This window comes from Streptomyces sp. TRM70350 (genome assembly GCF_019219825.1).
Classification (GTDB): domain Bacteria; phylum Actinomycetota; class Actinomycetes; order Streptomycetales; family Streptomycetaceae; genus Streptomyces.
The window spans coordinates 54,452-142,911 of the sequence record NZ_JAHUXH010000020.1; the positions used below are offsets into that span (position 1 = coordinate 54,452).

General features: G+C 71.4%; 64 protein-coding genes, 1 rRNA gene, 1 other RNA gene and 4 pseudogenes. 25 read left to right on the plus strand and 45 right to left on the minus strand.

Annotated elements, in window-relative coordinates:
* Window positions 1–32: 32 nt before the first annotated feature.
* The 11 genes and pseudogenes from KWI83_RS25940 to KWI83_RS25985 form a co-directional block, all read right to left on the minus strand.
* Window positions 33–1,823 carry a DEAD/DEAH box helicase gene (locus tag KWI83_RS25940; protein WP_218516794.1) on the minus strand — a complete coding sequence of 597 codons (1,791 nt, stop codon included), beginning with the start codon at window positions 1,821–1,823 and terminating at the stop codon, window positions 33–35.
* Window positions 1,824–2,019: 196 nt separating this feature from the next.
* A complete protein-coding gene (locus KWI83_RS25945) occupies window positions 2,020–3,468 on the minus strand; it encodes an MFS transporter (RefSeq protein WP_218516795.1) in 1,449 nt (482 codons plus the stop codon).
* 113 nt (window positions 3,469–3,581) lie between these two features.
* Window positions 3,582–3,845, minus strand: a pseudogene (locus KWI83_RS39045) (IS200/IS605 family accessory protein TnpB-related protein); the annotation flags it as partial.
* 314 nt (window positions 3,846–4,159) lie between these two features.
* Window positions 4,160–5,338 carry an SUKH-4 family immunity protein gene (locus tag KWI83_RS25950; RefSeq protein WP_218516796.1) on the minus strand — a complete coding sequence of 393 codons (1,179 nt, stop codon included), beginning with the start codon at window positions 5,336–5,338 and terminating at the stop codon, window positions 4,160–4,162.
* A gap of 346 nt (window positions 5,339–5,684) precedes the next feature.
* Window positions 5,685–7,994, minus strand: a complete 2,310-nt coding sequence (locus KWI83_RS25955; RefSeq protein WP_218516797.1) for a molybdopterin cofactor-binding domain-containing protein — start codon at window positions 7,992–7,994, stop codon at window positions 5,685–5,687.
* The gene (locus KWI83_RS25960; protein WP_218516798.1) at window positions 7,991–9,535 is read right to left on the minus strand and encodes a 2Fe-2S iron-sulfur cluster-binding protein; all 1,545 of its coding nucleotides are present in this window, start codon (window positions 9,533–9,535) and stop codon (window positions 7,991–7,993) included. The genes KWI83_RS25955 and KWI83_RS25960 overlap by 4 nt, the downstream gene beginning before the upstream one ends.
* Window positions 9,532–10,425, minus strand: a complete 894-nt coding sequence (locus KWI83_RS25965) for a xanthine dehydrogenase family protein subunit M (protein WP_218516799.1) — start codon at window positions 10,423–10,425, stop codon at window positions 9,532–9,534. The genes KWI83_RS25960 and KWI83_RS25965 overlap by 4 nt, the downstream gene beginning before the upstream one ends.
* Before the next feature lie 283 nt (window positions 10,426–10,708).
* A complete protein-coding gene (locus KWI83_RS25970; RefSeq protein ID WP_308122185.1) occupies window positions 10,709–12,337 on the minus strand; it encodes a beta-N-acetylhexosaminidase in 1,629 nt (542 codons plus the stop codon).
* A 1-nt stretch (window position 12,338) separates the two neighbouring features.
* Window positions 12,339–12,428: pseudogene (locus KWI83_RS25975) on the minus strand (carbohydrate ABC transporter permease); the annotation flags it as partial.
* Window positions 12,429–12,663: 235 nt separating this feature from the next.
* Window positions 12,664–12,948, minus strand: coding sequence for a DUF3039 domain-containing protein (locus tag KWI83_RS25980; RefSeq protein WP_141314061.1), 285 nt, complete (start codon window positions 12,946–12,948; stop codon window positions 12,664–12,666).
* Window positions 12,949–12,999: 51 nt separating this feature from the next.
* Complete coding sequence (locus KWI83_RS25985) at window positions 13,000–13,572, minus strand: YqgE/AlgH family protein (RefSeq protein WP_218516801.1); 573 nt, start codon at window positions 13,570–13,572, stop codon at window positions 13,000–13,002.
* Window positions 13,573–13,834: 262 nt separating this feature from the next.
* On the opposite strand from KWI83_RS25985, the gene murA reads away from it, so the two are divergent.
* Complete coding sequence (gene murA / locus KWI83_RS25990; RefSeq protein ID WP_218516802.1) at window positions 13,835–15,175, plus strand: UDP-N-acetylglucosamine 1-carboxyvinyltransferase; 1,341 nt, start codon at window positions 13,835–13,837, stop codon at window positions 15,173–15,175.
* 110 nt (window positions 15,176–15,285) lie between these two features.
* Here murA and KWI83_RS25995 read toward each other — a convergent pair whose 3' ends face one another.
* The 10 genes from KWI83_RS25995 to KWI83_RS26040 all read right to left on the minus strand — a co-directional run bounded on the left by KWI83_RS25995 (window position 15,286) and on the right by KWI83_RS26040 (window position 27,409).
* The gene (locus KWI83_RS25995) at window positions 15,286–15,567 is read right to left on the minus strand and encodes an HU family DNA-binding protein (protein WP_218516803.1); all 282 of its coding nucleotides are present in this window, start codon (window positions 15,565–15,567) and stop codon (window positions 15,286–15,288) included.
* Window positions 15,568–15,916: 349 nt separating this feature from the next.
* The gene (locus KWI83_RS26000) at window positions 15,917–17,350 is read right to left on the minus strand and encodes an NAD-dependent malic enzyme (RefSeq protein ID WP_218516804.1); all 1,434 of its coding nucleotides are present in this window, start codon (window positions 17,348–17,350) and stop codon (window positions 15,917–15,919) included.
* A gap of 365 nt (window positions 17,351–17,715) precedes the next feature.
* Window positions 17,716–20,022 carry a UvrD-helicase domain-containing protein gene (locus KWI83_RS26005; protein ID WP_218516805.1) on the minus strand — a complete coding sequence of 769 codons (2,307 nt, stop codon included), beginning with the start codon at window positions 20,020–20,022 and terminating at the stop codon, window positions 17,716–17,718.
* Window positions 20,023–20,142: 120 nt separating this feature from the next.
* Complete coding sequence (locus KWI83_RS26010; RefSeq protein ID WP_218516806.1) at window positions 20,143–20,907, minus strand: anti-sigma factor; 765 nt, start codon at window positions 20,905–20,907, stop codon at window positions 20,143–20,145.
* A 50-nt stretch (window positions 20,908–20,957) separates the two neighbouring features.
* The gene (locus KWI83_RS26015) at window positions 20,958–21,542 is read right to left on the minus strand and encodes a sigma-70 family RNA polymerase sigma factor (protein WP_079071569.1); all 585 of its coding nucleotides are present in this window, start codon (window positions 21,540–21,542) and stop codon (window positions 20,958–20,960) included.
* 267 nt (window positions 21,543–21,809) lie between these two features.
* Entirely contained in the window at window positions 21,810–22,403 is a 594-nt protein-coding gene (locus KWI83_RS26020; RefSeq protein WP_218516807.1) for an ABATE domain-containing protein, read from the minus strand.
* A gap of 495 nt (window positions 22,404–22,898) precedes the next feature.
* A complete protein-coding gene (locus tag KWI83_RS26025; RefSeq protein ID WP_218516808.1) occupies window positions 22,899–24,071 on the minus strand; it encodes a uroporphyrinogen-III synthase in 1,173 nt (390 codons plus the stop codon).
* Between the two features lie 103 nt (window positions 24,072–24,174).
* Complete coding sequence (locus KWI83_RS26030) at window positions 24,175–25,560, minus strand: NarK/NasA family nitrate transporter (RefSeq protein ID WP_218516809.1); 1,386 nt, start codon at window positions 25,558–25,560, stop codon at window positions 24,175–24,177.
* A gap of 155 nt (window positions 25,561–25,715) precedes the next feature.
* Complete coding sequence (locus tag KWI83_RS26035; RefSeq protein ID WP_218516810.1) at window positions 25,716–26,360, minus strand: hypothetical protein; 645 nt, start codon at window positions 26,358–26,360, stop codon at window positions 25,716–25,718.
* A gap of 83 nt (window positions 26,361–26,443) precedes the next feature.
* On the minus strand, window positions 26,444–27,409 hold the full coding sequence (locus KWI83_RS26040) for a LysR family transcriptional regulator (protein ID WP_218516811.1): 966 nt from the start codon (window positions 27,407–27,409) through the stop codon (window positions 26,444–26,446).
* An 83-nt stretch (window positions 27,410–27,492) separates the two neighbouring features.
* Between KWI83_RS26040 and KWI83_RS26045 the strand changes: the two genes are divergently transcribed.
* The 3 genes from KWI83_RS26045 (at window position 27,493) to KWI83_RS26055 (ending at window position 32,083) form a co-directional block, all read left to right on the plus strand.
* The gene (locus KWI83_RS26045) at window positions 27,493–28,740 is read left to right on the plus strand and encodes an MFS transporter (RefSeq protein ID WP_218516812.1); all 1,248 of its coding nucleotides are present in this window, start codon (window positions 27,493–27,495) and stop codon (window positions 28,738–28,740) included.
* Between the two features lie 83 nt (window positions 28,741–28,823).
* The gene (yicI, locus tag KWI83_RS26050) at window positions 28,824–31,073 is read left to right on the plus strand and encodes an alpha-xylosidase (protein ID WP_218516813.1); all 2,250 of its coding nucleotides are present in this window, start codon (window positions 28,824–28,826) and stop codon (window positions 31,071–31,073) included.
* Window positions 31,073–32,083 carry a LacI family DNA-binding transcriptional regulator gene (locus KWI83_RS26055; RefSeq protein WP_218516814.1) on the plus strand — a complete coding sequence of 337 codons (1,011 nt, stop codon included), beginning with the start codon at window positions 31,073–31,075 and terminating at the stop codon, window positions 32,081–32,083. The genes yicI and KWI83_RS26055 overlap by 1 nt, the downstream gene beginning before the upstream one ends.
* Before the next feature lie 97 nt (window positions 32,084–32,180).
* On the opposite strand, the gene ssrA is transcribed toward KWI83_RS26055, so the two are convergent.
* From ssrA to ftsE, 5 genes are all read right to left on the minus strand, one after another.
* Window positions 32,181–32,549: a transfer-messenger RNA gene (ssrA, locus tag KWI83_RS26060) on the minus strand.
* Window positions 32,550–32,647: 98 nt separating this feature from the next.
* Window positions 32,648–33,127 carry an SsrA-binding protein SmpB gene (gene smpB, locus KWI83_RS26065; RefSeq protein ID WP_218516815.1) on the minus strand — a complete coding sequence of 160 codons (480 nt, stop codon included), beginning with the start codon at window positions 33,125–33,127 and terminating at the stop codon, window positions 32,648–32,650.
* Window positions 33,128–33,189: 62 nt separating this feature from the next.
* On the minus strand, window positions 33,190–34,353 hold the full coding sequence (locus KWI83_RS26070; RefSeq protein WP_218516816.1) for a S41 family peptidase: 1,164 nt from the start codon (window positions 34,351–34,353) through the stop codon (window positions 33,190–33,192).
* A gap of 67 nt (window positions 34,354–34,420) precedes the next feature.
* Window positions 34,421–35,338: a permease-like cell division protein FtsX gene (gene ftsX, locus KWI83_RS26075; protein WP_218516817.1), complete on the minus strand. Its 918-nt coding sequence runs from the start codon at window positions 35,336–35,338 to the stop codon at window positions 34,421–34,423.
* A gap of 40 nt (window positions 35,339–35,378) precedes the next feature.
* Complete coding sequence (ftsE, locus tag KWI83_RS26080) at window positions 35,379–36,068, minus strand: cell division ATP-binding protein FtsE (RefSeq protein ID WP_141314236.1); 690 nt, start codon at window positions 36,066–36,068, stop codon at window positions 35,379–35,381.
* 240 nt (window positions 36,069–36,308) lie between these two features.
* Here ftsE and KWI83_RS26085 point away from each other — a divergent pair, with 240 nt between their 5' ends.
* Entirely contained in the window at window positions 36,309–36,500 is a 192-nt protein-coding gene (locus tag KWI83_RS26085) for a hypothetical protein (RefSeq protein WP_218516818.1), read from the plus strand.
* A 72-nt stretch (window positions 36,501–36,572) separates the two neighbouring features.
* Here the strand turns inward: KWI83_RS26085 and KWI83_RS26090 are convergent, their stop codons facing one another.
* The 4 genes from KWI83_RS26090 to KWI83_RS26105 form a co-directional block, all read right to left on the minus strand.
* On the minus strand, window positions 36,573–37,175 hold the full coding sequence (locus tag KWI83_RS26090; RefSeq protein ID WP_218516819.1) for an LPXTG cell wall anchor domain-containing protein: 603 nt from the start codon (window positions 37,173–37,175) through the stop codon (window positions 36,573–36,575).
* 296 nt (window positions 37,176–37,471) lie between these two features.
* Window positions 37,472–38,578: a peptide chain release factor 2 gene (gene prfB / locus KWI83_RS26095; protein ID WP_218516820.1), complete on the minus strand. Its 1,107-nt coding sequence runs from the start codon at window positions 38,576–38,578 to the stop codon at window positions 37,472–37,474.
* A 106-nt stretch (window positions 38,579–38,684) separates the two neighbouring features.
* The gene (locus KWI83_RS26100; RefSeq protein ID WP_218516821.1) at window positions 38,685–39,914 is read right to left on the minus strand and encodes a serine/threonine-protein kinase; all 1,230 of its coding nucleotides are present in this window, start codon (window positions 39,912–39,914) and stop codon (window positions 38,685–38,687) included.
* Between the two features lie 122 nt (window positions 39,915–40,036).
* Window positions 40,037–41,701, minus strand: a complete 1,665-nt coding sequence (locus tag KWI83_RS26105) for a serine/threonine-protein kinase (RefSeq protein ID WP_218516822.1) — start codon at window positions 41,699–41,701, stop codon at window positions 40,037–40,039.
* A gap of 354 nt (window positions 41,702–42,055) precedes the next feature.
* Between KWI83_RS26105 and KWI83_RS39050 the strand changes: the two genes are divergently transcribed.
* The 5 genes and pseudogenes from KWI83_RS39050 to KWI83_RS40065 form a co-directional block, all read left to right on the plus strand.
* On the plus strand, window positions 42,056–46,006 hold the full coding sequence (locus tag KWI83_RS39050) for an FHA domain-containing protein (protein ID WP_256362831.1): 3,951 nt from the start codon (window positions 42,056–42,058) through the stop codon (window positions 46,004–46,006).
* Window positions 46,007–46,163: 157 nt separating this feature from the next.
* Window positions 46,164–47,546 (plus strand): ABC transporter substrate-binding protein, encoded by a 1,383-nt coding sequence (locus KWI83_RS26120; RefSeq protein ID WP_218516823.1) that lies wholly within the window; start codon window positions 46,164–46,166, stop codon window positions 47,544–47,546.
* 76 nt (window positions 47,547–47,622) lie between these two features.
* Entirely contained in the window at window positions 47,623–48,903 is a 1,281-nt protein-coding gene (locus KWI83_RS26125; RefSeq protein ID WP_218516824.1) for a carbohydrate ABC transporter permease, read from the plus strand.
* Window positions 48,900–49,793 (plus strand): carbohydrate ABC transporter permease, encoded by an 894-nt coding sequence (locus KWI83_RS26130; protein WP_218516825.1) that lies wholly within the window; start codon window positions 48,900–48,902, stop codon window positions 49,791–49,793. Before KWI83_RS26125 ends, KWI83_RS26130 begins: the two co-directional genes overlap by 4 nt.
* Window positions 49,794–50,228: 435 nt before the next feature.
* Window positions 50,229–50,546: pseudogene (locus tag KWI83_RS40065) on the plus strand (glycosyltransferase family 2 protein); the annotation flags it as partial.
* Between the two features lie 645 nt (window positions 50,547–51,191).
* Here KWI83_RS40065 and KWI83_RS26140 read toward each other — a convergent pair.
* On the minus strand, window positions 51,192–51,605 hold the full coding sequence (locus KWI83_RS26140) for an organic hydroperoxide resistance protein (RefSeq protein WP_218516858.1): 414 nt from the start codon (window positions 51,603–51,605) through the stop codon (window positions 51,192–51,194).
* Window positions 51,606–51,727: 122 nt separating this feature from the next.
* On the opposite strand from KWI83_RS26140, the gene KWI83_RS26145 reads away from it, so the two are divergent.
* On the plus strand, window positions 51,728–52,219 hold the full coding sequence (locus tag KWI83_RS26145) for a MarR family winged helix-turn-helix transcriptional regulator (protein ID WP_218516826.1): 492 nt from the start codon (window positions 51,728–51,730) through the stop codon (window positions 52,217–52,219).
* On the opposite strand, the gene KWI83_RS26150 is transcribed toward KWI83_RS26145, so the two are convergent.
* The gene (locus KWI83_RS26150) at window positions 52,149–53,813 is read right to left on the minus strand and encodes a glycosyltransferase family 39 protein (protein ID WP_218516827.1); all 1,665 of its coding nucleotides are present in this window, start codon (window positions 53,811–53,813) and stop codon (window positions 52,149–52,151) included. The genes KWI83_RS26145 and KWI83_RS26150 overlap by 71 nt on opposite strands.
* A gap of 95 nt (window positions 53,814–53,908) precedes the next feature.
* Between KWI83_RS26150 and KWI83_RS26155 the strand changes: the two genes are divergently transcribed.
* From KWI83_RS26155 to KWI83_RS26165, 3 genes and pseudogenes are all read left to right on the plus strand, one after another.
* Window positions 53,909–55,174, plus strand: coding sequence for a glycosyltransferase family 87 protein (locus KWI83_RS26155; RefSeq protein WP_218516828.1), 1,266 nt, complete (start codon window positions 53,909–53,911; stop codon window positions 55,172–55,174).
* 42 nt (window positions 55,175–55,216) lie between these two features.
* A complete protein-coding gene (gene galE / locus KWI83_RS26160; RefSeq protein ID WP_218516829.1) occupies window positions 55,217–56,197 on the plus strand; it encodes a UDP-glucose 4-epimerase GalE in 981 nt (326 codons plus the stop codon).
* Between the two features lie 418 nt (window positions 56,198–56,615).
* Window positions 56,616–56,813, plus strand: a pseudogene (locus tag KWI83_RS26165) (ADP-ribosylglycohydrolase family protein); the annotation flags it as partial.
* Here KWI83_RS26165 and KWI83_RS26170 read toward each other — a convergent pair.
* Entirely contained in the window at window positions 56,800–57,426 is a 627-nt protein-coding gene (locus KWI83_RS26170) for a TetR/AcrR family transcriptional regulator (RefSeq protein WP_256362814.1), read from the minus strand. The pseudogene KWI83_RS26165 and the gene KWI83_RS26170 overlap by 14 nt on opposite strands.
* Window positions 57,427–57,632: 206 nt before the next feature.
* Between KWI83_RS26170 and KWI83_RS26175 the strand changes: the two genes are divergently transcribed.
* Both KWI83_RS26175 and KWI83_RS26180 read left to right on the plus strand, forming a co-directional pair.
* Window positions 57,633–58,562: an ABC transporter permease gene (locus tag KWI83_RS26175; protein WP_218516831.1), complete on the plus strand. Its 930-nt coding sequence runs from the start codon at window positions 57,633–57,635 to the stop codon at window positions 58,560–58,562.
* Entirely contained in the window at window positions 58,555–59,385 is an 831-nt protein-coding gene (locus KWI83_RS26180) for an ABC transporter ATP-binding protein (RefSeq protein ID WP_218516832.1), read from the plus strand. Before KWI83_RS26175 ends, KWI83_RS26180 begins: the two co-directional genes overlap by 8 nt.
* A gap of 139 nt (window positions 59,386–59,524) precedes the next feature.
* Here the strand turns inward: KWI83_RS26180 and KWI83_RS26185 are convergent, their stop codons facing one another.
* Window positions 59,525–64,453 carry an NAD-glutamate dehydrogenase gene (locus KWI83_RS26185; RefSeq protein ID WP_218516833.1) on the minus strand — a complete coding sequence of 1,643 codons (4,929 nt, stop codon included), beginning with the start codon at window positions 64,451–64,453 and terminating at the stop codon, window positions 59,525–59,527.
* Between the two features lie 627 nt (window positions 64,454–65,080).
* Between KWI83_RS26185 and KWI83_RS26190 the strand changes: the two genes are divergently transcribed.
* A complete protein-coding gene (locus tag KWI83_RS26190; RefSeq protein ID WP_218516834.1) occupies window positions 65,081–65,647 on the plus strand; it encodes a DJ-1/PfpI family protein in 567 nt (188 codons plus the stop codon).
* Window positions 65,648–65,826: 179 nt separating this feature from the next.
* Here KWI83_RS26190 and KWI83_RS26195 read toward each other — a convergent pair whose 3' ends face one another.
* Entirely contained in the window at window positions 65,827–66,492 is a 666-nt protein-coding gene (locus KWI83_RS26195; protein ID WP_218516835.1) for an HAD family hydrolase, read from the minus strand.
* A 655-nt stretch (window positions 66,493–67,147) separates the two neighbouring features.
* Complete coding sequence (locus KWI83_RS26200; protein WP_218516836.1) at window positions 67,148–67,663, minus strand: hypothetical protein; 516 nt, start codon at window positions 67,661–67,663, stop codon at window positions 67,148–67,150.
* A 330-nt stretch (window positions 67,664–67,993) separates the two neighbouring features.
* Here KWI83_RS26200 and KWI83_RS26205 point away from each other — a divergent pair, with 330 nt between their 5' ends.
* Window positions 67,994–68,581, plus strand: a complete 588-nt coding sequence (locus KWI83_RS26205) for an Rv3235 family protein (protein WP_218516837.1) — start codon at window positions 67,994–67,996, stop codon at window positions 68,579–68,581.
* Between the two features lie 80 nt (window positions 68,582–68,661).
* On the opposite strand, the gene secA is transcribed toward KWI83_RS26205, so the two are convergent.
* Complete coding sequence (gene secA / locus KWI83_RS26210) at window positions 68,662–71,472, minus strand: preprotein translocase subunit SecA (protein WP_218516838.1); 2,811 nt, start codon at window positions 71,470–71,472, stop codon at window positions 68,662–68,664.
* Between the two features lie 279 nt (window positions 71,473–71,751).
* Between secA and KWI83_RS26215 the strand changes: the two genes are divergently transcribed.
* Window positions 71,752–72,321, plus strand: a complete 570-nt coding sequence (locus KWI83_RS26215) for a GNAT family N-acetyltransferase (protein WP_218516839.1) — start codon at window positions 71,752–71,754, stop codon at window positions 72,319–72,321.
* Window positions 72,322–72,374: 53 nt separating this feature from the next.
* Window positions 72,375–73,574, plus strand: coding sequence for a winged helix-turn-helix domain-containing protein (locus KWI83_RS26220; protein ID WP_218516840.1), 1,200 nt, complete (start codon window positions 72,375–72,377; stop codon window positions 73,572–73,574).
* Window positions 73,575–73,580: 6 nt separating this feature from the next.
* On the opposite strand, the gene KWI83_RS26225 is transcribed toward KWI83_RS26220, so the two are convergent.
* From KWI83_RS26225 to mtnA, 7 genes are all read right to left on the minus strand, one after another.
* Complete coding sequence (locus tag KWI83_RS26225) at window positions 73,581–74,327, minus strand: response regulator transcription factor (protein ID WP_218516841.1); 747 nt, start codon at window positions 74,325–74,327, stop codon at window positions 73,581–73,583.
* 207 nt (window positions 74,328–74,534) lie between these two features.
* Window positions 74,535–75,227: a ribosome hibernation-promoting factor, HPF/YfiA family gene (gene hpf, locus KWI83_RS26230; RefSeq protein WP_374106383.1), complete on the minus strand. Its 693-nt coding sequence runs from the start codon at window positions 75,225–75,227 to the stop codon at window positions 74,535–74,537.
* A 314-nt stretch (window positions 75,228–75,541) separates the two neighbouring features.
* Window positions 75,542–76,414, minus strand: a complete 873-nt coding sequence (locus tag KWI83_RS26235) for a ComF family protein (protein ID WP_218516843.1) — start codon at window positions 76,412–76,414, stop codon at window positions 75,542–75,544.
* 144 nt (window positions 76,415–76,558) lie between these two features.
* Window positions 76,559–78,397, minus strand: coding sequence for an LpqB family beta-propeller domain-containing protein (locus KWI83_RS26240; RefSeq protein ID WP_218516844.1), 1,839 nt, complete (start codon window positions 78,395–78,397; stop codon window positions 76,559–76,561).
* Complete coding sequence (gene mtrB, locus KWI83_RS26245; RefSeq protein ID WP_218516845.1) at window positions 78,387–80,462, minus strand: MtrAB system histidine kinase MtrB; 2,076 nt, start codon at window positions 80,460–80,462, stop codon at window positions 78,387–78,389. Before mtrB ends, KWI83_RS26240 begins: the two co-directional genes overlap by 11 nt.
* 1 nt (window position 80,463) lies before the next feature.
* Window positions 80,464–81,153: a two-component system response regulator MtrA gene (gene mtrA, locus KWI83_RS26250; protein ID WP_218516846.1), complete on the minus strand. Its 690-nt coding sequence runs from the start codon at window positions 81,151–81,153 to the stop codon at window positions 80,464–80,466.
* Window positions 81,154–81,322: 169 nt separating this feature from the next.
* Window positions 81,323–82,462: an S-methyl-5-thioribose-1-phosphate isomerase gene (gene mtnA, locus KWI83_RS26255; protein ID WP_218516847.1), complete on the minus strand. Its 1,140-nt coding sequence runs from the start codon at window positions 82,460–82,462 to the stop codon at window positions 81,323–81,325.
* A gap of 140 nt (window positions 82,463–82,602) precedes the next feature.
* On the opposite strand from mtnA, the gene KWI83_RS26260 reads away from it, so the two are divergent.
* From KWI83_RS26260 to KWI83_RS26280, 5 genes are read left to right on the plus strand one after another with little or no spacing between them, the layout of a single operon-like run.
* Window positions 82,603–83,955: a glycerophosphoryl diester phosphodiesterase membrane domain-containing protein gene (locus tag KWI83_RS26260; protein WP_218516848.1), complete on the plus strand. Its 1,353-nt coding sequence runs from the start codon at window positions 82,603–82,605 to the stop codon at window positions 83,953–83,955.
* Window positions 83,956–83,959: 4 nt separating this feature from the next.
* The gene (locus tag KWI83_RS26265) at window positions 83,960–84,778 is read left to right on the plus strand and encodes a DUF4129 domain-containing protein (RefSeq protein WP_218516849.1); all 819 of its coding nucleotides are present in this window, start codon (window positions 83,960–83,962) and stop codon (window positions 84,776–84,778) included.
* Complete coding sequence (locus KWI83_RS26270) at window positions 84,775–85,965, plus strand: DUF4350 domain-containing protein (protein WP_218516850.1); 1,191 nt, start codon at window positions 84,775–84,777, stop codon at window positions 85,963–85,965. Before KWI83_RS26265 ends, KWI83_RS26270 begins: the two co-directional genes overlap by 4 nt.
* Window positions 85,965–86,954 (plus strand): MoxR family ATPase, encoded by a 990-nt coding sequence (locus tag KWI83_RS26275; protein WP_218516851.1) that lies wholly within the window; start codon window positions 85,965–85,967, stop codon window positions 86,952–86,954. Before KWI83_RS26270 ends, KWI83_RS26275 begins: the two co-directional genes overlap by 1 nt.
* On the plus strand, window positions 86,954–88,264 hold the full coding sequence (locus KWI83_RS26280; RefSeq protein WP_218516852.1) for a DUF58 domain-containing protein: 1,311 nt from the start codon (window positions 86,954–86,956) through the stop codon (window positions 88,262–88,264). Before KWI83_RS26275 ends, KWI83_RS26280 begins: the two co-directional genes overlap by 1 nt.
* A 97-nt stretch (window positions 88,265–88,361) precedes the next feature.
* Here KWI83_RS26280 and rrf read toward each other — a convergent pair.
* Window positions 88,362–88,460: ribosomal RNA gene (gene rrf, locus KWI83_RS26285) — 5S ribosomal RNA — on the minus strand; the annotation flags it as partial.

Here is an 88,460-nt window from a genome sequence, read left to right on the forward strand (position 1 = left end):
GGGGGCGTATCGACCAGGCACAGCGCCCGGCGTCACCGCATCCGCGTCGCCCACTCCTGCACCTTGGCGATCCGCTGCCGCAGCTGCCCCGCCGTCGCCTCCGCGCTCGGCGGCCCGCCGCACACCCGGCGCAGTTCGGTGTGGATGACACCGTGCGGCTTGCCGCTCTGGTGGACGTACGCACCGACCATGGTGTTGAGCTGCCGCCGCAGCTCCATCAGCTCCTTGTGGCTGACCACCGGCCGCCGCTCGGCGGGCAGTTCGAGCAGGTCGGCCTCGGCGTCCGGCCTCTTGCGGCTGTGCGCGATCTGCCGCGCCTGCCGCTTCTGGAGCAACAGCTGCACCTGGTCGGGTTCCAGCAGTCCCGGAATGCCGAGGTAGTCCTGCTCCTCCTCGCTCCCCGGGTGCGCCTGCATCCCGAACTCGGCGCCGTTGTACATGACCCGGTCGAAGACGGCGTCGGATTCGAGGGCCTCGAAGGGCAGCATGTCCTGCTCGCCGGTGTCCTCGTCCTTCTGCTGCTCCGCCTCCCTGAGGAGCTTGTCCTCCTCGGCGTACGGGTCCTCCTCGCCGTCCTTCTTCGGCTTGTCGAGCACGTGGTCGCGCTCGCGCTCCATCTCGTTGGCGAAGGACAGCAGGTCGGGGACGGTGGGCAGGAAGACGGACGCGGTCTCGCCGCGCCGCCGGGACCGTACGAAGCGGCCGACGGCCTGCGCGAAGAAGAGCGGTGTCGAGATGGTGGTGGCGTACACCCCGACCGCGAGCCGCGGCACGTCGACGCCCTCGGACACCATCCGCACCGCGACCATCCACCGGTCGGTGTTGTTGCTGAACTCGTCGATCCGGTCGGACGCCCCGGCGTCGTCGGACAGCACGAGGGTCGCCTTGTGGCCCGTGATGTCCCGGATGAGCTTGGCGTACGCCCGCGCCGAGTCCTGGTCGGAGGCGATGACGAGGGCACCGGCGTCCGGAATCGCCTTCCTGACCTCGGTCAGCCGCTGGTCGGCGGCGCGCAGCACGGCCGGCATCCAGTCACCGCGCGGATCGAGCGCGGTACGCCAGGCCTGGCTGATCGCGTCCTTGGTCATCGGCTCGCCGAGCCGCGCCTCGATCTCGTCACCGGCCTTGGTGCGCCAGCGCATGTTGCCGCTGTAGGAGAGGAAGATGACGGGCCGCACGACGCCGTCCGCGAGGGCGGAGCCGTAGCCGTAGGTGTAGTCGGCGGCGGACCGCCGGATGCCGTCGGCGCCCTCCTCGTACGTCACGAAGGGGATGGGGTTGGTGTCGGACCGGAAGGGCGTACCCGTCAGGGCCAGCCGCCGGGTCGCGGGCTCGAAGGCCTCCAGGCAGGCCTCACCCCAGGACTTGGAGTCACCGGCGTGGTGGATCTCGTCGAGGATGACGAGGGTCTTGCGCTGCTCGACGCGGTTGCGGTGCAGCATGGGCCGCACGCCGACGCCCGCGTACGTCACCGCGACGCCGTGGTACTCCTTGCCGAGCGGCCCGGCGCTGTACTCGGGGTCGAGCTTGATCCCTATGCGCGCCGCGGCCTCCGCCCACTGCTTCTTCAGATGCTCGGTGGGCGCCACCACGGTGACCTGCTGCACGACGTGGTGGTGCAGCAGCCAGGACGCCAGCGTCAGCGCGAAGGTCGTCTTGCCGGCGCCGGGGGTGGCGACCGCCAGGAAGTCACGCGGCTGCTCCTGGATGTACTTCTCCATCGCACCCTGCTGCCAGGCACGCAGCTTGCTGGCGGTACCCCAGGGGGCGCGGCCGGGGAAGGCGGGCGAGAGGTGATGGGAGGACGAGGAGGAAGCGGACATAGCAGCGGGCCCGGAGGGCCCTCCGTTGAGGGTGGTGGCGGGCGACGGGCGGGCGGTAGTCACGGTCTCCGTGGGGGTCGGGCGGCTCGGCTGGGTACGACAACCGGGCCACCCTACCGGCGGCCACCTCCCGCCAAGGCGCGAACTCCCCCGGGTCGCCCGCGGGTGGGACCGACGTCACAGCGCGCCGCCGCCGTCACCGCTCCCGCAGTCGCGTCGTCACCCACGCCCCCACCAGCGCCACCCCCGCCATCGGCAGGAACACTGCGGCGAACGCGGCCGGGTGGGAGGCCGTGGCCCCGGTCGCCGCGTGGGTCACCGTGCCGCCGCCGAGGGCCGCGAAGGCGGCGCCGCCGACGGCCAGGAGGACGACGTTGGAGAGGCCGTCGGAGATCTGCAGGGCGGCGGAGTTGGTGCCGGCCTGGTCGGGGGCGGAGAGGTGGAGCAGCAGGACGCTGGTGGAGGAGATGACCAGGCCCATGCCGAGGCAGCCGAAGCCCCAGGCGACGGCCACGATCCATACGGGGACGGCGTCGAGCAGGACGCTCGGGGCGGTGGCGATGGCCGCCGCGACCAGCAGCATGCCCAGCGTCATCAGGCGCTCCCGGTACGGCTCCAGGCGCGGCCGCGACTGCGCCCACGAGCCCAGCGCCCAGGTCGCCCCGCCCGCCGCCAGCGAGAGACCGGCGAGCGTCGGGGACAGCCCCCGCTGGGTGACCAGCATCAGCGGTACGAAGGACTCCGCGGCGATGAAGGCCCCGGCCGCGATGCCGCGCAGCAGCACGACCGAGGGCAGCCCACGCGCCGCCCGGTAGGTGCCGCGCGGGAGCAGCCCCAGCACCGCGGGGATCAGCAGCGCGGCGCCCGCCACGCCGGGCAGCACGGACAGCCAGCGCAGATCCTGGGCGGCGTACTGGAGCAGGCCCGCGCCGAACGAGATGCCGAGCGCGAGGCGGATACGGCGGCGGTCGAAGGAGGCGCCCCGGCCGTCGCCGTCCGTCACCGCTCCGGACGCGCGGGTCCGTATCTGCGGCAGCGCGAGTGCCAGCGGCAGCAGCACCAGCACCGGTATCCCCAGGAACACCCAGCGCCAGCCCAGCTGTTCGGTGACCGCACCCGCCGCGAGCGGCCCGACCACCGACGGCACCACCCAGCTCGCCGCGAACGCCGCCATGATCGCCGGCCGCAGCCGCTCCGGATAGACCCGCCCGACCACGACGTACAGCGCCACGATCACCAGCCCGCCGCCGAGCCCCTGCACCGCGCGCCCGAGGATGAACAGCCACATCGCCCCGGCCGTCCCGGACAGCAGCAGCCCCGCGCCGAAGGCGGCGATGCCGGTGGTCAGCGCGCCGAGCGGCCCCCGCCGGTCCGACCACTGCCCGGCGAGCACCATCCCGAACAGGCTCGTCGTGAAGTACCCGGAGAACGCGAACGCGTACAGCGACACCCCGTCCAGCTCCCGCGCCGCCACCGGCATCGCCGTACCCACGGCCGTCGCCTCGAAGGCGATCAGCAGCACGACCGAGACGATGCCCACGCTCAGCGCCCGGTACGACCGGCCCAGCACACCCTCGCTGCCGGGTTCCGGCGGGACGGTCAGGGCGTCTGCGACGTCGGTGTCGCGGGGGTTCGGGGCAGCCATGCCTGTCAGCGTAAGGGGCATAACTGGATGTGGCCCCTGTCGGGAGACGGTGATCGCCTCGGACCTTGGTCGTAGACCCACCGTTCCCAAACACTGAGCGGGAGTGAGTCCCGTTACCAGGTCTGCTGCTCAGTGGCGCTGCCCCGAACGGTGCTGGGCAGGCTGGTCCCCCGCTTTCGCTCCGCCACCGGTGACACACATCTGGTGTGCGGTCCGGGCAGGTGGGGGCGGGTTTCCTCACGCCTGCGGGTGCCCGAGGGGGCCTGGACGGTCCGATGCCCACGACAATCGCTCCGGTCGTCGTGGGGCGGTGCCGTCCGTCGCCGGATCGGGTGCCCGAGGGCGCGTCGCCCGACCGCGATGCTCGCCGCATCGTGCGATTTGGCATGCCATGGCAACGGAGAACAGCCCCGGGCACACTACGGATGACCGGACCCACACCCCCGACCCCCGGCACTCACTCACACTCACCAGAATCACTACCGCTCACTAAGGGGTCCTTGCACTATGCCCGCCCGGGTCGCGTGGTCTGGCACCGCACCTCGCCGCGTTGCCGAAACGCCCAGGTAGCTCCGCTACCAGGGCGCTCCGGCGCCTTGCGATGCACGGCACCAGACCACGCGACCTGATCAGACGCTCATAGTGCAAGGACCCCTAAATCGGCAGCAGTTCGAAACCCCCTCCGCGTGCCTCAGAGCACCTCGCCCGCCTCGTCCTGGAACAGCTCCGTCCAGTAGTGCCAGCCGGAGGGGTCGGCCGTGCCCGTGGGGTCCACCTTGCGCAGGACGTCGATCATCGTCGCCGCCAGCTGGTCGTACGTCTCCGTCGTCAGCTCGTGGTCCGTCGCCGCGTCGATCCTCTTCTCCCGGTGCAGCAGCCAGAGGGTGAAGGCAAGGGTGGAGATGTCCGTGTTGAGGGGGTACAGCTTCGCCTCGGGTTCGCTCCAGTTCAGGACCTCGCCCGTGGCGCCGTCGACGACCAGGCTGTTGTCCTCGATCAGATGGCCGAGGCGTATCAAGTGGTCGGCGCGGTCGGGGAGCCTGTCGGTGGGGAAGTCGCCGGGGCGTTCCTCGGTGTAGTACTCGGTCAGGGTCGGGAGCGGGACGTCCGTGTCGAGGTAGCAGAGGAAGCCGTCCTCGGGCAGGCCCGTCTCGCGCAGGAAGCGGCGGGTCGGTTCGTGGGTGAGGGTCGTGGGGAAGTCGACGTCCTCGAAGCGGGCGATCCGGGCGGCGCCGAACTCCTGCTCCAGCAGGCGCGGGGGCAGGTCCAGGGCGAGGCCGGACTCCGCGCCCGGGCCCGCGATCAGGGCGAGCGGGCGGATCAGTGCCGCCATCCGCCAGTACGGCGGCATCTCACCGTCCGGTCCCGTCCCCTCCTCGAACACCGCCAGCAGCTGCCGCGTCGCCTCCGTCACCGCCTTCGGGCCGAAGCGGCCGGCGTACGAGGCGAACCGGCCGCGCAGGTCCGCCAGTTCCTCCGTCGCCGCGGCGCACCGCACCAGCGTCCGCAGCGACGGCGCCAGCGGGCGGCTGTCCGTCAGGGCGGGGCGGTCGTGGAAGAAGTACATCGTCGAGACCTCGCCACTCGCGCCGTCGAGCAGCACCGACTCCGACTCCAGGCCGTCGGGTGCCAGGAGTCCGCCTGTCACGAGCTGTTCGCGCAGCCGGGCCAGCAGGCCGTCGGGGTCGGCCGTGGAGTCCGCCACCGTCCGCAGGCCGTCCCTGCGCAGTGCCTCGAACGTCAACAGGGCGCTGTCGCCCGGCAGTCCGGGACCCGTCAGCCAGCGGCGCGTCGGCGCGTGTGTGACGTACGGGTCGAGTTGGTCCTCGGTCAGGGTGATCACCGCGGCAGCGGCGTCGATCGTGCTCATGGCTCCCCCGCGCATGCTTGTCCAGGAGGTACGCCCGCCGTCCGTGCCCCGCGCGGCCGTCCCCACTGCCCAGAACACTACGCGCCACCACTGACAATCGCTCCGACCTGCGCAAACAGTCAGCGAACGGCAGGAGAGAGGGCCGCCCGGCAGACACGCCGGGCGCCCTCAATGCCTTCAGGGGCGCGAGGAACTGCGCGACCAGCCACACACAACCCGCAGCAGCCGTACGTCACAAGCCCCCACGGCGAACCCGCGCACTCTCACCACCGGCCCCGGCAGCCTCACTGCCCGGTCACCACCGACCCGGCAGCCTCACTGCCCCGTCACCACCGACCCGGCAGCCTCACTGCCCCGTCACCACCGCCGCCTGCGGCCGGATCGGCAGCCGGTTCACCGGTCGGCCCGTCGCCGCCCGCACCGCCGACGCGATCGCCGCCGGTGACGCCACGACCGGCACCGCGCTGACCGCCTTCGCGCCGAAGGGCGCGACCACGTCCCGCTCCTCGACCAGCTTCACGATCCGGATGTCGGGCGCGTCCAGCGCCGTCGGCAGGGCATATCCGGTGAGGTCGGGATGCCGTATCACGCCCCGCGGCGTGCGCAGGTTCTCGGTGAGGGCGATACCGACGCCCTGCGTGACGCCCGCCTCGATACGCGCCGTGAGCTGCGCCGGGTTCAGCACCCGGCCGACGTCCTGCGCGACCGCCAGCTCCACCACCCGTACCGAGCCGAGCTCGATGTCGACGTCCACCACCGCCCGGATCGCGCAGAAGGCCAGTCCGACGAAGGCGTCGCCCTGCCCGGCGCCGTCCAGCGGCTCGGTCGGGTGCGGGCGGCACTGGGCCGTCGCCCACAGTTCCTTGCCGTCCATCGCCTCGGTGACCGTCGTCGACAGGACGCCGTCGTACGACGTGATCTTGCCGTCGGTGATCTGCAGCAGCTCGGTGGACATGCCGAACTTGTGCGCCAGCGGCTGGAGCAGCTGGGTGCGGACCATTTTCGCCGCGCGCTCCACCGCACCGCCCGACACCCACGTGTGGCGGCCTCGGCAGCCCGCGCCCGCCGGGGGCTGGTCGGTGTCCACCGGCGCCACATGCACCTCGTCGATGCCGAGGGTCTCCTGGACGATCTGCCGGGCGAGCGTGGTGAAGCCCTGCCCGGTCTCGACGGCCGCGCACAGCACCGTCGCCACGCCGCCCTGGACCTTCACGGTCGCCGTGGAGACCTCGTCGGCGCCCTCCGCGCCGAGCATGTGCACCATGCCCAGCCCGTAGCCGACGCCGCGGCGTACCGCGCCGGGTTCGCCCGCGCCCTCGGGGCCGCCGGGCAGCAGCCACTGCTCCTCGGGCGTGTCCTTGGGGAGCTTGGGAAGCGGGAAGTCCCGTACGGCCTGAAGGAGTTCGGCGACCGGCGCCGGGCACGTCACCGTCTGGCCGGTGGGCAGGACATCGCCTGTCGCCATGACGTTGCGCAGGCGCAGTTCCGCCGGTTCGATGCCGAGCTTCTTGGCCAGCTTGTCCATCTGCGCCTCGTAGGCGGCGCAGACCTGCATCGCGCCCTCGCCGCGCACATGGCCGGAGGGCGGGTTGTTGGTGCGGACGGCCCAGCCCTCGATGAAGGCGTTCGGGACGACGTACGGGCCGCAGGCGAAGGCCACGGCCGCGGCCAGCGCCTCCGCCGAGGTGTCCGCGTACGCGCCCGCGTCCAGCAGGATCTGCGCCTCGACCTTCACCAACTTGCCCTCGCCGTCGGCGTGGTGGCGGTAGCGCAGCAGCGTGGGGTGGCGGTGTGTGTGGCCCAGGAAGGACTCCTCGCGCGTCGCCGTCAGCTTCACCGGGCAGCCGGTCTTCAGCGCCAGCAGGCCGAGCGGGAGCTGGAAACCCGGGTCCTCGCGGTCGGCGGTGGCGCCGGGCACGCCGGTGACGACGACCTTGACGCGCTCGGGCTCCAGGCCGTAGCAGGCGGCGGCCCGGTCGCGGTCGGTGTGCGGGTCGGTGGACGCCAGGTACAGCTCGATGCCGCCGTCGGGTCGCGGCACCGCGAGGCCCGCCTCCGCGCCGATGGGGGCGGGGTCCTGGCGGCCGATGCGGTACAGGCCCTCGACGACGACCTCGCCGGCCGCGTCCGGGTCGCCGTGCCGCAGCGGGATGTGCCGGATCAGATTGCCGTCGGGGTGCAGCGGCTCGGCCTCGAAGGCCTGCTCCGGGTCGGTCACCGGGTCGAGCACCTCGTACTCGACGATGACGGCCGCCGCCGCCATCCGCGCGGTGTCCGGGTGGTCGGCGGCGACGGCGGCGATGGGCTCACCGTGGTGGCGTACGACCTCGGAGGCGAACACCGGGCGGTCGGCCTTGCCCCGTCCGTGCAGGGGGGAGCCGGGCACGTCCTCGTGGGTGACGACGGCCCGTACGCCGGGCATGTCGCGCGCGTGGGAGGTGTCGATGGACACAATGCGCGCGTGCGGGTGCGGTGAGCGCAGTACGGCCGCCCAGAGCAGGCCCTCGGCCCACAGGTCGGCGGCGTACGGGAAGGTGCCCTCGGTCTTCGCGCGGGAGTCCGCGGCGGGCAGGGAGGCGCCGAGGCCGTGCGGCAGCGGCTCCGCGGCGGGCACGGCCTCCGCGGTGGTGGTCGCGGTGGCGGCTTCGTTGCTCACGCCTGGCCTCCGTCCTGTCCCTGTCCGTGTCCGTACGGCTGGTCATGTGGTCCGGGCGGTGTCCCGGGGGACTCGAACGCCGCCGGGTTGACGCCACCGGCCCCGGGGCCCGCCTGGTGCGGAATACGCGGCTGGTCGGCGTCCTGTTCAGGCGCCTCGGCCGCGGCGTGCGCCCCGCGCTCGGCGACGACGTCCTTGACGGCCTCCAGTACGGCCCGGTAGCCCGAGCAGCGGCACAGGTTGCCACACAGCGCCTGGCGGGTCTCCAGCTCGGTCGGCGCCGGGTTGCCCTCCAGCAGGTCGTGCACGGTCATCGCCATGCCCGGCACGCAGAAACCGCACTGCACGGCACCGCACTTGGCGAGCGCCCGCTGCACGTCCGACGGCCGCCCGTCGACGGCCAGGCCCTCCACGGTGCGCACCTCGCTGCCGGCCGCGGTGACCGCGGGCACCAGGCAGGAGGCGACGAGCCGCCCGTCGACCTGGACGTTGCAGGCCCCGCACTCGCCCTGCGAGCAGCCGTCCTTGGCGCCCGCGAGGCCGAGCCGCTCCCGCAGCACGTAGAGCAGCGACTCGCCGATCCACGCGTCGGTGACGGGGCGGTCGGTGCCGTTGACGCGCAGCACGTAGGAGGCGAGGGGGTGTTCCTCGTGCGGGGGCGTGACCGACGGCTCGGCCGGAGCGTCCGGCTCGCCGGGCTGCGCGTCGGCGGGCTCCGGCCGGGATTCCGCGTCCCCGGACGGTGCCGCCCCTTCGGCGGGGCGCTCGGCAGGGCCCTCCGAGGGGCTCACCGCGGCCTCTGCGGCCCCCGGTGCCCCCGGCCCGGCCTCCGGCGTCTCAGCGGGCCCCTCAGCGGCCTCTACGCCCTCGTGGGCCCCCGGGGCCTCCTGAGCACCCTCGGTTCCCTCACGGACCGCAGGGGCGCCTTCCGCCGGGTGTCCCACGGGGGCGTCGGGGTAGGACTGCGGCCCGTCGGCGTGCCCCCACGGCTGCCCGGCCGCCTCGGTGGCCCAGGGCGCGGGCGCGCCACCCGGAAGGGTGGCCGGCGGCGTGCCGCCCCACTGCTCCACCAGTGCCGACGTCGTGAACTCACCCGATTCGTCCGGAAGGTCACCGTTCGCTACGGGAATCGACCACTGTCCGGTGACATCGTGACCGGGCGCGGCCTGGGCGGCCTCCGGCTGGGTGGCCTCCTCGAAGTGCCATTGCCCGGTGCCCCCGGGGTTGTACGCGAACTGTTCCTGACCGCCGCCCTGGGGCATCGCGTTCGGGTCGGGCCACTGCGCGCCCTCGGAGGGCGCGCCCCAGGTGCCGGTGGCCGCCGGGTCGGTACCGGCGGCGGGCGTGACCGTTATCGGCGGCGGCACATAGCCGTGGCCGGGCGCGGCGAGCGGGCTGTCGGCGGAGGCCAGGAGCGCGTCGATGCCGCCCTCGGGGAGTTTCACGAAGGCGGTGGCGCCGTCGTCGTAGTCGCCCTGGGGCAGCGGGTCCCAGCGTCCGCCGCCCTGGGGCGTGCCCTCTCCGTGCTGGTCGTCGGTCACGACAGCGCCCTCCCCATTGCTCGTCGGGCCAGCGCGGCGACGGTGCGCCGCAGGTGCAGTACGGCGGGCGGAAGCTGTGGCACCGAACCGTCCTCGGCCGGGGGCGCGTCGGGGATGCAGGCCGCGGCGACGTACTCGCCGAAGGCGGTGAGCGCCTCGGGGACGATCGCGCGGTTGTTGTCCCAGTCGATGAGCTGCGCGACCCACTGCTCGGCCTCCAGGGGCCGCAGCGGCATCGGCGCTATGGCGCCCACGGCGCACCGCACCCCGCGCCGGGCGGGATCGAGGACCAGCGCCACGGAGGCGACCGCCCGCCCGGGTCCGGTGCGGCCGGTCGCCTTCAGGAAGACCTGCGGGGCGTGCAGCAGCGGCACGCGCACGTACCCGATGAGCTCACCGGCGCGCAGCATGTCCACGCCCGCCAGCAGATGCGACACCGGGATCTCCCGGCGGGCTCCGCGCGGGCCCGCGATGATCAGCGTCGCCTCCAGGGCGGCCAGTACGGGCAGCGCGTCGCCCGTGGGGGCCGCGGTGGCGATGTTGCCGCCCAGGGTGCCGGCGTTGCGGATGTGCGGCGGGCCCGCGGCCCGCGCGGCGGCGGCGAGCGCCGGGATCAGGGCGGCGAAGTCGGGGCGGCCCATGCGCGCGTGCGTGAGTCCCGCGCCGAGCAGGGCGTGGCCGTCCTGGTACTGCCAGCCGCGGATCTCGCTGATCCGGCCGAGGCCGACCAGCGCGGCGGGCCTGAGCTGTCCGGAGTTGACGGCGGTCATCAGGTCGGTGCCGCCCGCCACGGGCACGGCGGCGGGCATGGCGGTGAGTGCCGCCACGGCCTCGTCCAGCGTCGCGGGCAGGGTGACGGCCTGCGCCGCCTGCGGTGCGTGCGTGGTCAAACCGGCTGCCCCTTCCCGCTGCCCACCTGGTCCCGCCTGTGTGGCCGTACGGTACGTGCCGACAGGGCGGACGTGGCAACTCTGGCACATCTTCGCAGGACCCGAAGACGGGGGTCCGCTAGGAGGCATTCGCCCACCTCATCGGGGAGATGGCCCGATTTGTACGCACATCGCCGCGCATCCCTGGTCAGGCGGAATTGCCACTCTTCGGTGACCCTTGTCCGCTTTTTTTCCTGCCTGTTCGAGACCTGCGCGCTTTCGAGACCGCCCGCCCCGCGCGGGCCTACCGGTCCGGCGGCGGCCCGTCGATCGGGCGGCCGAGTACACCGGGGCGCTGCTGCCAGGGCCGCGGCCCCGTGGGCGGCCGGTACGCGACGCCCAGGGCGTCAAGTCGCCGGTAGTGGGAGGCCATCCGGTGTTCGAAACCGGCGAAGTCCCGTTCCGCCGGGGCGGGCAGGGCGCTCCAGGCGACCTCGGCGAAGGCCGCGAGCCTCGGAAAGGCCTGGTAGTCGACGCGCGCCTGGTCCTCCATCACCTCGGTCCACACATTGGCCTGGGTGCCCAGCACATGACCGGCCTGTTCCTCGGTGAGCCGCGGTGGAACGGGCTCGAAGCGGTAGACGTCCTCCAGGGTGCGCACATAGCCGATCGGTACGGGTTCGTCCGCGCCGTCGGCCTGACGGTGGTCCAGGTACACCTGCTGCTCGGGGCACATCACGACGTCATGACCGGCTCGGGCGGCGGCGATTCCGCCCGCGTATCCGCGCCACGAGGACACCGTCGCCCCGGGGGCGAGCCCGCCCTCCAGGATCTCGTCCCAGCCGACCAGCCGACGCCCGCGCGCGGAAAGCCACGTGTCGAAGTGGCCGATGAACCACGACTGCAACGCGTCCTCGTCGGCCAGCCCCAGTTCTCCGATCCGCGCCTGCGCGGTGGGCGACTGCCGCCACTGGTCCTTCGGGCATTCGTCGCCGCCGACGTGAACGAACTCCGAGGGAAACAGATCCAGGACTTCCTCCAACACGCCTTCGTAGAAGCGCAGGGTGTTGTCAGTGGGGGCGAGTACGTTCGGAGAGATCCCCCAGTTGTCCCAGACCGCAAGGGAGGTCGTGTCGATGACGTCGGTGTTGCCGAGTTCCGGATACGCGGCGATGGCGGCCTGCGAGTGTCCCGGTACGTCGATTTCCGGGACGACGGTGATATGCCGCTCGGCGGCATAGGCGACGATCTCCCGGATGTCGTCGTGGGTGTAGTGGCCACCGTGCGGCTTCTCCTCCCACAGCGGCGAGGCCCGGTGGCCGAATTTGGTGCGCGCCCGCCAGGAGCCGACCTCGGTCAGCCTCGGGTACCGCTTGATCTCCAGACGCCAGCCCTGGTCGTCCGTCAAGTGGAAGTGGAGGACGTTGAGTTTGTGCGCGGCCATCAGATCCAGGTAGCGCAGCACCCCGTCCTTGGGCATGAAGTGCCGGGCGACGTCCAGCATGAGGCCGCGCCAGGGGAAGCGGGGTGCGTCCTCGACCTGGATCAGCGGCAGCCGCCACGTCCGGTCGGGCAGCGGGGCGCGCCGGAAGGCGTCGGGGCCGAGCAGCTGACGCAGCGTCTGGGCGCCCCAGAAGAGCCCGGCGGGGCCGCCGCCGACCACGTGCACGCCGGTCGGCATGACGGCGAGGCGGTAGCCCTCCGCACCGAGGTCCTCGGTGACGGCGGGGTCCACCGAGAGGCGGATCACGTCGCCCCCCGGCCCGTGCGCCGGCGGGAGCGGCAGGCCGGTGGCGGCGCCCAGCGTGGCCCGCAGCCAGCGTTCCGTCCGCTCGGTGCCGTCGTGCGCCGCCAGCCGCGTCCGGGGGCCCAGTTCGAAAGATCCGGTCCCGGGGGCCGTCACACGAAGGGGCTGGGGAATCGCGTCCACCACATCAGTCCTTTACCGCTCCACCCGGCCCCGACACCCGTCGGCGCTGCACCAGCACGAAGAACACCAGCACCGGAATCGTCACTGATGATGAAGGACTTGGGGAACAGGAAGTCGGTTGACAAAGTACCGGCCGAATTCCTGCTGTCCGACATCCCGCCGCGCAATGACGCTTTCACTCTGCGCAACACCAAGCGGAGGTGATGAACTGCATGAACATGCCCACAACAGGTGTCCGCCACTTCATGACATGACGAAGAGGCCCCCGGGCCACGCCGAAGCGCGCCCCGGGGGTCTCCCGGACATCGCTGAAGGGAACGGTCAGGCGGTTACTTGTCGCCGCCCTTGCCCTTGTCGTCTCCGCCGGCGCCCATGGAGTCGTAGATCTCCTTGCACATGGGACACACGGGGTACTTCTTCGGATCGCGGCCCGGCACCCAGACCTTGCCGCACAGCGCCACGACGGGCGTCCCGTCGAGGGCGCTCGCCATGATCTTGTCCTTCTGGACGTAGTGGGCGAAGCGCTCGTGGTCACCGTCGCCGTGGGAAGTCTTCGGCGTGGGCTCTACGAGTGTCCCCGTACCAGTCCCGCGCTCGGGCTCGAGAGTGCTCATACGGCCAAGGGTACTGAAGCTCACACGCAACGGTTGAGAGAAGGGCGTCCGTCAGTTGAGCGAGGGGTCGTCGGGGTACGTCGCCACCATCGCCAGCTCGTTGCGCTGCCGGCGCAGCACCTCCCGCCACAGCCGCTCGGGGAACGGCGAGTAGACGTCGCCGGGCTCGGACTCCACGACGTACCAGGCGCCCTCCACCAGTTCGTCCTCCAGCTGGCCTGGGCCCCAGCCGGCGTACCCGGCGAAGATTCTCAGCGAGCCGAGGACGGAGGCCAGCAGCTCCGGCGGGGCCTCCAGGTCGACCAGGCCGATCGCGCCGTGCACCCGCCGCCAGCCGAGCGGGGCGACGTCGCCGGACGCGCCGCCGGGGATGACCGCCACGCCGAGAGCGGAGTCCAGCGAGACCGGTCCGCCCTGGAAGACGACGCCGGGTTCGCCGGCCAGGTCCGCCCAGCCCTCCAGGATGTCGCCGACGCCCACCGGCGTCGGACGGTTGAGGACGACACCCAGCGAGCCCTCCTCGTCGTGGTCGAGGAGGAGCACCACAGCACGGTCGAAGTTCGGGTCCGCCAGGGCGGGGGTGGCCACGAGCAGCCGCCCTGTGAGCGAGGACACCTCGGTCATGCCAGACATGATCCCGCATCTTCCCGTCGTGTGGGGAACCAATCCGGCGAGGGGAGTGAACGCAGCTCGGGGCGGGTGGAAGCGCCCCCGGCGCACGGGGCCCGTCCGGCAGCTCCAGTGACCCCATGTGCCCGACGGAGAACGGTTCGTGTTGTGACAGAGCTATGACAGGCCTGGGCGGTCCCTGGGCTTACTTCAGGGGGGCCGGCGGCCATTACTCTGTCTCTCCGGCCCTTGCCCAACTCATCGGAACGCGAGATACATGACCGTCAACGACGATGTCCTGCTTGTCCACGGCGGAACCCCGCTGGAGGGCGAGATCCGTGTCCGCGGTGCGAAGAACCTCGTGCCGAAGGCCATGGTCGCCGCTCTGCTGGGCAGCGCGCCAAGTCGACTGCGCAACGTGCCGGACATCCGTGACGTGCGCGTCGTGCGCGGTCTGCTGCAGCTGCACGGGGTCACGGTGCGTCCGGGTGAGGAGCCGGGCGAGTTGGTGATGGACCCGACGTACGTGGAGAGCGCGAACGTCGCTGACATCGATGCCCACGCGGGTTCGAGCCGTATCCCGATCCTCTTCTGCGGCCCCCTGCTCCACCGCCTCGGCCACGCCTTCATCCCCGGCCTCGGTGGCTGCGACATCGGCGGCCGGCCGATCGACTTCCACTTCGAGGTGCTGCGGCAGTTCGGCGCGAAGATCGAGAAGCGGGCGGACGGGCAGTACCTGGAGGCGCCGCGGCGGCTGCGCGGCACGAAGATCCGGCTGCCGTACCCGTCCGTCGGCGCGACCGAGCAGGTGCTGCTGACGGCCGTCCTCGCCGAAGGCGTCACCGAGCTCTCGAACGCGGCCGTGGAGCCGGAGATCGAGGACCTGATCTGCGTCCTGCAGAAGATGGGCGCCATCATCGCGATGGACACCGACCGCACGATCCGCATCACCGGCGTGGACAAGCTCGGCGGCTACACCCACCGCGCCGTCCCGGACCGGCTGGAGGCCGCCTCCTGGGCGTCCGCGGCGCTCGCGACCGAGGGCAACATCTACGTCCGTGGCGCCCAGCAGCGGTCCATGATGACGTTCCTCAACACCTACCGGAAGGTGGGCGGGGCCTTCGAGATCGACGACGAGGGCATCCGTTTCTGGCACGACGGCGGGCAGTTGAAGTCCATCGCCCTCGAAACGGACGTCCACCCGGGCTTCCAGACGGACTGGCAACAGCCGCTGGTCGTCGCGCTCACGCAGGCCACGGGCCTGTCCATCATCCACGAGACGGTCTACGAGTCCCGGCTCGGCTTCACCTCCGCGCTCAACCAGATGGGCGCCCACATCCAGCTCTACCGCGAGTGCCTCGGCGGCTCGAACTGCCGCTTCGGCCAGCGCAACTTCCTGCACTCGGCGGTCGTGAGCGGCCCCACCCGCCTCCAGGGCGCCGACCTGGTCATCCCCGACCTGCGCGGCGGCTTCTCGTACCTCATCGCCGCCCTGGCCGCCCAGGGCACGTCCCGGGTGCACGGCATCGACCTGATCAACCGGGGCTACGAGAACTTCATGGAGAAGCTGGTGGAGCTGGGCGCGAAGGTGGAGCTGCCGGGCAAGGCCCTCGGCTGACACACCGAACGCGAACGCCGATGGGGCGGCCACCCGAGTCCGGGTGGCCGCCCCATCGGCGTTCGCTGCGGCGCCCTCACGGGGCGCGCACGGCGCTCACAGCGGAGCGCTTACTTGCCCTTGGCCGCTTCCTTGAGCTTGGAGCCCGCGGAGACCTTCACGCTGTAACCGGCCGGGATCTGGATCGGCTCACCGGTCTGCGGGTTACGCGCGGTACGAGCGGCACGGTGGGTGCGCTCGAAGGTCAGGAAGCCGGGGATGGTGACCTTCTCGTCCCCCTTGGAGACGATCTCGCCGACGACGTCGGCGAACGCGGCCAGCACGGCGTCGGCGTCCTTGCGGGTCACCTCGGCGCGGTCGGCCAGCGCGGCCACCAGCTCACTGCGGTTCATGTTGTTACTCCCGTGTTCTTCTTGCCATTGAGGCGTGCCACGCGGCGGAGCCGCATATCGGGCACAGCGAAGCCGATGCTGCCAGGGTCCTCGGACAGTCCCCGGACCCGGGTCCGTCGTCGGATGCTCGCGCCCAGGGACGCATCCTGCCCCCACCTGCGGCGGGAATGCCAATCCGGCACCCGCAGGAGTCGTGAGAACACCCTTGGGAGTCACACGAAAAGCGCCACTGACTGGGCCTGTCCGGCGGCCCACCCTAGATGGCGGCCAAGGGTACGACGTTCCGCGACGCGCCGGTGATCAGCGCGGTCGTGGTGATCCTCACAGCCCGCCGCGATGATCCTCGGGATCAGAGGCTGGACGAGTTGTCCGGCGCCACCCCGGCCGCCTTCGCGGCCTCCCGTACCGCACCCGCGACCGCGCCCGCGACCTTGTCGTTGAACACGCTCGGGACGATGTAGTTCGGGTTGAGCTCGTCCTCGGTGACGACGTCCGCCAGCGCCTTCGCGGCCGCGAGCATCATCTCGGTGTTGACCGTACGGGACTGCGCGTCCAGCAGACCGCGGAAGACGCCCGGGAAGACCAGCACGTTGTTGATCTGGTTCGGGAAGTCGGAGCGGCCGGTGGCCACAACTGCCGCCGTCAGGCGGGCGATTGCCGGGTCGACCTCGGGGTCGGGATTCGCGAGCGCGAACACGATCGCGTCGTCGGCCATGGCCGCCACGTCGTCACCGTCGAGCACGTTCGGAGCGGAGACGCCGATGAAGACGTCCGCGCCGCGCACGGCCTCCTTGAGGGTGCCCGTGATCCCCTCGGGGTTGGTGTTGTCGGCGATCCAGCGCAGCGGCGAGTCCGGGGCGGCGGCGACCAGGTCCTTGCGGTCGGCGTGCACGACACCGTGGATGTCGGCGACGACGGCGTGCTTCACACCGGCGGCGATGAGCAGCTTCAGGATCGCCGTACCGGCCGCGCCCGCGCCCGACATGACGACGCGGATGTCGTCAATCGCCTTGTTGGCCACGCGAAGTGCGTTGGTCAGCGCGGCCAGCACCACGATCGCCGTGCCGTGCTGGTCGTCGTGGAAGACGGGGATGTCGAGGGCCTCGCGCAGCCGTGCCTCGATCTCGAAGCAGCGGGGGGCGGAGATGTCCTCCAGGTTGATACCGGCGAAGCCCGGGGCGATCGCCTTGACGATCTCGACGATCGCGTCGGTGTCCTGGGTGTCGAGGCAGATCGGCCAGGCGTCGATACCGGCGAACCGCTTGAAGAGGGCCGCCTTGCCCTCCATCACGGGCAGCGCGGCCTTCGGGCCGATGTTGCCGAGGCCCAGCACGGCGGAGCCGTCCGTCACGACCGCAACGGAGTTGCGCTTGATGGTGAGGCGGCGGGCGTCCTCGGGGTTCTCGGCGATGGCCATGCAGACCCGGGCCACGCCCGGCGTGTAGACCATGGAGAGGTCGTCACGGTTGCGGATGGGGTGCTTCGACGCCATCTCGATCTTGCCGCCGAGGTGCATCAGGAACGTACGGTCCGAGACCTTGCCCAGCGTGACGCCCTCGATGCCGCGCAGCTGCTGGACGATCTGGTCGGCGTGCGCGGTGGAGCTGGCCGCGATGGTGACGTCGATCCGGAGTTTCTCGTGTCCGGACGCGGTGACGTCGAGGCCGGTCACCGAGCCTCCGGAGGATTCCACCGCGGTGGTGAGCTGCGAGACGGCGGTTCCGCTCGCGGGCACCTCCAACCGGATGGTCATCGAGTAGGAGACGCTGGGCGCCGTTGCCATGGCCGACTTCCTCTGCTTTCACGCTGTCGCCGATTTATGCCGTCCGATCGTCGCACCTACCGCTGAGTACGCGGTAGCCGACCTGGATTGCGCTCATTTAGTTCACAGGCGCACGGCCGCGGTTCGCGATAGGTGGGGCGGTTTCGGAAAACATCTTCCACCATACGAGAGACGATCAGGCATGAAAAGAGGCCCACGTCACATCGGACGTGGGCCTCTCTCGTTCAGTGACACCGACCCGCCATGCTCGCCTCGCGGCAAGTGGTCGCTCGAAGCGACGAAGGTTGGGCCCGGGGGCTTGGATCGGGCCGGTGCCACACCCAGGCTAACAAACCGATCCCGTAAGGCCATTCCCGTACCGGAGGTCAGTCCCGCAGGAGATCCGGCACCCCGGCCGCGTCCGGCACGTCCCGCTCCCCGGAGACCACCGTCAGCTGCTGGGTGGCCCGGGTCAGCGCGACGTACAGCACACGCAGTCCGGCGGGCGACTCGTCGGCGATCTCCGCGGGCGAGACGACGACCGTCGCGTCGTACTCCAGGCCCTTGGCCTCCAGGCTGCCGAGCGCCACCACCCGGTCGCCGAGCCCGGCCAGCCAGCGGCGGGCCTCCTCGCGCCGGTTCATGGCCACGACGACGCCGACCGTGCCGTCGACACGGTCCAGCAGCCGGGCCGCCTCCTCGCGCACGGTCTGTCCCAGGGACTCCCGTACGACGGTGAAGCGGGGCTTGACCCCGGTGGAGCGTACCGCCGTCGGGGACTCGGAGCCGGGCATCGCCAGGGTCAGCACCTTGGACGCCAGCTCGGCGATCTCGGCCGGGTTGCGGTAGTTCACGGTGAGGCGGAAGCGGCGCCGCGGACGCGTGCCCAGGGCCTCGTCGCGGGCCTCGGCCGCCTCGTCCGGGTCGGACCAGGACGACTGGGCCGGGTCGCCGACGATCGTCCAGGTGGCGTGCCGGCCGCGGCGGCCGATCATGCGCCACTGCATCGGCGTGACGTCCTGGGCCTCGTCGACGATGACGTGCGCGTACTCGACGCGCTCCTGCGCCAGCCGCTCGGCCCGCTCCCGCTGCGACTCCTCGCGCACCGGCATCAGCTCCTCCAGGCCGGTGAGCTGGTCGAGCGGGTCGAGCTCGCGCTTCTTCTTCGGGCGGGCCGGGGCGCCGAGGATCGCCTGGAGCTCGTCGAGCAGGGCGATGTCGTGCACGGAGCAACCGTCCCGCTTCAGCGAGCGGGCGACCTTGCGCACCTCGCCCGGGTTCAGGATCCGCCGGGCCCAGCGGCCGAGCCGCCGCTCGTCGGCCATGGCCGTGAGGACCGCCCGCGGGGTCAGCTCCGGCCACCAGGCGTCGAGGAACGCGATGAAGTCGTCCTCGGAGGTGATGTCCTCGTCGAACGACGACCGCAGCTCGGCGGCCAGCTCCGGGTCCGCGTGCCGGCCGGCCGCGCCGGACCGCTCCCACAGGGCGTCCAGCAGCAGCTTGCGGGCACGTGGGCGCAGCAGGTTGACCGGGGCCGTGCCGCCCAGCACGGTGCGCCGGATCCGCTCCAGCTCCTCGCCTTGAAGTTCGAGACGCCGGCCGAAGGCCACGACCCGCAGACGCTGTGGTGAATCGTTCAGCTCCAGCGCTCCGCGGGCGGCCTTCCGCAGCACCTTGAGCATGCGGTACGAGCCCTTGGCGCGGGCCACGGACGGCGAGTCGTACAGCGTGGCCTCGGCGCCGACGGCGTCCACGGCGAGTGAGCCGATCGCCCGGATGGCGACCTGGCCCTCCTCCCCCAGCGAGGGCAGCACGCCCTCGGTGTACGCCACCAGCAGGGGGGTCGGCGAGACGATCAGGATGCCGCCCGCGTACCGGCGCCGGTCCTGGTAGAGCAGGTACGCCGCCCGGTGCAGGGCGACGGCGGTCTTGCCGGTGCCGGGGCCGCCCTCGACGTACGTCACGGAGGCGGCGGGGGCGCGGATGACCAGGTCCTGCTCGGCCTGGATGGAGGCGACGATGTCCCGCATGGTGTGGGTGCGGGCCTGCCCGAGGGCGGCCATCAGGGCACCGTCGCCGATCACGGGCAGCTCGTGGCCGTCGAGGAACGCCTTCAGCTCGGGACGCATCAGGTCGTCCTCGACGCCGAGGACGCGACGGCCCTTGGAGCGGATGACCCGGCGGCGCACGACGCGGCCCGGGTCGACCGGCGTGGAGCGGTAGAAGGGGGCGGCCGCGGGCGCCCGCCAGTCGATGACCAGCGGCGCGTAGTCCTCGTCCAGTACGCCGATGCGGCCGATGTGCAGGGTCTCGGCGATGTCGGCCGTGTTGTCCGGCCGCACGGCACCTTCCGCGGGCTCCACGGCGGTGTAGGCGCCGTCCGGGCCCTTCTTGCCGTCCTTGCCGCGCAGCAGGTCGATGCGGCCGAAGAGGAAGTCCTCGAACTCGTTGTTCAGCCGGTTCAGGTGCACACCCGCCCGGAACACCTGCGCGTCGCGCTCGGCGAGCGCGCCGGGGGTGCCGACCTGGCCGCGCTGGGCCGCGTCGCGCATGAGGAACTCCGCCTCGTGGATCTTCTCCTCCAGGCGGCGGTACACCCGGTCCAGGTGCTCCTGCTCCACGCCGATCTCTCGGTCGCGTACGGAGTCCCGGGCGGGGTCGAGCGCGGTTTCCTGTTGAGCCTGTGCGGCCACCGGGCCCCCTTCTGACGTGCTGGGCAGCCGTCCACCGTACGCGAAGGGGACCCCTGAAGGCTACGCATGAGCCTCGGGTCCGTTCCTCAGGGACCCGAGGCCCGTGTCGTCACCGCTCGCTCAGGCGTCGATCTCCACCAGCAGCTCCCCGTCGAAGGTCATGACCTCGAAGTGGTCGATCTCGTTCGGGGAGAAGGCGGCGCCGCCCTGGATGTAGAGCGGGTTCTTGCCCTGCTCCGTGGTGGCGTTCGGCACGCCGTAGCCCCAGTTCGGCACGGACCAGTTGCTGAGCGTCTCCCGCTCGCCGTTCTTGCCCACGGCGATCAGCGAGCACTTCTCGGGGCCCTTGACGTTCTTCAGCTCCAGGACCGCGTCGGTGCCCCAGGCCTTCTCCTGCATGGCCACGGTGGCGCTGACCTCGGTCTCGGGGTCGGTCGCCGTGACCCGGTCCGGCATGTTCTGGAACGCCTCCTGGGCCGGGCTGGACGCCTGCAGCGGCCGGTTGCCGCCGGAGTCCTCGCCGCCGGTCGCCGCGACGGAGACCAGCGGGCCGCCGACGATCAGCGCGGCCGCGGCGGCGACCATGTACATGCTGCGGCGGCGCTTCTGGGCGCGGCGTTCGGCGACCTCGTCGACCAGCTTCTCGGCCAGCCGCGGGCTCGGCTTGGCGGACAGCGACTCGCCGATCGCGGGTGTGCCGGTGCCGGGCAGGTCGGCGAGCGCGGCCAGCATCGGTTCCATCCCGGCGAGCTCGTCGAGCTGCTGGGCGCACCACTCGCAGGTCGCGAGATGGGCCTCGAAAGCGGTTGCTTCGGCGTCGTCGAGGATGCCGAGGGCGTAGGCGCCGACGGTCTCGTGTTCGTTCGGGCCCGTTGATCCCTGCATGGGGCCAGACATACCCGGACCCCCCGCTCCGTATCCCCCGTATGTGTTCATCACGCCGTCACCCCCCGCTCCTCCAGTGCCAGCTTCATCGAACGCAGGGCGTAGAACACCCGGGAACGCACGGTGCCACTCGGTATGCCCAGGGTCTCTGCCGCCTCGTTGACGGTACGCCCCTTGAAGTACGTCTCGACGAGCACCTCCCGGTGGGCCGGGGTCAGGTCGTCGAGCGCGTCCGACAGCGTCATCAGCCACAGCGCCTTGTCGATCTCGTCCTCCGCGGGGATGACCTCCAGCGGCGACGGGTCGACCTCCTGCGGCCGGGCCTGCCGGCTGCGGTGGCCGTCGATGACGATGCGCCGGGCGACCGTCACCAGCCAGGGGCGTACCGATCCGGTCGCTCGGTTGAGCTGACCGGCGTTCTTCCAGGCACGGATGAGCGTCTCCTGCACGACGTCCTCGGCACGCTGCCGGTCTCCGGCGACCAGGCGCAGGACATACGCGAGCAGAGGCCCGGCATGCTCCCGGTACAGCGCACGCATCAGCTCCTCGTCAGGTTCCGAGGGCTGTGAGGACATGCGATGTCGGGCCCTCGTTCCACGTTCATTGGCCACGGCCGCATCCTTGCGCACGCCCACCTCCGGTGTCCGGGGGTTCCCCCAGTCGGTCGCTCGACACGGGGTACGGACAGGGGGCGTTGAGTGTTCAAAGTGAGGTGGCGGTTTTCTTCGAGGTGACGTGACGAGAGGGACATGGATGCACAATCCCCCCGCGTCACCTTTACATTTCCGCCACACTGGCAAGATCGCTCGACCGAAACGGGGCCCCAAGTCTGAAACGACGTGTTGTCGAAATCACTTCGACGACGCGGAACGACGGTTTCGCACAAGGTACATAACGGGCTGTCAGGCGCGGGAGACTGCGGCACGCCGTCGATGCCGGGCCACCCGCTCCCGGTTCCCGCAGACCTCACTGGAACACCAGCGCCTGCGCCGTCCCCGGGAGGTGTCGAGGTACACGATGGGGCAGTTGTCCCCCGCGCACTGCCGCAGGCTCGCCCGCGCGACGGGATCGGTGAGCAACTCCACCGCGTCCCGGGCGATCGCGCCGAGCAGCGCGGCGCACTCCGGCGGCCCGTCCAACTCCCGTACCAGGGTCCCGTCCTGACCGCGCCGGGCGCGTGGCGCCGGGGGCGCGGCGCGGGCGAGTTCGTTGACGCGGGCGAGCGCGCGGTCGTACGACGGTGTGGTGGGCGTCAGTCGGCCGTACACCACCTGGCCGACGCACCCCCGTACTTCACGTACCGCCACCAGCCAGGAGCCGTCGGCGTGCGCGAGCGGGGTGCCCGGCGGGACGAGTCCCGAGCCGGTGATCCAGGCCCGCAACACCTCGACGGTGCCGAGCCGTTCGGTGGGGTGGGTGGTCGCGAGCAGGTCCAGACAGACCCGCCCGGCGTCGAACCGCAGCTCGTAGGGGGCAGGAGCCGTACCCAATGCCATTCCGCGCCACCGCCTCGGGGTCACCGGAGAGGGGTTTCGAGGCCTTGAGGCCCGTTCCCTCTCACAGTGCCCGCCCGACCCGACGACCGGAAGGCCGCGTACCGCGCGGGCGGCAGGGGTGCCCGTGCCGTATGGGTGCTGCTTCCGACCGACGGCCCTCCACCCTGCCGCGGTCGCACCGGCAACGGGCGCGCGGCTGCGTGAGGTGCGCCGGCGTTCGGCGTGCCCGGCGGCCGCACCCGAGCCACGCCGGAACCAGCGGGCGTGCCCAGCGGCGTGGCCGGAGCCGCGCCAACCGGCGGTCATCGCCTCCCCGGTCGGTGGCCGCCGGATCCAGAGCCGGGCGACAGCCACGTTTGACGACCGTCTGGATCAGCTTCGGCGCCCCAAGGCCGCGCGCAGGCGCCCCCCAGACGCAGCACCCCCGCTCGACAACCCCACCGACCGTCCACGTACCTCGCGCCGACCGGACAGGCGTGCCCCCGCTGCCGGTGCTCAGGCGTCCGCGTACTTCGCGTCCGCTGCTGGGTCGAGTGCCAGACGGTAGCCGCGTTTGACGACCGTCTGGATCAGCTTCGGGGCGCCCAGGGCCGTCCGGAGACGGGCCATCGCTGTTTCCACCGCGTGTTCGTCGCGGCCTGCGCCGGGCAGCGCTCGCAGCAGCTCGGCGCGCGCGACCACCCAGCCGGGGCGGCGGGCGAGGGCGCGCAGGAGGGACATGCCCGCGGGCGGTACGGGTTTGAGTTCGCCGTCCACCAGGACCGCGTGGCCGCGGATCTCCACCCGGTGCCCGGCGATGGGCAACGCGCGTGCCCGGGCGGGCAGTTCCTGGCACAGGAGCTGGACGAGAGGGCCGAGCCGGAAGCGTTCGGGCTGGACGGTGTCGATGCCGCGGGCCTGCAACGGCAGCGCGGTGACCGGGCCGACGCAGGCCGGCAGCACGTCGTGGTTGAGGGCGGCGAGCAGTTCCGCCAGCAGCCCCCGCTCCTCGGCCCGGGACAGCAGCGACGCGGCGGCGGGCGCGCTGGTGAAGGTGAGCGCGTCGACGCCGCGCGAGACGGTGGCGTCCAGCAGCCGGTCGACGGGCGAGAGATCCTCCGGCGGCATCCACCGGTAGACGGGCACGCCGACGACCTCGGCGCCGCCCGCCCTGAGCGACTCCACGAACCCGGGCAACGGCTCACCGTGCAGCTGTACGGCGATCCGCCGCCCGTCGACGCCCTCCTCCAGCAGCCGGTCGAGCACCTCGGCCATCGACTCGGAGGACGGCGACCACTCCTCCGTGAGCCCCGCGGCCCGGACCGCGCCCTTCACCTTCGGCCCACGGGCGAGCAGCTCCACACCCCGCAGCCGGTCGAGCAGCGCCTCGCCGAGCCCCCACCCGTCGGCGGCCTCGATCCATCCCCGGAAACCGATCGCGGTCGTCGCCACGACCACGTCCGGCACCCGGTCGAGCAGTTCCTTCGTGGCGGCCAGCAGCTCGCTGTCATCGGCGAGCGGCACGATCCGCAGGGCGGGCGCGTGCAGCACGGCAGCACCGCGCCGCCCGAGCAGCGCCCCGAGCTCATCGGCCCGGCGCGCCGCCGTCACGCCCACGGTGAACCCGGCGAGGGGCCCGTGCTCCGCCCCTTGCTCTGCTTGTTCCGGTCGCTGCTGTCGCTCGTCCATCACTAACTCTCGTCCCGCACTCGAGTCGTTGCACCTACATGCCGACCGAGCCTGTCAACGGCTCGTGACAGGCTCGGTTCGGCTTGATGTCGACGGTGTTACGTCACACCTCGGCGTAGCTGAGCTGCGGCTTCTTCTCGGTGGTGGCCTCAGTGGCCGGAACCTGGCCGACCGGGCGGCGAAGGTATACGGCCCAGGTGACCGCGAAGCAGAGGCCGTAGAAGGCGAGGAAGGCGACGAACGCGCCGGTGCCGGAGCCCACGCTCAGGAACGACTGCCGGAAGGCCAGGTTGATCCCGAGCCCGCCGAGCGCGCCCACCGCGCCGATCAGCCCCATGGACGCCCCGGACAGCCGCCGTCCGTAGGCCGCGGCCGCCTCCCCTTCGAGCCCCATGGCCAGGGCCTTGTTCTGGAAGATGCCGGGGATCATCTTGTACGTCGACCCGTTGCCGACGCCGCTCAGCACGAACAGCGCGATGAAGGCGACCGTGAACAGCGGCAGCGACTCCTGCATGCTCGCCAGGATGATCACGCCGGTGGCGGCGGCCATGGCGACGTAGTTCCACAGCGTGATCTTCGCGCCGCCGTACTTGTCGGCGAGCGCGCCGCCCACCGGCCGGATCAGCGAGCCCAGCAGCGGGCCGATGAAGGTGACGTACGCGGCCTGCAGCGGCGTACGCCCGAACTGGGTCTGGAGCACCAGCCCGAAGGCGAAGCTGTAGCCGATGAACGAGCCGAAGGTGCCGATGTAGAGGAAGGACATGATCCAGGTGTGACCGGCCCGCACGGCCTCCTTGGCGGCGCCGGAGTCGTTCCTGAGCGACGCGATGTTGTCCATGTACATCGCGGCCAGCACGGCGGCCACGACGATCAGCGGGATGTAGATCCCGAGGAGCACCCGCGGCCCGCCACTCGCCCCGATCACGGCCAGCCCGACGAGCTGCATCACCGGCACGCCGATGTTGCCGCCGCCGGCGTTCAGGCCGAGGGCCCAGCCCTTCTTCCGCAGCGGGAAGAAGGCGTTGATGTTGGTCATGGAGGAGGCGAAGTTGCCGCCGCCGACCCCGGTGAGCATCGCGCAGATCAGGAAGGTGGTGAACGAGGTCCCCGGCTCCATGACGACGAACGCGGCGATGGTGGGGACGAGGAGCAGGCTCGCCGAGATGATCGTCCAGTTCCGCCCGCCGAAGATCGCGACGGCGAAGGTGTAGGGGACGCGGACGATCGCGCCGACCAGCGTGGCCATCGACACCAGGACGAACTTGTCGGCCGGGGTCAGGCCGTACTCCGGGCCCATGAACAGCACCATCACCGACCACACGGTCCAGATGGAGAAACCGATGTGCTCGGAGAGGACGGAGAAGATCAGGTTGCGGCGGGCGACCTTCTCCCCGGTCTCCTTCCAGAAGGTCTCGTCCTCGGGATCCCAGTGCTCGATCCAGCGGCCTCCCCTGCTGCTGGATGCGGGGGCTGTACTCGGGGCTGTCATGACGCCTCCACGGTGCTCCGGGCTCGGTGGTGCTGCTCATCAGTGGCTGAGTCCCGAAGGTAGGGAGGGCGCGTTTCCGGTCTGTGGCGGTGGGTGACCGGAAAGGAACTTTGCTCTCACCCCGGGTGGGGGTGGGCTGAGAGGTCGCCGGTCGGTCAGCTCTGCGCGGACCGACCGTACGGCCCGCTCGTGAACGGGTTCCCCGGCGTCCGCGCACCCGGCGGCAGATACCGCAGCCGCCCGTTCTCGTCCGTCACCGGCGTGAACCCGGCGGCTTTCAGGCGGGCGGCGTACGTGGCGTTGCGCCGGCGTCCCAGGGTGAAGGCGACGGCGAGCAGACTCAGGCACGAGCCCCACAGCATCCCGGCGACCAGGAAGGCGCTCTCGCCGCCGGTGTTCAGCCCGACCACCAGGCTGCCGACGCCGACGGCGAGCACCGCGTACACCAGCCGCTGCTTCTCGGAGTGCCGGCCGGTGAGGTCGAACTTGATCCGGGCCCTGAGCAGCTCGAGGGCGTCGGGGACGACCGGCGGCAGGGAGACGCCGTCACCGGCGTTCGGGTACTGCGCCCAGGTCTGCGCTGCCCGCGCGCGTGCCACGGGGCCGGGGTCGGGCACGAGCAGCATCACCACGGTGTTCCGCGCCCCGCCCAGCCGCACATCGGCGTACTCGTACCCCAACTGCTGGGCGAAGAAGGCGAGCCGCGCGAGCTTCTTCGCGGACGCCATGGGACAGGTGAGCTCGACGGGCCCTCCGCTCGCCATCAGCAGCAGCATGTTCTGCACCTGGCGCTTGTTCATCGGAGCCCCCGATCACTCTGTTCACCTGGGCAACGCGCGGGCAGTCTGTCACGGACCGGTCAGCCCCCGAAGCCGCCGGTGCCTCAGTCGCCGCGCGCGGCCCTGTCCGCCTCCGGCATCCATCCCCCGTCCGGCACCCGCAGCCACCCCTCCTCCCGCCCGACCTCGCAGGCCGCCCGCCGCAGCACATCCAGCGCCGGATGCGCCGCCCCCTTCCGCCACACCAGCGACACGGGCGACAACGGAACGGGGTCCACCAGCCGCCGCCGTACCGCCCCGGGCATGGCCGGGAAGTCCACCACGGCGAGGACCGGACACCGTGTCCTGGCCATCACGCGCTGGAACTCCTCGTCCCCCACCGCAAGCGGCGAGGGCGCCGCGATCTCGATCCCGCGCCCCTCGAACAGCCGCCCGGCGAGATCGGTCCACTCCGGCGTCCGCGGATTCCCGGCCCCGGCGTACACGGTCTGCCCCGCCAGCGCGGCCAGCGGCACCTCCGCCAGCGCCGCCAGCGGATGGTCCTCCGGCAGCACGATCGCCATCGGCTCGTAGCGGACGATCCGGTGCGCCAACTGCCGCCGCAGCGCCGGATCCAGCCCCGCGAACCGTCCGAACGACGCGTCGATCCGCCCCGCCAGCAGCTCCGCCGCCGCGCCCGTGAGCCCGCTCTCGTAGCGGGCCATCAGCTCGTACTCGGGGGCGAGTTCGCGGGCTCGGTGCAGCACCCGGCGCGGAGTGCCGAGGCCGGGTGAGTTCAGGTCGACGAGCAGGGGCCTGACCTGGCCGAAGGCCGCGAGCAGTTCCTCCTGCGCCGCGAGCACCCGACGGGCGTACGGCACCAGCCGCTCCCCGTCCGCCGTCAGCGTCACCTGCCGGGTCGTCCGGACGAACAGTTCGGCGCCCAGCTCCCGCTCCAGCCGCCGTACGTCCCTGCTCAGCGCCTGCTGGGCGACGTACAGCCGGGCCGCGGCGCGGGTGAAGTGCAGCTCCTCGGCGACGGTGACGAAGGCGCGCAGGAGACGGGGGTCGAGGTGGGCGGGAGCGGGCATGGCGGGAACGTACAACAGAGGTGCGTGAATCCCCGCGCAGAAGGTGTTGGACCCCTTGATCGGCCACGGGCGACGGTTGCCGCATGCCGCAATCCGCCACGGGGGTCCAACACACCCCTTACCGCCGCCTGTTCACCCACCCCGGCACCCGGGCCTTCACGCTCGGAAACCTCATCGCCCGCCTCCCCATGGGCATGTTCGGCGTGAGCGCGGTCGTGATGATCGCCGGCTCCCGCGGCTCGTACGCCCTCGCCGGTGCCGTCACCGCGACCGGTCTCGCCGCGACCGCACTGGTCGCCCCCTGGACCGCCCGCCTCGTCGACCGCCACGGCCAGGCCCGGATCGCCGTCCCCGCCACACTGTGCGCCGCGCTGGGCGGCCTGGCCCTGCTCCTCTGCCTGCACTACGACGCCCCGGACTGGACCCTCTTCGCCGCATACGCCGCCACCGCCACGACCCCCAACATCGGCGGCATGTCCCGCGCCCGCTGGGCCCACCTCCTCCAGGGCGACCCCGACGCCCTGCACACCGCCAACTCCTTCGAGCAGGCCGCCGACGAGCTGTGCTTCATGCTGGGCCCGGTGCTCGCGGCCTTCCTCTGCGGGACGTTCTTCCCGGAGGCGGGCACGCTGGTCGGGGGCGTCCTGCTGCTCACCGGCATGTTCCTGTTCACCGCCCAGCGCGCCACGGAGCCGCCCGTCGCGCCCCGCACGAAGGCCCGCTCGCCGCTGCGCTCCCCGGGCATGCCGTGGCTGCTGGCGGTGTTCCTGGCCACGGGCGCGGTGTTCGGCGCGATGGAGGTGGTGACGATCGCGTTCGCGGACGCACAGGGCCACCGCACGGCGGGGGGCGTCCTGCTCGGCCTCCAGGCGGCGGGCTCCTGCGCGGCCGGTCTGCTCTTCGGCACGCTGAGGCCCCGCAGACCGGCCGACCGCCGCCTCCCCTGGTGCGTGGCCGCCATGGCCGCCCTGCTGGCCCTCCCCCTCGCCGCCGTCACCGTCACCTCCTCCCTCCTCGCCCTCGCCCCCGCCCTCCTCCTGGCCGGGATGGCGACCGCCCCGACGATGGTCACCGCCATGGCGCTCGTCCAGCACCGCACCCCCGCCGACCGCCTCAACGAGGGCATGACCCTCGCCGTGACCGCTCTCCTCGGTGGCATCGCGGGCGGCAGCGCACTCGGCGGCTGGACGGTGGAGCAACTGTCGGTGACGGCGGGATACGGGGTGCCGGTCGTGGCGGCGGGGTCCGCCCTGCTGATCGCTGTCCTGCCCATCGCCCTCAGGCCGTTCGGGCCGTCGAACCGCTTCACTGAAACTCGCCCGACCGATTGACGCCCTTGGGGGCCGCCCCTATCTTCGGCCGTCGAAGCGCTTCGACATCCCGCATCGAACCAGTTCGAGTAAGGGGTCCGGGCTTGAAGTTCACCGACGGCTACTGGCTGCTGCGCGAGGGCGTCACCGCGGCGCACCCGGTCCAGGTCCTCGACGTGACCGCCACCGACGGCGCGCTGGAGATCCACGCGCCGACCCAGCCCGTCCGCCACCGCGGCGACCTGCTGAAAGGACCGGTCGTGACGATCAACGCGCACGCGCCGATGCCGGGCGTCATCGGCGTCACGCTCACCCACTTCGAGGGCGAGCAGCCGCGGGGACCGGAGTTCGAGGTGACGACGGAGTCCTTCACGCCGCAGGTGTCGTACGACGACGGCCACGCGACCCTGACCTCCGGCGAGCTGTCCGTCCGCATCACCCGCACCGGCCCCTGGCGGGTCGACTTCCTCGCCCACGGCCGCACCCTCACCACCAGCGGCCCCAAGGGCATCGGCATCATGCGGGACGCCACCGGCGCCCACTATCTGCGCGAACAGCTCGGCCTCGGCGTCGGCACCCACGTCTACGGCCTCGGCGAACGCTTCGGCCCGCTGGTCAAGAACGGCCAGGTCGTCGACATCTGGAACGCCGACGGCGGCACGGCGACGGAGCAGGCCTACAAGAACGTCCCCTTCTATCTGACGGACGCGGGCTACGGCGTCTTCGTCGACCACCCGGGCAAGGTCTCCTTCGAGGTCGGCTCGGAGGCCGTCTCGCGGGTGCAGTTCAGCGTGGCGGCGCAGCGGTTGACGTACTACGTCATCCACGGCCCCACTCCCAAGGAGATCCTCCGCAAGTACACGGCCCTCACCGGCCGCCCGGCCCTTCCGCCCGCCTGGTCGTTCGGCCTGTGGCTGTCGACGTCGTTCACCACGTCCTACGACGAGGAGACGGTCACCTCGTTCATCGAGGGCATGCGGGAGCGCGAGATCCCGCTGTCCGTCTTCCACTTCGACTGCTTCTGGATGCGCGAGTTCAACTGGTGCGACTTCCAGTGGGACCCGAGGGTGTTCCCGGACCCGGAGGGGATGCTGAAGAGGCTTCATGAAAGAGGCCTGCACGTCTGCGTCTGGATCAACCCGTACATCGCCCAGCGCTCGCCCCTCTTCGCCGAGGGCAAGGCACTCGGGCATCTGCTGCGCAGGCCCGACGGCAGCGTCTGGCAGTGGGACCTCTGGCAACCGGGCATGGCTCTCGTCGACTTCACCAGCCCGGCCGCCCGCGACTGGTACGCCGCGAAGCTGGAGGCGCTGCTCGCGCAGGGTGTGGACTGCTTCAAGACCGACTTCGGCGAACGGGTCCCGGTGGACGTGGCCTGGTCCGACGGCTCCGACCCGGAGCGCATGCACAACTCCTACACATACCTCTACAACCGCACGGTCTTCGACGTGCTGCGAGGGCACCGCGGCGAGCAGGAGGCCGTCGTCTTCGCCCGGTCGGCGACCACGGGCAGCCAGAAGTTCCCCGTGCACTGGGGCGGGGACTGCGAGTCGACGTACGAGGCGATGGCGGAGTCGATGCGGGGCGGGCTGTCGCTGGGGATGTCCGGGTTCGGCTACTGGAGCCATGACATCGGCGGCTTCGAGGGCACGCCGACCCCGGCCCTGTTCAAGCGGTGGCTGGCCTTCGGCCTGCTGTCGTCGCACAGCAGGCTGCACGGCAGTTCCTCCTACCGGGTGCCGTGGCTGTTCGACGAGGAGTCGGTGGCGGTGGCCCGGCATTTCACCCGGCTGAAGCTCCGCCTCATGCCCTATCTCTACGAGGCCGCCCGCGCCGCCCACACCGAGGGGGTGCCGGTGATGCGGGCGATGGTGCTGGAGTTCCCGGACGATCCGGGGTGCGCGTTCCTGGAGCGGCAGTACATGCTCGGGCCGGATCTGCTGGTGGCGCCGGTGTTCAGCGACGAGGGGGACGTGACGTACTACGTGCCCGAGGGGACGTGGACGCACTTTCTGAGCGGGGAGACGGTGACCGGGCCGCGGTGGGTGCGGGAGCGGCACGGTTTCCTGAGCCTGCCCCTGCTGGTGCGGCCGGGGGCGGTGATCCCGGTGGGCGCGGTGGACGACCGGCCCGACTATCCGCACGCCGACGGGGTGACGCTGCGGGCGTACGGGCCGCGGCGGGGCGCGCAGGTGACGGTGACCGTCGGGGACGTGGCCTTCACCGTCGTACGGGAAGGGGACGTGCTGCGGGCATCCTGCGGTGATCCGTCGGCGCCGTGGGCGCTGGCCGCCGGGGAACGGGTGGCGCGGGCGAGGGCGGGCACCGGATTTCTCTCCCTGGAGCTGGACTGATGGTCAAGATCACGGACGTGGCCCGGCACGCCGGTGTCTCCCCCAGCACGGTGTCCTACGCGATCAGCGGCAAACGCCCGATCTCGGAGGAGACCCGGCGCCGGGTCGAGGCCTCCATCCGCGCGCTCGGCTACCGCCCGCACGCCGGTGCCCGCGCCCTGGCCAGCAGCAAGTCGAACGTCCTGGCGCTGGTGGTGCCGTTACGGGCGGGCATCCACGTCCCGGTGGTGATGCAGTTCGCCGTCTCGGTGGTCACCACGGCACGCCGCCACGACCACGACGTACTCCTCCTCACCCAGGAGGAGGGCGAGGAGGGCCTGCGAAGGGTCGCGGACACGGCGTTGGTGGACGCGCTGATCGTGATGGACGTCCAACTCCACGACCCCCGGCTGCCGTTGCTGCGCTCCCTGGACCGCCCGTCCGTCCTGATCGGCTTCCCGGCCGAAGCGGCCGGCCTGACCTGCATCGACCTGGACTTCAAGGCGGCGGGTGAAGCCTGCGTGGAGCATCTGGCGGGGCTGGGGCACCGGGTGGTGGCGCTGGTCGGCTCGCCGCCGGAGGTGTACGTGCGGCAGACGGCGTTCGCCCAGCGGGTGGTGCAGGGGTTCACGGCGGCGGCCGACCGGCACCGGCTGTCGTCGGCGGTGCGTCCGTGCGAGGCGTCCCCGGCGGCGGCCCGCGCGGTCGCCGAGCAACTGCTGCGGGAGCAACCGGGATTGACGGGGGTCGTCGTCCACAACGAGGCGATCCTGGAGTCACTGACCGACGCCTTCGAGCAGTTGGGCCTGCGCGTGCCGGGCGACCTGTCCATCACCGCGATCTGCCCCGACGAGCTGGCCGAGTCCCTGCGCGTACCGGTCACGTCGGTCGCCCTGCCGTCCACCGAGGTGGGCTCGCGTGCGGTGGAACTGCTGATGCGGAAGCTGGACGGGAAGGGTGTGCCGGAGGCGACGTTGCTGGCGCCGAGGATGACGGACCGGGGAAGTACGGGGCGGCGGTCGGTTGCGTGAATCGTGAACCTCTCGATATGGAGGGGGACCCCATAAACACGACGACGGCCCGGTGGTCGAACACCACCGGGCCGTCGTCACATGGAGATCACGAAGATCGTGGAGATGGCGGGAATCGAACCCGCGTCCAACGGTGTGGAACCAGGGCTTCTCCGTGTGCAGTCCGCTGTGCTTTTCTCGGCCCCGGAGATCACGCGGACAAGTCTCCGACGGGCTCAGTCACTGTTCGGTTTCCCTCTTCACCCCGTGACCGGGATCGAGGTTTAGTTCCCTAGCTGATGCCAGGATCCGGGTCGGGAACAGCCCCGGGCTGACACTTCGCGAGTCGCTACTTAGGCAGCGAGGGCGAAGGAATCGCGCTTGGTGTTGGCGATTATTTTTTTCGGCCTGTGGTTTACGAGATCATGGCCGCTTTCTCGACACGCTTCCCCTGCTTCGACAGCCGCTGTCGAAACCGATCATCCCCATGTTGATTTTTCAAACCCTGCGCCCGCTGTGGGGTGCGGATGCCATCGTACGGGATCAACGCAGCCACGTGCCAGCGTATTCCCGGCGACCGCGGGGTTACGCCCGCTGCTTGCGCCGCACCGCCGACATCGCCCGCTCCGCCTCGCGCCGGTCCTGCTTCTCCCGCAGGGTCTGCCGCTTGTCGTACTCCTTCTTACCCCTGGCCAGCGCGATCTCGACCTTGGCCCGGCCGTCCTTGAAGTACAGGGCGAGCGGCACGATGGTGTGACCCGTCTCTCCCGACTTGGACTCCAGCTTGTCGATCTCCGCGCGGTGCAGGAGCAGCTTGCGCTTGCGCCGGGCGCTGTGGTTGGTCCAGGTGCCCTGGCTGTACTCCGGCACGTGCACGTTGTACAGCCACGCCTCGTGCCCGTCCATCTGGACGAAGCCGTCGACCAGCGAGGCCCGGCCCTGGCGCAGCGACTTCACCTCGGTGCCCGTGAGGACCAGACCGGCCTCGTAGGTGTCGAGGATGTGGTAGTCGTGCCGCGCCTTCTTGTTCTGCGCGATCAGCTTGCGCCCTTTTTCCTTAGCCATAGTGCCGACCATTTTCGCACTACGGAGGGGGTGTGCGGGAAGCCGTTTATCGACCGGGGCCGCTACTGGCCGAGGCCGCCGAGGATGGTCTCCGCCCGCTGCAGGGCCCGCGCGTCGGCCTCCAGGTCGGGGGTGATGCCGTGGCCGTCGACGCCGCGGCCGGAGGGGGTGCGGTAGTGGCCGACGGTGAGCTCGGCGACGGAGCCGTCGGGCAGCCGGCTGGGCATCTGGACCGAGCCCTTGCCGAAGGTGCGCGAGCCCACGACGACCGCGCGGCCGCGGTCCTGCAGGGCGCCGGTGAGCAGCTCGGCCGCGCTCATCGTGCCGCCGTCGACGAGCGCGACCAGAGGTCTTGCGGTGTCGCCGCCGGGCTCGGCGTGCAGGGCGCGCTGCTCGCCGTCGACGTCGTAGGTGGCGACCAGGCCGCCGTCGAGGAAGGCGGAGGCGGCGGTGACGGCCTCGGTGACCAGGCCGCCGGAGTTGCCGCGCAGGTCGAGGATGATCCCGGAGTCGGCCGGGGCCTGCCGTACGGCATCGCGGACGACCTCGCCGGAGCCTTTGGTGAAGGCGGCGATCCTGATCACGGTGGCGCCGTCGGCGAGCGTGCGGACGGTCACGGAGTCGGTGGACAGGCGGGCCCGGCGCAGGGTCTCGGTCCACGCGCGCGTGCCGCGCTCCAGACCGAGGCGGACGGTCGTACCGGCGGCCGCGTCGGTGGCGTCACCGCGCAGTAAGGAGACCACCTCGGTGACCGGCCGCCCGGCGACCTGCCGGCCGTCGACGCTGCGCAGCCGGTCCCCGGCGCGGATCCCGGCCTCGGCGGCGGGCGAACCGGCGGCCACCTTCGTCACTTCGATACGTCCGTCCCGCTCACGGCGGGCGGACAGGCCCACGCCGGTGTACTCGCCGTCGAGGGCCTCCTGGAACTCCTCGTACTCGCCCTCGGAGTAGACGGCGTCCCAGCGGTTGCCGCTGCGGCTGACGGCGCGCTGCGCGGCCTCGATGGGGGACTTGCCCTCGGCCATGGCCTCGGCGGCGGCCCGGGCGACCGCCTGCTGACTGCCGACGGGGGCCGCGGAGGGTGTCGTACCGGGCGCGGGTCCGCGCTGCCCCACCGGCAGCGTCCCGGTCGCGGCTCCGGCGACGAGCACGCTCGCGAACACCAATGTCAGGGCGGCCCCGCGGCCGAAGCGGCGGGACTGACAGAACTGGTCACGACCTGACATGCCGGTGAGTCTAGGACAACGCGAAGGGCGGGACGGGCGGTTGACCGTACGGCCCTCTTGGCGTTGGTCACACCTTCAGATACTTGCGCAACGCGAAGAACGCGGCCAAGGCAGGCATCAGCAGGCTGGTCGCGAGGATGAGCGGCAGCTTGGCCAGAACGGCGTCCCAGCCAATGAAGTTGATCAGGTTCAGCTTCTCCGACAGGGCGAGTCCGTGATCGATGATGAAGTACCGCGCCATCACCAGGAACGCGCACGCGACCGTCCCGCCGATGAGTCCGGCGACCGCCGCCTCCATGATGAAGGGCGCCTGGATGTAGAAGCCGGAGGCGCCGACCAGGCGCATGATGCCGGTCTCACGCCGCCGGCTGAACGCCGAGACACGCACGGTGTTGACGATCAGCATCAGCGCCACGACCAGCATGAGCGCCATCACCGCGCGGGCCGCCCAGTTCATGCCGTTCAGCAGCTCGAAGAGGTTGTCCAGGGTGCCCTTCTGGTCCTGCACGGACTGCACGCCGTCCCGCCCGTTGTAGGCGGTCGCGATGACCTGGTACTTCTCCGGGTCCTTCAGCTTGACGCGGTACGACTCCTGCATCTGGTCCGGCGTGAGCGAGCTGGCCAGCGGGGAGTCGCCGAACTGCTCCTTGTAGTGCTTGTACGCCTGGTCCTGCGACTCGTACGTCACCGTGTCGACGACCGACATCTTCTTGAGGTCGGTGAGGATCTGTTCCTTCTGTTCCTCGGTGACCGCGCCCTTGGCGCAGTTGGGGTCGGACTCGGCGTCGCTCTTGTTGCAGAGGTAGATCGAGACGTTGACCTTGTCGTACCAGTAGCCCTTCATGGTGTTCACCTGGTCGCTCATCAGCAGCGAACCGCCGAACAGGGCCAGGGACAGGGCGACGGAGACGATGACCGCGAAGGTCATCGTCAGGTTGCGGCGGAGACCGACACCGATCTCCGACAGAACGAACTGGGCGCGCATGGCGTCTGCTTCAAGCCTTTCCGGGGATCTCGCTGCTGTCTCAGTGCTGGTAGCCGTAGACGCCGCGGGCCTGGTCGCGGACGAGGCGGCCCTTCTCCAGCTCGATCACGCGCTTGCGCATCTGGTCCACGATGTTCTGGTCGTGCGTGGCCATCACCACGGTCGTGCCCGTCCGGTTGATCCGGTCGAGCAGCTTCATGATGCCGACGGAGGTCTGCGGGTCGAGGTTGCCGGTCGGCTCGTCGGCGATCAGCAGCTTGGGCCGGTTGACGAACGCCCGCGCGATGGCGACGCGCTGCTGCTCACCGCCGGACAGCTCGCCCGGCATCCGGTCCTCCTTGCCGCCGAGCCCGACGAGTTCGAGCACCTGCGGCACGGACTTGCGGATCTCGCCGCGCGACTTGCCGATGACCTCCTGCGCGAACGCGACGTTCTCGCCGACCGTCTTGTTCGGCAGCAGCCGGAAGTCCTGGAACACCGTCCCCAACTGCCGCCGCATGTGCGGCACCTTCCAGTTGGAGAGCCGGGCAAGGTCCTTGCCCAGGACGTGCACCTGCCCGTGGCTGGCCCGCTCCTCGCGGAGGATCAGCCGCAGGAAGGTGGACTTTCCGGAGCCGGAGGACCCCACGAGGAAGACGAACTCGCCCTTCTCCACCTCCAGGGAGACATCCCTGAGGGCGGGGCGGGTCTGCTTGGGGTAGACCTTGGAGACGTTGTCGAATCGGATCACGGATGCACCACGGGTCGCCGGGGGTAGATGTGCGTGACCATACGCGAAGCGGGTACGCAAGCGCAGTCGCCGGAGAGGGTTGCGTACTGGTTGTGTGTTTTGTCCACGTCCCCAGGGGCGCGGGGACCGCGCGACCAGCCCGCGCCCGTTCCGGAGGAACCTGGCACAGTGGAGGGGGAACGTTTGCGTTCCCCCAGACGTTGTCAGGATGAACTGGTACCGGTGCAAGGAGGCGAGCACATGACGTACGACCGACTGGTGTGCGCGAACTGTGCCGCGCCCGTGAACGAGGGCCGCTGCCCCGTGTGCCGGGCCAACCGCGAGCGGCTGCAGCAGGAGAACCCCTTCGCGGCCCTCACTCCCATGACCCTGATCGCCCTGCTGGTGGTGCTGATCGCGGCGGTCGCGCTCCTGGCGCACCAGACCGCGTAACGACCGCAGACCTAACGCCGAAGGGCCCGGAGCAGTCGCTCCGGGCCCTTCGCCGGTCACGCTCGGCTGCCGTCAGGCAGCCGCACCGCCACGGCCGCCCATCACGCGCGGCAGCACACGGAAGGCGACACCACCGGCGATCATCGTCGCGGCGCCGATCAGCAGGAACGTGGTCTGCGCGGCACCCGTCTCGGCGAGCTCGTCGCCGCCGCCCTGGGCGGAGGTGTCGGCCGCCGGGATCTCCGTACCGGTGTCCGTGAGGGACGAGGAGCCCTCGTCCTGCGTGGACGGGCCGGAGCCGCCGTCGGGGTCGGTGTTGTCGCCGCCGCCACCGGTGCCGGGGGCGGTGGTGTCGTCGTCCGAGGACTCGGACGGGTCCGCAGTGGGGTTGTCCGGCTGGGTGGTGAGGGTCGGGTTGCCCGTGGGGAGGGGCGGGCCGCCCGTCGGGATATTCGTCACGGGCGGCGTCGAGGGCACGGTCTCCGTCGCAGTCGGCTGAGCCGTCGGCGGCGTCGACGGCGTCGTCTGCGTGGGGCTCGGCGAGACGCAGATGTCCAGGAGATCGCAGTCGGTCTCGTCGGCGATAGCCACACCCGCGGCGGTCAGCGAGGCGCCGGCCGCGATCACGGCGCCGGCCGCGATCCGCGCGACACGGATGCGCGTCTTGTTGGTCATGTGTTTGCTACCCCCAGTAGCTGATCGTCATTGAGGCGGCGCTCGGGGCCGTGATCGACGGGAGTAGCTGTGGTGAAGCCCCCCGGTTCACATGCGCCCCAGAGATACGCATGCCACGCTTCACCCTTCCGATTTTTCACAGCAGCGTCAAGGCCGTTGCGTACGCGATGTCCAGGTAAGGGTTCTTTGCCGGGAGTTGAAGCCTGTGAGTGTGATGTAAAACCCAGACATCCAGGCACGGACAAGGCAACTGCCGCCGGAGGGGCGGCAGTTGCCTTGTCGACAAAGCGCTTCTGTTATTTCTCCTGCTGCTTGCGCCAGCGAATTCCGGCCTCCAGGAACCCGTCGATCTCACCGTTGAACACGGCCTCGGGGTTGCCGACTTCGTACTCGGTGCGCAGGTCCTTGACCATCTGGTACGGGTGCAGGACGTACGAACGCATCTGGTTGCCCCAGGAGTTGCCGCCGTCGCCCTTGAGGGCGTCCATCTTGGCCTGCTCCTCCTGGCGGCGCCGCTCCAGCAGCTTGGCCTGGAGGACGTTCATCGCGGTGGCCCTGTTCTGGATCTGCGAGCGCTCGTTCTGGCAGGAGACGACGATGCCGGTCGGGATGTGCGTGATGCGCACGGCCGAGTCGGTGGTGTTGACGCCCTGACCGCCGGGCCCGGAGGACCGGTAGACGTCGATCCGCAGGTCGGACTCGTCGATGTCGACATGGTCGGACTGCTCCACGACCGGCAGGACCTCGACACCGGCGAAGGAGGTCTGGCGGCGGCCCTGGTTGTCGAACGGCGAGATACGCACCAGGCGGTGCGTGCCCTGCTCGACGGAGAGGGTGCCGTAGGCGTACGGCGCCTGCACGGCGAAGGTGGTGGACTTGATGCCCGCCTCCTCCGCGTACGAGGTCTCGTAGACCTCGGTCTTGTAGCCGCGCTGCTCGGCCCAGCGCAGGTACATCCGCTGGAGACGCTCGGCGAAGTCGGCGGCGTCGACGCCACCGGCCTCGGCGCGAATGTTGACGAGCGCTTCCCGGGCGTCGTACTCACCGCTCAGAAGCGTCCGCACCTCCATCTCGTCGAGGGCCTTGCGGACGGCGGCGAGCTCGGACTCCGCCTCGGCGCGGGTGTCCGGGTCGTCCTCCTCCTCGGCCATCTCGAACAACACCGCGAGATCGTCGATCCGCCCGCGCAAGGCCTCCGCCTTCCTGACCTCGGCCTGGAGGTGGGAGAGCCTGCTGGTGATCTTCTGCGCCTCGTCCGGGTTGTCCCACAGGGACGGCGCGGCCGCCTGCTCCTCGAGCACGGCGATGTCTGCCCTCATCCTGTCGAGGTCCAGGACGGCCTCGATCGACTCCATGGTCGAGGAGAGGGACTTGAGCTCTTCGGATACATCGACGACTGCCACGCCTCCAGCGTAACGGCTGTGGCAACCGGCCTCGGCCGCGCCGTGGGCTGGGCCGGTGGCTGAGGGGGCTCGGCTTGTGACCGACAGTGAACGGGTGGTGGGTGGGTCAGGGCGACACCGGGACCGTGTTCTTCGTGTCCTGCGGAGACGCCGCCTCGTCCGACGTGGCCAGCCAGGCGCCGGTGCCCGCGGCCGCGGCGACCGCGACGGCGGCTGCCGCCAGGATCAGGCGGCGGCGCCGGGTGGTGGCGCGGTGGCGGGCCGAGCCGGGGCGGGGGGCGCCGGTGGCGCGGGGGGCCCGGGCCGTGCCCCGCGCGCCACCGGCCAGCTCGTCCGGCGCCGGGACCCTCATCGACGTATGGGTGTCGCGGTTCGAGTCGGGCTTCGCGCCGGGGACCAGCGGGACCGCGCCCCGGCGTACCCGTACCGGAGTCTCCGGCTGCCCGGCCGACGGCGTCTCGGACGGTTCCTCCGGCTCCGCGTCGGGCTCGTCCACGTCCAGCGGCGGCATCCCCCGCAGTGTCGGCAGCTGCTCCCGCAGCCGCGCCGCCAGCTCGGACGCCCGCAGCCGCGACGCCGGTGCCTTCGCCAGGCACTGCACCAGCAGCTGCCACAGCTCCTCGGGGATCCCGGGCAGGGGTACGACCGTCTCCGTGACGTGGCGGCGCAGCACGGCGCCGGGGTGGCCGCCGCCGAAGGGGGTGAACCCGGCGAGCAGCTCGTAGAGCACCGTCGCCAGCGCGTAGATGTCCACCGCGGCCCGGGGCGGGAGGCCCTCCACGATCTCCGGCGCGAGGTAGTCCGGCGTGCCGATGATCTTCGTGGCGCGGGTGCGGCGCGGGGAGTCGATCAGTTTGGCGATGCCGAAGTCCGTCAGCAGCGCGCGGTGCGAGCCGCCGGGTCCGAGCGGGCCCTGCATGTCCAGCAGGACGTTCTCCGGCTTCACGTCCCGGTGCACGACCCCCGCCGCATGCGCCGCCGCGAGCCCCTCTGCGACGTCCGCCGCGATCGCGACCGCCGCCTCGGGCGCCAGCCTGCGCTCCCGGTCCAGCCGGGTGCGCAGGTCGGTGCCCCGGACCAGGTCCATGACGAGCGCGAGGTCGTTGCCGTCCACCACCAGGTCACGGACGGAGACGACGTTCGGGTGTTCGAGACCGAGCAGGGCCGTCCGCTCCTGGACGAAGCGTCCGACGAGCTCCTGGTCGGATGCGAGATCCTCGCGCAGCAGCTTGATGGCGACGGGGCCCTCGGGGCCCTCGCCCAGCCACACCGTGCCGGCGCTGCCCCGCCCCAGGATCTGGTTCGCGGTGTACCGGCTGCCGATCTTCCGTGCCAAGGCTGCTCCTACAGACGCGTGTTGTCGCTAAAACTACGCGTCCGAGGAGCCAACCTTCACCGCGGAGGCGGAAATCACCCGCCAGGTGTCGACAAATCAACGCACCCGCCACGGCACACCGGCTACTGCGTGGACGTGCCGCCGGTGCCACTGGAGGCCCCGCCCAGCTCCCCGATCCATCCGGTCACCGTGCCGAACCAGTCCGTGAGCTGCTCCCAGTAGCCCTTGCCCGTGCCGATCCACTCCTGCAGCGGGCTCAGCTCCCAGATCAGCCACCCGGCCACGAACAGGATGACGATCGTGAACAGGCACCCCTTCAGACAGCCCAGCCCCGGGATCCGCATCGGATTGGCGCTGCGCTGCCGCGGCTGCCGCGGCTCCCGCGCCGGCCGCTGCGGCTCGGGCGTGGGCGGCGGGGCGTACCGCTGGGGCTGCTGCTGTGGGTGCTGCGGGGCGTACTGCTGCGGCTGTTGCTGCGGCGGATAGCCGTACCCCTGCGGCGGTCCCTGCTGCGGGCGCTGCTGGGGCCGCGGCTGCTGCGGGCGCGCGACCTGCCGCTGCGGGCGGCGGCGCAGCGGGTCCTGGCCGGGGTCGAGGTACTGGACCTGCGTCTGCTCGTTGCGGTCGCGCGCGGCGCGCAGCTGGGTCTGCCAGGGGTGCGGCTGCTCGGGCTGCTGCCCCTGCGGCAGCACCTGGGTCGGGTCGGCACCGCCGGGTCCGGTGTTCGGCAGTACGGCGGTGGGGTCGGCGGCACCGGCCGGGCCGCCGGTGTGCGGCAGCACGCTGGTCGCCGCGTTCGGGTCGTACCCGGGGGCGCCGTGCGGCAGCACCTGCGTCGGGTCGGCCGCGCCGGGCGTGCCGGGTACGGGCGCGGGGGCCGGGTCGGGTGCGAGGAGCGCGGCGACGCCCTCGGCGGCGGCGATCTGCGCGGAGTTCGCGTGCACGCCGATGCCCTCGGCGACGACCCGCAGCCCGCGCGCGAGGTTCTCGGCGCTGGGCCGTTGGTCGGGGTTCTTGCGCAGACAGCGCTCTATGACCGTCCACAGCGGTTCGGGGACGGTGGAGGGGCGGCGCGGCTCGGCGCTCAGGTGCTGGTGCAGGACCTCCAAGGCGGAGCCGCCGGAGAACGGCGGCCGCCCGGTGACCAGCTCGTACAGCAGGATTCCGGCGCCGTAGATGTCGACGGCGGAGGTCTGCGGGCGGCCCTCCGCGGACTCCGGCGCGACGTACGCGGGCGTGCCCACGAACTCGTGGGTGCGGGTCAGGCCGGGTGAGTCGGCGAGACGGGCGATGCCGAAGTCGGTCAGCATCGGGTGCATCTGGCCGCCGTGCTGCTGGAGCAGGACGTTCGCGGGCTTCAGGTCGCGGTGGACGACGCCGTCGGCGTGGCTGGCGGCGAGCGCGTCGGCGATCTGCGCGGTGAGCAGGGCGGCGGCGACGGGCGTGAAGGGGCCGTTCTCGCGCAGATAGCGATGGAGGTCGGGGCCGTCGACGAGGTCCATGACCAGGGCCAGCAGATCGCCCTCGACGACCAGGTCGCGGACCCGGACGATGTTCGGATGGGTGAGGCGGAGCAGGACGGACCGCTCGCGCAGGAAGCGCATCACGACATCGGGGTCGCTCGCCAGCTCCTCCTTGAGCACCTTGATGGCGACGGTCTCACCGGGCTGACCGGGCACGGCCGCCTCGGCCCCCGCGGTCTCCCGCTGGCGGGCCCGCCAGACGGTGCCTGTGGCGCCGCGTCCCAGCGGCTCCTCAAGGAGGTACTTGCTCCCTACCGGCCGCACGTCATGGCTCCCTGCTGCTTGCTTGCATGGTCCGACCCACTGTAGTGCCGTGGTACGGGCGACCGGGCTGTCGTCCTGCTGTGGGTCTTACGTACACGTTCCCGCGCGCGTTCGAAGGAAAGACGCTCGCCTCGGTCTTCAGGTTGCCGGAAGCGGACATGACCGATCTCAACCGGTCGCCGGTGCCGCCCCGGGCAGGCACTTTTACGGGCAGAGCCGACCAATCAAGATCACTTGTGTCGGAGCGGCGGGCGCACTGTCAGTGGCAGGTGCGAGGATGCGTGCAGTACTGGCCGACGTGCTCGTGTGGGGTGGGGGACCTCCGCGCCCGCGCAGAAGGGACCGCTGACGGCGATGCAGATCCGGCTGACCGTCGTAGACCCGCTGGGCCCGCCCCACGAGGCGCGGGGCCGGGCCGCGAGCCGCGACGTGCTGGTCACGGCGCCCGCCGGCACGGCCCTGTCCGCCGTGGCCTCGGCGCTGGCCGCGGCGGTGTCCGGCGACGCCCAGTCCGGGCCCGTCGTGCTGTACGCCGGTGCGGAGCGGCTCGACCCGCAGCGCTGCTCCCTGGGCGAGCCGCCCCTGCTCGACGGCGCCGTGCTGTCCGTGGGCGGCCCCGCCGCCCCCGAGCCGCATCCCGAGCTGGAGGACGCCCCGGCCCGCCTCGACGTGATCGCCGGGCCCGACGCCGGCGGCGTCCACCTGCTGCACGGCGGCGAGATCCGCGTCGGCCGCTCCACCGAGGTCGACGTGCCGCTGGACGACCCGGACGTCTCCCGCGTCCACTGCGCGGTGACCCTGAGCGCGGACGGCCGCGTCTCGGTCGCCGACCTCAACTCCACGAACGGCACCACGCTCGACGGCACGCGCGTGGGGACCCGCCCGACGCGCTTCACGCCGGGGGCGCTGCTGCGGATCGGGGAGTCCACACTGCGGCTGGCACCGGCCGGGGGGCCGGGGCGGCGGGTGGGGACCGCGCCTGACGGGGAGGGGTGTGTGCGGGTCGGGGTGAGCGACGGGGAGTCGGCTCCGGCCGCGGCTTCGGGTGCGCGGGCGGGGGGCCTGTCCGGGAAGACAGGGCATGCGTACGGGGGTGCCGAGGGCTTGGGAGTGCCGGAGGGCGGTTCGGCCGCAGTGGAAAACGCGGGTCCGGACGTCTCGCGGGAAGGGCCGGAGCCGACGGGCGCCGCCCCTGCCGACTCGGCGCGTACGGATCACGACGAGCACACGCACGCGGCGCAGACGGGCACTGCGGCCAAGGAGCACGCGCGCGTGGAGCCGCACCTCGTGCCGGAGCAGGGCAGGCCGCCCCGCATCGAGAGCCGAGACGATCCCCACACGGGGCCGCGGCCCGCCGGGCCCCCCAGTGACGCAACGCACAGTGGACGAGTCGGCGCCGGGACGGCCGACGCCCCCGCGGCCACCCCCAGCCGCCGCAAAGGCACACCCCTGCGCGGCACCGACGTACCGCAGGGCGTGCGCAGGCGCGGTGGGCTCACGGCGTGGGCGCGGCGGCTGGCCGGCGGGCGCGGCGGCGAGCAGGAAGCGGCCGGGCATGTGGGGTACGGCGAGGATTCGGCCGGGGGAGCGGCGGTGCACCCCGTCCGCGCCGACGCGCCGGAGACCTGGCCGGATCCGGCCGCGCTGCTGCTGACCGCGCTGAGTCCCGGGCCCCGCCTGTGGGAGCGCGGGCCGGGGCACCCGGAGGCGCTGACCGTGCGGCTCGGTACGGCCGACCGGGCGGCGCCGGACGGTTCGGGACTGCTGCCCGCCGTGCCGGTCACCGCCGATCTGCGGGAGGCCGGTGCCCTGGGCCTGGCCGGTCCGCGCCCGCGCCTGGCCGGGCTGGCGCGCGCGGTCGTGGCCCAGCTGGCCGCGCTGCACTCGCCCGACGCCCTGGAAATCGTCCTGATCAGCACGGACCGCGCGCGCTCCCTGGAGGAGCGCAGCGCCGAGTGGGCCTGGCTCGGCTGGCTTCCGCATCTGCGCCCGGCCCACGGCCAGGACTGCCGCCTCCTCCTCGCCCACGACCGCGAACAGGCCGCGGCCCGCACCGACGAACTCCTCCGCCGCCTGGACGACCACCTCGCGGAGCGCAACAGCTCCGCCAGGAAGGCCACCGCACCGGCACCGGCAACACCGGACCAACGCCACCCCGGCAACACCGCAACGCCCACCCACACCGCCACCACCCCAGCCCGCCGCCACGACGACCACCTCACGGACCACAACAGCCCCACCGCGAAAGCCACCACACCAGCACCGGCAACACCGGACCAACGCCACCCCGGCAACACCGCAACGCCCACCCACACCGCCACCACCCCAGCCCGCCGCCACGACGACCACCTCACGCACCACAACAGCCCCACCGCGAAAGCCACCACACCAGCACCGGCAACACCGGACCAACGCCACCCCGGCAACACCGCAACGCCCACCCACACCGCCACCACCCCACCCCGCCGCCACGACGACCACCTCACCGAGCACAACAGCCCCACCACGAAAGCCACCACACCAGCACCGGCAACACCGGACCAACGCCACCCCGGCAACACCGAAGCGAAGGCCACCGCACCAGCACCGGCGGCGGCCGACCAACGGCACCCCAGGAGCGCCGAGGTGCCGACCCGTGCCTCGACCGCCCCGCCCCGCCGCCCCTCCTGGGCCCGCCCCGACGACGACTCGCCGATCGACGCCGCCCACCCAGACGCCCATCCCGGCCCCTACGCCGTCCTGGTCGTCGACGGCGACCCCGGCGGCGCCGGTCTCCGCGAGGCCGTCGCACGGCTGGCCCTGGAAGGACCGCAGGCCGGGATCCACGTCATCTGCCTCGCCGAGACCGCGCCCGCGTCCCCCGCCTCCCCGGTCACCGAGACCTACGAGGCAGCCTGCACCGCGGCCCCGGCGTTCCGCGCGTGCGGAGCCGTCGCCCTGCTCAGCGGCGATGTGGCGACAGCCCTCCGCCTGCTCCGAGTCGCCCGAGTCGGCACCGGGACCAGCACGGGCACCGGCACCGGATCCCCCGCCCCCGTCGGCCACGGAACCGTAGGCACCGTGGACGCCGTCTCCCCCGCCTGGGCCGAGCGCTTCGCCCGTGCCCTGGCCCCCCTCCGCACGGACGCGACCGCCACCGGCACCCGGCACGCGCGCGTCAGCGCTCCCCTGCCCCAAGCCGCCCGCCTGCTCGACGAGTTGGGCCTGGCCCGAGCCACCCCCGCCTCGCTCATGGCCCGCTGGGCCGACGCCGCCGACGACACCCACGCACTCGGCGGCCGGGCGCACGCCGTCCTCGGAGCCGGTCCGCGTGGCCCGGTCGCCGTGGACCTCGTCACCGAGGGACCGCATCTGCTGATCGAGGGGCCGCCCGGCAGCGGGCGTACGGAGCTGCTGCGGGCCGTCGTCGCCTCGCTCGCCGCCGCCGAGCGGCCGGACCGGCTGAGCCTGGTGCTGATGGACGGCCGGGACAGCGTGGGCGCGGGCAGCGGACACGCCGACGGTCTGCACCTGTGCATGGACATCCCGCACGTCACCACGCACCTCCTCGCCAACGACCCGGTCCGCATGCGCGAGTTCGCCCAGTCCCTGTCGGCCGAGCTGAAGCGCCGCGCCGAGCTGCTCGGCCGCTCGGAGTTCGCCGAGTGGCACACCGGACGTGAGGTGTCGGGCCGTATGGTCAGCCAGCGCTCGGCTTCCCCCACCACCGGTGCCGGGGACCTGGACACCCCGCCCAGCGCCACCCTGCGACTGCGCCCGGCCGCCGGCCGCCGCCCGACGGACGACATCCCCCCGCTGCCCCGCCTCGTCGTGGTCGTCGACGACCTGGACGCCCTGGTCTCGCCCCCGCTGGGCTCCCCGGGCCGGCCGGCCGCCGGGTCCGTGATACGTGCGCTGGAGGCCGTGGCCCGTGACGGCGAGCGGCTCGGCGTGCACCTGGTGGCCGCCGCCGGTCCAGGTGGTCGTACCGCCGAAACCGAACCCGCCCGACGGGCCACCCTGCGCGTCACCCTCGACGCCCCCGCGCCCGGCCCGGACGAACCGGCGCCCGGCCGGGGCCGTCTGGCTCACCCCGACGGACGGGTCACGCCGTTCCAGGGTGGCCGGGTGACGGGGCGTATCCCGCGCACGGCGACGCTGCGGCCGACCGTCGTCCCGCTGGAGTGGCACCGCATGGGCGACCCGCCCGCCCGCCGCCCGGTCCGCGAACTGGGCAACGGCCCCACGGATCTGGCCCTCCTGGCGAGCGCGTTGGAGCGGGCGGCGCGGGAGGTGGCCGCCTCGGAGCTGCCGTCGCTGTTGTAGCCGACCCCTGTGGATCCTGCCCGCTGAACAGTCACGACGCGGTCACGATCACCGCTTTGACACGGTTCGCGCTCTTGCCGACCCCACAGACCCGGCGTAGACCAGTCCCACGGGACAGCGCTCGAACGTTCGACGAGGGACGAAGAACGGGGCCGTAATGCACACCAGCATCAGCACCAGCCGCACCCGGACACGCAGGACCGCCCGCGCCGCCGCAGCCGCACTGGCGGGAGCGCTCGCGTTCTCGCTCAGCGCCTGCGGAGGCGACGACAACAGCGGAAACGAAGGCGGCGGCGGTACGGACGAGACCGCCACCACCGTCACCCTTCCCAAGCTGGACGGTGAGACCCTGGAGGTCGCCGCCGTCTGGACCGGCCCGGAACAGGCCAACTTCAAGAAGGTGCTTGAGGAGTTCGAGAAGCGGACCGGCGCCAAGGTGACCTTCGTGCCCGCGCAGGACCCGATCGTCAACTTCCTCGGCTCGAAGATCGCGGGCGGCGCGCCACCGGACATCGCGATGCTCCCCCAGGTCGGGGCCATCCAGCAGGCCGTGGACAAGGGCTGGGCCAAGCCGGTCGGCCCGGAGGCCCAGGAGCAGCTCAGCAAGAACTACTCACAGGGCTGGCAGGACCTCGGCAAGGTCGACGGCAAGCAGTACGGCGTCTACTACAAGGCCGCCAACAAGTCCCTGATCTGGTACAACACGCAGGTCTTCGAGAACGCGGGCGCCGAGGAGCCCAAGACGTGGGAGGACCTGCTCGCCACCGCGCAGACGATCTACGACTCCGGTGTCACCCCGTTCTCGATCGGCGGCGCCGACGGCTGGACGCTGACCGACTGGTTCGAGAACGTCTATCTCTCGCAGGCGGGCCCGGAGAAGTACGACCAGCTGGCCAAGCACGAGATCAAGTGGACCGACCCGTCCGTCACCGAGGCCCTGACCACGCTGGCGCAGATCTGGGGCAAGCAGGAGTACATCGCGGGCGGCGCCAGCGGCGCGCTGCAGACCGAGTTCCCGGCCTCTGTCACCCAGACCTTCACCGGCGGCGACCAGCCGAAGGCCGGCATGGTCTTCGAGGGCGACTTCGTGCAGGTCAACATCGCGGAGACGGACGCGGAAGTGGGCACGGACGCCAAGGTGTTCGCGTTCCCGAAGGTCGGCGACACCGAGCCGGTCGTCTCCGGCGGTGACGCGGCGGTGATCCTTCAGGACTCGAAGGCCGCGCAGGCCCTGGCCACCTTCCTCGCCTCGCCGGACGCGGCGACCATCCAGGCGAAGCTCGGCGGCTATCTGTCGCCGAACAAGAACGTGGACCCGTCGGCGTATCCGAACGCGGTGCAGCAGGAGATGGCCAAGTCGCTGGTCGCGGCCGGTGACGACTTCCGCTTCGACATGTCCGACCAGGCCCCGCAGGCCTTCGGTGGCACGCCCGGCAAGGGCGAGTGGAAGGCCCTGCAGGACTTCCTGAAGAACCCGAAGGACATCAAGGGCACCCAGGAACAGCTGGAGGCCGACGCGGCCGCGGCGTACGGAGACTGAGCCGAGCATGGCGTCGGCATCCACGGCAGGGGTCCCGCCGAGGAAGGCCGGGACCCCTCCCCGGAGTCGCAAGAGCGTGACCGGCACCCGCAGGACCGTGGCAGCGCTGTTCCTGCTGCCCGCCCTGGTGCTGCTCGGCGCGCTCGTGGTCTACCCGATCGGGTACTCGGTCGTCCGCAGCTTCTACGACCAGTCCGGCGACGGTTTCGCCGGATTCGACAACTACCAGGCCCTGTTCACCGACGACGGCATCCGTACGGCGCTGCAGAACAACATCATCTGGGTGGTGTTCGCGCCGACGGTCGCGACCGCGCTCGGGTTGATCTTCGCGGTGCTGACCGAACGGGTGCGCTGGGGCACGGCGTTCAAGCTGGTCGTCTTCATGCCGATGGCGATCTCGATGCTCGCGGCGGGCATCATCTTCCGCCTGGTGTACGACCAGGATCCGGACAAGGGCGTCGCGAACGCGGTGTGGGTGGGGGTGCACGACACGTTCGCCGAGGCGTCGGCGTTCCCGAAGGCGCACCCGGGCCGGGAGTCGCCGCTCACGGCGGATCAAGGCGGCTTCATCACCAAGGAACCCGTCAGCCTGGGCGAGCCGGTCAGCCTGCCCCTGGTGGGTGTCGCCCCCGACCAGATGCCCGACGACGCCGCGAGGGCCGTGGCGGCGCGACCCGACCCGGGCAAGGTCACCGGCACCACCTGGCAGGACTTCACGCGCGGCGAGGGCGTCGGCACCCTCGGCGCCCCGGACCCGTCCGAGCTGGGCTATCCCGGCATGAAGATCGAGGCGGTCAAGGACGGCGAGGTCGTCGCCTCGACCACGGCCGCCGCCGACGGCACCTTCACCCTCCCGGCCGCCGCCGACGGGGCCCAACTGCGGTTGCCCGGCGACAACTTCAGGGAGCCGTACAACGGCCTGGACTGGCTCGGCCCGTCGCTGGTCACGCCGGCCATCATCGGGTCGTACATCTGGATGTGGGCGGGCTTCGCGATGGTGCTGATCGCCGCCGGGCTGGCGGGGGTGCCGCGGGAGCTGCTGGAGGCGGCGCGGGTCGACGGGGCCAACGAGTGGCAGGTGTTCAGACGGGTCACCGTGCCGCTGCTCGCGCCCGTCCTCGCGGTGGTCACCGTCACCCTGATGATCAACGTGCTGAAGATCTTCGACCTGGTGTTCATCATCGCCCCGGGCTCCTCCCAGGACGACGCGAACGTGCTCGCCCTGGAGCTGTACCGCAAGGGCTTCTCCGAGGACCAGCCGGGCATCGCGAGCGCCATCGCGGTGTTCCTGCTGCTGCTGGTGATTCCGGTGATGTGGTTCAACATCCGCAGGCTCAGGCGGGAGGTGCGGCGATGACCACACAGACCGGGAAGCACACGGAGTCCGTGAAGGGCAGGGCGTCCCTCGGCTCACGCCTGGCGGAGGGCGTCAGCGGCGGTCTGGTCCGCGTCTTCCTGATCGTCGTCGGCCTGTTCTGGCTGGTGCCGACGATCGGTCTGCTGCTCTCCTCGCTCCGCACGCCCGCGGACATGAACGAGAGCGGCTGGTGGACGGTGTTCACCAAACCCGCCCAACTCACCTTCGACAGCTACGAGAAACTGCTGAACAACAGCGACATCACCAACTCCCTGGTGAACACGGTCCTGATCACGGTCCCGGCGACCGTGCTGGTCGTGGTCATCGGCTCGCTCGCCGGATACGCCTTCGCGTGGATGGAGTTCCCGGGCCGGGACTGGTGGTTCCTGGGCGTGGTCGGCCTGCTGGTGGTGCCCGTGCAGGTGGCGCTGATCCCGATCGCCGAACTGTTCGGCACCATCGGGCTGTTCGGCTCGATGCTCGGCGTGATCCTGTTCCACGTCGGTTTCGGTCTGCCGTTCGCGGTGTTCCTGCTGCGGAACTTCTTCGCGGAGATCCCGCGCGAGCTGCTGGAGGCGGCCCGGCTGGACGGCGCCGGTGAACTGCGGCTGTTCGCACGGGTGGTGATGCCGCTCGGCGGGCCCGCGATCGCGAGCCTGGGCATCTTCCAGTTCCTGTGGGTGTGGAACGACATGCTGGTCGCGCTGGTGTTCACCGACTCCGGCAGCCAGCCGATCACGGTGGCGCTGCAGACGCAGGTGAGGCAGTTCGGGAACAACATCGATGTGCTGGCGCCCGGCGCGTTCATCTCGATGGTGATTCCGCTCGCCGTCTTCTTCGCGTTCCAGCGGCAGTTCGTGTCCGGCGTGATGGCGGGCGCGGTGAAGTAACGGCAGGGACAACGACGTCGGGGCGGGCCGGGCAACGGTCCGCCCCTTCTCGTGCACGGCGACATCCCCCGCATGCCGTACAGAACGTAACCGGTTCACTCCATCGGCCGTTCCCGGGCAGAACGCCCGCGCAGGGACGAGCGGCAGCCGGTGCCGTCGGCCGTCGCATCACGGGCGAATCCCCCGGCAGCCACCAATCCGCAACCTTGTGGTCACTTCACCGTCACCGAAAGCCACCGACCGCCGTTCACCTACCGGGAGTCCGTATGCCCCGCAGCTCGTCGCGGCCCACTCCGACACGGCCGTCCACCTGGCGGCCTTCCGGGCGGCCCGGCCGCTCGGCGCCCGGTCCGCGGCGGGCCGCTCGGCGGGAATCCCACGGCCCGAGGCGCGCGCCTCCCGCCGAGCACGGATGACGAAAACGGAAAGAGCGCCATGCCCCGTTTCAGCATCATCGTCCCCTCGCACGGGGTCGAGGGCCGGCTGGCCCGGGCCCTTGAGTCGGTTCTGGCCCAGCCCTTCGGCGACTTCGAGCTGATCACGGTGTGTGACGAGCCGGAGGCTCACGCGGCGGACATCACCGCCGGGTACGCCGAGCGGGACCGCCGGGTGACACCGGCGTACTCCCCGCCCTCGGCCGGTCTGAGCGCGGCCCGCACGACCGGGATGCGGGCGGCCTCCGGCGCCTATCTGCTGTTTCTCGACGGTGACGACGTCCTCGTACCGGGGGCGCTGGCGGCGCTGGATGCCCGGCTGCGGGAGACCGGGCCGGTGGACGTGCTGCATTTCGAGCACGAACGGATGTCGGCGCGGGCGGTCGAGGAGCGGCTCCCGGCTCGCCTCAGCACCCTTCCGCCCGCCCCCGCAGGAACCTTCCACCCCGACGCGGCCCCGCGGCTCACGGTGGTGAACCGGCCCGTGTGGAGCGCCGCCTACCGGCGCGGTTTCCTGGCGGTTCACCAACTCGCCTTCCCCTACGGCCACTTCACGGACCTCGGGTGGGGCGGGGTGGTGACGGTGATGGCGGAGCGGGTGGCGGTGCTGCCGTCGGTGGTCGTACGGCATCTGGTGCGGGCGCCGGGGAGTCTGCTCGACGTTCCGGGTGAGCACCAGCTCGATCTGCTGGACCAGGTGGAGCTGGCGCTGTTCCAGGCCGGTGCCGAGCGGGTGTCGGCGGCGCGGGCGCGGGCGCTGTTCGACCAGCTGTTCGCCGTGGTGGTGGAGGTGGCGGCCGATGCGCGACGGCTGCCCGCGCGCCGACGGCGTGCCTTCTTCCGGCAGGCGGGTGCGCTGTACCGGCGTTACCGGCCCGCCGGGCACCGGCCGCCGGGGGTGCGGCAGTGGCTCCTGTGGGCCGGTGCCTACACGGCGTTCCGGGCGCTGCGGTGGCGCGAACGGTTACTCGATGACGAGCTCGACCGGGATGTTGCCGCGGGTGGCGTTGGAGTAGGGGCAGACCTGGTGGGCCTGCTCGACCAGCTTGCGGCCGGTCGCCTGGTCCACGGTGTCGGGCAGCTCGACGCGGAGGGTGACGGCGAGCGCGAAGCCCTCGCCCTGCTTGCCGATGCCGACCTCGGCGGTGACGGCGGCCTCACTCACGTCGACCTTGGCCTGCCGGCCGACCAGGCCGAGGGCGCTGGCGAAGCAGGCGGAGTACCCGGCGGCGAAGAGCTGCTCGGGGTTGGTGCCCTGACCGTTGCCGCCCATCTCCGCCGGTATGGCCAGCTGGAGGTCGAGCCTGCCGTCGGAGGAGACGGCACGGCCCTCGCGGCCGTGAGTGGCGGTGGCGACGGCGGTGTAGAGCGCGTCCATGGAGAAACCATCCCTCTCGAGTCGTGTACCGGCGGCCGGTCCGGCCAACCTGACACCGAGAGTAGAGCACACAATTCAATTGGGCACAACTGAATGGCGCGGGCGCGAGCTACCCTGGGCACATGACCTCCACGCCGACAGCGGACTGGCTCCGCCTCGACCAGCAGATCTGCTTCTCCCTGAACGCGGCCTCGCGCGCCTTCGGCGGGGTCTACCGGGTGATCCTCAAGGAGCTGGGGCTCACCTACCCGCAGTACCTGGTGATGCTCGTGCTGTGGGAGCACGGCGACCTGCCGGTGAAGAGGCTGGGCGAGCGGCTGCGCCTCGACTCCGGCACGCTGTCGCCACTGCTCAAGCGGCTGGAGGCGGCCGGTCTGGTACGCCGGGAGCGCAGCGTGCGCGACGAGCGCTCGGTGGAGGTGCGGCTGACCGAGGAGGGGGTCGCGCTGCGCGAGCGGGCGCTTCAGGTACCGCGCCGGATCATGGCGGCGACCGGGTTCGACGTCGACGAGATCCGCGCGCTGCGCGCCCGCCTGGACGAGCTCACGACGGCGCTCGACGCGGCGGCGCAGGCGGAGGCGGCGGCGGAAGCGACGACTGTGGAGTCCCGGTGAGGCCGGGGGTGCCGGTGGTCGGCACGGAGCCTCCGGCCGGGTCGAGCTTGCTCCTTGTGGCGTCCGGCACGCTCGCCATGAGCGCCGTGGTGTCCGCAGCCCCCGCCCTGCGGACATAGAGCCGCAGCGTCGCGCCCTCGCGTACGTGCTCCCGCCGGGGCCCGTACGGCACGAACTGCTCCCTCACCACGCCGAGCTTCACGCGCTCGGCGGACTCCCGGGGGGACCGGCGCGCCCGCCACGCATGCGGCTCGGCCACCACCCACAGCCGGTCGAGCCCGGCGAGCCTGCGGCGCAGTTCGGCGGCGTCGACCTCCTGCCCGTACAGCGTCCCGGACTCCGGTGCGGGCACCCCGAGCGCCACGTCCCACACGCCCCGGAACGCCTCCGGGTAGGCCAGCGCGGCCCGCCGTCCGATGGCCGGCAGGAACAGCACCGGGTCACCGGGGCTCAGTTCGCGCGCGGCGTCGGCGGAGACGGTGGCGAGGTTGTCGGCGCGTACAAAGGGCGTGCGGTCCTGGCGGTGCAGGGGGAACTGGTGGGCGAACGCCAGCCCCACCGCGAGGACGCCGGTGACCGTGGCCAGGGGGGAGCGCCCGACGCCCCGCACCAGCCGGTCGGCCCCGGCGGCGGCCAGGAGCGGCGCCCCGGCGAGCGCGTACAGGACGTACCGGTCGTCGTACATCGGCTTGATCTGCGACACCGCGATCAGCGTGAGGGGCGGCACGGTCACCAGGGGCAGGGCGACCCCGACGAGGGACGGGCGCCTCCCGGGGGGCGTCCCACGTCCCCGCCCCGGCCACAGCGCGACGGCGATCAGGACGACGTACGCCCAGAAGACCTCCGTCTCCCACCCCGTGAACGACCGCAGCAGCCGCTCCACGCTGCCCATGCGCGGCACCGGCAGCCACGCCACCTGCCCGGCCTGCGTGCAGGAGACGACGACCAGCGGCACCAGCGCCAGCACCGCCGCCCCGGCCGCGCGCCCCCACCGCCCCCACACGGCACGCGGCACGCGCGCGTGGGCCAGTGTCAGCGCGTGGGCGAGGAGGAGGAGTACGGCCAGTTCGTGCAGCAGGCAGGTGACGGCGACGGCGAGCCCGTACGGCCACCAGGCGGCCCCCGCGACCGCCCGCACCAGCAGCAGCGTCGCCCCGGCCGCGCAGGCGGCGACGAGCGCGTACGAGCGCCCCTCCTGGGCGTAGTGGCCCGCCATGGGTGTCACCGCGTACAGCAGCCCCGCCCAGAGGCCCACGCGCGGCCGGGCCAGCCGTGAACCGAGGGCCGCGACCAGACCGGCGGTGACGGCGGCCGCGCACACCGACGGCAGACGCAGGACGACCTCGTCGGCGCGGAGGACGAGGAGGGGGTGCATGAGCAGGTAGTACAGGCCGTGCACGGCGTCCACGCTGTGCAGAAGGCGCCAGATCTCCGGTAACGAGCGCCGGGCGACCTGGAAGGTGACGGCCTCGTCGCGCCACATCCCGCCCCGGTCGAGGCCCCACAGCCCGATGCCGAGCATGACGAACGCGGGCATCGCGACGACCGCGACGCCGACCTGGCTGATTCCTTTCGTTTCCGGCTGCCCGTTCATCACGAGGACAGTTTGTACTATTTACTGATGATTGCAGAGGATTGACGGCGTATCGGCGTAGATATGACCTTCCTACGGATTACGATCCGCCGGTGATGAGACGTCACCCTCTCGCTCTCGCCACCGCCTGGCTCGCCACCCGCGCCCTGATGCTGTGGCTGCTCGCGCACAACTCCCAGCCCCTGCTGGGCCACGGGGCCGTGGCGCGCGAGGTGTGGGTCACCTATCACCGCTGGTACGAGGCGCTCGCCCGGGGCGCCTTCCCGGCCGACGACCCCCTGTGGCAGTACCCGCCGGGCGCTGGCCCGGTGCTGCTCTTCCCGGCGCTGCTGCCGGGCCTGACGTACTTCCGGGCGTTCGTGGCCCTCACCCTCGTCGCCGACGCCGTGATCGCCCTGGCGCTGACACGCGCGGGGACACGCCCCGGCCGCACGCGCCTCGGTGCCGCCCTCTGGATCCTCGCGCTCCCCCTGCTGCTGCACATCCCGCTGGCTCGTTACGACGTGCAGGTCACGGCCCTTGCCGTCATCTCCCTGTTGACGCCGGCGCGCTCCACGCGCGCGTGCGGTGTGTTCGCGGCACTGGGGGCGCTGGTGAAGGTGTGGCCGGCCCTGGTGCTGCTGGGCACGCCGAAGGGGCGGGCGAGCAGGTCGGCGTGGGCGTGGGCGGCGGTGTCCGGGACGGCCGTGCTGCTGCTCCTGTGCGTGTTGTTCAACCATCCCCTCGCCTTCCTGTCCCAACAGGGCGAGCGGGGGGTGCAGATCGAGTCGTTCGGCGGCACCCTGCTCGGCCTCGCGACGCACGCGGGCTGGCCGGGCGAGGTGCGGTACCAGTACGGGGCGATGGAGTTCACGGGCCCGTACGTCGCCGCCGTGGCCACGGCGTCGCTCGCGCTCACCGCGGTCGCCTTCGTCCTCCTCCTGCTGTGGCGGCTGAGGGCGCGGGCGGACGCCTTCGGCGAGGCGGTGCCGTACGACGCGGCCCTGGCCGCGGTGCTGCTGTTCACCGTCACCAGCCGGGTGATCAGCCCGCAGTACATGATCTGGCTGCTCGGCCTGGCCGCCGTGTGCCTGACCTCCCGGCACACCACTCAGCGCCCGGTGGCCGTGCTGCTGGTGGCGGCGACGGCGGTCAGCGCGGTCGCGTATCCCGGGCTGTACGCCGAGGTCGTGCACAGCACCTGGACCGGCTGCGCGCTGATGGTCGTACGCAACGGACTCCTGGCGGCGGCGGCCGCCCTCTCGTTCACCCGCCTGTGGCGTACGACGGTGTCCGTGAACGGAACCGGTACCACCTGCGTCAGTGGTCGTACGAAGAGCGACGATCGCGAGGCAGGCGCCCCGTCACCTGCTTCACTGTGAGGCGGACGGCTCACAGGGCAACGGACGAGGGGACGGCCGCACATGACCTGGCTGATCACCGGCGGCGCGGGATACATCGGGGCGCATGTCGTTCGGGCGATGACCGAGGCGGGCGAACGGGCGGTCGTGTACGACGACCTGTCCACCGGCATCGCGGAGCGCGTCCCGGACGGCGTCCCCCTGGTGGTCGGCTCGACGCTGGACGGCGAGCTGCTGGGCCGGGTGCTCACGGACCACCGGGTCACCGGGGTCGTCCACCTGGCGGCGAAGAAGCAGGTCGGCGAGTCGGTGGACCGCCCGCTGCACTACTACCGGGAGAACGTCGAGGGCCTGCGGGTCCTGCTGGACGCGGTCACGACGGCGCGGGTCCCGTCGTTCGTCTTCTCCTCCTCGGCGGCGGTGTACGGCATGCCGGACGTGGACCTGGTCACCGAGGAGACGCCGTGCGTGCCGATGAGCCCGTACGGCGAGACGAAGCTGGCCGGAGAATGGCTGGTGCGGGCCACGGGCCGGGCCACCGGCCTCGCCACGGCGTCCCTGCGCTACTTCAACGTGGCGGGCGCGGCGAGCCCGGAGCTGGCGGACGTGGGTGTGTTCAACCTCGTCCCCATGGTCTTCGAGAAACTCACCGAGGGCGCTGCTCCGCGCATCTTCGGCGACGACTACCCGACCCCCGACGGCACCTGCATCCGCGACTACATCCACGTCGTCGACCTGGCCGAGGCCCATGTGGCGGTCGCCCACGCCCTGCGGGCCTCCCCCGGCCGCGACCTCACCCTCAACATCGGCCGCGGCGAGGGCGTCTCGGTCCGCGACATGATCGACCGCGTCAACGCGGTCACCGGCCACCACCGCCCCCCGACCGTCACCCCGCGCCGCCCCGGAGACCCCGCCCGCGTCGTCGCCTCCGCCGACCGCATCACCACGGAGCTGGGCTGGAAGGCCCGGTACGACGTCCAGGACATGATCGCGTCGGCCTGGGAGGGGTGGGTGCGCAGGCATCCGGGGGCGGCGCTGGGCTAGCGGGCGGCGGGTGAACGACGCCCACGGCCGGACCGACTCCGAGCACAGCGACCGACTCCGAGCACCCGACCGGTTCCCCGCGCCCGACCAGTTCCCCGCGCCTGACCGATGCTCACCACCCCCCCCCAGCGCCTGACCGATGCTCACCGCCCGGCCGACGCCGACCGCACGACCGCACGACCGCACGACCGATGCTCATCGCCCGACCGGTTCCCAGCGCCGGGCCGACGCGCACCGCCGGGCCGACCCCCACCGCCCGGCCGACGCCCACCGCCCGGCCGATTCCCAGCGTCTGACCCGTGCGCTGGGTGCCGTCGTCGGCTCGGCCGTCGGCGACGCCCTGGACGCACCCTTCGAGTTCGGCGCCCGAAGGGGGCGTCTCCGCCCGCTTTCCCCGGCCCGGGCAGGGCGGAGAGATGCCGTGACGGGCGGGCTCGCCGTAGCGGTGTACGGCATCGACGCGATCCCCGGCCGGTGCACCGAGCCCCTGCACGTGCCGCTGCCCGGCTTCGGCGAGCGGGTGCTGCGGACGCCGGAGCTGACGGAGCTGGCTCGCCGACTGAGTGGCCAGGGCGTCTCCCGCGCGCGGGGTGCCCCCGCGGTCACAGCGCCTTGAGGGCCGCCGCGGTCGAACGGGCCAAAGACGCCAGATACCCCTTGGGCAGCTTCGGGCTGCGGATCACCACCGAGCGCCAGTACAGCGGGCCTGAGATGAGGTCCAGGGCGAGGTCGTGGTCGTAGCCCGGGCCGACCTCGCCGCGCTGTTCCGCCGCGGCCACGATCTTGCTGGCGACGCCCTCCTGGCCCTCGCGCAGCGCCTTCTGGAGGGCGTCGGCGATCTCGGGGTTGCGGGCCGCCTCCGCCTGGAGGTCGGGGATGATCTGCGAGGCCACGGGGTGGCGCAGCGCACGGGACGTCACCTCGTAGAGAAGCCGCAGGTCTGCCTCCAGCGAGCCGGTGTCCGGCGCGGGCAGGCCCTGTACCGCGATCGCCGAGACGACGTCCAGGACGAGGTGCAGCTTGGAGCGCCAGCGCCGGTACACCGCGGTCTTGCCGACCCCGGCGCGGCGGGCGATGCCCTCGATCGACATCCGCGCGTAGCCGACGGCCGCGAGCTCCTCGAAGACGGCGGCCCGGATGGCTTCCGTCACGTCCGCCCGGAGCACGGCCGCCCCCGCGGGGGCCCGGCGGCGCGGTCGCGGCTGGGGCCCGTCGGCGTTCGTCGTCATGCGGACCAGCATAGGGCGTTACGACGAAACGGTTGCGTTCCGACGTTCGATGGGCCTACGCTCACGTTGCGACGATACGGTCCCGTCCCGACGTAAGAGAACGTCCGGAAACGCGTGAGAACGTGAAGAAACCCGTGAGAAACGGCGGAAAACGCTTGCGCGGGCCGTGACGCCGCACCCCCACCCCCCGACCGAAAGCAGCGGATGTGAGCCAGGTCCTCGACACACCGCCCCCGACGACGACCCGCACCACGACCCCGGCCGACGACGACCTCGCGGCCCTCGCCGCCCGCCACGGCCTCACGGTCAGCGGCGCCCGCCCCTCCCTGCCCCAGTACGTCCGCCAACTGTGGGCCCGCCGCCACTTCATCGCGGCGTTCTCGACGGCCAAGCTCACCGCCCAGTACAGCCAGGCGAAGCTCGGCCAGGTCTGGCAGGTGATGACCCCGCTGCTGAACGCGGCCGTCTACTACCTGATCTTCGGCGTGCTGCTGCAGACCAAGAAGGGCGTGCCGGACTACGTCCCTTTCCTGGTCACGGGCGTGTTCATCTGGACCTTCACCCAGAGCTCGATCCTGGCCGGCACCCGCGCCATCTCCGGCAACCTCGGCCTCGTCCGCGCCCTGCACTTCCCGCGCGCGGCCCTGCCGATCTCCTTCTGCCTCCAGCAGCTCCAGCAGCTGCTGTTCTCGATGGCCGCCCTGGTCGTCATCCTGCTTGTCTTCGGCGTCCCGGTCGCCGCGTCCTGGGTGCTGGCGATCCCGGCCCTGATCCTGCAGTTCACGTTCAACGCGGGCGTGTCCATGATCATGGCCCGGCTGGGCGCCAAGACGCCCGACATCGCCCAGCTGATGCCGTTCGTGCTGCGCACCTGGATGTACGTCTCCGGCGTGATGTGGAGCATCGACCACCTGCTCAGCCGGCACAACAGCCTGCCCGGCTGGGTCGGTCCCGTGCTCCAGGCCAACCCCGCCGCCGTCTACATCGACCTGATGCGCTTCGCGCTGATCGACAGCTTCCACGCGAGCCAGCTGCCCGACCACGTCTGGATGCTCGCCACGGGCTGGGCCCTGCTCGCCGGTGTCGGCGGCTTCATCTACTTCTGGAAGGCTGAGGAGACGTACGGCCGTGGCTGAGAACCCGAACGACCCGACCCCCACCGTCATCGCCGACCACGTCGACATCGTCTACCGCGTCAACGGCACCGGCGCCGGCCGCGGCTCCGCCACCGCCGCCCTCAACCGCATCCTGCGGCGTAAGCACACCGAGAAGGCGGCCGGCGTCCGCACCGTGCACGCCGTCCGGGACGTCTCCTTCGTCGCGTACAAGGGCGAGGCCATCGGCCTGATCGGCACCAACGGCTCCGGCAAGTCGACCCTGCTCAAGGCCGTCGCCGGTCTGCTCCCCGTGGAGAACGGCCGGATCTACACGGGCGGCCAGCCCTCCCTCCTCGGCGTCAACGCCGCCCTGATGAACGACCTCACCGGCGAGCGCAACGTCCACCTCGGCGGCCTCGCCATGGGCATGAGCCGCGAGCAGGTCAGGGAGCGCTACCAGGAGATCGTCGACTTCTCCGGCATCAACGAGAAGGGCGACTTCATCACGCTGCCCATGCGCACGTACTCCTCCGGCATGGCCGCCCGGCTGCGCTTCTCCATCGCCGCCGCCAAGGACCACGACGTCCTGCTCATCGACGAGGCCCTCGCCACCGGCGACCGCTCCTTCCAGAAGCGCTCCGAGGCCCGCATCCGCGAGCTGCGCAAGCAGGCCGGGACGGTCTTCCTGGTCAGCCACAACAACAAGTCCATCCGCGACACCTGCGACCGGGTGCTGTGGCTGGAACGCGGTGAGCTGCGCATGGACGGGCCGACGGAGGAGGTCATGAAGGAGTACGAGGCCTTCACCGGGGACAAGAAGCCCAAGCCCAAGGCGGCGCCGAAGGTGCCTCAGCCGTCCTGACCCACGCCGCACGCGCGAGGGCGCCCCGAGCCGTTTCCGGCCTGGGGCGCCCTCGGTGTCGTACGGGCTTACGAGCGCAGCCTTTACGACTGCAGGCTTACGAATACAGCCTTATGAGTGCAGCCTTACGAGTGCAGCCTTACGAGTGCGTCCGCAGCAGCGTCCGCATCGTCCGCATCGCCACCGACAGGTTCGCCAGGTCGAACGACTCCGAGCTCTGGATCTCCTCCAGCGTCGTACGCGCCCGCCCCAGGAGCGCCGCGTTCTTCTGCTCCCACACCTTGAACCGCTGCTCCGGCGTCGCCGAGCCGTTGCCCACGGCCAGGACGTCCGACGTGACGGCCGCGTGGGCGGCGTACAGGTCCTCGCGGATCGCCGCGCGGGCCATCGACTGCCAGCGGTCGGTGCGCGGCAGGGCGCTGATGCGGTCCATCAGCTGGGTGATGGTCAGCCGGTCGGCGAGGTCGTAGTAGACCTCGGCGACATCCATCGGCTCCCTGCCCATGCGGTCGGCCACCGAGACGATGTCGAGCGTCGGGAAGGCGGAGGAGAAACCGGCCACCGGAGTGGCGAGTTCGTCCGGGACGCCGGCGGCGGTCAGCTCGTCGTAGATCTTCTGCCACCACTCCAGGTCCGCGCCGCGCAGCAGCTTGGGCAGCTGCGCCCAGACCTGTTCGACGCGCTCGGCGAAGAAGTCGACCGTCTCGGCGAGCTGCAGCGGCTGCGGCCGGTTGTTGAGCAGCCAGCGCGTCCCGCGCTCGACGAGCCGCCGCGAGTGCAGGCGGATGCGGGTCTGGACGGCGGCCTCGACCTTGTTGTCGAGCGCCTCGACCCCGTCCCACACCGGCGCCTGGCGGAAGATCACGCGGGCCGCGGTCTGCGCCCGGACGATCTCCTCCAGCGAGGCGCCGGTCTCCTCGCGCAGCCGGTGCAGATATGTCGTACCGCCCGTGTTGACCGTGTCGTTGACCAGCACGGTCGTGGTGATCTCACGGCGCAGCGGGTGGCTGTCGATGTGCTCGGGGAACTGCTCGCGCAGCGGGGCCGGGAAGTAGCAGTGCAGCAGCTCGCGCAGGTACGGGTCGTCCGGCAGCGAGGTGTGCAGCAGTTCCTCGGCGACCGTGATCTTCGTGTACGCCAGCAGGACGGCCGTCTCCGGGCCGGTCAGGCCCTGGCCCTGGGCGAGCCGCTCGCGGATCTGGCGGTCGGTCGGCAGGAACTCCAGCGCCCGGTCGAGGTGGCCCTCGCGCACCAGGTGGCGCAGGAAGCGGTGCTGGGCGTGGAGCATGTCCTTGGACTGGGCGAGGGCGTTGGCGATCGCCGTGTTCTGCGCGTAGTTGTTGCGCAGCACCAGGTGGCCGACCTCGTCGGTCATCTCGGCGAGCAGCTTGTTGCGCTGCTTGACGGTCATGTCGCCGTCCGCGACCAGGCTGTTGAGCAGGATCTTGATGTTCACCTCGTGGTCGGAGGTGTCCACGCCCGCGCTGTTGTCGATGGCGTCGGTGTTGACCTTGCCGCCGTGGTGCGCGAACTCGATCCGGCCGAGCTGGGTCAGGCCCAGGTTGCCGCCCTCGCCGACGACCTTGACGCGCAGGTCCTTGCCGTCGACGCGGATGGCGTCGTTGGCCTTGTCGCCGACGTCCGCGTGGGACTCGGTGGAGGCCTTCACGTACGTACCGATGCCGCCGTTCCACAGCAGGTCCACCGGCGCCTTGAGGATCGCCCGCATCAGGTCGGCCGGGGTCAGCTTGGTGACCTTGTCCTCGATGCCGAGGGCGGCGCGGATGTGCGCGTTGACCGGGATGGCCTTGGCGGTGCGGGGGAAGACGCCGCCGCCCGCCGACAGCAGGTCGGTGTTGTAGTCGGCCCAGGACGAGCGCGGCAGCTCGAACAGGCGGCGGCGCTCCGCGTACGAGGTCGCCGCGTCCGGGTGGGGGTCGATGAAGATGTGCCGGTGGTCGAAGGCGGCGACCAGCCGGATGTGCTCGCTGAGCAGCATGCCGTTGCCGAACACGTCACCCGACATGTCACCGATGCCGACGACCGTGAAGTCCTCGGCCTGGGTGTCCACGCCCAGCTCCCGGAAGTGCCGCTTGACCGACTCCCAGGCGCCGCGCGCGGTGATTCCCATGCCCTTGTGGTCGTAGCCCGCGCTGCCGCCGGAGGCGAAGGCGTCGCCGAGCCAGAAGTTGTACGACTCGGCCACCTCGTTGGCGATGTCCGAGAACGTCGCCGTGCCCTTGTCGGCGGCGACCACCAGATAGGTGTCGTCCTCGTCGTGCCGGACGACGTCCGGCGGCGGGACGACCTCGCCCGCGACCATGTTGTCGGTGATGTCGAGCAGCGCCGAGATGAACGTCTTGTAGCTGGCGATGCCCTCCGCCATCCACGCGTCCCGGTCCACGCCCGGGTCCGGCAGCTGCTTGGCGACGAAGCCGCCCTTGGCGCCGACCGGCACGATGACGGTGTTCTTCACCATCTGTGCCTTGACCAGGCCGAGGATCTCCGTACGGAAGTCCTCGCGGCGGTCCGACCAGCGCAGGCCACCGCGCGCGACCTTGCCGAAGCGCAGGTGCACACCCTCGACGCGCGGCGAGTACACCCAGATCTCGAACGCCGGGCGCGGCGCCGGCAGGTCCGGGATGGCCTGCGGGTCGAACTTCATCGACACGTACGCGTGCGGCTTGCCGCCCCGCGCCTCCTGGAAGAAGTTCGTGCGCAGGGTCGCCTTGATGACGGTGAGGAAGGACCGCAGGATCCGGTCCTCGTCGAGGCTCGCGACCTGGTCGAGGGCCGCGTCCAGCTCCTCCAGCAGGGCGTCGACGATCTCGCGTCCGGCGCGCTGCCGGTCCGGCGACATCCGCGCCTCGAACAGGGAGACGAGCAGCCGGGTGGTGTGGACGTTGTTGCGGAGGGTGTCCTCCATGTAGTCCTGGCTGAAGGTCGACCCGGCCTGACGCAGGTACTTCGCGTACGCGCGCAGCACCATCGCCTGCCGCCAGGTCAGCCCGGCGCTCAGCACGAGCGCGTTGAAGCCGTCGTTCTCCGCCTTGCCGGTCCAGGTGGCGGCGAACGCGTCCTGGAACCGCTCGCGGGCGTCGTCGCCGAAGTAGTCGGTGCCGAACTGCGCCTTGGGCATGCGCAGGCCGAAGTCGTAGATCCAGGCCACGCTGCGGTCGGCGCAGCGCAGCTCGTACGGCCGCTCGTCCATCACCTCGACGCCGAGCCGGTTGAGCACCGGCAGCACGCGGGACAGGGAGACGGCCTCGCCCTTGCGGTAGATCTTGAAGCGGCGCTCGTCGGGGCCGGCACCCACCGGCTCGTACAGGCTGAGCGCGAAGTCGTTGTCCTCGTTCAGCCGTTCGAGATGGCCCAGGTCGGCGACCGCCGCGCGCGGGCTGTGGTCGGCCTTGTAGCCCTCGGGGAAGGCGCTGTGGTAGCTGCGCAGCACCTGGGCGGCGCGCTCCTCGCCGACCTCGGCGTTGAGCGCCTCGGCGAATCCGTCCATCCAGGAGCGGGCGGCCTCGACCAGGCGGGCCTCGATGCGTTCCCTGTCGGTGTCGGACAGCTGCGGCAGCTCGGTGCCCTGCGGGACGCGCACCACGAAGTGCAGCCGGGAGAGGATCGACTCAGTGTTCCAGGCGGTGAAGTCGACGCTGATGCCGCCGAGTTCCTCCTTCAGGATGTCGATGATCCTGAGCCGGACACCAGTGGTGTAGCGGTCGCGGGGGAGGTAGACCAGGGCCGAGTAGTAGCGGCCGTACTCGTCCTGGCGCAGGTAGAGCCGCAGCCGCCGCCGCTCCTGCAGATAGAGCACGGAGGTGACGATGGCCTGCAGCTCGTCGACCGGGGTCTGGAACAGCTCGTCGCGCGGGTACGTCTCCAGGATCTGCAGCAGGTCGCGCCCGTCGTGGCTGTTGGGCGAGAACCCGGCGCGGTTCAGCACCTCCTCGACCTTGCGGCGGATGACGGGAACCCGGCGGACGGACTCGGTGTAGGCGGCGGAGGAGAACAGGCCCAGGAAGCGCCGCTCCCCCACGACGTTGCCCTGCTCGTCGAACTTCTTGACGCCGATGTAGTCCAGATACGACGGCCGGTGCACGGTCGCGCGGCTGTTCGCCTTGGTCAGCACGAGCAGCCTGTGCTCGCGGGCCTTGGCGCGGGCGTCGGCGGGCAGCCGCTCGAAGGACGGGCTGACCGGGTGGCTCTCGCCGGTCTCGTGGTGCGGGTCCGCACGCAGTATGCCGAGGCCAGTGCCTGGGACAGCGGCGAGGGAGTCGTCGTCGCGCAGCTCGTACTCGCGGTAACCGAGGAACGTGAAGTGATCGTCGGCCAGCCAGCGCAGCAGCTCGCGGGCCTCCTCGATCTCCTGCCGCGGCAGGTCGTCGGCGACGGGCTCCTCGGGCAGGCCCTCGGCCATGCGCAGCGCCGCGTCCCGCATCTTGCCCCAGTCCTCGACGGCCTCACGGACGTCGGACAGGACGCGCAGCAGATCGGCGGTGATCTGCTTCAGGTCCGAGCGGTCGGTCTCGCGGTCGATCTCGACATGGATCCATGACTCGACGTGCGCGTCGTGCGGGAGGTCACCGGTGGGCGGGGTGGTGAGCACCTCGATGAGCTTGCCGGTGAGATCGCGGCGCACCACCATCTGCGGGTGGATGACGACGTGGATGCCGCGGCCCTGCCGGGTCAGCTCGTTGGTGACGGAGTCGACCAGGAACGGCATGTCGTCGGTGACGACCTCGACGACGGAGTGGCTGCACGTCCAGCCGTTCTCCTCGACCGTCGGGGTGTGCACCCGGACGTTCGCCGTGCCCTGGGGGCGGTTCTCGGCCAGTCGGTAGTGCGAGTAGGCGGCTCCGAAGACGTCGACCGGGTCGCGGTCGGTGAGGTCTTCCGGGGCGGTGTGCAGGTAGTAGCGCTGGAGGAACGCGAGCACGGCGGCCCGGTCCGGGGTGCCGTGTTCCGTCGTCCCAGTCGGTAGGTGCCCCCCGACCGGGCTGTTCTCAGCAACCCGGGCGGCCCGATCGAGCAGCTCGGCCTTGGCTTCGTCCAGCTTGGTCTGCATTGTCCTCTGGCTCCTGTCGCGCGCCGTTGCGTGACGTAGAAGGAAGTACGGTCTCCGGCCTTCCGACGCGACGCCGTGACGCGGGGTGTCCGGTCCGTTCCGACGCTATGCCGCAAGGTGAGATGAGCGGGGGGTTATCAGCCATTTCCCACACGCCCGGGGAATGTGACGCTGCTCTCGACGGCGTCCGCTCCCGGGGTGTGTGCGGCACCGCGGAGCCCTCGAAAGCCCCGCCCCGCCCGCGAAGACCAGCGACTGCCGCCCGGACACGGATGTCTCCCATGCTCCCCGGGCGCGGGGCAGGGACACCGAGGCCCCCGCGACTTATCGCGCTGATCACGCCACAAGGCTATCGCTCCTTACCGGGGGCCCGTCATGAGCCGTATGTGTACAAAACCGGGGGTGGAACTTTGACAGTCTGCACAGGGGCAGGGGGGCGGACAGCGTCGTATCCGACACACTGGCACCAGCACCCCGCGGCGAAACGGGCTGCGCGCCCATCCCCAGCACGCGCGCCCTGTCCGTCCGAAAATCCGGCGCGTCCCCTAGGCAAGCCCGCGGCCCCGAGGCACGTTGGCAGTGGAACCCAAAGCACCCACAAAGCCACCTCAAAGGGGAGCAACCCCCATGACCGCCAAGATCCTCATCCTCACGGGCGACGCGGCAGAGTCCCTGGAAGTCCTCTACCCCTACCAGCGCCTGCGCGAGGAGGGCTACGAGGTCCACATCGCGGCCCCCACCCGCAAGAAGCTGCAGTTCGTCGTCCATGACTTCGAACCCGGTTTCGACACCTACACCGAGAAGCCCGGCTACACCTGGCCCGCCGACCTCGCCTTCTCGGAGGTCGACCCGGGCCAGTACGCCGCCGTGGTCATCCCCGGCGGCCGCGCCCCGGAGTACCTCCGCAACGACCCCGAACTCCGCAAGATCCTCAAGTCCTTCTTCGACGCCGACAAACCCGTGGCCCAGATCTGCCACGGCCCCCTCCTCACTGCCGCGATCGACAGCCTCCACGGCCGCCGCGTCACCGCGTACCCCGCGCTGGAACTCGACATGCAGGCAGCGGGCGCCACCTTCAAGGACACCGAGGCGGTCGTCGACGGCACCCTGGTCTCGTCCCGCGCCTGGCCGGACCACCCCGCGTGGATGCGCGAGTTCCTGAACGTACTCCGCGCCAAGGCCCCGGCGACCTGACCCCACGTCCCCGTAAGGCGACGCGGCGTCACAGCAGGCGCCGCGCCGCCCCCCGAACCCAGGCCCGGCCCCGGCCCCGGCCCCGGCGACCACGACGACAGTGGCCCGGACCACTCAACCAGCCACGACGACACCACCCGGACCACTCAACCAGCCACGACGACACCACCCCGAACCGCTCAAGCAGCTATCTCCTCCGCCAGAGCGACCGCCTCCGCCAGCGAATCCACCACCGGCACCCCCGCCTCCGCCAGGCTGGCCCGCCCGTGCGACCCGCCGGTGTAGAGCACGGCTTTCGCTCCCACATGCCGCGCCGCCACCGCGTCATCCGCGGCATCCCCGATCACCACCGTGCGGGACGGGTCCACCCCAGCGAGCGCAGCCAGATGCCGCACCATGTGCTCGGCCTTGCTGCCCCCGGACGGCCCGGTCCGGCCGTCGACCCGTATGAAGTGCGGCTCGATTCCGAACCCGCGCACCAGCGGGACGAGTTCGTGATGCACGTACATGCTGAGAATCGACTGACTGCGCCCGCCCACCGTCCAGTCCACGAGCAGCTCCTCCACTCCTTCGGTCAGCGCACACCGCACCCGGTGCTCGGCGTAGTACCGATGGAAGGTCTCGTCCATGACCAGCCACTCGGCGTCGGTCGGCAGCCGCCCCATCAGCCGCTCGTAGAACTTCGGCACCGGCACGCAGTACAGCGCCCGGTACTGCTCCAGCGTGATCGGTTCCAGCCCCAGCTCGGCGAAGGCCGCGTTCGTCGCCCCGATGATCGCGTCATTGTCGTGGAACAGCGTGCCGTTCCAGTCCCACACAATGTGCGAAGCTCCCTGCATCCCCATGCCCAAAAACCTACCCGCCCCCACTGACAATCAAGAGATCCCCAGGTCAGCGCGGTACGACGGACGGTGGTCCGCGCGGCGTGACGGGCTTGGATCAGCGCGACACGACGGGTCCGCGGTCCGCGCGGCACGACGGGCCGGCGAGCGGGCAGGGCACATCGCCCGGCGGGACCGCGGCGCTCAGGTCCCGCGCGGACGGGGCGGGTGCAGACGGGGCACGTGCGGCCGCGGCACTCAGGACCGGCACGGACAAAGCGCTTGGCACCGGCTCGGACAACACCCTCAAGGTCGGCGCGGGCACAGCGCCCGAGTCCCGTACGGACGTGACGCTCAGTGCTGGCGCGACACAGCCCTCAGGCCCAGCACGGATACAAGCCCCCAAGCCCCCTGCGGCCACGGCACCCAAACCCGGCACGGAGACCGCGCTCAATCCCCCTGCGGCACGGCGCACCCCCAGACCCTCGGCACGGACACCGCGCCCAACCACCCTGCGGCACGGCACCCAAACCCAGCACGGACACCGCACCCAAGCACCTGCGGCACGGCACCCAGACCCGACGCAGCCAATGCCCTTCGGGCCAACCCGGACACAGCCGCCACCGCCGACGCGGCAGCGCCCTCAAGTCCGTACGGACGGACGCGGAGGCCCGCGCCCTCAGTCCCCCAGCCCCACCAGATTCGGGATTTCCTGCGTCGCGTACCACAGCAGCTCGTGATCCTCGGCCCCGTCCACGACGAACTGCGCGTCGTCGTCCCCGGCGTCCGCCGCCTGCAGGGCCTCCGCCGCGGCGGCCACGTCGGCCTCCGTCTCCGCCGCGTCGACATGCACGGACGCCACCTTGGCCAACGCCACGGCACCGGCGACCCGCACCTCCCCCAGCGCCGCCGGATCCAGTCCCCGCCCGGGCTCGGCGCTCGCCTGCCCGTCGGGGACGTCGACGGCGACCACGACGCGTCGCCGCGGCGCCCCCGGGTCCGCCGCGAGCAGCCGCAGCGAGGCCAGCGCGGCCCGGCTCAGCGCCGCGTACTCCAGCTCCTCGATGTCGTCGGAGAGGTACCACTCACGCAACGCGGGCGTGACGGCGTACGCGACGAGCGGCCCGGCCCCCACCTCGCCCGTCTTGTACGCCTCGGCGAGACCGGGGAGGGTCAGAGGGACGTAGACGCGCATGGCTGGCCGCTTTCGTGGTCGGAGGGCTCCACAAGCCCGCGGTGAAGGGCCTTCAGGATACGTGCGGGGGTCCCCTTTCGAGTCCCTCCCCACGCTCCGGGGAGCGTCCACCCCACGCCGGAAATTCACCCGGCCCGCCCCCGCGTTCACGGGCTTTCAGGCCCGCCAATCACCCGGATAGGTGAAGTTTCCCGGCCCCTCGGCCCCGCGCCCGTCGGCTTGCCGCCGCACGAACCAGCCCCGTACAAGATCCCCAACAGCAAGTTACTGCCCGGTACCCACCGCGTGGCCACCCACCGCGTGGCCGGGCCCAGCGAAACGGGGATCCCCATGAACAAAGTCATGACCAGGACCGCCCAGCACCACGCCGCCTCCCGTCCACCGACCCGCCGCGACACCCGCCGCCCCGCCGGCGGCCCACCCCGCTCCCGGGGCACCGGCCCAACCCGGACGACGCCCTCCGCCACCCGGCCCGCCACCGCCCCGACCCGGACGACGACACCCTCCGCCACCCGGCCCGCCACCGCCCCGACCCGGACGACGACACCCTCCGCCACCCGGCCCGCCACCGCCCCGCAGCTCCGCCCCACCGACCTCTTCGCCGACCGCCTGCTCCTCGTCCTCAGCGGCCAGCGCCCTGTCCACGCCATGCTCCGCCACACCGTCGGCCCGGCCTACGACGACCTGGCCCGCCTCGCCGAACACGGCCCCCTGCGCACCCGCGGCCCCCGCCCCGTCATCCGCGACATCGGCTACTTCGAACCCCGCCCCGGCGCCATCGAGGCCTTCGCCCGCATCGGCACCGGCGACCGTCTGCGCGCCATGGCGTTCCGCCTGGAACTGGGCCGCGACCACCGCTGGCGCTGCACGGCGGTGGAACTCGGCGGCCCGCGTCCAGGCCCCACGGACGCCGGCTGATCCCATGCCGAAGGGCCGGACACCCTGAGGTGGCCCGGCCCTTCATGCCGTCCGCCAAGGCGCCGCAGGCACCCGCACCGTCACTTCTTGCGGCGCCGACCGCCCTTGGCCTGCTTGCGGCGCTCCGCGCGCGTGAGGCCGTCGGCCGCCGAGCGCACGGGCTCGCCGTCCTCAGTGAAGTCGCCCTCGATGGTGCCGCCCTCACCGTCCACGGTCGGCGCGGTGAAGTGCAGGTTCCGCCGCTGCGGGGCCTCCAGGCCCTTGGCGCGGATCTCGGGGCGGGGCCCCGCCTGCGCGGGCACCGCGTCCTGCTTCTCCAGGGTCGGCCTGGCCTCCTCGACGGGGACCTCCTCGACCTGCTGCTCGACCTGGACCTCCAGGTTGAACAGGTAGCCGACGGACTCCTCCTTGATGCCCTCCATCATGGCGGTGAACATGTCGAAGCCCTCGCGCTGGTACTCGACCAGCGGGTCCTTCTGCGCCATCGCGCGCAGGCCGATGCCCTCCTGCAGGTAGTCCATCTCGTAGAGGTGCTCGCGCCACTTGCGGTCGAGGACCGACAGCACGACCCGGCGCTCCAGCTCACGCATGATCTCGGAGCCGAGCTGCGCTTCACGCGCCTCGTACTGCGCGTGGATGTCGTCCTTGATGGACTCGGCGATGAAGTCGGCGGTGAGCCCGGCGCGGTCACCGGCCGCCTCCTCCAGCTCCTCGATGGTGACCTTCACCGGGTAGAGCTGCTTGAAGGCGCCCCACAGCCGGTCCAGGTCCCACTCCTCGGCGAAGCCCTCGGCGGTCTCCGCGGCGACGTAGGCATCGATCGTGTCGTCCATGAAGTGCTGGATCTGCTCGTGCAGGTCCTCGCCCTCCAGGACGCGGCGCCGCTCGCCGTAGATGACCTCGCGCTGCCGGTTGAGAACCTCGTCGTACTTCAGGACGTTCTTACGGGTCTCGAAGTTCTGCTGCTCGACCTGCGACTGGGCGGACGCGATCGCGCGCGTGACCATCTTGTTCTCGATGGGCACGTCGTCCGGGACGTTCGCCATCGACATCACGCGCTCGACCATCTGCGCCTTGAACAGCCGCATCAGGTCGTCACCGAGGGAGAGGTAGAAGCGGGACTCACCCGGGTCGCCCTGACGGCCGGAACGACCGCGCAGCTGGTTGTCGATACGACGGGACTCGTGCCGCTCGGTCCCCAGCACGTACAGCCCGCCGAGCGCCTTGACCTCTTCGAATTCGGCCCGCACCGCTTCCTCGGCGCGCTTGAGCGCGTCGGGCAGGGCGTGGGCCCACTCCTCGATGTGCTCCTCCGGGTCGAGGCCGCGCTGGCGCAGCTCGGCCTCGGCGAGGTCCTCGGGGTTGCCGCCGAGCTTGATGTCCGTACCACGACCGGCCATGTTGGTGGCCACCGTCACGGAGCCCTTGCGGCCGGCCTGGGCGACGATCTGCGCCTCACGGTCGTGCTGCTTGGCGTTGAGCACCTCGTGCTGGATGCCGCGCTTGCTGAGCTGCTGCGAGAGGTACTCCGACTTCTCGACCGAGGTGGTGCCGACCAGGATCGGCTGGCCCTTCTGGTGCTTCTCGGCGATGTCGTCGACGACCGCGTCGAACTTGGCGACCTCGGTGCGGTAGATCAGGTCCGACTGGTCCTTGCGGATCATCGGCCGGTTGGTCGGGATCGGGACCACGCCGAGCTTGTAGATCTGGTGGAACTCGGCGGCCTCGGTCATCGCCGTACCGGTCATGCCGGAGAGCTTCTTGTAGAGGCGGAAGAAGTTCTGCAGGGTGATCGTGGCGAGCGTCTGGTTCTCGTCCTTGATCGGCACCCCTTCCTTCGCCTCGATCGCCTGGTGCATGCCCTCGTTGTAGCGGCGACCGGCGAGGATACGGCCGGTGTGCTCGTCGACGATCATGACTTCGCCGTCGATGACGACGTAGTCCTTGTCCTTCTTGAAGAGCTCCTTGGCCTTGATGGCGTTGTTCAGGTAGCCCACCAGCGGCGTGTTCACCGACTCGTAGAGGTTGTCGATGCCCAGCCAGTCCTCGACCTTGGAGACACCGCTCTCGTGGATGGCGACCGTGCGCTTCTTCTCGTCGACGTCGTAGTCGCCGGTCTCCTCGATGCCCTTGAGCGGCTGGCCGGGCTCACCGCGCTTGAGGCGCGTGACCAGCTTGGCGAAGTCGCCGTACCACTTGGTCGCCTGGTCGGCCGGGCCGGAGATGATCAGCGGCGTACGGGCCTCGTCGATGAGGATGGAGTCGACCTCGTCGACGATGGCGAAGTTGTGGCCGCGCTGGACCAGTTCCTCCTTCGACCACGCCATGTTGTCGCGCAGGTAGTCGAAGCCGAACTCGTTGTTCGTGCCGTACGTGATGTCGCACGCGTACTGCTCGCGGCGCTGGGCCGGCGTCATGTTGGCCAGGATGCAGCCGACGTTCAGGCCCAGGAACTTGTGGACGCGGCCCATCATCTCGGAGTCGCGCTCGGCCAGGTAGTCGTTGACCGTGATGAGGTGGACGCCGTCGCCGGACAGCGCGTTCAGGTACGCGGGCAGCGTGCCGACCAGGGTCTTGCCCTCACCGGTCTTCATCTCGGCGACATAGCCGAGGTGCAGGGCGGCACCGCCCATGATCTGCACGTCGTAGTGCCGCTGGCCGAGAACGCGCTTGGCGGCCTCGCGCACCGTGGCGAACGCCTCGGGCAGCAGGTCGTCGAGGCTCTCACCGTCGGCGTACCGCTGCTTGTACTCATCGGTGAGGGCCCGCAGCTCGGCGTCGGAGAGGTCGACGAAGTCCTCTTCGATGGAGTTGACCTGGTCCGCGATGCGGTGCAGCTTGCGCAGGATCTTGCCTTCGCCTGCACGCATGATCTTCGAGAGGACGGACACGGGGGTTGGTCTCCTTGCCGGTCGGGCCTGGGACGGTCGGTTTTCCTTCTGACGTACTGAGCAACGGCCATCGTATGCGAGGACCCGGCCACGCCGGGAGGCCTGCCGTGACGACGACCGCACTGCCGCTCGCCTGATGCACATTCTTCTTCGAAGGGGACAACGGACGGGGCCCGCGGATGGTGCCGCGCACCGCCGATGAATTGCGCGAAGTGTGATCACGCCATCACGGACGGCAAAACGATGGCGCCTGCGACGCGCCCTGAGCAGAATCGGCCAATGGAACCCGTCACGCTCACCACGGACCGCCTCGTCCTGCGCACGGTCGGCCCCCACGACACCGATGCCGTCTACGCCGCCGCCCAGGACCCCGACATCCAGCGCTGGACCACGATCCCCTCGCCGTACCTCCGCGAGCACGCCGAGAGCTTCACGGAACAGCAGGTCCCGGAAGGCTGGGCCAACGCCTCGATGTTCACGTTCGGCGTATTCCTCCCCGAGGGTGAGCTGGCGGGCATGCTGGGACTCACCATGCGGGCCCTGGGCGTGGCCGAGGTCGGCTTCTGGGCCACCAAGGAGCACCGCGGCAACGGCTACACCACCGAGGCCACCGTCACCGCCTGCCGCTGGGCCTTCGCCCAGTTGTCCGTCGACCGGGTCGAGTGGCGCGCGGAAGTGGGCAACAGCGCCTCCCGCGCGGTGGCGGAACGCGCCGGCTTCACCATCGAGGGCACCCTGCGCTCCGCGCTCAGCAACAAAGGGGTACGCCGGGACTGCTGGGTGGGTTCGCTCCTGCCGTCGGACCTGGGACTGCCGTCGGCGGCGCCCTACCTCCCGGCAAAGGACTAGCGAAACCGCAGCTCACCCCGCAGTGTCAGTCCCACCCCCTATCGTTCGACGGCATGACGACCGCGCGCCCCACCACGGACCTGTCCGCAGACGAAGCCCGCCGCATCGCCCTGCGGGCCCAGGGCTTCCTCGGCACGCCCAACCGCAGGGCCGGCGTCCGTGGCATCCTCCGCCACCTCGGCGCGATACAGCTCGACACCATCTCGGTCCTGGCCCGCTCCCACGAGCTCATCCCGTACGCCCGGCTGGGCGCGGTCGGCCGCAAGACGGTCGAGAGCGCCTACTGGAAGCCTGCAGCCGTGGGCGCCCCTCCGGCACGACCTCACGCCTTCGAGTACTGGTCGCACGCCGCGTGCATCCTCCCCATCGAGGAGTGGCCCCACTTCGCCTTCCGCCGCCGCGCCTACCGCAGCCGCCCGCAGTGGAACCACGAGCTCCCGGACGGCACCTACGACCAGGTCATCAAGCAGCTCCGCACGGAGGGCCCCCTGACGGCCACGGAACTGGGCGGCGCCAAGCGCACCAGCGAGTGGTGGGACTGGTCCGGCACGAAGGTCGCCGTGGAACGCGCCCTGATGTACGGCGAGGTGGTCTGCGTGGAGCGGCGCGGCTGGAAGCGTGTCTACGACCTCGCCGAACGCGCCGTCCCCGAAGCCCTGCTGCACGACGAACTCGACGACACCGAATGCCTGCGCCGCCTGGTCCGCCTGGCCGGCCAGTCCCTCGGCGTCGGCACGCGCGCGGACATCGCCGACTACCACCGCCTCAGGGGCGAGCAGGTCGACGCGGTGATCGCCGAATCCGGCCTGGTCCCGGTCACGGTCGAGGGCTGGGGCAAGCCCGCCTGGGCGGACCCGGCCGCCCTGGAGACACCTCCGCGCGGCCGCCATCGCACCACACTGCTGTCCCCCTTCGACTCCCTCATCTGGGAGCGGGCCCGCACCGAGCGCATCTTCGGTTTCACCCACCGCCTGGAGGCCTATGTCCCCAAGCAGAAGCGGGTGTACGGCTACTTCGCGATGCCCGTCCTGTCCGGCGGCCACCTCGTGGGCCGCGTCGACCCAGCGCGCGAAGGCCGCACCCTCGTGGCCAGGCAGGTCACCCTGGACGGCCCGAAGGCGGTCCCGGCGGTGGTCCAGGCCCTGATCGAGGCGGCGAGCTGGGTGGACTGCACGAACGTGCGCGTGGAGCGGGTGGACGCGCCCGACCTGCGCGAGCCCCTCGCCCGGGAGCTCGCCCGCGCACTGGGCTGACGGGGATCAGCGGATCTCGAGGATCTTCTCCCGCATCGCGTACACCACGGCCTCCATCCGGGAGTGCAGCTGCAGCTTCTCCAGGATGTTGCGCACATGGTTCTTCACGGTGTTCTCGGAGATGAACAACTCCTTGGCGATGTCCCGGTTGTTCATCCCCGTGGCGACCAGCTTGAGCACTTCCAGCTCCCGGTCGGTCAGCCGCGGTGCGGGCACCAGCCGCCGCTCGTCCGTCCGCTGGATCATCGACTTGAACTCGGTGAGCAGTTTCGACGCCATGGACGGGCTGATCTGCGACTGCCCGTCGGCCACCGCGCGAATCGCCGTGGCCACCTCGTCCGTGGAGATCTCCTTGAGGAGATATCCGGTCGCCCCCGCCTTGATGGCGTCGTAGAGGTCCGCTTCCTCGTCGCTGATCGTCAGCATGATGATCTTGGCGCTGGGGGCGACCTCCTTGATGGAGGTGCACGCCTCGATCCCGCCTCGCTTCGGCATCCGTACGTCCATCAGGACGATGTCGGGCAGCAGGTCGGCGGCCTTCTCCACGGCTTCGGCCCCGTCGCCCGCCTCCCCGACGACCTGGATGTCCTCCTCGGCCGCGAGCACGATCTCCAGGCCACGGCGGAAGAGGGCGTGGTCGTCCACCACCAGGACACGAATCGGTTCCTGGCGTGAAGAACCCCCGTCCGGGCCCATGCCGACGACGCCGTCGTCGGCGTCCTCGTCATGCATCGGTCCGAAGCTGTCCGCCATCGTTCCTCCCCCTGAAGGCTGTGGCCTGTGGTCCTGTGCCATCGCCAACCCAAGGCAACGGCCCACCGGTTGAGCCGTTGCGGCCATGATTCCATGCCCGGACGACACTCCGGTGACGAAGCGGTGGGTGAAGTGGTCGCACACGGGTGCCCCTGGGAGCGCACACGCACTCCAGGGGCACCCGAATCAGCTGTCGTCCGGAACAGGTCAGCCGCCCAGCGGACCGCCCGCCTCAGCAGAGGGCGCCTGAGTGACCATCGTGTCCGTCCTGAGGTGAATCACGCCGTAGTCGTACGCGTGCCGCCGGTAGACGACACTCGGTTCCTTCGTCTCGGAGTCGACGAACAGGTAGAAGTCGTGCCCGACCAGCTCCATCTCGTAGAGCGCCTGGTCGAGGGTCATGGGTGCTGCGACGTGGGTCTTCTCACGGACCACGAGGGGGCCTTCGCCCTGCACTTCCAGCGAGCCGATCTTCTTCGTGGGCACCCCCTCAGGCTCGTCCGCCTGGAAGGCGCTGCCGTTGCCGTTGAGTGTCGCCGCACCCGGAACGTGGTCCGGGACCTCCGCTGCCGTCAGCCGGCGCACACCCCGGCGCGTGTGACGCTTGTCGTGCTGCCTGCGCAGCCGGGCATCCAGCTTCTCCGCGGCCAGGTCGAGTGCCACGTACGGGTCGCTGGCCGCTGCCTCCGCCCGGATCACCGGACCGCGGGAGCGGAGCGTGATCTCCACCCGGTCGCAACGGTCGGCCTGTCGGGGGTTGGGCTCCTTGGACACCTCGACGTCGAGGCTGATCACCTTGCCATCGAGCTTCTGGATCTTGTCCAGCTTCAGCTTCTCGGCCACGTGCTTGCGGAACCGCTCGGGCACCTCGGTCTTGCGGCCCTTGACGACGATGTCCACGCAGAACTCCGTTCCCGGATCGCTCCGCTTCACTGGCGGAGCATCTCCCTTGTGCACCAGGTCCCGGTGAACCCCGGAACCTCGGACTCGGCGACGTCCACCTCCTCCCCCATGGGCAAGATCTCCACCCAGCCGGCCGGGGTGATTACGCAAAACCCATGGCACGGCATTCGGATAAGCGAGGTGTGGCCTGCGGCTTTCCCTCACAACCCCGAACATATCTCGCCCGGACGGATGTCGTCACCCTCTACTGCCGCGTACCTCCGTTCCGGTGAATTGGCCCTCTCGTCACCTGCAACGATGCGGCTTCGCAGTCAGTTCCGGTTTATTTCGAAAGAATCCGGCGGCGCCGCGATCACCGCAGCGCAGATCACGTCACGGGCACTGTTCGCCTTTCCCGGCACGGCCCCCTCACGGACCGTGCTCCCTTCCACTGATCCCGTCATCCGTTCCCCTGTCCTTTCCCCACTGACTCCCGTGTACACAGCCGTCACCACATCTCCGCTGGTCGCTAAGGCCGCACCCCTGTAACCAGCCGTTTCCTCCGCCAACGCCACCCGGAGGGCCCGCGCCGCCTCTGTCAGGGACGCGCCCGTCGTCATCAGGTCGTCCACCAGCACCACGGAACCCGCGTGCAACAGCCCGGCGCCACCGGCGGTCACCGACAGGGCGCCCGCGAGGTTCTCCAGCCTCTGCCGGGCGTCGAGCCCCGACTGGTCGGCGACCGGCCGCTGCTGCCGCAGGACCGAGAGCACGCGCGCCGGCGTCCCCGTGCGGCGCAACTCGGCCGCCGCCGCGAGAGCGATCCGCCGGGCCGGATCATGCCCCCGCGCCCGGACCGCCCCACGCCCCGATGGCACGGGAACGAGCAGCAGCGGCACTCTCTTCAGCGCCCCGTTCAGCCCCGCCCGCACAGCTCCCGCGAGAGCCACGCCGAGCGGCCGGGCAAGCGGCAGCGCACCCCGCTCCTTGTGCGCCAGCAGCACGGCCCGCACCTCGTCCGCGTACGGCGCCGCCGCGTACACGACCGGCAGTCCGCGCGGCTCCGGCACCGGTCGCACCCGGCGTGGTACGGCCCCGCTCAGCGCGGCACGGCACTGTGGGCAGAGCACTGTGCGAGGCCTGCCGCAGCCTCCGCACTCGGCCGGCAGCACCAGGTCGGTGAGGTCCTGCCACCACCCCCGCATGCCCACCACTGTGCCAACGCCCGCGGCGCCCCACCACCCCTGTGGAAAACCACCTGTGGAAAACTCCAGGCAGGCCCATGCCAAGCAGAAACGGCATGCGGTGCCGAGCCCCCGACGAACAGCAACGAGCGGACGAACCGGCCCTCACCCCGGATAAACCGGCGCCGACCCGTCCTTCACCACCGTCTGCCACTGCGCCCCGTCCGGCAGCCGCACGATCCCGTCCACCGAGTACGCCACCAGCGGCAACTGGTCGTCCTCGGAAGCGGCGATCTCCTTCACCCCGGTCAGCGCGTCGGGCGCCGGCACTTCCGGCGTGGACCCGTCGACCTGGACGTACCGCATCTGCTGCACGCCCCCCTCCTCGCGCCCGACCGCCACGAGCCGGCCGTCACCGGCCCAGGACATGGTGGTGACCTCCTCCAACTGCGGAGCGGCGGACCGCAGTTCGAGAACCGAGGCCTCCGGCTTCCCGGTCACCTGATCCTTGTCGCTCCGCTCGATGCGGCCGATCTGCAGGGACTGCTTGCCGTCCTTCTCCATGATCAGCGCGATCCGTACGCCGTCGGCCGCGACCCGCACGGACTGGATCCGCCCGTCAAGCCGCGGAATCCGCACCTCCAGCGGCTCGTCCTTGCCCTCGGGGAGCATGAGCAGCCGCGGGTCGTCCGGGTTGCGGTCGGCCACCCACAGGTCGCCCCGCGCATCCCAACTGGGCGTGGTCAGCCGGTCCTTCTCCGTCCGGCCCGTGCTGCTCACCACCGGCTCCCCGAGCGAACCACCCGACGCGAGCGACCCGACGTACAACGCCTTGCCGTCCAGGGCGACCCCGGCCGCGGTGTGCTCGTCCCGCGACACCGCCGCCGAGCGCAACGCCCGCACGCCCTCACCCAGTTCCCCCGGCACCGGTTCGGCCTTCGCGCTCCGGCTGCCGGCCGGAATCCGTACGAGCCGGTTCTCACCGTCGACGAAGTACAGGTAGTCGGCGCCCCTGGCCGACCCGCGCGCGGCAACCGCAGCCGCCCCGTCTTCGTTGAGCACGCACAGCTGCGCGCCGCCCGCCTCCAGTTCGACCTCGTCCACCGCGGGCGTGAGGTTCTGCAGGGTGAACAGCAGCTGGGCGGCCATCTCGTTGCACTTGGCCGGCCCGACCCGGGTGGCCTTGTTGTTCAACGGCACGGTCAGCCGGTTCTGGTCGTCGGGTGTCAGCTCGCTGACGCCCTTCTGCAGTGCCGTACCGGTGGGGAAGCTCGACCTGACCACGGGCCCCAGCCAGGTCGTCGGCCCGTGGAGCAGGGAGCGCACCATGTGTGTCATCGGGTCCACGCGCCGGCGCACATACACGGGGTCGGCGACCGCCGCCGGCTGCGAGGACGCACCCACCGCGGAGTCCACGGCGAAGTAGTACTTGTTGACGGACATGTAGTTGCGCTGGAAGTCCGACTGGCCCATGACGACGCCCTGCGGCAGCCCGTCGATGCGCCACTGCCCGCTCTTCTTGTCGCGCGTGAGGTGCACCTGCTTGCTGTAGGAGCCCTCGGTCGGCGTGTACGACTGCTGCGCGTCGACCACGGCGACCTTGGTGCCCGTGAGCGTGAACGAGAAGTCGAACCCGTCCTCCCGGGTCCCCCGGGAGGCGGCCTGGGTGTCCGGCCCGTCCGCGAGCACCGTGGTGGACACCTCCGGCTGCCACGTCTTCGCGGCCGCCGCCGTCAGATACTGCTTCGCCGTCGCATAGCGCGGATCATCGCTGGTCAGCGCCTCCAGAAAGCCCTGCACGATCTCCGACGGCGGTGCGTCCTCACGCGGCGGCATGGGAAAGACCCGCACCTGCGTGTCCTGGCGCGGCGTCGACTCCACGCCGCGCAGGTCCCCACTGTCGGGCATCGAGGCACACCCCGCCAGCAGTACGGCGCCACACGCGACGTACGCCACCGCGCGCCCCGGCGTGCGCCGGGCGCCCCCTTCGCGGTCAGCGACCACGAAATGCCTCCCCTTGGTCGTTCGACTCCTGCGACCCGGCGTCCGTGGAACCGGTCGAGGCCGTACTGCGCGCCGCTTCCACGACCGGCTGCTCCACCTGCCGCCGCGCCCCTCCCGCGGGCCGGGGCACCACGCGCGCGCCGTTGCCGGGCAGCGCCGTCGGATCGGCCGTCGGGGCCACCGCGGCCAGCCGGTGGGCGATCGGGTCCCGCGTCGGCACCTGGCCGCCGCCCGTCTGCTGGGCCGGCACGGTCGCGGTCTTCTCCCCGCCGCCGCGCGGCAGCCCGGCGTCGTTGAGGCCACGGTTGCGCCGCGAATCCTTCGGCTCCAGCGGTATCGGTGAGCCCCTGAGCGGCTCGTCCGCGGTCCGCGGCAACGTCAGCCGGAACTGCGAGCCACCACCCGGCTCACCCCACGCCTGCAGCCATCCGCCGTGCAGCCGCGCGTCCTCCAGGGCGATGGACAACCCGAGGCCCGTACCGCCCGTCGTACGCGCGCGTGCCGGGTCGGCCCGCCAGAAGCGGTTGAAGACACGGGTCGCCTCCCCGGGCTTGAGCCCGACGCCGTAGTCGCGCACCGCGACCGCGACCGCACCGCCCGCCGCGGCGAGCTTGACGACGACGTCCTTGCCCTCGCCGTGCTCGACGGCGTTGACGACCAGGTTGCGCAGCACCCGCTCCACCCGCCGGGCGTCGGCCTCGGCGACCACGGGCTGCTGGTCACCCACGACGCGTATCTGCGTGCCCTTGCGCTCGGCGAGCGGCTCGGCCCCGCTGACCACCCGCCGTACGACCTCCCTGAGGTCTATCGGCTCGGCCTCCAGCGCCGCCGCCCCCGCGTCGAAGCGGCTGATCTCCAGCAGGTCCGACAGCAGTGACTCGAACCGGTCCAGCTGGTCGGCGAGCAGCTCCGCCGACCGCGCGGTCACCGGGTCGAAGTCCTCCCGCGCCTCATGGATGACGTCAGCGGCCATCCGTACGGTCGTCAGCGGCGTCCGCAGCTCGTGCGACACGTCCGACACGAACCGCCGCTGCATCCGTGACAGGTCCTCCAGCTGGTTGATCTTCTGCTGGAGGTTCTGCGCCATCTTGTTGAAGGCCTCACCGAGCCGCGCGATGTCGTCCTCGCCGGTGACCTTCATCCGCTCCTGCAGCCGCCCCGCGGACAACCGCTCGGCGATCCCGGCCGCCATCCGCACCGGCGTCACGACCTGCCGCACCACCAGCCAGGCGATGGCCCCGAGGAGTACGACGACGAAGAGACCGGCCGTCGCAAGGGTCCCCTTGACCAGGCTCAGCGACTTCTCCTCCTGCGTGAGCGGGAAGAGGTAGTACAGCTGGTAGGGGTCACCGTTGGGGTCGTTGACCTCCTTGCCGATGACCAGGGCCGGCTGGGAGCCCTTGTCGCCGCTGTAGATGATGCGGGTGTAGCTCTGCGCGGCCGTCGTACTGCTGTTGACCCGCGCGCGCAGATCCTCCGGCACGCTCTCGTTGGGGTCGACGCCACCGGAGGCACGCGGGCCGCGACCGCTGCCGCTGTTGTCCCCCGCGGGCAGTGTCACCACGTCGAAGGCGCCCTGACCACCGCTGGAGAGCGAGGAGACCAGGTCACTCATCCACTGGATGACGTTTTGCGAGGAGCGCCCGTCCACCGCCGTCGGGTCGTCCGCGGTGCCGCTCGCCGCCTCGTCGGCCCGCTGCTTGGCCACCGCGAACCCACCCGTGGCCTGACTCTGCGACGCCTTCACCTTGGCGTCCAGCAGGCCGTTGCGCACCTGCCCGATGACCACGAAGCCGAGCAGCAGCACGACCCCCAGCGACATCAGCAGGGTCGTGACCACGACCCTGAGCTGGATGTTGCGCCGCCACAGCCGCATGACGGGCAGCAGCGGACGCCGCACCCAGCGCATGAACAGCCGAAGGACCGGGCTGCCCTGGACTCCGCCCTGGAGCAGCCCGCTCTCCAGGAATCGTCCCCAGCGGGAGCCCGCCGCCTTCCGGCCGACAGGCCGCCCCGCGCGGGCCCCGGACCTGCCGGGCGCCGAAGCGGCACTGTCCCCCGACATGTCAGCTCGGCCCGGCCTTGTAACCGACACCACGGACGGTCACCACGATCTCCGGCCGCTCCGGGTCCTTCTCGACCTTGGAGCGCAGCCGCTGCACATGGACATTGACCAGCCGGGTGTCCGCCGCGTGCCGGTAGCCCCACACCTGCTCCAGGAGCACCTCGCGGGTGAACACCTGCCACGGCTTGCGGGCCAGCGCCACCAGCAGGTCGAACTCCAGCGGCGTCAGCGCGATCGACTGCCCGTCCCGCTTCACGGAGTGCCCCGCCACGTCGATGACCAGGTCACCGATGGCGAGCTGCTCCGGCGCGGGCTCCTCCGACCGGCGCAGCCGCGCCCGGATCCGCGCCACGAGCTCCTTGGGCTTGAACGGCTTGACGATGTAGTCGTCGGCTCCGGACTCGAGCCCCACGACGACGTCGACGGTGTCGCTCTTCGCGGTGAGCATCACGATCGGCACCCCGGACTCCCCCCGGATCAGCCGGCACACCTCGATGCCGTCCCTCCCGGGCAGCATCAGGTCGAGCAGCACCAGATCCGGCTTGGTCTCCCGGAACGCGGCCAGCGCCTTGTCGCCGTCGGCTACGAAAGACGGCTCAAAACCTTCACCACGCAGCACAATGCCGAGCATCTCGGCCAGTGCGGTGTCGTCGTCGACGACGAGGACTCGTCCCTTCATAAACGACATCATCCCATTCTCATAACAGTGAAGGCGGCGCAGGTGAGCAGGGTCACTGGCCAGTGACGATAGTCGTATGGGGTCACTACTGTCTGCCCTTGATCAGATGTCACGGCCCCTCTCCCCGCAGGACTCCGCAGGTCGAGGGGCCCAAGCCCGTGCATCAGGCCGACATCATGCCTCAGCCGATCGCCACTCCCCGCGACCTGTCGCACATCTCCGCCAGCGCCTCAGCAGTCACCGGCGACACCACACCCTCCTCGGTGACGATCGCCGTGACCAGCTCCGGCGGCGTCACGTCGAACGCCGGGTTGTACGCCTGCGTCCCCAGCGGCGCCACCGGCACCCCGCCCCCGGCACCCGTCACCGGCACGTTGGGCGCCACGACCTCGGTCACCTCGTACCCCGGCCGCTGCTCGACCTCGATGGAGGCCCCGTCCGGCGTCTCCGCGTCGACCGTCGTCACCGGCGCCACCACGATGAACGGCACATGGTGATACCGCGCCAGCACGGCGAGCGGATAGCTCCCCACCTTGTTCGCCACCGAGCCGTCGGCCGCGATGCGATCGGCCCCGATCAGCACCGCGTCCACCTCGCCCGCCGCGAACAGCGAACCCGCGGCGTTGTCGGTGAGCAGGGTGTACGCCATACTGCTGCGCGCCGCCTCGTACGCCGTGAGCCGAGCCCCCTGCAACAAGGGACGCGTCTCATCCACCCACAGCCGCCGCAGCCGCCCCGCCCGGTGCGCCGCGAGCGCCACGGCGAACGCCGTCCCCTCCCCGCCCGACACCAGCGACCCGGTGTTGCAGTGCGTGAGGATCCGGTGCCCGCCACCCGGCAGCAACTCGTCCAGCAGCGCCAGCCCGTGCTCCGCCATCCGGGCACTGGCCTCGGCGTCCTCCCGGTGCAGCTGCCGAGCCGCCGCCAACGCCGCCTCGGCGGCCTGCTCGGCGCCGGCACCCCGGGCGAGCGCAGCGTCATACGCGGAGCGGGCCCGGCGCACGCCGACGGAGAGGTTCACCGCGGTGGGCCGGGCGCCCGCCAGCGCGATCGCGGCCTCGTCCACGTCGAAGCCGCGCGCGGCGGCGAGCGCGACGCCGTACGCGCCCGCGATGCCGAGCAGCGGCGCCCCGCGCACGGCGAGCGAGCGGATCGCCTCCACCAACGCGGGGGCGTCCGTACAGACCCGTTCGACCTCCTCGGCGGGCAGCCTCGTCTGATCGAGAAGGACCACGACCGGTCCTTCTGGGGGTTCGTCCCAGCGGATCGCCGGAATACCGGTCGACGTGTCCTCGCCGGATTGCGCGTACTGATCAGCCATGCGGTCAGTCTGCCCGTTCTACGACAGACAATTGAAGGTGTGCCGCCCATACCGCGGCCGGTCCCTGGGTGAACACCCCATGGCACGATGTCTGCCAACCTGCCGCCGCGACAGCGGACGGGCACCGTGAAGGAGCGATGATGAACGACACTCCGGGCTGGGCCTCGCCCGGATCCACCCCGTCCAACGGGCAGGAGCCCGGCGCGCCCGGCCCTGCCGAGCCTGCCGACCGGCCCACCGCCGCGCAGCCCTCGCAACCCGCGGACCAGCCAGGCCCCCAGGCGCCGGACCCCGGCGCGAAGTGGTCCAAGGAGCAGCCGCCACCCGCCCAGTGGTCCGCCCCCACCGGCCAGCCGAGCCCCGGCCAGACTCCCCCGCCCCCACCGCCCGGCCCCGGCTGGGGCGGCACCCAGCCACCCGGAGGACACGGCGGGTACGGCAACTGGCAGGGCCACGGCGGTGGCCACGGCGGTTGGGGCGGCCAGTGGGGCGGCCCTCCGCCCGCGGCCAAGCCCGGCGTGATCCCGCTCCGCCCGCTCGGCGTCGGCGAGATCCTCGACGGCGCCGTCTCCACCATGCGCACCTACTGGCGCACCGTGCTCGGCATCGCCCTCGCCGTCGCCGTCGTCACGGAGATCATCGTCATTCTGCTCCAGGGCCTCGTCCTGAACGAGCAGACCAGCGCAGAGGCCCTCGAAGACCCCAGCGCCACCCTCGGCGAACTCACCCGCGCCCTGGGCGACGCACTGCTCAGCTCCGGGGTCATCTTCCTGATCTCCCTGATCGGCACCGTCGTGGCGACCGCGCTGCTCACCATGGTCACCAGCCGCGCCGTCCTCGGCAAAACGGTCACCACCGGTGAGGCCTGGCGCGACGCCCGCCCGCGCGTACTGAAGCTGTTCGGCCTGATCTTCCTCCTGCTCCTCATCGCCCTCGGCGTCGCCCTCGTCGGCGCCGTGCCCGGCATCCTGGTGACCCTGGCGGGCGGCGGCGCCGCCGGCGCCGCGCTCACCGTCCTGGGCGGCCTGTGCACCGCCGTTGTCGCCCTGTGGCTGATGGTCCGCTTCTCCCTGGCCTCCCCGGCGCTGATGCTGGAGAAGCAGGGCATCGTGAAGGCGATGAGCCGCTCCGCCAAGCTCGTCCGCGGCGCCTGGTGGCGCGTCTTCGGCATCCAGCTGCTCGCCGTGATCATCGCCAACATCGTCGCGGCGATCGTCGTCATTCCCTTCGCGTTCCTCGCCGCGGCCCTCAGCGGCGACGGCGTCGGCGGACTCCTCGAAGGCACCGGCGACTTCGGCTGGACGTTCCTGATCATCAGCGGGATCGGCTCGGTGATCGGATCCATGATCACGTTCCCGATCACGGCCGGCGTCACCGTGCTGCTCTACATCGACCAGCGCATCCGCCGCGAGGCCCTCGACCTCGAACTGGCCCGTGCCGCCGGTGTCCAGGGCTACGGCTCCGGCACCACCAACCCCGCGCCCGGGAGCTGATGCGGTGAGCCTGGCCGGGGGACTCCTCACAGCCTCGCCGCCGCTGACGCGCGCCGGCGAGGCCGCCGTACGCACCTGGCTGCGCGCCGGCGACCTGACCGTACGACCGCCGCACCGCACCGGCGGCACGTCCCTGCTGTCGCTGCCCGCATCCGACGCCGAACCGCCGTTGACGATCCCTCGCGACCCCGCGCGGGAGGCGGCTCGCCGCGAGCTGTCCAAGCGCATGTACCACGAGGACGAGCCCGGCCTGTTCCAACGCGCCCTCGACGCCTTCTGGGAGTGGCTCGGCAGACTGTTCCGCCTCGCGTCCGACGCGACCCCCGGAGGCACACTCGGTCTCGTCGTCGTCATCGTCGCCGTCCTCGCGGTCCTGGGCGCCCTGTGGTGGCGCCTGGGCACCCCACGCCGCCAACCGACCTCCTCCTCCGCCCTGTTCGACGACCGCCCCCGCAGCGCCGCCGAACACCGCGCGGCCGCCGAGGCACACGCCGCCCAGAGCCACTGGAACCAGGCCCTCCAGGAACGCATGCGCGCCATCGTCCGCTCGCTGGAGGAACGCGCCCTCCTCGAGGTGCGCCCCGGCCGCACCGCCGACGAGGCAGCCGCCGAAGCGGGCCGCGCCCTGCCCTCCCAAGCGGACCGACTGCACGCCGCCGCCCGGGACTTCGACGACGTCACATACGGCGGCCGCGCGGCGACCGAGACGTCGTACCGCCGCATCGCCGAACTCGACCGCGACCTGGAGCGCACCAAACCACAGCTCACCAACAGCAGCGCCCACAGCGCGGACCACAACACCCGCCAGGGAGCCGCCGGATGACCCGCGAGGCCACGCTCCCCGCCACCTCGGCCTCGCGCACCCCACGCCAGGTGTGGACCCGCGCGCGAGGCATCGCGCTCGCCCTCGTCCTCCTGCTGGCCGGAGCGATCGTGATCGCCCTGGTCCGCTCCGACGCCCAGCGCGGCAGCCTCGACCCGCGCTCCACCGCTCCCCAGGGCAGCCGCGCCGTCGCCGAACTCCTCGCCGACCGCGGCGTGTCCACCCGCGTGGTCACCACCCTGGAGGAGGCGCGCGCCGCAACCGCCCCCGACACCACTCTCCTGGTCGCCGTACCCGACCTGTTGACCAGCCGTCAGAAGACCCTGCTGCGCTCGACAGTGGCCGATTCCGGCGGACGTACGGTCCTCGTCGCCGCCGGCAGCTCCTCCGTCGAGCAGCTCGCCCCCGGTGTCACCGCAGCTCCCGCAACCAGCCTCCAATCGACGCTCGAACCCAACTGCGACTTCCCCGCCGCCGTGCGCGCGGGCGCCGCCGACACCGGTGGTCTCCGCTACACCACCACCCACCTCGGCGCCGACGAGTGCTACCCCAGCCAGCGCCTGGCGAGCCTGATCCGCGTCCCGGAGGCATCCGGGGGCGGCGACACCGTCGTCCTCGGCGCGCCCGACATCCTCTACAACGACCGCCTCGACAAGCAGGGCAATGCCTCGCTCGCCCTCCAGCTCCTCGGCTCCCGCCCCCATCTGGTCTGGTACCTCCCCTCACTGTCCGACGCCACCGCCCCGGACGACGAGCGCAGCTTCTTCGACCTGCTCCCCTCCGGCTGGCTGTGGGGCACCCTGCAGCTCTTCATCGCCGCAGCCCTCGCCGCCCTGTGGAGGGCACGCCGACTCGGCCCCCTCGTGCCCGAAAAACTCCCCGTGGCGATCCGCGCCTCCGAAACCGTCGAAGGCCGCGCCCGTCTCTACCGCAAAGCGGCCGCCCGCGACCGCGCGGCCGCCGCTCTTCGCTCCACCACCCGCACTCGCCTCGCCCCCCTCGTAGGCGTCCCCGTCGCCCAGGCCCACTCGCCCGAAGCACTGCTCCCTGCGCTGTCCACCCACCTCCGCGGCGACGGACAGCCCTTGCACACCCTCCTCTTCGGCCCGCCACCCAGCGACGACGCAGCACTCATCGCACTCGCCGACCAACTCGACGCCCTCGAAAGAGAGGTACGCCGTCCATGATGGACCCGACCACTGACAACGCCGGGCAGACCGGGGACCCGGGCACCGCCCGAGCCGCCCTGGAAGCCCTGCGCGCCGAGATCGCCAAGGCCGTGGTCGGCCAGGATCCCGCCGTGACCGGCCTTGTCGTCGCCCTTCTCTGCCGCGGACACGTTCTCCTCGAAGGAGTCCCCGGAGTCGCCAAAACACTGCTCGTCCGCGCCCTCGCCTCGGCCCTGGAACTCGACACCAAGCGCGTCCAGTTCACTCCCGACCTCATGCCGAGCGACGTGACCGGCTCCCTGGTCTACGACACCCGCACCGCCGAGTTCTCCTTCCAGCCCGGCCCGGTCTTCACCAACCTGCTCCTCGCCGACGAGATCAACCGCACGCCTCCCAAGACCCAGTCGTCCCTCCTCGAAGCCATGGAGGAACGCCAGGTCACGGTCGACGGCATCCCCCGCCCCCTCCCCGAGCCGTTCCTGGTCGCCGCGACCCAGAACCCGGTCGAGTACGAGGGCACGTACCCCCTCCCCGAAGCCCAGCTGGACCGTTTCCTCCTCAAACTCACCATCCCCCTGCCCTCCCGCCAGGACGAGATCGACGTCCTGACCCGCCACGCCGAGGGCTTCAACCCGCGCGACCTGCGCGCCGCCGGCGTACGCCCCGTAGCGGGCCCGGCCGTCCTGGACGCCGCCCGCGCGGCCGTCGCCAAGACCACGGTCTCCCCGGAAATCACGGCCTACGTCGTCGACATCTGCCGAGCCACCCGCGAATCGCCGTCCCTCACCCTCGGCGTCTCCCCCCGAGGAGCCACCGCCCTGCTCGCCACGTCCCGCGCGTGGGCATGGCTCACCGGCCGCGACTACGTCATCCCCGACGACGTAAAAGCCCTGGCACTCCCCACCCTCCGCCACCGCGTCCAACTCCGCCCGGAGGCCGAAATGGAAGGCGTGACGGCCGACTCCGTCATCAACGCCATCCTCGCCCACGTCCCCGTCCCCCGCTGATGGCCCTCACCGGACGCGCCGCACTCATCGCGGCCCTCGGCTCCCTCCCCGTCGGCCTGTGGGACCCCAGCTGGACAGGCATTCTGGCCGTGAACGGCCCCCTGGCCATCGCCTGCGCCTGCGACTACGCCCTCGCAGCGCCGGTACGACACCTGGGCCTGACCCGCTCCGGCGACACCTCCGTACGCCTGGGCGAGGCAGCCGACGTCATCCTCACCGTCACCAACCCGTCCCGCCGCCCCCTGCGTGCCCACCTCCGCGACGCCTGGCCTCCCAGCAGCTGGCAGCCAGGCACCGAGATCGCGGCCTCCCGCCACCGCCTGACAGTCCCCCCAGGCGAACGCCGCCGCATCACCACCCGCCTACGCCCCACCCGCCGCGGCGACCGACAGGCCGACCGCGTGACGATCCGCTCGTACGGCCCCCTGGGCCTCTTCGCCCGCCAAGGCACCCACAAGGTCCCCTGGACGGTGCGCGTGCTGCCCCCCTTCACGAGCCGCAGGCACCTCCCGTCCAAACTGGCCCGTCTCCGCGAACTGGACGGCCGCACGAGCGTCCTGCAGCGAGGCGAGGGCACAGAATTCGACAGCTTGCGCGAGTACGTCCCCGGCGATGACACCCGCTCCATCGACTGGCGCGCCACGGCCCGCCAGTCCACCGTCGCCGTACGCACCTGGCGCCCCGAACGTGACCGCCACATCCTCCTGGTCCTTGACACCGGCCGCACCTCAGCCGGCCGAGTGGGCGACGCCCCACGCCTCGACGCCTCCATGGACGCGGCCCTGCTCCTGGCCGCCCTGGCCTCCCGAGCCGGCGACCGCGTCGACCTGCTCGCCTACGACCGCCGGGTACGCGCCCTCGTCCAGGGCCGGACCGCTGGAGACGTACTGCCCTCCTTGGTCAACGCCATGGCGACCCTCGAACCCGAACTCATCGAAACGGACGCCCGCGGCCTCGCGGCCACAGCACTGCGAACGGCCCCCCGCCGCTCCCTGATCGTCCTGCTCACCACCCTCGACGCGGCCCCGGTGGAAGAGGGCCTGCTGCCCGTCCTCCCACAGCTCACGCAGCGCCACACAGTCCTCGTGGCATCGGTGGCGGACCCCCATATTGCCCGTATGGCAACGTCTCGCGGAAACACGGAGTCGGTCTACGACGCCGCAGCCGCCGCCCAAGCCCAGTCGGAACGCCATCGCACCGCCGAACAACTCCGCCGACACGGAGTTACGGTGGTGGACGCGACGCCCGATGAATTGGCGCCGGCGCTGGCGGACGCGTATCTGGCCCTCAAGACGACGGGACGTCTGTGATGGGACCCGGGGGCTTTACGGCCCTCGGGTTCCGACCATAAGCCCCTGAAACGCAGAAAACCCCGCATCCGAAGATGCGGGGTTTCCTTCAACAATTGTTCGGCGGCGTCCTACTCTCCCACAGGGTCCCCCCTGCAGTACCATCGGCGCTGTAAGGCTTAGCTTCCGGGTTCGGAATGTAACCGGGCGTTTCCCC

Bases quoted from the DNA above. Each gene is read 5' to 3' on its own strand.
- KWI83_RS25940 (WP_218516794.1), bottom strand. From the start codon at position 1,823: ATGTCCGCTTCCTCCTCGTCCTCCCATCACCTCTCGCCCGCCTTCCCC.
- KWI83_RS25945 (WP_218516795.1), bottom strand. From the start codon at position 3,468: ATGGCTGCCCCGAACCCCCGCGACACCGACGTCGCAGACGCCCTGACC.
- KWI83_RS25950 (WP_218516796.1), bottom strand. From the start codon at position 5,338: ATGAGCACGATCGACGCCGCTGCCGCGGTGATCACCCTGACCGAGGAC.
- KWI83_RS25980 (WP_141314061.1), bottom strand. From the start codon at position 12,948: ATGAGCACTCTCGAGCCCGAGCGCGGGACTGGTACGGGGACACTCGTA.
- KWI83_RS25985 (WP_218516801.1), bottom strand. From the start codon at position 13,572: ATGACCGAGGTGTCCTCGCTCACAGGGCGGCTGCTCGTGGCCACCCCC.
- murA (WP_218516802.1), top strand. From the start codon at position 13,835: ATGACCGTCAACGACGATGTCCTGCTTGTCCACGGCGGAACCCCGCTG.
- KWI83_RS25995 (WP_218516803.1), bottom strand. From the start codon at position 15,567: ATGAACCGCAGTGAGCTGGTGGCCGCGCTGGCCGACCGCGCCGAGGTG.
- KWI83_RS26000 (WP_218516804.1), bottom strand. From the start codon at position 17,350: ATGGCAACGGCGCCCAGCGTCTCCTACTCGATGACCATCCGGTTGGAG.
- KWI83_RS26010 (WP_218516806.1), bottom strand. From the start codon at position 20,907: ATGCAGGGATCAACGGGCCCGAACGAACACGAGACCGTCGGCGCCTAC.
- KWI83_RS26020 (WP_218516807.1), bottom strand. From the start codon at position 22,403: ATGGCATTGGGTACGGCTCCTGCCCCCTACGAGCTGCGGTTCGACGCC.
- KWI83_RS26025 (WP_218516808.1), bottom strand. From the start codon at position 24,071: ATGGACGAGCGACAGCAGCGACCGGAACAAGCAGAGCAAGGGGCGGAG.
- KWI83_RS26030 (WP_218516809.1), bottom strand. From the start codon at position 25,560: ATGACAGCCCCGAGTACAGCCCCCGCATCCAGCAGCAGGGGAGGCCGC.
- KWI83_RS26035 (WP_218516810.1), bottom strand. From the start codon at position 26,360: ATGAACAAGCGCCAGGTGCAGAACATGCTGCTGCTGATGGCGAGCGGA.
- KWI83_RS26040 (WP_218516811.1), bottom strand. From the start codon at position 27,409: ATGCCCGCTCCCGCCCACCTCGACCCCCGTCTCCTGCGCGCCTTCGTC.
- KWI83_RS26045 (WP_218516812.1), top strand. From the start codon at position 27,493: ATGCCGCAATCCGCCACGGGGGTCCAACACACCCCTTACCGCCGCCTG.
- KWI83_RS26055 (WP_218516814.1), top strand. From the start codon at position 31,073: ATGGTCAAGATCACGGACGTGGCCCGGCACGCCGGTGTCTCCCCCAGC.
- smpB (WP_218516815.1), bottom strand. From the start codon at position 33,127: ATGGCTAAGGAAAAAGGGCGCAAGCTGATCGCGCAGAACAAGAAGGCG.
- KWI83_RS26070 (WP_218516816.1), bottom strand. From the start codon at position 34,353: ATGTCAGGTCGTGACCAGTTCTGTCAGTCCCGCCGCTTCGGCCGCGGG.
- ftsX (WP_218516817.1), bottom strand. From the start codon at position 35,338: ATGCGCGCCCAGTTCGTTCTGTCGGAGATCGGTGTCGGTCTCCGCCGC.
- KWI83_RS26085 (WP_218516818.1), top strand. From the start codon at position 36,309: ATGACGTACGACCGACTGGTGTGCGCGAACTGTGCCGCGCCCGTGAAC.
- KWI83_RS26090 (WP_218516819.1), bottom strand. From the start codon at position 37,175: ATGACCAACAAGACGCGCATCCGTGTCGCGCGGATCGCGGCCGGCGCC.
- KWI83_RS39050 (WP_256362831.1), top strand. From the start codon at position 42,056: ATGCAGATCCGGCTGACCGTCGTAGACCCGCTGGGCCCGCCCCACGAG.
- KWI83_RS26120 (WP_218516823.1), top strand. From the start codon at position 46,164: ATGCACACCAGCATCAGCACCAGCCGCACCCGGACACGCAGGACCGCC.
- KWI83_RS26130 (WP_218516825.1), top strand. From the start codon at position 48,900: ATGACCACACAGACCGGGAAGCACACGGAGTCCGTGAAGGGCAGGGCG.
- KWI83_RS26140 (WP_218516858.1), bottom strand. From the start codon at position 51,605: ATGGACGCGCTCTACACCGCCGTCGCCACCGCCACTCACGGCCGCGAG.
- KWI83_RS26145 (WP_218516826.1), top strand. From the start codon at position 51,728: ATGACCTCCACGCCGACAGCGGACTGGCTCCGCCTCGACCAGCAGATC.
- KWI83_RS26150 (WP_218516827.1), bottom strand. From the start codon at position 53,813: ATGAACGGGCAGCCGGAAACGAAAGGAATCAGCCAGGTCGGCGTCGCG.
- KWI83_RS26155 (WP_218516828.1), top strand. From the start codon at position 53,909: ATGAGACGTCACCCTCTCGCTCTCGCCACCGCCTGGCTCGCCACCCGC.
- galE (WP_218516829.1), top strand. From the start codon at position 55,217: ATGACCTGGCTGATCACCGGCGGCGCGGGATACATCGGGGCGCATGTC.
- KWI83_RS26170 (WP_256362814.1), bottom strand. From the start codon at position 57,426: ATGACGACGAACGCCGACGGGCCCCAGCCGCGACCGCGCCGCCGGGCC.
- KWI83_RS26185 (WP_218516833.1), bottom strand. From the start codon at position 64,453: ATGCAGACCAAGCTGGACGAAGCCAAGGCCGAGCTGCTCGATCGGGCC.
- KWI83_RS26190 (WP_218516834.1), top strand. From the start codon at position 65,081: ATGACCGCCAAGATCCTCATCCTCACGGGCGACGCGGCAGAGTCCCTG.
- KWI83_RS26195 (WP_218516835.1), bottom strand. From the start codon at position 66,492: ATGGGGATGCAGGGAGCTTCGCACATTGTGTGGGACTGGAACGGCACG.
- KWI83_RS26200 (WP_218516836.1), bottom strand. From the start codon at position 67,663: ATGCGCGTCTACGTCCCTCTGACCCTCCCCGGTCTCGCCGAGGCGTAC.
- KWI83_RS26205 (WP_218516837.1), top strand. From the start codon at position 67,994: ATGAACAAAGTCATGACCAGGACCGCCCAGCACCACGCCGCCTCCCGT.
- KWI83_RS26215 (WP_218516839.1), top strand. From the start codon at position 71,752: ATGGAACCCGTCACGCTCACCACGGACCGCCTCGTCCTGCGCACGGTC.
- KWI83_RS26220 (WP_218516840.1), top strand. From the start codon at position 72,375: ATGACGACCGCGCGCCCCACCACGGACCTGTCCGCAGACGAAGCCCGC.
- KWI83_RS26225 (WP_218516841.1), bottom strand. From the start codon at position 74,327: ATGGCGGACAGCTTCGGACCGATGCATGACGAGGACGCCGACGACGGC.
- KWI83_RS26235 (WP_218516843.1), bottom strand. From the start codon at position 76,414: ATGCGGGGGTGGTGGCAGGACCTCACCGACCTGGTGCTGCCGGCCGAG.
- mtrB (WP_218516845.1), bottom strand. From the start codon at position 80,462: ATGTCGGGGGACAGTGCCGCTTCGGCGCCCGGCAGGTCCGGGGCCCGC.
- mtrA (WP_218516846.1), bottom strand. From the start codon at position 81,153: ATGATGTCGTTTATGAAGGGACGAGTCCTCGTCGTCGACGACGACACC.
- mtnA (WP_218516847.1), bottom strand. From the start codon at position 82,462: ATGGCTGATCAGTACGCGCAATCCGGCGAGGACACGTCGACCGGTATT.
- KWI83_RS26260 (WP_218516848.1), top strand. From the start codon at position 82,603: ATGAACGACACTCCGGGCTGGGCCTCGCCCGGATCCACCCCGTCCAAC.
- KWI83_RS26270 (WP_218516850.1), top strand. From the start codon at position 84,775: ATGACCCGCGAGGCCACGCTCCCCGCCACCTCGGCCTCGCGCACCCCA.
- KWI83_RS26275 (WP_218516851.1), top strand. From the start codon at position 85,965: ATGGACCCGACCACTGACAACGCCGGGCAGACCGGGGACCCGGGCACC.
- KWI83_RS26280 (WP_218516852.1), top strand. From the start codon at position 86,954: ATGGCCCTCACCGGACGCGCCGCACTCATCGCGGCCCTCGGCTCCCTC.